111 protein-coding genes and 1 tRNA gene (1 of these 112 only partly in view) are annotated in these 115,343 nt (G+C 50.5%); 104 read left to right on the forward strand and 8 right to left on the reverse strand.

All coding sequences use genetic code 11. The features are described 5' to 3' along the window. Positions 1–2 precede the first annotated feature (2 nt). The 50 genes from fliQ to EYB31_RS16760 all read left to right on the forward strand — a co-directional run bounded on the left by fliQ (position 3) and on the right by EYB31_RS16760 (position 54,764). Positions 3–272 carry a flagellar biosynthesis protein FliQ gene (fliQ, locus tag EYB31_RS16515; RefSeq protein WP_131014473.1) on the forward strand — a complete coding sequence of 90 codons (270 nt, stop codon included), beginning with the start codon at positions 3–5 and terminating at the stop codon, positions 270–272. A 14-nt stretch (positions 273–286) separates the two neighbouring features. Further along, complete coding sequence (gene fliR, locus EYB31_RS16520) at positions 287–1,066, forward strand: flagellar biosynthetic protein FliR (RefSeq protein ID WP_131014474.1); 780 nt, start codon at positions 287–289, stop codon at positions 1,064–1,066. Positions 1,067–1,083: 17 nt separating this feature from the next. Next, on the forward strand, positions 1,084–2,175 hold the full coding sequence (gene flhB / locus EYB31_RS16525; protein WP_131014475.1) for a flagellar biosynthesis protein FlhB: 1,092 nt from the start codon (positions 1,084–1,086) through the stop codon (positions 2,173–2,175). A gap of 24 nt (positions 2,176–2,199) precedes the next feature. Further along, positions 2,200–4,233 carry a flagellar biosynthesis protein FlhA gene (flhA, locus tag EYB31_RS16530; protein WP_131014476.1) on the forward strand — a complete coding sequence of 678 codons (2,034 nt, stop codon included), beginning with the start codon at positions 2,200–2,202 and terminating at the stop codon, positions 4,231–4,233. After that, positions 4,230–5,573: a flagellar biosynthesis GTPase FlhF gene (flhF, locus tag EYB31_RS16535; protein WP_131014477.1), complete on the forward strand. Its 1,344-nt coding sequence runs from the start codon at positions 4,230–4,232 to the stop codon at positions 5,571–5,573. The genes flhA and flhF overlap by 4 nt, the downstream gene beginning before the upstream one ends. Beyond that, positions 5,566–6,438: a MinD/ParA family protein gene (locus EYB31_RS16540; protein ID WP_131014478.1), complete on the forward strand. Its 873-nt coding sequence runs from the start codon at positions 5,566–5,568 to the stop codon at positions 6,436–6,438. Before flhF ends, EYB31_RS16540 begins: the two co-directional genes overlap by 8 nt. A 49-nt stretch (positions 6,439–6,487) precedes the next feature. Next, positions 6,488–7,567 (forward strand): protein-glutamate methylesterase/protein-glutamine glutaminase, encoded by a 1,080-nt coding sequence (locus EYB31_RS16545; protein WP_131014479.1) that lies wholly within the window; start codon positions 6,488–6,490, stop codon positions 7,565–7,567. A 63-nt stretch (positions 7,568–7,630) separates the two neighbouring features. Further along, entirely contained in the window at positions 7,631–9,676 is a 2,046-nt protein-coding gene (locus tag EYB31_RS16550) for a chemotaxis protein CheA (RefSeq protein WP_131014480.1), read from the forward strand. Positions 9,677–9,727: 51 nt separating this feature from the next. Then, positions 9,728–10,189 carry a chemotaxis protein CheW gene (locus EYB31_RS16555; RefSeq protein ID WP_131014481.1) on the forward strand — a complete coding sequence of 154 codons (462 nt, stop codon included), beginning with the start codon at positions 9,728–9,730 and terminating at the stop codon, positions 10,187–10,189. Positions 10,190–10,226: 37 nt separating this feature from the next. Further along, positions 10,227–10,814, forward strand: coding sequence for a chemotaxis protein CheC (locus tag EYB31_RS16560; RefSeq protein ID WP_420819449.1), 588 nt, complete (start codon positions 10,227–10,229; stop codon positions 10,812–10,814). Further along, positions 10,811–11,305 (forward strand): chemotaxis protein CheD, encoded by a 495-nt coding sequence (locus EYB31_RS16565; protein ID WP_131014483.1) that lies wholly within the window; start codon positions 10,811–10,813, stop codon positions 11,303–11,305. Before EYB31_RS16560 ends, EYB31_RS16565 begins: the two co-directional genes overlap by 4 nt. 3 nt (positions 11,306–11,308) lie before the next feature. Next, positions 11,309–11,734 (forward strand): hypothetical protein, encoded by a 426-nt coding sequence (locus EYB31_RS16570; protein WP_131014484.1) that lies wholly within the window; start codon positions 11,309–11,311, stop codon positions 11,732–11,734. A gap of 17 nt (positions 11,735–11,751) precedes the next feature. Continuing rightward, on the forward strand, positions 11,752–12,537 hold the full coding sequence (locus tag EYB31_RS16575; RefSeq protein ID WP_131014485.1) for a FliA/WhiG family RNA polymerase sigma factor: 786 nt from the start codon (positions 11,752–11,754) through the stop codon (positions 12,535–12,537). Between the two features lie 24 nt (positions 12,538–12,561). Beyond that, the gene (locus EYB31_RS16580; protein ID WP_131014486.1) at positions 12,562–13,971 is read left to right on the forward strand and encodes a DUF342 domain-containing protein; all 1,410 of its coding nucleotides are present in this window, start codon (positions 12,562–12,564) and stop codon (positions 13,969–13,971) included. A gap of 40 nt (positions 13,972–14,011) precedes the next feature. Further along, on the forward strand, positions 14,012–14,335 hold the full coding sequence (locus EYB31_RS16585; protein WP_131014487.1) for a hypothetical protein: 324 nt from the start codon (positions 14,012–14,014) through the stop codon (positions 14,333–14,335). 25 nt (positions 14,336–14,360) lie between these two features. Next, complete coding sequence (locus tag EYB31_RS16590) at positions 14,361–14,957, forward strand: DUF6115 domain-containing protein (RefSeq protein WP_131014488.1); 597 nt, start codon at positions 14,361–14,363, stop codon at positions 14,955–14,957. Further along, positions 14,950–15,465 carry a hypothetical protein gene (locus EYB31_RS16595; RefSeq protein WP_131014489.1) on the forward strand — a complete coding sequence of 172 codons (516 nt, stop codon included), beginning with the start codon at positions 14,950–14,952 and terminating at the stop codon, positions 15,463–15,465. The genes EYB31_RS16590 and EYB31_RS16595 overlap by 8 nt, the downstream gene beginning before the upstream one ends. A gap of 231 nt (positions 15,466–15,696) precedes the next feature. After that, positions 15,697–16,395 (forward strand): 30S ribosomal protein S2, encoded by a 699-nt coding sequence (rpsB, locus tag EYB31_RS16600; RefSeq protein ID WP_131014490.1) that lies wholly within the window; start codon positions 15,697–15,699, stop codon positions 16,393–16,395. A 127-nt stretch (positions 16,396–16,522) separates the two neighbouring features. Next, positions 16,523–17,173, forward strand: coding sequence for a translation elongation factor Ts (gene tsf, locus EYB31_RS16605; protein WP_131014491.1), 651 nt, complete (start codon positions 16,523–16,525; stop codon positions 17,171–17,173). Between the two features lie 105 nt (positions 17,174–17,278). Continuing rightward, positions 17,279–17,998, forward strand: coding sequence for a UMP kinase (pyrH, locus tag EYB31_RS16610; protein WP_131014492.1), 720 nt, complete (start codon positions 17,279–17,281; stop codon positions 17,996–17,998). 18 nt (positions 17,999–18,016) lie between these two features. Further along, positions 18,017–18,571, forward strand: a complete 555-nt coding sequence (gene frr / locus EYB31_RS16615) for a ribosome recycling factor (protein WP_131014493.1) — start codon at positions 18,017–18,019, stop codon at positions 18,569–18,571. Positions 18,572–18,649: 78 nt separating this feature from the next. Then, positions 18,650–19,417 carry an isoprenyl transferase gene (locus EYB31_RS16620; RefSeq protein ID WP_131014494.1) on the forward strand — a complete coding sequence of 256 codons (768 nt, stop codon included), beginning with the start codon at positions 18,650–18,652 and terminating at the stop codon, positions 19,415–19,417. 33 nt (positions 19,418–19,450) lie between these two features. Beyond that, positions 19,451–20,251, forward strand: a complete 801-nt coding sequence (locus EYB31_RS16625) for a phosphatidate cytidylyltransferase (RefSeq protein ID WP_131014495.1) — start codon at positions 19,451–19,453, stop codon at positions 20,249–20,251. Between the two features lie 24 nt (positions 20,252–20,275). Then, complete coding sequence (locus EYB31_RS16630; RefSeq protein ID WP_131014496.1) at positions 20,276–21,412, forward strand: 1-deoxy-D-xylulose-5-phosphate reductoisomerase; 1,137 nt, start codon at positions 20,276–20,278, stop codon at positions 21,410–21,412. A gap of 148 nt (positions 21,413–21,560) precedes the next feature. Continuing rightward, positions 21,561–22,817: an RIP metalloprotease RseP gene (gene rseP / locus EYB31_RS16635; protein ID WP_131014497.1), complete on the forward strand. Its 1,257-nt coding sequence runs from the start codon at positions 21,561–21,563 to the stop codon at positions 22,815–22,817. A 7-nt stretch (positions 22,818–22,824) separates the two neighbouring features. Continuing rightward, positions 22,825–24,270 carry a proline--tRNA ligase gene (gene proS / locus EYB31_RS16640; protein ID WP_131014498.1) on the forward strand — a complete coding sequence of 482 codons (1,446 nt, stop codon included), beginning with the start codon at positions 22,825–22,827 and terminating at the stop codon, positions 24,268–24,270. A gap of 301 nt (positions 24,271–24,571) precedes the next feature. Next, the gene (locus EYB31_RS16645; RefSeq protein WP_131014499.1) at positions 24,572–28,879 is read left to right on the forward strand and encodes a PolC-type DNA polymerase III; all 4,308 of its coding nucleotides are present in this window, start codon (positions 24,572–24,574) and stop codon (positions 28,877–28,879) included. A gap of 150 nt (positions 28,880–29,029) precedes the next feature. Further along, positions 29,030–29,491: a ribosome maturation factor RimP gene (gene rimP / locus EYB31_RS16650; protein WP_131014500.1), complete on the forward strand. Its 462-nt coding sequence runs from the start codon at positions 29,030–29,032 to the stop codon at positions 29,489–29,491. A gap of 35 nt (positions 29,492–29,526) precedes the next feature. Beyond that, positions 29,527–30,624 carry a transcription termination factor NusA gene (gene nusA, locus EYB31_RS16655; protein ID WP_131014501.1) on the forward strand — a complete coding sequence of 366 codons (1,098 nt, stop codon included), beginning with the start codon at positions 29,527–29,529 and terminating at the stop codon, positions 30,622–30,624. 57 nt (positions 30,625–30,681) lie between these two features. Further along, positions 30,682–30,996 carry an RNase P modulator RnpM gene (gene rnpM / locus EYB31_RS16660; RefSeq protein WP_131014502.1) on the forward strand — a complete coding sequence of 105 codons (315 nt, stop codon included), beginning with the start codon at positions 30,682–30,684 and terminating at the stop codon, positions 30,994–30,996. Further along, complete coding sequence (locus EYB31_RS16665) at positions 30,983–31,309, forward strand: L7Ae/L30e/S12e/Gadd45 family ribosomal protein (RefSeq protein WP_240762497.1); 327 nt, start codon at positions 30,983–30,985, stop codon at positions 31,307–31,309. The genes rnpM and EYB31_RS16665 overlap by 14 nt, the downstream gene beginning before the upstream one ends. Beyond that, complete coding sequence (gene infB / locus EYB31_RS16670) at positions 31,302–34,301, forward strand: translation initiation factor IF-2 (RefSeq protein ID WP_240762499.1); 3,000 nt, start codon at positions 31,302–31,304, stop codon at positions 34,299–34,301. The genes EYB31_RS16665 and infB overlap by 8 nt, the downstream gene beginning before the upstream one ends. Before the next feature lie 6 nt (positions 34,302–34,307). Further along, the gene (rbfA, locus tag EYB31_RS16675; protein WP_131014504.1) at positions 34,308–34,664 is read left to right on the forward strand and encodes a 30S ribosome-binding factor RbfA; all 357 of its coding nucleotides are present in this window, start codon (positions 34,308–34,310) and stop codon (positions 34,662–34,664) included. Next, a complete protein-coding gene (locus EYB31_RS16680) occupies positions 34,661–35,656 on the forward strand; it encodes a DHH family phosphoesterase (protein WP_131014505.1) in 996 nt (331 codons plus the stop codon). The genes rbfA and EYB31_RS16680 overlap by 4 nt, the downstream gene beginning before the upstream one ends. Continuing rightward, the gene (gene truB, locus EYB31_RS16685; protein ID WP_131014506.1) at positions 35,653–36,582 is read left to right on the forward strand and encodes a tRNA pseudouridine(55) synthase TruB; all 930 of its coding nucleotides are present in this window, start codon (positions 35,653–35,655) and stop codon (positions 36,580–36,582) included. The genes EYB31_RS16680 and truB overlap by 4 nt, the downstream gene beginning before the upstream one ends. Positions 36,583–36,649: 67 nt before the next feature. Continuing rightward, the gene (locus EYB31_RS16690) at positions 36,650–37,585 is read left to right on the forward strand and encodes a bifunctional riboflavin kinase/FAD synthetase (RefSeq protein ID WP_131014507.1); all 936 of its coding nucleotides are present in this window, start codon (positions 36,650–36,652) and stop codon (positions 37,583–37,585) included. Between the two features lie 171 nt (positions 37,586–37,756). Then, positions 37,757–38,026, forward strand: coding sequence for a 30S ribosomal protein S15 (gene rpsO, locus EYB31_RS16695; protein ID WP_131014508.1), 270 nt, complete (start codon positions 37,757–37,759; stop codon positions 38,024–38,026). A gap of 296 nt (positions 38,027–38,322) precedes the next feature. Next, a complete protein-coding gene (locus EYB31_RS16700) occupies positions 38,323–40,425 on the forward strand; it encodes a polyribonucleotide nucleotidyltransferase (RefSeq protein ID WP_131014509.1) in 2,103 nt (700 codons plus the stop codon). A 142-nt stretch (positions 40,426–40,567) separates the two neighbouring features. Beyond that, the gene (locus EYB31_RS16705; protein WP_240762501.1) at positions 40,568–41,599 is read left to right on the forward strand and encodes a polysaccharide deacetylase family protein; all 1,032 of its coding nucleotides are present in this window, start codon (positions 40,568–40,570) and stop codon (positions 41,597–41,599) included. Positions 41,600–41,706: 107 nt separating this feature from the next. Continuing rightward, positions 41,707–42,972, forward strand: coding sequence for a M16 family metallopeptidase (locus tag EYB31_RS16710; protein ID WP_131014510.1), 1,266 nt, complete (start codon positions 41,707–41,709; stop codon positions 42,970–42,972). After that, positions 42,950–43,399: a dUTP diphosphatase gene (gene dut, locus EYB31_RS16715; protein WP_131014511.1), complete on the forward strand. Its 450-nt coding sequence runs from the start codon at positions 42,950–42,952 to the stop codon at positions 43,397–43,399. Before EYB31_RS16710 ends, dut begins: the two co-directional genes overlap by 23 nt. Before the next feature lie 822 nt (positions 43,400–44,221). Next, positions 44,222–45,118: a dipicolinate synthase subunit DpsA gene (gene dpsA / locus EYB31_RS16720; RefSeq protein WP_131014512.1), complete on the forward strand. Its 897-nt coding sequence runs from the start codon at positions 44,222–44,224 to the stop codon at positions 45,116–45,118. Continuing rightward, positions 45,118–45,711: a dipicolinate synthase subunit B gene (locus EYB31_RS16725; RefSeq protein WP_131014513.1), complete on the forward strand. Its 594-nt coding sequence runs from the start codon at positions 45,118–45,120 to the stop codon at positions 45,709–45,711. The genes dpsA and EYB31_RS16725 overlap by 1 nt, the downstream gene beginning before the upstream one ends. 211 nt (positions 45,712–45,922) lie before the next feature. Next, the gene (locus EYB31_RS16730) at positions 45,923–46,963 is read left to right on the forward strand and encodes an aspartate-semialdehyde dehydrogenase (RefSeq protein WP_131014514.1); all 1,041 of its coding nucleotides are present in this window, start codon (positions 45,923–45,925) and stop codon (positions 46,961–46,963) included. A 73-nt stretch (positions 46,964–47,036) separates the two neighbouring features. Next, entirely contained in the window at positions 47,037–48,254 is a 1,218-nt protein-coding gene (dapG, locus tag EYB31_RS16735; RefSeq protein WP_131014515.1) for an aspartate kinase, read from the forward strand. A gap of 27 nt (positions 48,255–48,281) precedes the next feature. Next, the gene (gene dapA / locus EYB31_RS16740) at positions 48,282–49,145 is read left to right on the forward strand and encodes a 4-hydroxy-tetrahydrodipicolinate synthase (RefSeq protein WP_131014516.1); all 864 of its coding nucleotides are present in this window, start codon (positions 48,282–48,284) and stop codon (positions 49,143–49,145) included. Between the two features lie 195 nt (positions 49,146–49,340). Next, a complete protein-coding gene (locus EYB31_RS16745; protein ID WP_131014517.1) occupies positions 49,341–51,017 on the forward strand; it encodes a ribonuclease J in 1,677 nt (558 codons plus the stop codon). Positions 51,018–51,216: 199 nt separating this feature from the next. Next, positions 51,217–51,945, forward strand: coding sequence for a ClpP family protease (locus tag EYB31_RS16750; protein ID WP_420819445.1), 729 nt, complete (start codon positions 51,217–51,219; stop codon positions 51,943–51,945). Next, positions 51,942–52,175, forward strand: a complete 234-nt coding sequence (locus tag EYB31_RS16755) for a YlzJ-like family protein (RefSeq protein ID WP_131014519.1) — start codon at positions 51,942–51,944, stop codon at positions 52,173–52,175. Before EYB31_RS16750 ends, EYB31_RS16755 begins: the two co-directional genes overlap by 4 nt. Positions 52,176–52,244: 69 nt before the next feature. After that, a complete protein-coding gene (locus EYB31_RS16760; RefSeq protein ID WP_420819446.1) occupies positions 52,245–54,764 on the forward strand; it encodes an FtsK/SpoIIIE family DNA translocase in 2,520 nt (839 codons plus the stop codon). 78 nt (positions 54,765–54,842) lie between these two features. On the opposite strand, the gene EYB31_RS16765 is transcribed toward EYB31_RS16760, so the two are convergent. Further along, positions 54,843–55,586: an NADPH-dependent oxidoreductase gene (locus EYB31_RS16765; protein WP_240762503.1), complete on the reverse strand. Its 744-nt coding sequence runs from the start codon at positions 55,584–55,586 to the stop codon at positions 54,843–54,845. A 237-nt stretch (positions 55,587–55,823) separates the two neighbouring features. Here EYB31_RS16765 and EYB31_RS16770 point away from each other — a divergent pair, with 237 nt between their 5' ends. Beyond that, positions 55,824–56,312, forward strand: a complete 489-nt coding sequence (locus tag EYB31_RS16770; protein ID WP_131014521.1) for a MarR family transcriptional regulator — start codon at positions 55,824–55,826, stop codon at positions 56,310–56,312. Here the strand turns inward: EYB31_RS16770 and EYB31_RS40250 are convergent, their stop codons facing one another. After that, a complete protein-coding gene (locus tag EYB31_RS40250; protein WP_165452450.1) occupies positions 56,313–56,510 on the reverse strand; it encodes a hypothetical protein in 198 nt (65 codons plus the stop codon). Positions 56,511–57,092: 582 nt separating this feature from the next. On the opposite strand from EYB31_RS40250, the gene sleB reads away from it, so the two are divergent. The 25 genes from sleB to EYB31_RS16900 all read left to right on the forward strand — a co-directional run bounded on the left by sleB (position 57,093) and on the right by EYB31_RS16900 (position 82,481). Then, positions 57,093–57,878 carry a spore cortex-lytic enzyme gene (gene sleB, locus EYB31_RS16780; RefSeq protein WP_131014523.1) on the forward strand — a complete coding sequence of 262 codons (786 nt, stop codon included), beginning with the start codon at positions 57,093–57,095 and terminating at the stop codon, positions 57,876–57,878. A gap of 62 nt (positions 57,879–57,940) precedes the next feature. After that, entirely contained in the window at positions 57,941–59,263 is a 1,323-nt protein-coding gene (gene yfmF, locus EYB31_RS16785) for an EF-P 5-aminopentanol modification-associated protein YfmF (RefSeq protein ID WP_131014524.1), read from the forward strand. After that, on the forward strand, positions 59,263–60,558 hold the full coding sequence (gene yfmH / locus EYB31_RS16790; RefSeq protein WP_131014525.1) for an EF-P 5-aminopentanol modification-associated protein YfmH: 1,296 nt from the start codon (positions 59,263–59,265) through the stop codon (positions 60,556–60,558). The genes yfmF and yfmH overlap by 1 nt, the downstream gene beginning before the upstream one ends. Continuing rightward, positions 60,545–61,300: an elongation factor P 5-aminopentanone reductase gene (gene ymfI, locus EYB31_RS16795; protein WP_131014526.1), complete on the forward strand. Its 756-nt coding sequence runs from the start codon at positions 60,545–60,547 to the stop codon at positions 61,298–61,300. Before yfmH ends, ymfI begins: the two co-directional genes overlap by 14 nt. Positions 61,301–61,379: 79 nt before the next feature. Then, positions 61,380–61,634, forward strand: a complete 255-nt coding sequence (locus tag EYB31_RS16800) for a DUF3243 domain-containing protein (protein WP_131014527.1) — start codon at positions 61,380–61,382, stop codon at positions 61,632–61,634. Positions 61,635–61,735: 101 nt separating this feature from the next. Further along, positions 61,736–62,569 (forward strand): hypothetical protein, encoded by an 834-nt coding sequence (locus EYB31_RS16805; protein WP_131014528.1) that lies wholly within the window; start codon positions 61,736–61,738, stop codon positions 62,567–62,569. A gap of 81 nt (positions 62,570–62,650) precedes the next feature. After that, positions 62,651–63,415, forward strand: a complete 765-nt coding sequence (locus EYB31_RS16810) for a DUF3388 domain-containing protein (protein WP_131014529.1) — start codon at positions 62,651–62,653, stop codon at positions 63,413–63,415. A 42-nt stretch (positions 63,416–63,457) separates the two neighbouring features. After that, entirely contained in the window at positions 63,458–64,312 is an 855-nt protein-coding gene (locus EYB31_RS16815; RefSeq protein WP_131014530.1) for a helix-turn-helix domain-containing protein, read from the forward strand. A 43-nt stretch (positions 64,313–64,355) separates the two neighbouring features. Further along, positions 64,356–64,847 carry a YajQ family cyclic di-GMP-binding protein gene (locus tag EYB31_RS16820; RefSeq protein WP_131014531.1) on the forward strand — a complete coding sequence of 164 codons (492 nt, stop codon included), beginning with the start codon at positions 64,356–64,358 and terminating at the stop codon, positions 64,845–64,847. Between the two features lie 117 nt (positions 64,848–64,964). Continuing rightward, positions 64,965–66,293, forward strand: a complete 1,329-nt coding sequence (gene rimO / locus EYB31_RS16825; RefSeq protein WP_131014532.1) for a 30S ribosomal protein S12 methylthiotransferase RimO — start codon at positions 64,965–64,967, stop codon at positions 66,291–66,293. Further along, entirely contained in the window at positions 66,290–66,874 is a 585-nt protein-coding gene (pgsA, locus tag EYB31_RS16830; RefSeq protein WP_131014533.1) for a CDP-diacylglycerol--glycerol-3-phosphate 3-phosphatidyltransferase, read from the forward strand. Before rimO ends, pgsA begins: the two co-directional genes overlap by 4 nt. Positions 66,875–66,901: 27 nt before the next feature. Further along, positions 66,902–68,140 (forward strand): competence/damage-inducible protein A, encoded by a 1,239-nt coding sequence (locus EYB31_RS16835; protein ID WP_131014534.1) that lies wholly within the window; start codon positions 66,902–66,904, stop codon positions 68,138–68,140. Positions 68,141–68,323: 183 nt separating this feature from the next. Continuing rightward, positions 68,324–69,376, forward strand: a complete 1,053-nt coding sequence (gene recA, locus EYB31_RS16840; protein ID WP_131014535.1) for a recombinase RecA — start codon at positions 68,324–68,326, stop codon at positions 69,374–69,376. Positions 69,377–69,462: 86 nt separating this feature from the next. Then, positions 69,463–70,164, forward strand: a complete 702-nt coding sequence (locus EYB31_RS16845; RefSeq protein ID WP_131014536.1) for a RecX family transcriptional regulator — start codon at positions 69,463–69,465, stop codon at positions 70,162–70,164. A gap of 253 nt (positions 70,165–70,417) precedes the next feature. Next, positions 70,418–71,965, forward strand: coding sequence for a ribonuclease Y (gene rny, locus EYB31_RS16850; protein ID WP_131014630.1), 1,548 nt, complete (start codon positions 70,418–70,420; stop codon positions 71,963–71,965). Positions 71,966–72,048: 83 nt separating this feature from the next. Further along, positions 72,049–72,840, forward strand: coding sequence for a TIGR00282 family metallophosphoesterase (locus tag EYB31_RS16855; protein ID WP_131014631.1), 792 nt, complete (start codon positions 72,049–72,051; stop codon positions 72,838–72,840). A gap of 133 nt (positions 72,841–72,973) precedes the next feature. Next, entirely contained in the window at positions 72,974–73,234 is a 261-nt protein-coding gene (locus EYB31_RS16860) for a stage V sporulation protein S (protein ID WP_006286829.1), read from the forward strand. Between the two features lie 574 nt (positions 73,235–73,808). Continuing rightward, the gene (locus EYB31_RS16865; RefSeq protein ID WP_170318243.1) at positions 73,809–75,560 is read left to right on the forward strand and encodes a 2-oxoacid:acceptor oxidoreductase subunit alpha; all 1,752 of its coding nucleotides are present in this window, start codon (positions 73,809–73,811) and stop codon (positions 75,558–75,560) included. Next, entirely contained in the window at positions 75,548–76,414 is an 867-nt protein-coding gene (locus EYB31_RS16870; protein ID WP_131014538.1) for a 2-oxoacid:ferredoxin oxidoreductase subunit beta, read from the forward strand. The genes EYB31_RS16865 and EYB31_RS16870 overlap by 13 nt, the downstream gene beginning before the upstream one ends. A 119-nt stretch (positions 76,415–76,533) precedes the next feature. Next, positions 76,534–77,109 carry a phosphate propanoyltransferase gene (locus tag EYB31_RS16875; RefSeq protein ID WP_131014539.1) on the forward strand — a complete coding sequence of 192 codons (576 nt, stop codon included), beginning with the start codon at positions 76,534–76,536 and terminating at the stop codon, positions 77,107–77,109. Between the two features lie 79 nt (positions 77,110–77,188). Then, positions 77,189–78,661, forward strand: a complete 1,473-nt coding sequence (miaB, locus tag EYB31_RS16880; RefSeq protein ID WP_131014540.1) for a tRNA (N6-isopentenyl adenosine(37)-C2)-methylthiotransferase MiaB — start codon at positions 77,189–77,191, stop codon at positions 78,659–78,661. A gap of 66 nt (positions 78,662–78,727) precedes the next feature. Then, on the forward strand, positions 78,728–79,120 hold the full coding sequence (locus EYB31_RS16885) for a YlbF/YmcA family competence regulator (protein WP_131014632.1): 393 nt from the start codon (positions 78,728–78,730) through the stop codon (positions 79,118–79,120). 129 nt (positions 79,121–79,249) lie between these two features. Next, positions 79,250–80,590, forward strand: a complete 1,341-nt coding sequence (locus EYB31_RS16890) for a cytochrome P450 (RefSeq protein WP_131014541.1) — start codon at positions 79,250–79,252, stop codon at positions 80,588–80,590. 171 nt (positions 80,591–80,761) lie between these two features. Further along, the gene (locus tag EYB31_RS16895) at positions 80,762–81,253 is read left to right on the forward strand and encodes a cysteine dioxygenase (RefSeq protein WP_131014542.1); all 492 of its coding nucleotides are present in this window, start codon (positions 80,762–80,764) and stop codon (positions 81,251–81,253) included. Between the two features lie 232 nt (positions 81,254–81,485). Then, complete coding sequence (locus EYB31_RS16900; RefSeq protein ID WP_131014543.1) at positions 81,486–82,481, forward strand: hydroxyacid dehydrogenase; 996 nt, start codon at positions 81,486–81,488, stop codon at positions 82,479–82,481. A gap of 1,016 nt (positions 82,482–83,497) precedes the next feature. Here the strand turns inward: EYB31_RS16900 and gluQRS are convergent. Together gluQRS and EYB31_RS16910 are read right to left on the reverse strand one after the other, a co-directional pair. Then, entirely contained in the window at positions 83,498–84,466 is a 969-nt protein-coding gene (gene gluQRS / locus EYB31_RS16905; protein ID WP_131014544.1) for a tRNA glutamyl-Q(34) synthetase GluQRS, read from the reverse strand. 272 nt (positions 84,467–84,738) lie between these two features. Further along, positions 84,739–84,815, reverse strand: a tRNA-Asp gene (locus tag EYB31_RS16910). 204 nt (positions 84,816–85,019) lie between these two features. Between EYB31_RS16910 and EYB31_RS16915 the strand changes: the two genes are divergently transcribed. From EYB31_RS16915 to EYB31_RS17000, 19 genes are all read left to right on the forward strand, one after another. Further along, positions 85,020–85,781 (forward strand): NUDIX domain-containing protein, encoded by a 762-nt coding sequence (locus tag EYB31_RS16915; protein WP_131014545.1) that lies wholly within the window; start codon positions 85,020–85,022, stop codon positions 85,779–85,781. Positions 85,782–85,809: 28 nt separating this feature from the next. Next, positions 85,810–86,358 carry a cysteine hydrolase family protein gene (locus EYB31_RS16920; RefSeq protein WP_131014546.1) on the forward strand — a complete coding sequence of 183 codons (549 nt, stop codon included), beginning with the start codon at positions 85,810–85,812 and terminating at the stop codon, positions 86,356–86,358. Positions 86,359–86,363: 5 nt separating this feature from the next. Beyond that, positions 86,364–87,806 (forward strand): nicotinate phosphoribosyltransferase, encoded by a 1,443-nt coding sequence (locus tag EYB31_RS16925; RefSeq protein WP_131014547.1) that lies wholly within the window; start codon positions 86,364–86,366, stop codon positions 87,804–87,806. Between the two features lie 149 nt (positions 87,807–87,955). After that, positions 87,956–89,464: a HEAT repeat domain-containing protein gene (locus EYB31_RS16930; protein ID WP_131014548.1), complete on the forward strand. Its 1,509-nt coding sequence runs from the start codon at positions 87,956–87,958 to the stop codon at positions 89,462–89,464. A gap of 181 nt (positions 89,465–89,645) precedes the next feature. Beyond that, entirely contained in the window at positions 89,646–90,845 is a 1,200-nt protein-coding gene (locus tag EYB31_RS16935; RefSeq protein ID WP_165452451.1) for an MFS transporter, read from the forward strand. 190 nt (positions 90,846–91,035) lie between these two features. Next, complete coding sequence (locus EYB31_RS16940; protein WP_240762507.1) at positions 91,036–92,205, forward strand: MFS transporter; 1,170 nt, start codon at positions 91,036–91,038, stop codon at positions 92,203–92,205. A 248-nt stretch (positions 92,206–92,453) separates the two neighbouring features. Then, entirely contained in the window at positions 92,454–92,639 is a 186-nt protein-coding gene (locus EYB31_RS16945) for a hypothetical protein (protein WP_131014550.1), read from the forward strand. A 24-nt stretch (positions 92,640–92,663) separates the two neighbouring features. Continuing rightward, positions 92,664–92,930: a hypothetical protein gene (locus EYB31_RS16950; RefSeq protein ID WP_131014551.1), complete on the forward strand. Its 267-nt coding sequence runs from the start codon at positions 92,664–92,666 to the stop codon at positions 92,928–92,930. An 81-nt stretch (positions 92,931–93,011) separates the two neighbouring features. After that, positions 93,012–93,143: a DUF4023 family protein gene (locus EYB31_RS16955; RefSeq protein ID WP_131014552.1), complete on the forward strand. Its 132-nt coding sequence runs from the start codon at positions 93,012–93,014 to the stop codon at positions 93,141–93,143. A gap of 64 nt (positions 93,144–93,207) precedes the next feature. Beyond that, positions 93,208–93,375, forward strand: coding sequence for a hypothetical protein (locus EYB31_RS40255; RefSeq protein WP_165452452.1), 168 nt, complete (start codon positions 93,208–93,210; stop codon positions 93,373–93,375). A 134-nt stretch (positions 93,376–93,509) separates the two neighbouring features. Further along, a complete protein-coding gene (locus EYB31_RS16960; protein ID WP_240762509.1) occupies positions 93,510–94,832 on the forward strand; it encodes a vWA domain-containing protein in 1,323 nt (440 codons plus the stop codon). Positions 94,833–94,883: 51 nt separating this feature from the next. Next, a complete protein-coding gene (locus EYB31_RS16965) occupies positions 94,884–95,690 on the forward strand; it encodes a sugar phosphate isomerase/epimerase family protein (RefSeq protein ID WP_165452453.1) in 807 nt (268 codons plus the stop codon). 213 nt (positions 95,691–95,903) lie between these two features. Then, entirely contained in the window at positions 95,904–97,349 is a 1,446-nt protein-coding gene (locus tag EYB31_RS16970) for an MATE family efflux transporter (RefSeq protein WP_165452454.1), read from the forward strand. 91 nt (positions 97,350–97,440) lie between these two features. Beyond that, positions 97,441–98,661 carry an MFS transporter gene (locus EYB31_RS16975; RefSeq protein WP_131014634.1) on the forward strand — a complete coding sequence of 407 codons (1,221 nt, stop codon included), beginning with the start codon at positions 97,441–97,443 and terminating at the stop codon, positions 98,659–98,661. A 50-nt stretch (positions 98,662–98,711) separates the two neighbouring features. Then, the gene (locus tag EYB31_RS16980; RefSeq protein ID WP_131014556.1) at positions 98,712–99,395 is read left to right on the forward strand and encodes a PIG-L deacetylase family protein; all 684 of its coding nucleotides are present in this window, start codon (positions 98,712–98,714) and stop codon (positions 99,393–99,395) included. A gap of 27 nt (positions 99,396–99,422) precedes the next feature. After that, a complete protein-coding gene (locus EYB31_RS16985) occupies positions 99,423–100,196 on the forward strand; it encodes an SDR family NAD(P)-dependent oxidoreductase (protein WP_131014557.1) in 774 nt (257 codons plus the stop codon). A gap of 124 nt (positions 100,197–100,320) precedes the next feature. Continuing rightward, positions 100,321–101,091: a sugar phosphate isomerase/epimerase family protein gene (locus EYB31_RS16990; protein WP_240762511.1), complete on the forward strand. Its 771-nt coding sequence runs from the start codon at positions 100,321–100,323 to the stop codon at positions 101,089–101,091. A 158-nt stretch (positions 101,092–101,249) separates the two neighbouring features. Beyond that, positions 101,250–101,636: an MmcQ/YjbR family DNA-binding protein gene (locus EYB31_RS16995; protein ID WP_131014559.1), complete on the forward strand. Its 387-nt coding sequence runs from the start codon at positions 101,250–101,252 to the stop codon at positions 101,634–101,636. Next, entirely contained in the window at positions 101,636–102,829 is a 1,194-nt protein-coding gene (locus EYB31_RS17000) for an MFS transporter (protein WP_131014560.1), read from the forward strand. The genes EYB31_RS16995 and EYB31_RS17000 overlap by 1 nt, the downstream gene beginning before the upstream one ends. 63 nt (positions 102,830–102,892) lie before the next feature. On the opposite strand, the gene EYB31_RS17005 is transcribed toward EYB31_RS17000, so the two are convergent. Then, entirely contained in the window at positions 102,893–103,681 is a 789-nt protein-coding gene (locus EYB31_RS17005; protein WP_131014561.1) for a phytanoyl-CoA dioxygenase family protein, read from the reverse strand. Beyond that, the gene (locus EYB31_RS17010) at positions 103,674–103,964 is read right to left on the reverse strand and encodes a hypothetical protein (protein WP_131014562.1); all 291 of its coding nucleotides are present in this window, start codon (positions 103,962–103,964) and stop codon (positions 103,674–103,676) included. Before EYB31_RS17010 ends, EYB31_RS17005 begins: the two co-directional genes overlap by 8 nt. A 272-nt stretch (positions 103,965–104,236) precedes the next feature. Here EYB31_RS17010 and EYB31_RS17015 point away from each other — a divergent pair, with 272 nt between their 5' ends. Together EYB31_RS17015 and EYB31_RS17020 are read left to right on the forward strand one after the other, a co-directional pair. Next, positions 104,237–105,166: an MsnO8 family LLM class oxidoreductase gene (locus EYB31_RS17015; protein ID WP_131014563.1), complete on the forward strand. Its 930-nt coding sequence runs from the start codon at positions 104,237–104,239 to the stop codon at positions 105,164–105,166. A 433-nt stretch (positions 105,167–105,599) separates the two neighbouring features. After that, entirely contained in the window at positions 105,600–108,458 is a 2,859-nt protein-coding gene (locus EYB31_RS17020; protein WP_165452455.1) for an RICIN domain-containing protein, read from the forward strand. Positions 108,459–108,539: 81 nt separating this feature from the next. Here the strand turns inward: EYB31_RS17020 and EYB31_RS17025 are convergent, their stop codons facing one another. Beyond that, positions 108,540–109,247 (reverse strand): DUF899 domain-containing protein, encoded by a 708-nt coding sequence (locus tag EYB31_RS17025; RefSeq protein WP_131014565.1) that lies wholly within the window; start codon positions 109,245–109,247, stop codon positions 108,540–108,542. Positions 109,248–109,442: 195 nt separating this feature from the next. On the opposite strand from EYB31_RS17025, the gene EYB31_RS17030 reads away from it, so the two are divergent. The 5 genes from EYB31_RS17030 to EYB31_RS17050 are packed head-to-tail and all read left to right on the forward strand — an operon-like array spanning position 109,443 to position 113,068. Continuing rightward, a complete protein-coding gene (locus tag EYB31_RS17030) occupies positions 109,443–110,273 on the forward strand; it encodes an electron transfer flavoprotein subunit beta/FixA family protein (RefSeq protein ID WP_131014566.1) in 831 nt (276 codons plus the stop codon). After that, positions 110,270–111,301, forward strand: a complete 1,032-nt coding sequence (locus EYB31_RS17035) for an electron transfer flavoprotein subunit alpha/FixB family protein (RefSeq protein WP_131014567.1) — start codon at positions 110,270–110,272, stop codon at positions 111,299–111,301. The genes EYB31_RS17030 and EYB31_RS17035 overlap by 4 nt, the downstream gene beginning before the upstream one ends. Next, positions 111,285–112,580 (forward strand): FAD-dependent oxidoreductase, encoded by a 1,296-nt coding sequence (locus EYB31_RS17040; RefSeq protein ID WP_131014568.1) that lies wholly within the window; start codon positions 111,285–111,287, stop codon positions 112,578–112,580. The genes EYB31_RS17035 and EYB31_RS17040 overlap by 17 nt, the downstream gene beginning before the upstream one ends. Then, the gene (locus EYB31_RS17045) at positions 112,580–112,876 is read left to right on the forward strand and encodes a ferredoxin family protein (protein ID WP_131014569.1); all 297 of its coding nucleotides are present in this window, start codon (positions 112,580–112,582) and stop codon (positions 112,874–112,876) included. Before EYB31_RS17040 ends, EYB31_RS17045 begins: the two co-directional genes overlap by 1 nt. 6 nt (positions 112,877–112,882) lie before the next feature. After that, positions 112,883–113,068, forward strand: coding sequence for a hypothetical protein (locus EYB31_RS17050; protein ID WP_131014570.1), 186 nt, complete (start codon positions 112,883–112,885; stop codon positions 113,066–113,068). A 163-nt stretch (positions 113,069–113,231) separates the two neighbouring features. Here the strand turns inward: EYB31_RS17050 and EYB31_RS17055 are convergent, their stop codons facing one another. Continuing rightward, positions 113,232–113,462: a hypothetical protein gene (locus EYB31_RS17055; protein WP_131014571.1), complete on the reverse strand. Its 231-nt coding sequence runs from the start codon at positions 113,460–113,462 to the stop codon at positions 113,232–113,234. Between the two features lie 153 nt (positions 113,463–113,615). Between EYB31_RS17055 and EYB31_RS17060 the strand changes: the two genes are divergently transcribed. Together EYB31_RS17060 and EYB31_RS17065 are read left to right on the forward strand one after the other, a co-directional pair. Next, a complete protein-coding gene (locus EYB31_RS17060) occupies positions 113,616–114,659 on the forward strand; it encodes an NAD(P)-dependent alcohol dehydrogenase (protein WP_131014572.1) in 1,044 nt (347 codons plus the stop codon). 177 nt (positions 114,660–114,836) lie between these two features. After that, on the forward strand, positions 114,837–115,343 hold the 5' portion of the coding sequence (locus EYB31_RS17065) for a multidrug effflux MFS transporter (protein ID WP_206105461.1). Its footprint extends 711 nt past the window's final position; only the first 507 of its 1,218 coding nucleotides appear in the window; it begins with the start codon at positions 114,837–114,839; its stop codon lies off the right edge, out of view.

Here is a 115,343-nt window from a genome sequence, read left to right on the forward strand (position 1 = left end):
TCGTGAGCTCAGAGTTTGTCATCCGCCTTGCAGGTGAAGCGGTTTATACGGTTTTAAAAGCGAGCGCACCGATGCTCGTGCTTGCTTTGGTGGTTGGTTTAATTATTAGTATTTTTCAGGCAACAACGCAGATTCAGGAGCAGACTTTGGCTTTTGTGCCAAAGATCGTCATTGTCCTGTTGTCCGTTCTCATCTTTGGTCCTTGGATTTTAACGACGTTAGTCGAATTTACCTATAATCTGCTGAATAACTTGTACAAGTTTACAAGTTAGGCGAAAAGATCGATATGGAATTCATATCCTTGTACCTTCCTGCCTTTCTGTTGGTTTTTTGTCGAATTTCGGCTTTTTTTGTAGTAGCGCCGGTCTTTTCTTCGCGAAATGTACCGGGAACTTTTAAAATCGGCTTCACTTTTTTTGTCGCTCTGATTGCATTTACTACGGTAGGTTTTTCGAGTCCGGTTTCCTTCGATACGCTGTATTTGCTTTCTATTATACGCGAGCTGCTTGTCGGCATCTGCTTGGGTTTTGTCAGCTATTTGTTTTTTACAGTCGTGCAGATTGCCGGATCGTTTGTCGATATTCAGATGGGTTTTGCGATCGCCAACGTGATCGATCCGATGACAGGGGCTTCCAGCCCGGTGCTCGGCAACTTGAAGTACATGCTGGCGATGCTGCTGTTTTTGGTGTTTAACGGTCACCATCTTCTGTTAAAAGGGATTATGGAGAGCTACACATGGATTCCGTTGTCCAATGACCTGTTCGCCCATATGTACAGCGGTGAGTTGTCCGACTTTATGCTTAAGACGTTTTCAACGGTATTTGCGCTCAGCTTGCAGATGGCGGCTCCGCTTGTCGTTGCTTTTTTTCTGACCGACGTCGGGCTTGGCCTGCTGGCAAGAGTTGCGCCTCAGTTTAATATCTTTGTGCTGGGGATGCCGCTCAAAATACTGTTAGGTTTTATCCTGCTCATTTTGTTGTTTCCAGGCTTCATTTATATTTACGAAGATTTGTTCACTTCGATGTTTCAATCGATGCAAAAGTTGATTGACCTGATGGGCAAATAAAGCGAGGAGGGTTCGTGGTGACACGCTTGGCATTGCAGCTCGATCTGCAGTTGTTTGCCGGAGAAAAGACGGAAGCCGCGACGCCCAAAAAACGTCAGGAAGCACGGGAAAAAGGTCAAGTAGCCAAAAGCATGGAGCTGCCGGCCGCATTTATTTTATTTTTTTCATTCCTGGGTTTTTATTTGTTCGGCGGGTATATGAAGCAGGAAGTCGTTCAAATGTTCAAACAGGTATACAACGATTACTTGTTATGGGATTTAACTGAAGGCAGCACCAGCTTGTTTTTTAATATGCTGATGTTGTATACGCTCAAAATATTGGCACCGATCTTCCTGATTACCGTTGTCATTGCGATATTGGGCAATTATTTGCAGATTGGCTTTCTGCTTACCGGGAAACCGCTGGCACCGCAATTCAGCAAGCTCAACCCGATTGAAGGCGCCAAGAAGATTTTTTCGTTCCGCACGTTGGTCGACTTCCTGAAGTCGGTTTTAAAAATGTCGGTCATTGGCGTTGTCGTATTTACGACCTTGTGGGATCAGAAGAACAGCATCATGGATTTGGCTAGGCTGCCGTTGGAGAGCACATTTGCGTTCACCTCGTCGCTTACGCTGATGCTGGGCATCAAAATCGGACTTGTGTTGATCGTCATTTCGATATTCGATTATATTTATCAGCGATTCGAATACGAGAAAAGCTTGCGGATGTCCAAACAGGACATCAAGGACGAATATAAGAAAACAGAAGGGGACCCCTTAATCAAAGGAAAAATCCGCGAGAAGCAACGAAGAATGGCGCTGCAGCGGATGATGCAGGAAGTTCCCAAAGCGGATGTAGTCATTACGAACCCGACGCATTTTGCGGTTGCTTTAAAGTATGATGCCCAACAGATGCAGGCCCCGGCGGTCATCGCCAAAGGGACGGATTACATCGCTTTAAAGATTAAAGATTTAGCGAAGCAAAACGGGATCGTCATCATGGAAAATAAACCGCTCGCCAGAGCGCTGTATGCGCAAGTGGAAATCGGAGATTCGATTCCCGCGGACTTGTTCCAGGCGGTCGCAGAAATTTTGGCCTATGTTTACAAGATTAAAGGTAAAGCTAATTAGATTACGGAAAGGAGGGCATCTGCAATGAGAGCGAAGGATCTCATCGTGTTAATCGGGGTCATCGGCATCGTACTGATGATGGTGCTTCCGCTTCCCATATGGCTGCTGGATGTCCTGCTCATCGTCAATATATCGATTGCATTATTGATTATTTTGGTCGGTATGAACACCCAAGATGCGCTGGAATTTTCCATTTTTCCTTCATTATTGCTGATTACCACCTTATTCAGGCTTGCGCTTAACGTCTCGACAACCAGAAACATTCTGGCGCATGCAGACGCCGGCAGTGTGGTCAAAACCTTTGGTTCCTTCGTGGCCCAAGGCAATATCGTAGTGGGCTTCGTTGTGTTTCTCATCTTGGTGCTTGTACAGTTTATTGTCATTACCAAAGGTTCTGAGCGCGTTGCCGAAGTTGCAGCCCGGTTTACGCTTGATGCGATGCCGGGGAAACAAATGAGTATTGATGCGGATTTGAATGCAGGTCTAATTAACGAACAGCAGGCTAAAGAACGCAGGGAAAAAATTTCGCGTGAAGCCGATTTTTACGGGGCGATGGACGGTGCCAGCAAATTCGTTAAAGGTGATGCCATTGCCGGCATTATTATTCTGATCATCAACATTTTGGGCGGTTTGATTATCGGGATGTCGATGAAAGGCATGTCGATTTCGGAAGCAGGGGAAATCTACTCCATCCTGACGATCGGCGACGGGTTGGTCAGCCAGATCCCGGCGCTGCTCATTTCTACAGCGGCCGGCCTGATTGTAACCAGAGCGACGTCGGACGGCAATCTAGCTTATGATTTGACGAACCAGATCTTTTCTTATCCGAAGCTGCTTTATATTGTATCAGGTACGATTGCCATATTGGGCATTTTCACACCGATTCACTGGTATATCGCGATTCCCATTGCGGTGCTGCTGGCATTTGCTGCATATAAAATGCAGGAAAAACAAGTGCGCAAGCAAGTCGAAGAGGAGCAGAAGGAAGAAGAGCAGCAAATCGAAGAGGTGCGCAGTCCGGAGAGCGTCATCAGCTTGCTGCAGGTGGACCCGATTGAGTTCGAGTTCGGGTATGGCTTGATTCCGCTTGCGGATACGCAGCAGGGCGGCGATTTGCTTGACCGGATCATTTTGATCCGCCGCCAATGTGCCTTGGAATTGGGCATTGTGGTGCCGGTTATCCGGATCCGGGACAATATCCAGCTGAAGCCTAATGAATATGTAATCAAAATTAAAGGCAATATGGTTGCGCGCGGCGAGCTGCTGCTGAATCATTATTTGGCTATGAGCCCGGGATATGACGATGATTCCATTCATGGTATCGACACAGTGGAGCCGGCGTTTGGGCTGCCTGCGATTTGGATAGACGAGAATACGAAAGAACGCGCCGAGCTTTCCGGATACACCGTCGTGGACCCGCCTTCGGTTGTGGCGACTCATTTGACTGAAGTCGTGAAGAAACACGCCTATGAGCTGATCGGACGCCAGGAAACACGGGCTCTTATCGAAAATGTCAAGGAAAGTTACCCGGCGCTGGTGGACGACATTATCCCAAGCGTGTTGTCCGTCGGAGATATTCAGAAGGTGCTCTCCAAGCTGCTCAAGGAAAAAATATCCGTCAGGGACTTGGTCACAATCCTGGAAACGTTGGCCGATTACGGTTCTTATACAAAAGACCCGGATATTTTGACGGAATATGTCAGACAAGCTTTGTCCAGGCAGATTACTCAGCAGTATGTCGCAACCGGCGATACGCTCCGTGTCATCACGGTAGGTCCGACACTCGAGAAGAAACTGGCCGAATCGGTTCAGCAAAGCGATCAAGGCACATACCTGGCGCTCGATCCGACCTCGTCGCAAATTATTTACCAGCGTCTCAGTGAGCAAGTCAACAATTTGCTGCAGTCCGGGCAACAACCGATTGTGCTTACTTCGCCAACCATCCGGATGTATCTGCGTCAACTGCTCGATCGGACGATGCAGGATATTCCGGTTCTATCCTACAGCGAGTTGGAACCGAGCGTTGAAATTCAAAGCATGGGGGTTGTCAACTTATGAGGGTAAAGCGATACGTGGTTGATTCAATGCCGGATGCGCTCCAACAAATCAGAACGGATTTAGGCAAAGACGCAGTCATATTAAATACGAAAGAAATTCGCTCCGGCGGGTTTCTCGGTTTTTTTTCCAAGAAAAAAATCGAGGTGATCGCCGCAACGGACAACTCGGCTGCTGCGGCACCCGCCGCAAATTCAGCAGCCTCTCAAATCAGCAAAAATATTGCAGCCGTTCAAAGGCAGGTAGCCGCTATGGCCCCTGCCGTTACGAGTCCCAGCACTCCAGCCGGGGTGAACCCGTACGCTGCAGCGATGAAAAAGCCGCCGGCTCCGGTGGCTATTATCGATGAAAGCAAAGATTCTACGCAAGCCAAGCTGTCTCTTTTTTCCGAGCAGCCGTCGCCTCCTCCTAAAGCTCCGCCCGTTCAGCAGGAACAGCGTTCTTTTGCCGCACCTGTTCATAACGAGCATGTTTTGCTGGAAGAAATTAAGCAGATGAAAGAAATGATGGTTAAGCTCTCACAGCAGCGAATGCCTGCGAATCTGCCCCCTGTGCTGCAGATGCTGGAAGAGAAGCTGCTGCATCAGGAAGTGGACCCGCAAATCGTAGATCAGATTATCCATTCGATCCAGATCGAAGCGGAGCAGCAAGGCGCCGCGGAAATTACCGAATCGTTTGCAATGGCCTCCGTTCGCCGCCAGCTTAACGAACTGATTCGTACCGGCGGCAGTAAAAACATCGCAGCCGATACGCAAATCGCCCATTTTGTGGGGCCGACCGGAGTGGGGAAAACGACAACGATTGCGAAGCTGGCCGCAGAGCAGGTACTGAAATATCATCGCAAGGTCGGTTTTATCACTTCCGATACGTACCGGATTGCTGCGGTGGAGCAGTTGAAAACGTACGGAACGATCCTCAATGTGCCGCTAGAGGTCGTATTTTCTCCCCAAGACCTGACAAGAGCGTTTAAGCAGTTGGAGGACCGGGACATAATTTTCATGGATACGGCAGGGCGCAATTTCCGAAATGAGATGTACGTTTCCGAATTAAATGCGCTGCTGCAATCCAAAGGTAAAAGCGAGACGTTCCTGGTGCTTAGCCTAACGACCAAATATAAGGATATGAGAGCAATAACCAATAACTTCACCCGCTTCAAGCTGGACAAAGTGTTGTTCACAAAGATGGATGAAACCGATACATATGGAGCGCTTGTTAACCTGGTCAAAGAGTTTGGCTTGCAGCTTTCTTATGTGACTAACGGACAGGGAGTGCCTGACGACATTATTGAAGTGAATGAGCAGCATATCATCGACCTGATATTGGAGGAGCGCATTCATGAGTGATCAGGCGGAAGGTTTGCGTAATCTTGTCCAGTCGCGCAGCGAGATACCGGAGAGACGGACCCGAATCATTACGGTCACCAGCGGAAAAGGCGGCGTGGGGAAGTCGAATTTCACATTAAACTTTGCCCTCTCATTACAAGCCAAAGGGTACAAGGCGCTGGTGTTCGACGCGGATATCGGTCTCGCGAATATTGACGTTTTGCTGGGCATTACGGCGAAGTACAACTTGTATCACCTGCTCAAAAAAGAAAAGACGATTTGGGAAATCGTTCAGACTGCGCCGGGCGGCTTGCAATTTATCGCCGGGGGATCGGGGTTTAACGATTTGATCCGACTTTCGGAAGAGGAAGTCGATTATTTCGCCGAGCAGGTCAACCAGTTGAACGGCCACGTGGACTTCATTATTTTTGATACGGGGGCCGGCCTGTCGAAGGAAACGCTCAAATTTATTCTGGCCGCCGAAGAAACGATTGTTGTCACAACACCTGAACCGACTTCGATTACGGATGCCTATGCGATCATTAAAATGGTCAACTCGATGGAGTACAAGGTGAATTTTAAGCTTGTTGTCAACCGGGTGACGGATTTTAAAGAAGGCAAGCATACCGCCGACAAGATCAGCTTGGTGGCTAAACAATTTTTGCAGCTGGACATTCCGACGCTTGGTTACGTTGAAGACGACAACAGCGTGTCCAAAGCGGTTAAAAAGCAGGTGCCGTTTACAATCGCGTTTCCACATTGTGCGGCTTCCAAAAGCATTCAGGAGTTGGCCGACACGTTCATTACCAAGCAGCAGGTACCGGATACGGGCGCAAACGCCGTCAAAGGGTTTATCCATAAGATGATGCGGTTGATGAAAAAGTAATAAAGGCAAGAGATTCATCTGTTGATGACAGCATAGAGGAGTTGAGCCTATGTCGCCATATAACGTGCTTGTCGTAGACGATTCCATCTTTATGAGAAAGATGATATCGGATTTGATCTCGGAGGATCCCGCATTCCGGGTTATCGATACGGCTAAAAACGGTAAAGAGGCGTTGGAGAAAATTAAAACGGTAAGACCCGATGTAGTGACCATGGATGTGGAAATGCCGATCATGAACGGGCTGGAAGCTTTGCAGCAAATCATGAAGGAAAATCCGACACCGGTTATTATGTTAAGCAGCCTGACCCAAGAAGGGGCTGCGGAAACGATTAGGGCGCTTGAGCTTGGCGCCGTCGATTTTGTCCGCAAGCCATCCGGTTCGATCTCCCTGGATATATACAAAGTTCGGGATGCGCTGCTCGACAAGTTGAGATTGGCCGTTAAGACGAATATGAAAAAAATGTCGCCGAATGTGGTGCAGGCTCCGCCGCCCAGCATAATCAAACCTTCGGTTGAGGCGTCTCCGCTGACCCAGGAAAGAAGCATTCGATTCAATCATCTCGTTGCAATCGGAACTTCTACAGGAGGACCGCGCGCACTGCATCAAGTGCTTTCACATATACCCGCGAATTTTGCCGCACCGATTGTAGTCGTACAGCATATGCCGCCGAATTTCACGAAGTCGTTGGCTCAGAGGCTCGATTCGGTGTCCGCCATTCGCGTTGTCGAAGCGGAAGATGGATTGCCGCTGCAAAGCGGTACGGCTTACATCGCTCCGGGCGGCATGCATATGGTCGTCGTTCGTGATGGAACAAAAGCCTATCGCGTTCGATTGACAAAAGACGAGCCGAGGTCGGGGCATCGTCCTTCGGTCGACATGTTGTTTGAATCGCTGCTTCCGCTCACCGAGCTGCAGCGGCATATAGTGCTGATGACAGGCATGGGCAGCGACGGCGCCAAAGGAATGGCCGCGCTCAAACGATCCGGCGCGGTGACAACCATAGCGGAATCGGAGGAAAGCTGCATCGTATACGGCATGCCGCGGGCTGCGGTTGAGCTGCAGTGCGTGACCGATATTTTGCCTCAGCACCTCGTTGCTCAGAAGTTATCTCTTGTTGTATCCTCATAGCCGGGGACGACCCGCGCGCGTTCTAAATCGCATCTTAAGCAACTACTATGGAGGTGTATGGTTTTGGAAATGAATCAATACCTTTCAATGTTCATTGATGAGTCGAGGGACCATTTGCAGGCATTGAACGATAATCTGCTCAACCTGGAAAGCAGTCCCCAGGACATTAGCATCGTGCAAAATATTTTTCGTTCCGCTCACACGCTGAAAGGGATGTCGGCGACAATGGGGTTTGAAGATATAGCCTCCTTGACGCACGAAATGGAAAATGTGCTTGATATGGTGCGTAACCATAAAACGGAAATGAACCCGTTTATATTCGATTGCTTGTTTAAAGGTACGGATGCGCTGGAATCGATGGTTGACGATATTATCCAAGGCGGTACCGGTAAAGCGGACGTATCGGAGATTGTAACGGCGCTCAAATCGATCGTTTCGGGCGATTATTTGAAGTCGGGCTCTCAGGCCTCCGCTCCTGCGCAAAAAGCGGGAAATCAGGCCGCAGAATTGGATGAGTTTCAAATATCCATTATTGGCCAGTCTATTGAGGCGGGGCATCAAGTATTTCACATTGTAGTCGCAGTAAGAGACGATTGCGTGCTGAAGGCCGCAAGGGCATATATGGTGTTTGATCTGCTCGAGCGCAACGGCGAAGTCATCAAATCGACTCCTTCTGTTGAAGAAATCGAGCAGGAAAAATTTGAGAAGTCATTTGCCGTCTATTATATTTCGCAGCTGGATCAGGCCAGTCTCGAACAGCAGGTCGGCAATGTTTCCGAGATTGAATCGGTGAAGGTGACGCCGATTACCGCCGAATCGCTGACCAGCTTGCAGCAAGCGGGAAGCGAAGCAGCTGTGGCTGCGGCGCCTGCCGCGCCTGTTGAAGCGGCGGCTGCGGCAGCCCCGGCGAAAGCTCCGGACCAGCCGAAAAAAGAAGCGGCGGGCGGAGCTCCCGTAGCGAACCGCACCATCCGCGTCGATATCGAGCGACTTGACGTGCTGATGAACCTGTTCAGCGAATTGCTGATCGACCGGGTGCGTCTGGAGCAGCTGGCCAGCGAAATCCGCCGCAACGATTTGATCGAAACGGTGGAACATATGACCCGCGTGAGCAGCGACTTGCAAAACATTGTCATGAAGCTGCGGATGGTGCCCGTCGATACCGTATTCAACCGCTTCCCGCGGATGGTGCGCGACGTTGCGAAATCGCTGGAGAAAAAGATCGACCTCGTCATTACCGGCGCGGATACCGAGCTTGACCGCACGGTTGTTGATGAAATCGGCGATCCGCTTGTGCATTTGCTGCGCAACGCGGTCGATCATGGCATTGAGATGCCGGCAGTGAGAGCGGCGGCCGGAAAAAGTGAAACCGGAACCGTGTGGCTGCGCGCTTACCACAGCGGCAATCATGTTTTCATCGAAATCGAAGAAGACGGCGCCGGTATCAACAAGGATAGAGTGTTAAAAACCGCGTTGAAAAACGGAGTCGTTACTCAGGAGCAAGCGGCGAAGTTAACGGAAGAAGAAATCCACAAGCTGATTTTTGCATCGGGTTTTAGTACGGCCGATAAAATATCGGATATTTCCGGAAGAGGCGTCGGGTTAGACGTCGTGAAGACCAAGATTACGAGCCTTGGCGGCCAGGTGCATATCGACTCCAAGCTGGGACGGGGCACGAAGTTTTCGGTCCAGCTGCCGCTTACGCTTTCGATTATTTCGGCGATGCTGATTCGTCTGAAATCGGAGAAATACGCCATTCCGCTTTCATCGATTGTGGAAACCGCAGCGGTTCAGAAATCCCAGATCCGCAACGTGCATGGCAACAAAATGGTCGATTTCCGCAACAGTGTCATACCGCTTATTTCTACAGCGGAATTGTTTGAAGTGCCGGATGCGGGGGAAGAAACAAGCGGCGATGTGCAGATCGTTGTCATCCGTAAAGGCGAGAAGCTGGCTGCGATGGTGGTGGATGAATTTATCGGCCAGCAGGAAATCGTCTTAAAGACGCTTGGCAAATACTTAACCAATTTGTTCGCAGTCTCCGGGGCAACGATACTGGGCGACGGCCAAGTCGCGCTGATTATCGACACCAATGCCTTAATTAAATAATGAACCGCAGCATTATACATATTCGGCCAAAACTTTGAGGAGGCAGTGACCATGGGAGAAGAGGTTAAAGTAATTGTGTTCGCTTTAGCTCATGAGGAATACGGTGTCGAGGTAGAAAAAGTACGCACCATTGAAAGAATGCAGCCGATGACGCGTGTGCCCAAAACGCCCGCTTTTATTAAAGGCGTGATCAATCTGCGGGGCGTCGTTGTACCCGTTCTCGATTTAAGAGGCCGCTTCGGCTTTGCGGAAGCGGAATACACGGACAATACAAGAATTATTATCGTTGCCGTCGGCGATATCGAGGTTGGTTTAATCGTCGATTCCGCTAATGACGTGATTGATGTCGATACGGACGCTATCGAGGATCCGCCGGAAATCGTCGGGGGCATCAAAGCCAAGTATTTGCGGGGGATCGCGAAAATTGGCGACGATCGCCTGTTGATCCTGCTGAACTTGTCCGAGGTGCTCAATAAAAGCGAAATCATTCAACTAGAACAAATAGAGGAGTAGATCCGTGGAGTCCTTTAAGCAATTTGCCGATTTTCAAATGGATGTACTGAAGGAAGTGGGAAATATCGGCGCGGGTCATGCGGCAACGGCATTGTCCAAACTTTTGGATAAGCCGGTGGATATGCTTGTGCCGAAGGTGAGAATGGTCGCTTTCGAGGAAATCGCCGACAGTGTCGGCGGCTCCGAGGAGGTGGTTATCGCCATTTTTCTTCGAGTCGTCGGCGAGACACCGGGCAATCTGTTTTTTATCATGACCCTTGATTCCGCCAAGAAGCTTTTGAAAAAGCTAGTCGGACTCGAAGTGGTGGACGAAGACAGCTACTCGGAAATGGAACTGTCCGCTTTAAACGAAATCGGGAATATTTTGGCGGGCTCGTATTTGTCTTCCCTAGCGGACTTTACGAATTTAAACATGTCACCCACCGTTCCTTCATTAGCTATCGATATGGCCGGGGCCATTTTAAGTTATGGCCTGCTGCAATACGGCCAGATGGGAGACGCGGCGCTGCTGATCGATACCAAATTTTTGGAAGGCAACGATGAGGTGGAAGGGCATTTCTTTCTGATTCCCGATCCGGAGTCTTTCGAAAAAATTTTTGTAGCCTTAGGAGTACAATCTCCATGATCCAACAAAATTTTATCAAAGTCGGAATGGCCGACTTAAATGTCGCACATGTAACCGGCGTGTTGAAAACTACAGGGCTTGGATCTTGCGTCGGATTAACGCTCTATGATGCAAAGGCTAAGGTTGCGGGGATGGCTCATGTCATGCTGCCGACATCGGACATCGCCCGGGAAGGTACATTAAATATCGCTAAATACGCCGATACCGCCGTTCCTGAACTCATTCGCAAAATGGTCGCGCTTGGCGCGATGAAATCCCGAATGGAAGCTAAAATGGCCGGTGGGGCACAAATGTTTGCATTCTCGGTAAATTCGGATACGATGCGGATCGGGCCGAGAAACGTGGAATCGACGAAAGAAATGCTGAAATCTTTTTCAATTCCGCTGAAAGCCGAAGATACGGGCGCAAATTACGGAAGAACAATTGAGTTTGATTGCGAAACCGGCATATTAGTCATACGCAGCGTACAACAAGGGGTAAAGGAATTGTAGCTTATGATAGGATCCATTCGTTGGAATCTGGTGTTGGGACTTATTACTTTCATATGCACGGGCTTGTTTTCATTTTCAAGCAATATTTGGACGACGACGCTTTTAAACAGCGTCTACAGCTTTGTGCTTGTTTTTGCCCTTGTTTTTCTGGTTCGCTGGTTCTTGGGTACCGTCATCGGATTAAACAAAGTGCTGGCCGAAGAAACGGAGCTTAGCCAAGCGGAAGAAGCTATAAAAGGAACGGCTCTGGATGTCGTTACTCCGGATGAAGGCGACTCGATTAATCAATTGCTTAAAGACGGGCTGGGGCCGCAAGCCAAAAGCAATGACGACAGCTTTGCTCCGCTTGCTCCGCCTAAGCTCAAATCAAAAACAGATCTGGAACCGGATGATTTGGCTAAAGCCTTGCGTCAAATGTCTGAAGAGTAAGGATGGTGAACGCATTCGTGATTCCGAACAAATCGCATCTGGCCAATATCGATGTATGGAAACAATGGAAAGAAGAAGGTTATATCGCAGCGAAACAAGCGCTGATCGAGAACTATTTGCCGCTCGTCGAGTATGTGGTGGGCAGGCTTGCCATTGGCTTACCTAAAAATATTTCTAAAGAAGATTTATCCAGCTATGGTATAATGGGTTTAATCGACGCCATTGAAAAGTTTGACTACGAGCGGGGGCTTCAGTTTGAAACGTACGCCTCTTGGAGAATCCGCGGCGCCGTGATTGACGGGCTGCGGCAAGGGGACTGGGTGCCGCGTTCCGTTCGGGAGAAGGCCAAGAAAGTCGAAGAAGCTTATCAGAAGCTCGAGCAGAAGTATTTGCGTTCTGTTACAGATGCAGAGATTAGTGATTACTTGCAAGTTAGCGAAAATGAATTCCACCAAATGGTACAGGATATTGCCGTAACGACCATTTGTTCGATAGACGATCCAATTAAAGAAGAAGAATCGGAGACCCGTTTGTCCCTCTTGGTGGATGAGACGGCCAAAAATCCCGAATATAAAGTCAATGAATTTTTTCTGAAGGAGACATTGGCCAAAGCCATTGACCGTTTGACTGAAAAAGAGCGGACTGTTGTCTCATTGTTTTATTACGAGGAGCTTTCCTTAAGTGAAATTGCCGAAGTGATGAATTTGTCGCCATCCAGAATATCCCAGCTTCATTCCAAAGCGATTTTACGATTGAGAGGTTCCCTTGGCCGGATGAAGGTACAGCTATTTCAAGATACGTAAACCTTGGGAAAGGAGTGAGTTTCGATGAGCGACAGCGTGCTTCCGTTGCACTATTATATCACCGTTTCGACTTCGGACGATAAATTAGCTTCTTACATTACATTCAATCACCCCGACGAGGACATTCAATTCTCTTTGGAGGAGCTTGAAGAACTGCTGAGATCAAACCGTATCATTTATGGAATCGACTATGGCAAGCTGGCGCAGATTGCTCATGAGCCTAAAGCATATTATTTAATGGAAGTTGAAGTTGCCAAAGGGGATCGGCCGATTGATGGGAAAAACGGCGAAATCAAGTATTTCTACGATTTGAACAACGATAAAAAAACGCCGTTGGAGCTTGATGACGGCAAGGTGGACTATAAAGAAGTGACCACCATTAACAACGTACGCAAAGGACAGCTGATCGCACAGCGGATTCAGCCGACGGATGGCATCCAAGGCCGCGCGGTTACCGGGGAGGTTTTATTTCCGAAGGCGGGTAAAGAGGCGCGGTTCAAAATCGGCAAAAACGTCGTCATGGACGCTGAGCAGATGCATTTGTACGCTGCGATTGACGGTGTTGTAACCAAAACCGAACGCGATAAGATGAATGTGTTTCCGATCTATGAAGTGAATGGAGACTTGGACTATAAAATCGGCAATATCGATTTTGTCGGCAATGTCGTGATTCGCGGCAACATATTGCCTGGTTTCAAGATCAAATCAGGCGGGGATATCCGGGTTTCAGGCGGGGTCGAAGGCGCCGATCTGGAGGCAGGAGGCTCTATCGAAATCAGCGCAGGCATTTTGGGCCAGAATAAGGCGGTCGTGAAAGCCGGCAAAGATGTGAAGAGCTCTTTCATCCAGGACGCTACCGTGGAAGCCGGGGAGCAAATCATCGTCTCCCAGAGCATTATGCATTCGCAAATCCGCGCCGGTAAAAATGTGATCTGCAAGGGGACCAAAGGCCTCATCGTCGGCGGGGTGGTGCAGGCGGGCGAACGTGTGGTCACCCGGACTGTGGGCAACTCCATGTCAACGGTAACCGTAATCGAAGTTGGCGTCCTTCCGGAGCTGCGAAACGAACTGCAGCAGCTGAGACTCCAGCTGAAAGCAATCGGCGAAAGTTTGGACAAGACGGAGAAGGCGCTTTCATTGCTCGATCAGCTGGCCGCGGTAGGACAACTCGGACCCGATAAAGTATCGATGCGCATTAAGCTCAACCATACGAAAAAACAAGCCCTGGAAGAACAAGCGGCGGGCCGCGAACGTATATTGGAAATAGAGAAGACACTTGAAGATACCGACGCGGCAAGGGTAGAAATAAACTCTACGATCTACGGGGGCGCGAAAGTAGTGATCGGCCGGTATACGAAGTTTGTCAAGGACCCTGCCCGGCATATCGTCTATAAATTATCGGACGGCGATATTATAGCGTCTCCTATGGTTTGATTTTTGTGTCTTACCTAAATATGATTCGGGAGGAATTCGTATGAGCCTGAAGTCAGTTGAAATGCAGTTTGCAATTCAAAAAAATGACGTTGTCGGGTCAATGCAAAACCAACTGTCTCATAAGCCGGTCCACGATCAGGCCATGTTAGAAGGGGCTGCCACCAAGCAAACGGAGAAAGATCGCGAAGTCAGCTCCAAGTTGGCCAAAACCGCACATTCGAACATTCATGAAGAGCTGCCGCATCAAGGGAGCGGGCCTGCGCTCAAACGCAAAGGCAAAAAAGCCAAGCAGGATGAGCCGGCGGGCAAAGCGAATGAAGGACGGCACCCGTTCAAAGGACATCATATTGACTTTTCGTTATAAAGCGATAGAAAAAAGGTGAACAACATTGGATCAGCCCTGGGTATACATCGTGCTTTTCGGTTTAGTGCTTATCGTGTACGCCAAAATATTGCCGAAAAAAGCCCCCTTGCAGCAGGGAGCTACCGTTAACGAGATCGAAGAGACCATGGAGCATTTTGCGGCGGAAATCGAAGAGCAGAATCAGGCGGTCATCCAGCTATTCACGCAAACAAAACATGAGTACGAGCAGCAGCTGAACAAATTGTCCGGCAGGATTGAATGGCTGGAGAAGCAAAACAACAGTCTTTCGCAAGAGGTGGCCAAGCTGTTGGGAGCGCAGGACCAATGGGACAAGCAGATCGCTCTGCTTGGGACAACCATCTCTTCCGCTCACGAAAAACCGCAGCATTATAGCGTTCCGGCGCCTGCGCCGGCCGAACCGGAGGTTGCCGTACAAACGTCCCCAGAGGCAGAGGAGCCTCCCGTTTCTTTAATGAATATCAAGAAACGTTACGCCGAGTTGTTTGATTTGTACGAGCAGGGGAAATCAACCGATTATATCGCTAAGAAGATGGGGATGAATAAAGGGGAAATCAATCTGATTGTCCAATTGGCCAAACAGGAGGAGAGCCTGCGTGTTTAAAAATAAAACACTCCTCTACGGCCTTGGAATCGGCCTTATTATCGGCTCCTTGTTAGTTCAGCTGATGAATCAGGCTAGAGGTTCCGCCCCGGCGCCTATTCAGACCTCAACGCCGCCGCAAGCATCGGCCAAACCGGCGGACAAGCCGGATGCGAAGCAAGTGAAAGAGCTCGCCAGCCAGTATTATCAAGTTTTTCCGAAAGAGGAGAAGCTGTACACGCAAGCTCAAGCCGATGCGCTTGTGCAGCAAAAAGTCGAGGAAGCCAAAAAGCAGGCTGGCGCAGCAGCAGCGCCTTCAGCTAAAAAGACGTATATTTTTGTCCCGGCGGGGGCTAATTCCACTCAAGTGGCGGATATGCTGTACCAAAGCAGCCTATTGGCTGACCGGAAGGCCTTCGAGGATGCGATGAAGAAAGACCAATTGAGCAGTAGGATTATCGCCGGCTTGCATGTATTCGAAGGACAGCCGAATTTGGATGAAGTCATCGTCAATTTGACAACCCATTAAAACAGCGGGACTCTTTCTCTAATCAGAAAAAGTTCCGCTGTTTTTACGTTATATTCATAAGAAAGGTGAATGTTGCATACAAAAGTGAGTTATGGTATAGTTATTGACGGTGTTAAAACCACACACGCTGGTTAATTCCAATAACGGTGCTTTCTTACATAGGAAGTTTTATTGCGAAGATGAGATCAGCGGCGGAAAACAAAAAAACCATTTTTGAGGAGGTGTGTGAGGATGGCAGTTATCTCCATGAAACAGCTGCTTGAAGCTGGGGTACACTTCGGTCACCAGACCCGTCGTTGGAATCCTAAGATGGACAGATACATCTTCACTGAAAGAAACGGCATTTACATTATCGACCTGCAAAAAACAGTTAAAAAGGTCGAGGAAGCTTACAACTTCGTAAAATCGGTTGCTGGCGAAAACGGCACGATTTTGTTCGTAGGCACTAAGAAGCAAGCTCAAGATTCCGTTAAGGAAGAAGCTGAGCGTTGCGGCATGTACTTTATCAACCAACGTTGGTTGGGTGGTACGCTCACTAACTTCTCCACCATTCAAAAGCGTATTGACCGTTTGCGTCAGCTTGAGAAATGGGAAGAGGACGGCACGTTTGAAGTGCTTCCTAAGAAAGAAGTTATTATCCTGCGCAAAGAAAAAGATCGCTTGGAGAAATTCTTGGGCGGCATCAAAGGCATGAAAGGCCTGCCAAGCGCATTGTTCGTTATAGATCCTCGCAAAGAGCGCATCGCTGTTGCGGAAGCTCGCAAACTTGGTATTCCGATCGTTGGTATCGTTGATACAAACTGCGATCCGGACGAAATCGACTACGTTATTCCGGGTAATGACGACGCGATCCGTGCAGTAAAGCTGTTGACGGCCAAAATCGCCGACGCAGTGATCGAAGCGCACCAAGGCGAAGAAACAACCGCCTAATTGCAACCGGCTTGAATAGTAAATAGGAAAAAGGGTGGTCGGAAGGTGAAAAACCTGTCACCGCCCTTTTTTTAGAGTACATATGATAATTAGAAATGAAAACAATCATTTGGGAGGTCATCCACATATGGCAGTTTCAGCAGCAGCGGTAAAAGAATTGCGCGAAAAAACAGGAGCAGGCATGCTCGATTGCAAAAAAGCGCTTGACGAATCAAACGGCGACATCGAAAAAGCATCCGAGATTTTGCGTGAAAAAGGTCTTGCGGCAGCAGCCAAAAAATCCGGCCGGATTGCAACAGAAGGTCTGGTAGAATCTTATATTCACGGCGCTGGCCGTATCGGCGTTCTGGTTGAAGTCAACTGCGAAACCGACTTTGTTGCCAAAACCGACAACTTCAGAGAATTTGTAAGAGACGTAGCGATGCAAATCGCAGCGGCTAATCCGCTGTTCGTACGCCGCGAAGAAGTTCCAGGCGAAGCGCTTGAGAAAGAACGCGAAATTTTGAAAGCACAAGCTCTGAACGAAGGCAAACCGGCTCATATCGTTGAAAAAATGGTAGATGGCCGTATCGGCAAATACTACGAAGAAAATTGCTTGCTTGAGCAATCGTTCATCAAAGATCCGGACAAAACAATCCAAACGTTGCTGAATGAAAAAATCGCAACCATCGGCGAAAACATCTCCATCCGCCGTTTCGTACGGTTTGAACTGGGCGAAGGTTTGGAGAAAAAGCAAGAAAACTTTGCCGAAGAAGTTATGTCCCAAGTGAATCTGTAATACATGAACTCGTAATAGCGGCAACACGAAAAGAAGGAACACCTTAAGTGTTCCTTTTTTTTCAGGAACCTTAAGATGACGTTTTTGGAAATGGGGGGTTATGAAGTGCAACGTACCAGTTACAAACGGATCATATTGAAGTTGAGCGGCGAGGCGTTAGCCGGACAGCAAGGTTATGGCATCGATTCCGAGATGATCACTTCCATTGCCAACCAGGTCAAAGAAGTGTACGACATGAACGTTGAAGTGGCTATCGTCGTTGGCGGCGGGAATATATGGAGGGGCATCGCCGGCAGCAAAAAAGGCATGGACAGAGCGACTGCCGACTATATGGGAATGCTTGCTACGGTCATGAACGCGCTCGCCTTGCAGGATGCGCTTGAAGCGATTGACGTGCCTACACGGGTGATGGCTTCCATCGCGATGCAGCAAGTTGCCGAACCGTACATTCGCAGACGGGCTATCCGCCATCTGGAAAAAGGCCGGGTCGTAATATTTGCGGCGGGAACCGGCAATCCGTTTTTCTCGACCGATACGACCGCGGCGCTTAGAGCTGCGGAAATTGAAGCGGAAGTTATTTTGATGGCCAAAAATAAAGTCGATGGCGTCTACACGGCCGATCCGTTTAAAGACGCTACCGCTGAAAAATTCGATACGCTTACGTATCTGGAAGTGCTTAATAAAAACCTTGGCGTCATGGATTCGACGGCGTCGTCGCTGTGCATGGACAACAACATCCCGCTGATCGTATTTTCCATTACGGAGAACGGAAACATCAAGCGAGTTGTGCAAGGGGAAAAAATCGGTACCTTGGTGAAAGCGTAAAAAAGGGAGTGTGCTACAATGCCGCAATCGATTAAAAAAAATGCGGAAGAACGTATGGATAAAGCGCTTGGAGCGCTTCGTAAAGACCTCGCCAGCCTGAGAGCAGGGCGTGCCACGCCGTCACTGCTGGACCGGATTCAAGTTGAATATTACGGCGCGTTAACGCCGGTAAATCAGCTTGCCAACATCAATACGCCGGATTCCCGGACGTTGATGATCCAGCCGTGGGACAAAAGTTCGGTTTCCGCGATTGAAAAAGCGATCATGAAATCGGATCTTGGATTGACCCCGTCCAACGACGGTTCATCCATCCGGATTATGATTCCGGCTCTGACAGAGGAGCGCCGCGCAGAACTGGTGAAAATGACTAAGAAGTTTGGCGAAGAAGCGAAAGTTGCGATCCGCAACATTCGACGGGACGCTAACGACGAGATTAAAAAACTCGAAAAAAGCGGAATTTCCGAAGACGAATCGCGTCGTCACCAAGAAGACGTGCAGAAGTTTACGGATAAGTTTACCGCAGAGGTGGATAAAATTTTGGCGGCTAAAGAAAAAGAGATTATGGAAGTATAAGATAAAAGCCCCCGCTCTACTCTAGGGGGCTTTTGAACTTATCATTGTCCTAGTCTTTCCTTATTGGAGGCAAGCATAATGAATCCATGGAAGAGATGGTTTGGGAACAAGGAACCGTTAGACAGCACCGTGCCTGAACTGGATGCGGACAATATTCCCAATCACGTCGCAGTCATCATGGACGGCAACGGCCGGTGGGCTCAAAAACGCGGCTTGCCGCGTGTCGCCGGTCATCACGCCGGGATGAAAAATGTGAAAAAAATAACGATGGCTGCCAATGAGATTGGCGTTAAGATACTAACGCTGTATGCATTTTCAACGGAAAACTGGAAACGGCCGCGCGATGAAGTTGACTTCTTGATGAAGCTGCCGCTTGAGTTTTTTCCTAAGGAAATCGATGAGCTGATCCGGAATAATGTGCAAATCCGCATGACCGGCTGGGAGGAAGGCCTCCCGGATGCCACGTTAAAAGTAATTAAGGATGCGATTGCACGAACGAAAGGCAATACGGGACTCATACTCAATTTTGCGCTAAATTACGGCAGCCGCAAAGAAATGATTGCCGGCATGAAAGCGATGCTCGGCGACATTGAGCAAGGAAAGATCAGTATCGAGGAGATTAGCGAGCAGTCCTTTTCTCAATATTTGCTTACATCGGAGCTGCCGGACCCGGATCTGATGATCCGTACAAGCGGAGAGCAGCGGATCAGCAACTTTATGCTGTGGCAGCTGGCTTATTCGGAGCTTTGTTTTACCGAGTCGTATTGGCCGGAATTCACCGAACAGCATTTTTTTGACGCGGTGAAGGAATATCAAAGCCGAGCGAGACGGTATGGCGGACTGTAGCGTTTCCTTGCACATAAAGTTGGAGGTACGTCCTTGAAGCAGCGAATTGTAACGGGCTTAATCGCCGGAATCGGCTTTCTCATATTATTATTAGCAGGCGGTTATTGGTTTACCGGATTGCTGCTCGTCATGTCCGCTATCGGTTATGATGAGTTTATGCGTATGAATGACTTAAAGCGCTATCCGGTAACCGTCTGGCTGGGGATGCTTGGCGTGCTTTTACTCAGTGTGCCATGGCATTCCGCCGGAGTGCTGCCGCAGATGGGAATGGAGACGTTCGTCTGGACGTTCTTATTTCTTATGCTTGCCGTGACGGTCACCTCGAAAAATAAAGTGACGATCGATCACGCGGCTATGTTTTTTATCGGGATCGTTTATATCGGCTTTGGATTCCACTATATGGCGGAAACCCGGATGTCTCCCGACGGACATGGTTTATTCTGGACGTTCCTTGTGTTTCTGTGCATCTGGTCGACCGATTCGGGAGCTTATTTCACCGGCACGGTCATCGGCAAACATCCGTTGTGGCCTACAATCAGCCCGAAGAAATCGATTGAAGGTTCCCTTGGCGGGATCGTATTATCCGTGGTGGTTGCAATCTGTTTTGCGGTAGCTAAGCCGGAACTGCTAACCATTGGACATGCCGTACTGCTGGGACTCGTTATCGGGATTGTCGGGCAGCTGGGCGATTTGATGCAATCCGCGTATAAACGGGTCAAAGGCATCAAGGATACCGGGACCATTTTGCCGGGACATGGCGGGGTGCTGGACCGCGTGGACAGCTGGCTGATCGTATTTCCGGCCGTCCATATGCTCTCCTTGATTCCCCATTAAAGTCAAGCCTGAGGTGTAATTGTTATGAAACGAATAGCCATTTTAGGCTCAACAGGTTCTGTGGGCACACAGACGTTGGATGTCATTGCCCATCATCCGGAGCGCTTTACGGTGGAAGGCATCGCCGGCGGAACAAACCTGCCGCTTCTGATCGAGCAGGCGAAACGTTTTAAGCCGCGCAAAGTTTCCGTTTCGACCAAGGCGCTTGCGGACGAGCTGCGTTTACATATTTCGGAAGCGGAAGTGTTGTATGGAGAAGCGGGACTGACGGAAATTGCAGCCGGTACCGATGCCGATTTTGTGGTAACCGCGGTAGTGGGAAGCCAAGGCCTCAGGCCTACGCTAGCTGCAATTGACGCAGGCAAGCAGATTGGATTAGCCAACAAAGAGACGCTTGTCAGCGCAGGTCATATTGTCACGGACCTGGCCCGTAAGCGGGGCGTCAAGCTGCTTCCGATCGATAGCGAGCATTCGGCGATTTTTCAATGTTTGAACGGCGAAAGTCACGAACGGATTCGTAAGATCACATTGACGGCATCAGGCGGCTCGTTTCGCGATCGTACACGAGATGAACTTCAGCATGTCACCGTGCAGGATGCGCTGAAACACCCGAATTGGTCCATGGGCGCGAAAATTACGATTGACTCGGCCTCTATGGTAAATAAAGGGCTGGAAGTCATTGAAGCCCACTGGCTGTTCGGGCTGCCTTATGATCGGATCGATGTGCTGATTCATCCGGAGAGCATCGTGCATTCGTTTGTGGAGTTTACCGACCACAGCATTATCGCCCAGATGGGCAATCCGGACATGCGGGTGCCGATTCAGTATGCGCTGACCTATCCGGATCGGCTGGAAACGCCTTCGAAACCGCTGGATTTAACGGAGACAGGCAAGCTGGTCTTCCGTAAAATGGATTTTGAGCGTTTCCCGTGCCTAAGAATGGCGTATGACAGCGGAAGGGCCGGCGGAACGATGCCAACGGTATATAATGCAGCTAATGAAGTGGCGGTATCCCGTTTTTTAAACGGAGACATTGGTTTTCTGCAGATCGAGCATGTTATCGAACAGGTGTTGTCCCAACATGCTGCGGTTGCCGCCCCTGATCTGGAGAGCATCATGGCCGCGGATCAATGGGCGAGAACAGCGGCTTCCCGTATGTAAAACTCCTTAACCTTACAAGCATGTTTTATCTTCTATCGTAATATGTTTCTTGAGAAGACGGTTTGCTTGTATTATATTCGTAAATAATGTTAATCTAAGTACATGATGCAACAGGACACATTTGCGAATTAAAGGAGGACGCTGCCACTTGTCTGCGATACAAAACGCTTTTCAAATAGTATTGATGTTTTTCGTGCTTGTCACGATTCATGAATGGGGCCATTTTTATTTTGCCAAAAGGGCCGGTATATTGGTGCGCGAGTTTGCCATCGGTTTTGGACCCAAGCTGATTTCCTTTAAAAAAGGGGAAACCCGCTACACGCTGCGGCTGCTGCCGATCGGCGGTTTCGTCCGGATGGCGGGGGAAGATCCGGAGATCGTGCAGATTCATCCCGGTCAAACGATTGGCGTCAAGCTAACGGACGATGAGGTTACCCATATTTATGTGGACCGGTTGGACCAGTTGGCGGATGCGACGATCGGAACGGTGGAACGGATTGATCTGGAAAAAGATCTTTTTGTCATGCTGAACCTTAACGAGGAAATCGTACGGTTCCCCATCCATCCGCAAGCGCTGATGATCAGCAAAGGTAAAGACACGCAAATTGCGCCGTTGAACCGTCAGTTCGGCAGTAAGCGGGTAGGGCAAAGAGCGCTTTCGATTGTGGCCGGACCGGTGATGAACTTCCTGCTTGCTTTTGTGCTTTTTATGTCTGTGGCATTTATGACGGGTGTACCGGATAAGGTGAAAATCCAAAGCATCGTACCGAGTTCAGCGGCCGAAAAGGCGGGCTTAATGGCGGGTGACTTGATTCTGTCCGTTAACCACGAAGAGATCGGCGCGGACCGCAATAAGCTGACCAGTTTAATTAAAGATTCCGTAGGCAAACCGATGGTATGGGTAGTTGAGCGGAATAAGGAACAGCTTCGCAAGGAAGTGACGCCGGAAGATAAGGGTGGAAGCGGCTTAGTCGGCGTTTCTTTGCTGTTGGAAACACGTCCGTCCGGCGTTTTAGAAGGCGTAAAATATGGCGGAAGCACGATGGTATCGGCAACCGGCTCCATTCTGGACAGCTTTGGCAAGCTGGTTACCCTGCAGTTCAAAATGGACGATCTTGGCGGACCGGTGCGAATCGTTGAATTTACAAGCGAACAGGCAAGCGCCGGGTTTGCGCAATATGTATTTTGGGCGGGACTTCTCAGCTTGTATCTTGGTATTTTTAATTTGCTCCCGTTCCCTGCACTGGATGGCAGCAGACTTGTATTTCTAGGTTTTGAAGCGGTCAGAGGCAAACCGGTTGATCCGAACCGCGAAAGCATGGTGCATTTTGTCGGGTTTGCGATGTTGATGCTGTTGATGATTGCGGTCACTTATAACGATATTTTACGGTTGATGAAAGGGTAGTTGTTCCATGTCGAAGGAGAAACAGTTTGTCAAGGAAATTACACCGCAGAACGAAGACTTTTCCAGATGGTATATCGATGTCATTAAAAAAGCCGACCTGATGAGCTATTCGCCCGTCAGGGGCTGCATTGTGTTTAAGCCGGACAGCTATGAAATTTGGGAATTGATCCAAAAAGAATTGGATGCTAGATTTAAAGAAACGGGTCACCGCAATGCGTATTTTCCAATGTTTATTCCCGAGAGCTTTTTTCAGAAGGAAAAAGAGCACGTGGAAGGGTTTAATCCCGAGCTGCCTTGGGTAACGGAAGCCGGCGGCGAGAAGTTGGAAGAACGTCTGGCCATCCGTCCTACTTCGGAAACGATGATTGGCCATATGTACTCCGAATGGATCAACTCTTACCGCGATTTGCCGGTGCTGATCAACCAATGGGCGAACGTGGTGCGTTGGGAGAAACGTACGCAGCCGTTCCTGCGGACAAGCGAGTTTTTGTGGCAGGAAGGCCATACGGCGCATGAAGACGAAGCGGACGCCCGGCGCGAAACGATGCAGATGCTGGACATTTATCGTGATTTCGCCGAAAATTATTTAGCCATTCCGGTCATCATGGGACAAAAAACTCCTTCCGAGAAATTTGCCGGCGCTGTCGATACCTATTCGATTGAGGCGATGATGAAAGACGGCAAGGCGGTTCAAGCGGGAACTTCTCATTATCTTGGCACTAATTTTGCTGTAGCTTTCGATATTAAGTTCCTTAACCGCGAAAATCAGCATCAATTTTGCCATACGACTTCCTGGGGCGTAAGCACCCGGTTGATCGGGGCGCTGATTATGGTTCACGGCGATGACCGCGGCCTTGCCTTGCCGCCGAAGGTGGCTCCGACACAGGTCGTCATCATCCCGATCGGTCCGGCCAAAACAAGGGAGCAGGTTGTTGCGCGTGCGGACGAGTTGTTCTTAGAGTTAAAGAAAGCAGGCATTCGCGTTAAAGTGGATGACCGCGATCAAAGCCCGGGCTGGAAGTTTAATGAATATGAAATGCGCGGCGTGCCGATTCGTGTGGAAATCGGACCTCGCGATATGGAGAACGGGCAAGTGGTGCTTGTTTCGCGGATTTCCGGAGAGAAACGTATCGTGGCTCAAGCCGATTTTACAGCGGAAATCAATAAAATGCTGGCCGAGATTCACGACCAAATGTTCGAACGCGCCAAGCAGTTCCGCGACGAGCATTACGGAGCGGTGGATACGCTGGATGAGATGAAGCAGTTCCTTGACGAAAAACGCGGTTTCCTGCTGGCCGGTTGGTGTGGTTCCGCCGCTTGCGAAGCGCAGGTCAAAGAAGAAACCGGCGCGACAAGCCGTAACATTCCGTTTTCTCCGTCCGAGCATAAGTCGACTTGTTTGGTTTGCGGGGAAAAAGCCGAGCATACAGTCGTATTCGGGCGGGCGTACTAGGAGCCCGTCCGACGGACTTGTTATTTTGTGAATATGATGTTTGGCGCTCTAGTGATTCCGGAAAAGGGATGGCATTCCACCGCCAATGAAAACTGTTTTTTTTGAATATATTTTAAGGTGAAAACACAGTTTTCAAAAGCGGACGTAAACTTTCCATGCCATTCCCTTTTCCTCCATCACCAGGGGAGTTCATATTCACAAAATATCAAAAAAACGTCGGCGGATCCTAGAGGTAGTAATAAACAGGGCAATAGGTGAGGTTTCCTGTTGCTCTTTTGTTTTGAACAGGGGGAGGACATTCATGAGCAATTTAGCCGTTAAGCGGGAACGCTTTGAGCAGCTGATGAAGCATGCCGAAATTCCAACTGACGTAATCGATTCTTTTTTTGCGGACGGTTATATCGATAGAGTGGAAGTCAGCCGAAAAAATAAAGATTGGACGTTTTATATCGCCCAAAATAAAGTCGTTCCTCGAGATATTTACATTTCATTTTGCAAAATGATCCGCGACAAGTTTACGCATATCGCCAGAATTCAATTTGTGCTGCAATATGCCGACGAGATTGATCGAGCGGAGGTGGCAAGCGAATACTGGGGACTGTTTCTGGAGTGGATCCAACGCGAGAAAGTGTCCGTCAACGGTTGGCTGATGAAGGCGAAAGTAGAGGCTCAAGGCAACGTGCTTACGCTGCTGCTGCTCGACCAGATTGGGCTGGAGCTGGCTAAGAAAAAAAATATCGGGCAGTACATTCATACGTTTTATAAAAATTATTTTACGATTGATTATCAGGTTCGCTTGCAAGTTAACGAATCAAATGAAGAAGAGTTTGAGAAATTCGCCAAGCAGATTGAGCAGGAACAAATCGAAGTCATGCAGGTTCTTACGTCCGGCATGAACGAAAATGAAGCCGATGCGCTCCCGGCCGCCGAGCTGAAGCTGATGGTCGGTTATGAAATTAAAGACCCGCCTGTGCCGCTTCAAGACATTAAAGACGAAGAGAAAAAAGTCGTCCTGCAGGGCATGGTGTTCGGACTGGAAATGAAAGAGCTGAGAAACGGCAGCACGCTGTTTACTTTTAACATAACGGATTTTACCGATTCCTTAATGCTTAAATCGTTTGCCAAAACAAAGGAAGAATTAAAAATATTAAGTTTGCTGGCCAACGGCAAATGGATCAAGGTGAGAGGCCGCGTCGAATACGACCGGTTCATGCAAATCCCTGAGCTTGTGATGATTCCTTCGGATATTAATGAGGTGGTCGCACCGCCGGAACGCAAAGATGATGCCGAGGAGAAACGCGTCGAATTCCATCTGCATACGACGATGAGTCCGATGGACGGCATTACTCCGGTCGATCAGTACATTAAGACGGCGGCCAAATGGGGGCATAAAGCGATAGCGATCACCGATCACGGGGGGGTGCAGTCGTTCCCCGAAGCGAATCACGCCGCACACAAGCACCATATTAAAATCATTTACGGCATGGAAGCCAATGTGATCAATGATTCCGTTCCGGTTGTGATGAACCCGGTAGATCTCGATATTCGCGAGGGCACTTATATTATATTTGACATCGAGACCACCGGTTTGTCCGTAGGGAGCAACAAGATCATCGAAATTGCCGGAGTGAAAATGCAGGGCGGCAAAGAAATCGACCGCTTCGCAACGTTTATCGATCCGCATGAGAAAATTCCTTACAACATTCAGCAGCTGACGAATATCACCGACGAGATGGTGGCGGGGGCGCCGGAGCTTGAGGACATGCTGCCGAAATTTGTCGAGTTTACCCGAGATTCGGTGCTTGTCGCCCACAATGCCCGTTTCGATATGGGCTTTATTCAAGCGAATTTGAAGCGAATGGGCTTGCCGGAGCTGACTAACCCGGTGATCGATACGCTGGAGATGTCGCGCCTCTTGTTCCCGACGATGAAAAATCACCGGCTTAACACGCTGACCGATAAATTTAAAGTCGGTCTCGACAACCATCACCGCGCGATCGACGACTCCATTGCGCTGGGTCATGTGTTGTTTCACCTTATTAAGGAAGCGTCGGAGCAGCGCGGTATTGTCAATTTAAGCAAGCTCAACGATAGCGTCGGTAAAAACTTGGCCACGCAGCGGCCTTTTCACTGCTGTATTTACGCCCAGAATGCGATCGGGAAAAAGAATTTGTTTAAGCTGGTATCGATGTCGCATACCGAATATTTTTACCGGGTGCCCTGCATCCCGAAAAGCAAGCTGGTGGAGATGCGCGAAGGTTTGATTATCGCTTCCGGCTGCGAGAAAGGCGAGTTTTACGAAACCGTGCTGAACAAATCGGCGGAGGAAGCTGAAGCGGTTGCGGCATTTTACGATGTGCTGGAAATCCAGCCGGTGGACGTCAATATGCATCTCGTGGAAAAAGGGCTTGTTGGCAGCAAGCAGCAGCTGGAGGATACGAATCGGGCGATCTGCCGGATCGGCGAGAAGCTGAATAAGCCGGTAATCGCAACCGGCAACGTACACTACTTGCACCCGCGCGAAAAAATTTGCCGCGATATTACGATTCACGGCATTACCGGATTTAGCCCGCTGAAGGATATCCGCAAACCCGACGTGCATTTTCGCACGACGAAGGAAATGCTGGAGCAATTCGAGTATCTCGGCAGCGATAAAGCTTACGAAGTGGTCGTAAAAAACACAAGCGAGCTGGCCGACCGGTTTGAGGAAATTGAGCTGTTTCCGACCAAACTGTTTACGCCGATTATCGATGGGGCCGAAGAGGAAATACGTACGACCTGTTACAACACGGCCAAAAGCATGTACGGGGACGATTTGCCCGAGGTTGTTACCGCAAGGCTGGAGAAGGAACTTGTGCCGATCATCAAATACGGCTTCTCGGCGAACTATTTGATTTCCGAACGTCTGGTGAAAAAATCGAACGCCGACGGTTATCTGGTTGGTTCGCGGGGTTCCGTCGGTTCCTCGGTCGTGGCAACGTTCCTTGGCATTTCCGAGGTTAATCCGCTACCGCCGCATTATTTGTGCTTATCTTGCCAATACAGCGAGTGGATTCTCGACGGTTCGATTCCGAGCGGCTTCGACCTGCAGGATAAAGATTGCCCGAAATGCGGCAGCAGGCTGAAGGGTGAAGGCCAGGACATCCCGTTTGAAACGTTCCTTGGCTTTAAAGGCGATAAGGTTCCCGATATCGATCTTAACTTCTCCGGTGAATACCAGCCGGAGGCGCACAACTTCACCAAGGTGATGTTTGGCGAGAAAAACGTGTTTCGCGCCGGTACGATTGGTACGGTCGCAGAAAAAACGGCGTTTGGTTTCGTCAAGAAATACGAGGAACATCAAGGCAAGCAGTGGCGCGGCGCCGAGCTGAACCGGCTTGCTCAGGGCTGTACCGGCGTTAAACGCAGCACGGGCCAGCATCCGGGCGGCATTGTCGTCGTACCGGACTATATTGAAGTCGACGACATTACCCCGGTCCAGTTCCCGGCCGACGATACAAGCGCGGATTGGAAAACGACGCATTTTGACTATCATGCCTTTGACGCGAATCTGCTCAAGCTTGATATACTCGGACACGACGATCCGACGATGATGCGGATGCTGCAGGATTTGACGGGGGTCGACCCGACGACCATTCCGATGAACGATTCGAAAGTCATGAGCATGTTTAATTCCGTAACGGCGCTAGGCGTGGCGCCGGAAAAGATTCGCACGCCGGTGGCTACCTACGGGGTGCCGGAGATGGGCACGAAGTTCGTGCGTCAGATGCTGGAGGAAGCGAAACCTTCGACCTTTGCCGACTTGCTACAAATATCCGGGTTATCCCACGGTACGGGCGTATGGCTGGACAATGCGCAGGAGCTGATCAAGAAAGGCATCTGTACGATCAAGACAGTAATCGGCTGCCGCGACGACATCATGTTGTATCTGATCTATAAAGCGGGTATGGATGCGGCGCTTGCTTTTAAAATTACGGAAAGCGTGCGTAAAGGCAAAGGGCTTACCGATGAGTGGAAAGATGAAATGAAGAAATGCAAGGTGCCGCTGTGGTATATCGACTCGTGCGAGAAAATCCAATACATGTTCCCGAAGGCGCATGCCGCCGCTTACGTTATTTCCGCGGTGCGGACCGCCTACTTCAAGCTGTATCATCCGATTGCTTATTATGCGACTTATTTCTCGGTGCGGGCGACGGACTTCGAACTGGACCTGCTCTGCCAGGGTTATGACGCGATTCTGAAAAGGCTGATTGAAATCGAGGAGAAAGCGTTCCAGGCGACACCGAAGGAAAAAGCGATGGTTTCCATTCTGGAGATGGCGCTGGAAATGACCGCGCGTGGCTTCAGCTTCAAACCGATCGATTTGTACAAATCGGACGCGACTAAATTTTTGATCGAAGGAGATTCGCTGATTCCGCCGTTTTCGGCTTTGGCAGGGATCGGGGAGAACGCAGCGAAAAATATCGCCGCCGCCAAAAATGAAGGAGCGTTTCTTTCCATCGAGGATTTTCAACAAAAAAGCAAGGCCTCCAAGACGATCGTGGAACTTCTTGGTTCGATGGGTTGTTTCCGCGGCTTGCCGGAATCCAATCAGTTGTCTTTGTTCTAATGTAAATTGGCTATTGTACGCTTACATGGGTTATGGTATAATTTTTTTTGGTAATAATGAGTATAAATGCCGACGTCAGAGAGTGGGGAAACCCACTCTTTACATTTTCATATACACATTCATGTATACAAAATAGGAGGTTTTACGCGCTTGACAAATGAACAAATCAAGTCGATCGTCGAGTCGCTCGTTCAGCCGTATTTGGAGCAGCATGGCTTTGAGCTGGTTGATATTGAGTATGTCAAAGAAGGCAGCAACTGGTTCCTGCGGGTTTTTGTGGACAAGGAGGGCGGCATCGATATCGACGATTGCGGACGGATTAGCGAGTTTCTGAGCGACAAACTCGACGAGAAGGATCCGATTGAATCCGCTTATTTTCTGGAAGTGTCATCTCCCGGAGCGGAGCGCCCCTTGAAGAAAGCAAAAGACTTCGAGAAGGCGGTCGGCGAACATGTGTTTGTTACGACCTATGAGCCAGTGGACGGGATGAAAGAATTTGAAGGCACTCTCGTTTCCTATTCGGAAGACGGGCTTGTTGTGCAGGTCGGAAAAAAAGAACATGTTATTGCGACGGGGCAAGTAGCCGGAGCGCGGCTTGCCATCGTATTTTAACGTTTGATCTATTGAAAGGGGGACCTGAAAATCCAATGAACACGGATTTTATTGAAGCATTATCAGAAATTGAGAGGGAAAAAGGAATCGCCAAGGATGTGCTTGTCGATGCCATTGAAGCGGCTCTTATCTCCGGTTATAAGCGCAATTTTAATACGGCCCAAAACGTGCGTGTGGACATTAACCGTCAAACGGGCCTCATTAAAGTGTTTGCCAGAAAAACAGTCGTGGATGACGTGCTTGATCCAAGGCTGGAAATTTCGCTTCCGGCCTCTAGAGAAATTAACCAAAACTATCAGCTCGGAGATATTGTGGAGTTGGAAGTAACGCCACGCGATTTCGGACGTATTGCCGCTCAGACGGCTAAGCAGGTCGTCACCCAGCGCATCCGCGAAGCGGAGCGGGGACTGATCTACAACGCTTTTGTCGACAAGGAAGACGACATTGTCAACGGCCTCATTCAACGTCAGGATCAGCGCAACTTATACGTCGATCTCGGCAAAATCGAGGCGGTCCTGCCGCTGACCGAATTAATGCCGACCGATAAGTTCAAGCAGGGCGAACGCGTTAAAGCCTACATCACGAAGGTGGAAAATACGACAAAAGGTCCGCAAATCGTGCTGTCCCGCACGCATCCGGGGCTTTTGAAACGGCTGTTCGAGCTGGAGGTCCCGGAAATTTACGACGGTGTTGTGGAAATTAAGTCTGTCGCCCGTGAAGCCGGTTTCCGTTCAAAAATTGCCGTGCACTCGCGCAACAGCGAAGTCGATCCGGTTGGTTCGTGCGTAGGCCCTAAGGGCGTTCGCGTACAGACGATCGTGGGCGAGCTGAAAGGCGAGAAAATCGATATCGTCCATTGGATGGAAAGCGTAGAGGAGTATGTCGCCAATGCGCTCAGCCCGTCCAAGGTGCTGGAAGTACAGGTGTTCGAAGCCGAGAAAATGGCGCGTGTCATCGTGCCGGACTATCAGCTGTCGCTGGCCATCGGGATCAAAGGACAAAATGCCCGTCTGGCCGCGAAGCTGACAGGCTGGAAGATCGATATCAAAAGCGAGACACAAGCCGAGCAGGAATACGGCCGTCCGAAGTCGAGCGGCGACGAAATGCAGCAAAACTCGGTTAGCATCGATTAAGTTCCGCTGCGAGGCGTTTTTTAGCAAATTTTTGCGGTTTAGGGTGGGTGAAAACGGATGAAGCCAAGGAAGGTACCGCTTCGCAAATGCGTAGCCTGCCAGGAAATGATGCCGAAGAAGGAGCTGATCCGCGTGGTCAAGACGCCAGACGATCAGATCATGATCGATCTGTCGGGAAAAAAGTCCGGACGCGGCGCTTATCTGTGCGGCAAACGTTCATGCTTTAAATTGGCCAAAAAAAACAAGTCGCTCGATCGTGCGCTTAAAGCCGCGGTCAGCGCATCCATATATGATGCTTTGGAACAGGACTTTATTCGGGTAGAAGACGAATTCATCGCCCTGAAAGACACGGTGGACGATGATGAAGAGTAAATTTTTATCGAACTTGGGGTTGGCCATGCGTGCCGGCAAATTGGTTACCGGAGACGAAGGTGTGATGGCCGCGGTGAAATCGGGCGATGCTAAGCTTGTGATCATCGCTGAAGACGCTGCTGCTAACACGAGCAAGAAGATGAGCGATAAATGCAGCACTTACCATGTGCCAGTGCTGGTGTACGGCAGCCGCGAACAACTGGGAACGAGCATCGGCAAGGCAGACCGCGTCGTCATTGCCGTTACGGATAAAGGGTTCGCGCAAATGTTGGAAAAGGTCTGGAAATTACCGGAGGTGCAGGCGATTGAATAAACAAGACAATAAATTGCGAGTTTACGAATACGCTAAATCATTAAATATGAGCAGCAAGGAGATTATTACTATTTTAAAACGACTAAATATACCCGTAAATAATCATATGAGCGTTATGGAAAATGAGGCTGTCGATTCAGTGGAAAAATTTTTTCGCGATGTAAAAGCAAATGCAGCGGCCAAGCAAACAAACAACACACAAAGACCGGCCGGCAATCAGCAGGCAAAATCCGAAGCGCCAAAAGCGCCGCAGGCTCCTGCTTCCCAAAATCAAAACTCTGCTCCTCAGCAGCAGCAATCCGGTCAGCAGTCCTCGTCGTCACAGCAATCGAGACCGCAGCATTCCGGTCAGCAGCATAGCGGCGGCCAGCAAGGCCAAGGTCAATACCAGCAAAGAAACTCCGGCGGTCAAGGCCAAGGTCAAGGTCAATACCAGCAGAGAAACTCCGGCGGTCAAGGCCAGGGTCAATACCAGCAAAGAAATTCCGGTGGTCAAGGCCAAGGTCAAGGTCAATACCAGCAAAGAAATTCCGGCGGTCAAGGGCAAGGCCAGTATCAACGGTCTGGCCAACAAGGCCAAGGTCAAGGGCAATACCAAAGATCCGGTCAAGGGCAGCAAAACCGTCCGGGCGGAGGACAAGGCGGTCAGGGCGGGCAACGCGATGGGCGTCCGCAAGGTAGCTATCAGGATCGCCGTCCACAAGGCTCAGGCGGAGGCCAGCAGTACCGTCAAGGAGGCAGTGGAGGACAAGGCGGTCAGGGTGGCGGGCAACGTGATTTCAACCGCGACAGCCGTCCACAGCAAGGCGGAGGTCAACAAGGTCGTCCGCAGCAAAACAGCCGTCCAAGCGAAAATCGCTCGTTCTCGGCGCCGGCTCCATCCTTTTCGCAACCGCAAGGCGGCGGCAATGCGAACCGCAACCGTAATTTCGAGCAGCGCTCCAATAACGGCGGCAATTTCAGCAACCCGCGCAAAAACCAGGATAACAACCGTCAATTCGTTGCGCAAAAAGCGGTAGCTTCAACTCCGCTGAAAGCCCAGGATGTAATTGAGCTTGATCTGGACGATCCGAACGTATCAACCGGTAAAACGGCGAAAACGACAAAACCGGCTCCTAAGCGGTTTGAAGACAATAAATCCGGTGGCAATAACAGAGGTTTCAACAATAGATCGGGCAATAACCGCAATCAGCGTGGAAGAGGCCAAGAGCCGGTTCAACGCAAGGAGAAAATCGACAATACACCGAAGAAAATTATCGTACGTGGTACGATGACCGTTGGCGAAATGGCCAAAGCGCTGCATAAGGATGCTTCCGAAGTCATCAAGAAGCTGTTGTTCCTTGGCGTCATGGCTACGATCAATCAGGAGCTGGACCTGGATTCGATTCAACTGCTTGCCACCGAGTTTGGTGTCGAAGTCGAGCTGAAGATCCCGGTTGAAGAAGACAAGTTTGAATTGGTCGAAGAAAAAGACGAGGAAGCCGATCTTCTGGAACGTCCTCCTGTTGTTACGATTATGGGTCACGTTGACCATGGTAAAACAACGCTGCTTGACGCTATCCGTCAAACAAGCGTGACCGAAGGCGAAGCAGGCGGGATTACCCAGCATATCGGTGCATACCAAGTTGAAATTCACAATAAAAAAATTACGTTCCTGGATACTCCGGGTCACGAAGCGTTTACGTCGATGCGTGCCCGCGGCGCACAGGTAACTGACATTACAATTCTGGTCGTTGCAGCGGACGACGGTGTGATGCCGCAAACGGTCGAGGCCATCAACCATGCGAAAGCGGCGAAAGTGCCGATTATCGTAGCGGTGAACAAGATCGATAAGCCCGGTGCGAATACAGAACGGATTAAACAGGAAATGACCGAATATGAGCTTGTTCCCGAAGAATGGGGCGGCGATACCATCTTCTGTGAGTTGTCGGCTAAGCAGCGCATCGGACTGGAAAGCCTGCTCGATACGATCTTGCTCGTAGCTGAGGTACAGGAGCTTAAGGCGAACCCGAACAAACGCGCCCGCGGTACCGTCATCGAAGCCGAGCTGGACAAAGGCAAAGGACCGGTTGCGCGTGTGCTCATCCAGCACGGTACGCTGAAAATCGGCGACAGCTTTGTTGCAGGTAACTGCTTCGGACGTGTTCGTGCGATGGTCAACGACAAAGGCAAGAAACTCAAAGAAGCAGGTCCTTCCACGCCGGTGGAAATTACCGGTTTGACGGAAGTGCCGCTTGCCGGCGATCCGTTTATGGCATTTGAGGATGAGCGCAAGGCGAGAATGATTGCCGACAAACGTGCCATCACGCAGCGGCAAGCGGATATGGGCGCGAATACTCGCGTAACACTCGACGATTTGTATAAACATATCAAAGACGGCGAAATCAAAGACCTTAACGTTATTATCAAAGGTGACGTTCAGGGCTCCGTCGAAGCACTCAAAGGTTCTTTGGGTAAAATCGACATCGAAGGCGTCCGGGTCAAAATTTTGCATATCGGCGTAGGTGCGATTACCGAATCCGACGTCATTCTGGCTTCCGCTTCCAACGCGATTGTCATCGGTTTTAACGTACGTCCGGAGCCTCAAGCCAAGCTGACGGCCGAGCAAGAAAAGGTCGATGTCCGTCTGCACCGCGTTATCTACAATGTAATCGACGAGATCGAAGCGGCCATGAAAGGCATGCTGGATCCTGTATATAAAGAAAACGTCATTGGGCATGCTGAGGTAAGAAACGTGTTTAAGGTGTCCAAAGTGGGAACGATTGCCGGTTGTATGGTAACTTCGGGCAAAATCGCACGCAACGCCGAAATGCGCCTTATCCGCAGCGGTATCGTCGTTTTCGAAGGCAAGGTCGATTCGCTCAAGCGGTTTAAGGATGACGCCAAAGAAGTGGCGCAAGGTTACGAATGCGGTATATCTCTGGACAAATTTAATGATATTAAAGAAGGAGATATTATCGAAGCGTTCGTAATGGAAACTGTCGAGAGGTGATCGTTCATGGCAAAAGTTCGTGTAGGCCGCGTCGGAGAACAAATTAAAAAAGAAATTAGCCAAATTATCCAATCCGAGTTGAAAGACCCTAGAATCGGCTTCATTACGGTGACCGGTGTAGAGGTAACAAGTGATTTTTCGCTCGCGAAAATATATTTGAGCGTACTCGGCACCGATGAGCAAAAAGAAGAAACACTCAAGGCGCTTGGCCGCAGCACCGGATTTATCCGTTCCGAACTCGGCAAGCGGATCCGTCTGAGAAAAATTCCCGAGCTTGTTTTTAAATTCGATGCCTCGATTGACTACGGCAGCCGGATTGAACGTTTGCTCGATCAAATCAATACCGGAACTGTAAACCCATGACACATCAAGTCTCCTCTGAATATGAGATTCAGCTTGAGGCGGCGAAGCGGTTTATTGTGGAGCATGACGATTTTCTGGTTGTGGCGCACGTTCAGCCTGATGGAGATGCAGCCGGCTCGACCTTTGCGGTTGGCTGGATGCTCCGTCAGCTGGGCAAAACGTACACCTTAATCAATGAAGGACGTATGCCTGAAAAATTCATGTTTATGGCCGGAGATCAGCCGATCATGAACGGTATGGCAAACACTCCCGACCGCACGTTTTCTTCCATCATCAGCGTGGATTGTGCCGATCACGAACGTATCGGCGCAGTTCGCGCGTTTTTTGGCGAACATGCGTTGCTTCTCAATATCGATCACCATGCGACAAACGACAGGTTCGGACAAGTCAACCTGGTTCGCGAGGACGCCGCGGCGACGGTAGAAGTGCTGTTCGACTTGGCCGTACATATGAATCTGACCTTGGAACACTCGCTGAATGTATGTATATACTCCGGACTGTTGACGGATACCGGCGGGTTCCGTTACGCCAACACAACACCCAAGGTGATGCAGACTGCCGCGGAGATGCTGCGTCTGGGCGTCAAGGGGCATGAGTTGGCCGAGCGTCTGCTGGAAAAAATGACGGTTCCGCAAATTTCGTTAATTAAACAATCTTTATCCACACTTTCATTTGCCTATAATCAAAAGCTTGCCTGGGTTAGCGTTACACTGGAAGACGCAGCCCGTTTCGGCGCCGCGGGCGAAGATATGGACGGACTCGTCAATTATCCCCGCAACGTGGAAGGCGTTGAGGTAGGGATGCTGTTTAAGGAACGGGAGAATGGACAGGTGAAGATCAGCTTTCGTTCCGCAGGCAGCGTTGACGTGGCCAGGTTCGCCAAAACGATGGGCGGCGGCGGGCATGTCCGTGCAGCCGGCTGTACGGTTTCCGGCAAGCTCGGCGAAGTGATCGAGCGGGTTGTGAAGGAAATGGGGCAGGCATTGGGATGACAACAAACACGATAACTCCTTTAGAAGGCATTCTGCCTGTAATGAAACCGGCTGGCTGGACTTCACACGATGTCGTTGCCAAGGTAAGACGTATTTTGAAGGAAAAAAGAATCGGCCACACTGGCACGCTTGACCCGCAAGTCACCGGCGTGCTGCCGCTTTGCATCGGCCGCGCGACAAGAATGGTGGAATACATTCAGGAGCTGCCTAAAGAATACGAGGCTACCCTTACAGTGGGTTATGCAACCGATACAGAGGATGCAAGCGGAAATATAACTGAACGGGTCGATTCCGCGGTTTTGACTTTGGATCAGGTTGAAGCGGTGCTAAGGCAATTTGTCGGTGAAATCGAGCAGGTTCCGCCGATGTTCTCCGCGATCAAAGTGGACGGTAAACGCTTATATGAATTAGCCCGTGAAGGAAAAGAAGTTGAACGCAAGTCGCGCAAGGTAACGCTTTATCAAATCGAATTGATTTCCGCTGATTTGGACAAACCTCATCCGGATATCCGTTTCCGCGCCCTATGTTCCAAGGGGACATACATCCGCACCTTATGTGTCGATATCGGCAAGGAACTTGGTTATCCTGCGGTTATGTCGCATTTGACGCGGACCCGGACGGGAAATATCGGGTTGTCGCAATGCATCACGTTGGAAGAACTTGAAGCCCGCCGGGACAACGGGACCGTTCCGGAGCTGCTGATTCCAGTGGACGCTGCTGTACTTCATTTGAACAAAACGACATTAAACGAGACGCAAACCCGTCAGGCGCTGCAAGGGCAAAAAATCAGGCTATCGCAAAGCTCCGACGTGGATGAACGGCTTCGCGCGTTATATCGTGTGTATTCATCACAAAACGATTTTATCGGCGTATTCGAGTGGGACCCTGAGCTCGGCTGCCTCGCGCCGGTGAAGGTATTTTCCTAAACCTTTTGTACAAAGGCAACTTCATGCTGCAGTTTATGCCCGCGTGATTGATTGAAGGTGAATTTATATGCAAACTATTCATTTGACATATCCTGTGACCGATGCCGGTTCATTCCCTAGACAGGTGCTTGCGATCGGCGACTTTGACGGCGTTCATCTCGGCCATCGCGAGGTTATTCAAAGAGCGGTCGACACAGCGAAGCGGCTGAATGTAGCCAGCTCGATCATGACGTTTCACCCGCATCCGAGACAGGTGCTCGGGCATACGAAGTATGTGCAGGTGCTTTCGCCATTTTCGGCCAAAACCGGGCTGATTGAACAGATGGGTGTCGACACTACCTATATTGTGACGTTTGATCCGGCGTTTATGCAGGTCACTCCGCAGCAATTTGTCGAGCAGATGCTGATCCCGATGAATGTGGAGGAAGTCATTGTTGGCTTCGATTTCACATTTGGCTATAAAGGGGAAGGCAATCCGGACATGTTATGCGAGCTGGCCAAAGGCCGTTTTGCTGTGGAAATTGTCAGGGCTTTTCACAAAGAAGGAGCTAAGGTGAGCAGCACGCGGATTCGCGAGCATCTGCTGCTCGGCGATGCCCGCCAAGCGGCGGCGCTGCTGGGACGGCCGCACCGGATTACGGGCGAGGTCGTTCACGGTGAAGCGAGAGGGCGGACGATCGGATTTCCGACGGCCAATATTTCGTTGTCCGAGCCCTTTGTGGTGCCGGCTAAGGGCGTTTACGCAGTGAAGGTGCTGTTAGACGGCACCGTCTACAATGGGGTTATGAACATCGGGGTGAAGCCGACGTTTAACCAAGACGAAGTTGTGCCTACGATCGAAGTGCACATCCTGGACTTTGACGGCACGATTTACGGCAAGCGGATTAGCGTTGATGTCGTCGACTATATTAGAGCTGAGCGGAAGTTTGCTTCCGTGGACGAGCTGATCGCACAAATTCGCCGCGATGCCGACACGGGCAGAACGATTCTTTCATCGCTCTGAAAAAGCCGTTTTACATTTGCCTAGAGGTTATGCTATACTAGATTTCGTTGCCCGCTTCAGGTATGATTTGCCGATTTGTCGGGTGACGGATGAACCTCTGCGCGGAGATATGACGACTCCGACGATTTCTGGGCAGATGGGGATATATTATATTACATGGAGGTGATTAGGATGGCATTAACTCAAGAACGCAAACAGGAATTGATCTCAACTCATAAAACTCATGAGAGCGATACGGGATCTCCTGAAGTGCAAATCGCTATCCTGACGGAAAACATCGTGAATTTGACTGGCCACTTGAAGACTCACAAAAAGGATCATCATTCCCGCCGTGGTCTTTTGAAAATGGTAGGTCAACGCCGTAAGCTGCTCGCGTATTTGAAAAACAAAGACGTTAGCCGTTACAGCGCACTGATTGAAAAACTCGGATTGCGCAGATAATTTGCATAAGCAAACCCGAAGCAACCGTGTCGTGCCTTCTAGCCTTCCCTTTAGGGTGTCGGGCTTAAAGCGCGGCAGGTTGCTTTTTCGCATGCCGCGCTTTTTTTCGGAAGAAGATGGGGCACCAAGGTGTCCAGACCAAATGAGCTTTGCTCAGCAGCTTTTCTTTGGCGCGGCATTTTATTTGCAAAAAAGAAGGAAATACTGTACAGTATGCAGAATTGGTAAAAGATGAGCACGGCTTGGAAGCGAACGCTTCTGAAGCCTGGTTTCATGAATGTCGAAGGAGGCACCCCATGGAGAAACGTATTCAAATGGATTTGGGCGGAAGGCCTTTAATCCTCGAAACCGGCCGCTTGGCAAAACAAGCGAACGGCGCGGTAATGGCGCGTTATGGCGACACTTCCGTGTTATGTACGGTAACGGCTTCGCCCGGACCGAAAGATCTTGATTTTTTTCCGTTGACTGTCAATTATGAAGAACGCTTGTATTCGGTAGGCAAAATCCCCGGTGGTTTTATTAAACGCGAAGGGCGTCCCAGCGAGAAAGCAATCCTCGCCAGCCGTCTGACCGACCGTCCGATTCGCCCGCTGTTTCCCGAAGGCTTCCGTAACGATGTGCAAATCGTTGCGATGGTCATGAGCGTGGACCAGGATTGTTCCCCTGAAATGGCGGCAATGATCGGTACTTCCGCAGCGCTCAGCATTTCCGACGTACCGTTTAACGGACCGATCGGCGGTGTCATCGTTGGCCGTATCGACGGGCAGTTCATCATCAACCCGACGCAGGAACAAGCTGATAAAAGCGATGTGCATCTCGTCGTTGCCGGCACTAAAGACGCCATTATGATGGTAGAAGCGGGAGCCGACGAAGTGCCTGAAGAAGTGATGCTTGAAGCGATCATGTTTGGTCACGATGAAATTCGTAAAATTGTCGCTGTTCAGGAGCAATTTGTTCTTGAAGCCGGCAAACCGAAGATGGACGTGATTTTACATAGCGTTGACGCTGACGTCAACAAAGCGGTTCGCGCATTCGCGCAGGACAGGCTTGTAGAAGCAATTAAAATTGCCGAGAAACATGCCCGCCAAAACGCAATCGACGCGATCAATGAAGAGGCCGCTGAGCATTTTGGCGGAGTGTATGCCGAAACGCCGGACCTGATGGACGACGTGAAGGAAACGCTGTACGATATCGTCAAAGAAGAAGTGCGGCGCCTTATCACCCACGATAAAGTAAGACCTGACGGCAGAGGTTTGGATGAAATTCGTCCGATCGAATGCGACATTACATTGCTGCCGCGCACACACGGTTCCGGATTGTTCACCCGCGGCCAAACGCAAGCGTTAAGCGTATGTACGCTGGGAGCGCTGGGCGATGTGCAAATTTTGGACGGCATCGACTTGGAAGAAACCAAACGTTTCATGCATCATTACAACTTCCCGCCGTTCAGCGTTGGTGAAGCACGGCCGCTGCGCCCTCCGGGACGCCGCGAAATCGGTCACGGGGCACTCGGCGAACGCGCATTGGAACCGATCATTCCATCGGAAACGGATTTCCCTTACACGATCCGGCTTGTCTCCGAGGTGTTGGAGTCCAACGGTTCGACGTCACAAGCAAGTATTTGCGCCAGCACACTTGCATTGATGGACGCCGGGGTGCCGATTAAAGCGCCTGTAGCGGGTGTCGCCATGGGTCTGATCAAGGATGGCGATCACTTCTCGATTCTGACCGACATTCAAGGCATGGAAGATCATCTGGGCGATATGGACTTTAAAGTGGCGGGTACGGCCAAAGGAGTTACGGCGCTGCAGATGGATATCAAGATCGACGGTATCGACCGCGCGATTTTGGAACAAGCGTTGGAGCAGGCGAAAGCCGGCAGAATGTTTATCTTGGGCAAAATGATGGATCGCATCTCTACGCCTAAGCAGGACTTGTCGCCATATGCGCCGAAAATTCTCACCATGCAGATCAATCCGGACAAAATCCGCGATGTCATCGGTGCGGGCGGTAAAATCATCAACAAAATCATCGAAGAGACCGGCGTAAAAATCGATATCGAGCAGGACGGCCGCGTATTCATCGCTTCTTCCAACCAGGAGATGAACGAGAAGGCGCGTTCCATCATCGAAGGTATCGTACGCGAGGTCATCGTTGGCGAGATTTACTTGGGCACTGTGAAGCGGGTCGAGAAATTCGGAGCGTTCGTGGAAATTTTGCCGGGTAAAGAAGGGCTTGTGCACATATCTCATCTGTCCACCGAACGTGTGGCCAAAACGGAAGATGTCGTCAAGATTGGCGATAAAATTACCGTCAAAGTAACCGAAATCGATCAGCAGGGCCGGGTTAACTTGTCGAGAAAAGCCGTTCTGCTTGCCGAAACGGCACCTGCACAATAACATAAGCTCATACGAGAAAGAGTCAGAGTCGTCTGTCTCTTTTTTTGCTTTTTTCAGCCCGTTTTCGGGTCGAACGTGCATAAACTTGTCCGCAGTCGCATACCTATGGGGATAAAAAAGCATTTTTGATGGGAGCCTGTTTATGGTGAAAGCGAAGCTGCTCGTCTCCGCGATTTTTTTTCTCTTTGTATTTTTCGGATTAAGCCGCTCGCAAAGCGTGGAAACATACATTGACGAAGTAAAAATACATAGCGCTTCCGGCGTGCTGTTATCCGATCCGTATCAGATGGATATGCCGATGTTGGCTGCGGCAAAACTCGAAATGGAAACCTTTCGCCAAGATCAAGATGAATTGCTGGAGAAGATCCGCCAGGAGGCCGCCAAAAGAAACAAACCTGCGGTCGACGCCAAACTCGATTCGGTCTGGAAAGCGATTCCCGGACTAAACGGAACCGAAGTCGACGTGGATAAAACGCTGTTGCTCGCCCGCAGCCATCCGGTTCCGGGGGAAATTCCATATGTCATGAAGCCTATCCCTCCCAAAATCAGTTTGGACGACCTAGGGGCTCAGCCGATCTATAAAGGCAATCCTGGCAAACCGATGGTGGGGCTGATGATTAATGTGGCTTGGGGCAACGAATATATCCCCAAAATGCTGGAGGTGCTGGATAAGGAAAACGCGCATGCGACTTTTTTTCTGGATGGATCGTGGTTGAAAAAAAATGTGCCTGTCGCTAAAGAAATTATGAGCCGCGGACACGAAATGGCAAACCACGCATACTCCCACAAAAACATGAGCGAATTAGGCTACGGCAGCGCATCGGAGGAAATGTCCAAAACGCAAGCGCTGCTGGAAAAAGAGCTTGGCGTCAAAAATACGCTGTTTGCGCCGCCGTCCGGGGATTTTAATCAAGCTACGGTGCGGATTGCCCGCGAGCAAGGGATGAGAACGATTTTGTGGACGCTGGATACGGTGGATTGGAGAAATCCTGGGGCGTCCAACATTTTGCGCAAAATCGAAGCGAGGGTAGAGCCGGGCAGCTTGATTCTGATGCATCCGACCGTATCGTCAAGCGAAGCGCTGGCGGATATGATCCGTATCATCAAAAGAAAAGGACTGCGTCTAGGGACGGTCAGCGAGGTCATATCTCCGGAGCGGGTTCCGGAAAGTTGAGGAAGACGGCACTTTTTGCTAAGATGGAGTAGCATTCCGGATGAACGAACATTTGGACGATAACGGGACATTGATTGAAGCAATGCCCTTCGAGGAGGCGCACTTATTTGGATAAGATTAAGTTATCTAACGGATTAAGAGTGGTTATGGAGAAAATTCCGACCTGCCGCTCCGTATCCTTTGGCATATGGGTTAAGACGGGATCCCGTAACGAAAATGAGCTCAATAACGGGATCTCCCATTTTATCGAGCACATGCTTTTTAAAGGGACGGACAAATATTCGGCCAAAGATATCGCCGAGATTTTTGACGGCATCGGCGGCAATGTCAATGCCTTTACTTCCAAGGAATATACGTGTTATTACGCTAAAGTGCTGGATGAGCATTTGCCGATCGCCGTTGATGTGCTTTCCAGCATGTTTTTCCGCTCCGCGTTTGACGAAGGCGAAATGGAAAAAGAAAAAAACGTCATCTACGAAGAAATTTCGATGTACGAAGATACGCCGGACGATCTTGTTCACGATCTGCTCGCGAAGGCGGCATACGGAGGCAATCCGCTTGGGTATACGATTATCGGAACGGAAAACAATTTGTCTCCGATGAAACCGGACGATTTGCGCGATTATATGAAGCAGCATTACCACGTGGACAATACCGTGATCAGTGTTGCGGGCAATATCGACGACAGCGTGATTGGACTGTTGGAGCAGCATTTCGGATCGTTTGCGGATGTTGGGCAGGTGCATACAGCCAGCACCCCGGCGTTTTTGGGCGATGCGATTTTTCACGAGAAAAAAACGGAGCAAAACCATATTTGCATCTCGTTTCCGGGGCTTTCCGTCACACATGATCAGCTCTATTCGATGGTTTTGCTTAATAATACGATCGGCGGCGGCATGAGCTCGCGGTTGTTCCAGGAAATCAGGGAGAAACGTGGTTTAGCCTATTCGGTTTATTCCTATCATTCCTCCCATTACGATAGCGGACTGTTTACGATTTACACAGGTACGGCGCCTAAGCAAACGGAAGAAGTGCTGAAGGTGACCATGGAGATGCTGAATGACATCAAAGAAAACGGCATCACCGCCGCCGAACTGAAAAAAGGCAAGGAACAGCTCAAAGGCAGCTTGATCTTAAGTCTGGAGAGCACCAGCAGCCGCATGAACCGCCTCGGTAAAAACGAGTTGATGCTCGGCAAACATTACAGTATGGATGAGCTGATTGAACGGATCGAAGCCGTACAGCTTGAGAATGTAGAAGAATTGATTCACACGATTTTCAACAGCCCCTTCGCGATGGCGACTGTAGGCAAGGTGGAACAGAAGATACAGGACACCAGGAGGGATCAGCTTGTCTCATCAAGTGCAAATTAAACGGATTGAAGGAAATGAAGATATTCAGCTCCCGCAAAAAATGTCCGAACTCGCCAGCGGTTTCGATTTGTATGCTGCCGTCAGTGAGCCTGTGACGCTGGAGCCGGGACGGCGCGCGTTAATTCCTAGCGGTTTTGCGTTGGGTATGCCGGCTGGGCTGGAGGCGCAAATCCGGCCGCGCAGCGGATTGGCGCTGAAGCACGGCATCACGTGTCTCAATTCGCCGGGTACGATCGACGCGGATTATCGCGGCGAGGTGAAGGTGCTGCTGATCAATTTGGGACAGGAGCCTTTTGTAATCAACCGGAATGAACGGATCGCCCAGATGGTGTTCCAAGAGGTTCCGAACGTAGCGCTTGAAGTTGTAGCCGAACTTGCCGAAACGGTGCGCGGCGCCGGCGGTTTCGGTCATACAGGCCGAAAGTAATTATTGGTAATGGTTAAATAAGGAATTTAAGCCTGCAATGTATATTTAAGCCGATGTGCTCAGATGATGAGCCACATCGGCTTTTTTGTTTTTCCGTTATGGGGCAAAAGTATATTTTTCGTCAAAGTTGAGCGTGTCCCGCCGAGCTTAAGTGTTAGCGATAAGCAGGCGGGACAAACGCGAGCCCGAGGCACGCCGCCGCGCGCCGCATCATCGCGCCGGAGTAGAGCGCAGGTGCGCCAAAACCAAGCGTCAGCAAAGGTAAGGCGCACCAAATGCGCGGGCCCGAGGCACGCTGCTGCGCGCCGCATCATTACGCCGGAGTAGAGCACGGAGCGCCAAAGCCGAGCGAAGCGTCGGCAAGGCGCGACGGGTGCGGGTCCGAGGCACATAATCGCGCGCCGCATCATTACGCCGGAGTAGAGCACGGAGCACTAAAGCCGAGCGAAGCGTCGGCTAGGTGCGACGGGTGCGGGCCCGAGGCACACCGCCGCGCACCGCATCATCGCGCCGGAGTAGAGCACGGAGCGCCAACGCCGAGCGAAGCGTCGGCAAGGTGCGACAGGTGCGGGTCCGAGGCACACAGCTGCGCCACGCATCATCGCGCCGGAGTAGAGCGCAGGTGCGCCAAAACCAAGCGTCAGCGAAGGTAAGGCGCACCAAATGCGCGGGCCCGAGGCACACCGCCACTCCGAAGCTGGCGGGTCCAGGGCGCAGCGCTTGGAATCCCCCGGTGGGGGGACTTAGGGGGCGCCCCGCACCAAATCTTGGGCTTAAGCATAAGATAACCTGAAAAGCCAAAGGAGAAGGGAGTGAGGAAACGTGCTCACTGGCATTCAAATATGTGTTATTGGAGGCGATGCGCGGCAGCTAGAGGTCATAAACAATTTTTCCGAATTGGATGCGTCGGTGACTCTGATCGGATTTGATAACTTGCAGAATCAGTTTGGCGGCATTGCCAAAGCGGTGCTGACGCCTGAAGCGCTGTCCAATATCGATGCCGTTATTTTGCCTGCCGTCGGAACCGACGATAACGGCAATGTCGAATCGATTTTTTCAACCGAAGAGCTCCAACTGCAGGCCGAGCATATCCAAGCGCTGCCGAAGCATGCCAAAATATATACCGGCATGGCCAAAACGTATTTGAAAAAGCTTTGCGCCGCATACTCCATCGGACTGGTCGAGTTATTCGACCGGGATGACGTCGCTATATACAACTCGATTCCTACCGCGGAGGGCGCCATCATGATGGCGATCCAAAACACCGACATCACGATCCATGGCTCGCTCAGCATGGTGCTCGGATTTGGCCGCACCGGCGTTACGGTAGCGAGATCTTTGCAAGGGTTGGGCGCCGTCGTGAAGGTGGGCGTGAACCGTCCGGAGTATTATGCGCGCGCGCTGGAAATGGGTTTTAAGCCCTTTTATACTAAAGATTTATACGAACATGTTGCCGGCATTGACTTGCTTTTTAATACAATTCCGTCTATGATAGTCACAGCACAAATTATTGCCAATATTCCTCATCGTGCACTCATTATTGACCTTGCCTCCAAGCCTGGCGGAACGGATTTCCGCTTCGCCGAAAAGCGCGGGGTTAAAGCGATGCTTGCACCCGGATTACCCGGAATTGTAGCACCTAAGACGGCGGGGCGAATCATGGCCGACACGTTAACCAGGTTGATTCTGGAGGATGCAAGCACGAGGAGGAATGGATAATGAATTGGCAAGGAGTCACCGTCGGGTTTGCACTCACGGGTTCGCATTGTACATTGGAAGAGATCATGCCGCAAATTCAAAGATTCATAGATGTGGGGGCGGGTGTTGTACCGATCGCATCACATTCGGTGATGACAACCGATACACGTTTCGGAACTTCGGAAAATTGGCAAAAACAGTTGAAAGACATCACAGGGAATGATATTATTTCTACAATTGTAGATGCGGAGCCGCTCGGACCGTCCAAATTGTTGGATGTGCTGCTTATTGCGCCGTGTACCGGCAATACGACAAGCAAGTTGGCCAATGCGATGACGGAAGGCCCGGTGCTCATGGCGGCAAAAGCCCAGATGAGAAACCATCGTCCGCTTGTGCTGGCCATTTCGACAAATGACGGGCTTGGTTTAAACTCGGCCAACATCAGCAAACTGCTGATCACCAAAAATGTATATTTTGTGCCGTTCGGTCAAGATAATCCGACCGCCAAACCCAATTCGCTGGTGGCGCGCATGGATCTGGTAGTGGAAACATGCGAAGCGGCACTGCAAGGAAAACAGCTTCAGCCAATGATCATTGAAAGGTTTAAATATTAAACCTTTTATATAAACTCGATCGAAGTCCTTCAAGGATGAGCGACCGCGGTTTAGCGGAAGTTTTTCTTTAACAAAAGCTCGATCGAAGTCCTTCAAAGATGAGCGACCGCGATTTAGTGGAAGTTTTTCTTGGTATAGAACTTTGCAGTCCGCTTAAAGCGAACTTATAAATTCTGTAAGGTTAAACAAAGCACAGGGGAGAGACAACGGGATGTCGAATCAGAAATTATTTAATGTAGCAGTTGTCGGAGCAACGGGCGCCGTAGGAGAACAAATTATTCGCTTGCTTAATGAGCGTAATTTCCCCATAAACGAATTAAAGCTGCTTTCCTCCGAGAGATCGGCAGGTTCCGTCATCAAGTTCAAGGACCGCGAGATTACGGTTCAGGCCGCAAAGCCCGAAAGCTTTGAAGGCGTGGACATTGCCTTGTTCAGCGCGGGCGGAGACGTGAGCAAGCTGCTCATCCCGGAAGCTATCCAACGCGGCACTGTATGTATCGACAATACAAGCGCCTACCGTATGGATCCGGAAACACCGCTGGTCGTACCGGAAGTCAATATCGACAAAATTAACGAACACAAAGGCGTTATCGCCAATCCAAACTGCTCAACGATTCAGATGGTTGCTGCTTTAAAGCCGCTTTATGATCGTTATGGCATCAAGAGCGTTATCGTTTCCACTTATCAGGCCGTGTCGGGAGCAGGGGCAAAAGCGATCAACGAAATGCTGCGCCAATCCAAAGAAATATTGGCCGGTAACGAGGCAAACCCGCAAATCCTGCCTGTATCGTCGCTTCCGGTGAAGCACCAAATCGCTTTTAACGCCATTCCACAAATCGACAAGTTTGTCGATAACGGCTTTACTTACGAAGAAATGAAGATGATTAACGAAACGAAAAAGATTATGGGCGACGAATCCATCGAAGTTACGGCTACTTGCGTGCGTATTCCGGTCGTTTACGGACATTCCGAATCCGTATATGTGGAGCTCAAATCCGATTTCGAGATGGAAGAAGTACGCCAATTGATCGCGGACGCTCCGGGAATCGTGCTGCAGGATAACACGGCAGAGCAGGTTTACCCGCTGGCAACGGAAGCGGCCGGCAAGCTGGACACTTTTGTGGGCAGATTGCGCCGCGACTTGAACAATCCAAGAGCGCTCAACATGTGGATTGTCTCCGACAATCTGCTGAAAGGCGCTGCATGGAACGCGGTTCAAATCGCGGAATACATCGCTATCGAAGCCAACTAATACAATAACCTCAGCAGGGGCTTTCCAATCACGGAAAGCTCTTGCATCATGTTAAGGCGAGGTGGAAGATCTTATGAAGATCTTAGTGCAGAAGTTCGGAGGAACTTCCCTTTCCACCGCCCAAGCCAGAGAACATGTAATCGGACATATTCAAGACGCACTAACACAATCGTACAAATTAGTCGTCGTTGTTTCCGCAATGGGCAGAAAAGGCGATCCTTACGCAACGGACACATTGCTAGAATTAATACGCCACAGCGGCGGAGTACTTCCGGCTCGAGAAAAAGATATGCTGCTCAGCTGCGGGGAAACGATTTCCGCAGCTGTTTTATGCAGCTTGCTCCATTCCCGGGGGATTCCGGCCGTAGCGCTAACCGGGGCGCAAGCCGGCATAAGGACCAATGCGCAGCATGGGAATGCGCAAATTTTGTCGATACAGCCAAGCCGCATATTGGAGCAGCTGGAACAAGGCAATGTGGTTGTCGTAACCGGGTTTCAAGGACAAACGGAGGAATACGATGTCACGACGCTTGGCAGAGGCGGCAGCGATACGTCGGCTACTGCGTTAGGCGCCGCGTTAAAAGCGGATGTGGTCGATATTTTTACGGACGTGGAAGGTATTCTTACAGCGGATCCGCGCATTGTAAAAGATGCCAAACCGTTGAAAGTCGTTTCGTACAGCGAGATATGCAATATGGCGCATCATGGCGCCAAAGTCATTCACCCGCGTTCGGTGGAAGTCGCGATGCATGCCAATATTCCGGTACGCGTGCGCTCCACTTTTTCCAAAGAAGAAGGGACGCTTGTCACCAATCCGGATGCCGTAAAAACATCCGCTAACGAGGTGGCTGATCGTTTTGTAACCGGAATCGCGAATTTTTCAGACATTACGCAAATACAGGTAAACGCGGAGGAAGGCCAATACGATCTCCAGCTTAAAGTATTTAAAGCGATGGCCCAACATCAGATTAGCGTCGATTTTATTAACGTTAATCCGTCGGGTGTCGTTTATACCGTTTACGATCATGAGGCGGACCGTGCGGTACACATCCTGCGGTCGCTTAAATATACTCCGCAAATTACGACGAATTGCGCCAAAGTATCCATTATTGGCGGGGGAATGAACGGAGTTCCCGGTGTGATGGCGCTAATTGTCGAAGCGCTTACCGAGGAAGACATTCATATTCTGCAATCGGCGGACTCCAATGCGACCATCTGGGTGCTGGTCAAAGGGGAAGACATGGCCAGCGCGGTCAGAGCGCTACATCGGAAGTTTCAGCTTCACAAATGATAAATCTTTTTGCGGGAGGAAACAGTCGTGGATTTTGGAAGATTAATTACAGCAATGGTTACCCCTTTTGATGCCGAGCTGCAAATCGATTGGAAGCAAGTTGAGGGGTTGATCGATTATTTGGTGGAGGAGCAGCAAAGCGATGCTCTTGTCATAAGCGGCACAACCGGCGAATCGCCGACGTTAACGGATCAGGAAAAGCTGAAGCTGTTTGATTTTAGCGTCAAATACGCTGCCGGCCGCTGCAAAATTATTGCCGGAACAGGCAGTTATGATACGGCGCATTCCATCCATCTGTCGAAGGAAGCGGAGAAGCTTGGGGTCGACGGCATTTTGCTGGTGGCGCCGTATTACAACCGTCCGTCACAAGAAGGGCTGTACCAGCATTTTAAAGCGATTGCCGAGTCCGTCAGTATTCCAGCTATCCTGTACAACGTTCCGGGCCGCACAAGCGTTAATATCAGCGCTGAAACGACCATTCGGCTCTCGCAAATCAGCAACATCGTGGCTACCAAGGAATGTACCGGAACAAGCCAGATGACGTCCGTCATCGCAGGAGCAGCCGAAGGATTCCGCTTGTACACCGGGGAAGACAGCATGGCTTTGCCAACGATGGCTGTCGGCGGCTACGGAGTCATCAGCGTGGCCAGCCACGTGGTCGGCAAAGAAATGAAGTCGATGATCAATGCGTATTTGGACGGGAATGTGAAAGAAGCGGCGGCGCTTCACGGCAAGCTGCTTCCGATTCTGGAAGGGCTGTTCTGCGCTCCGAATCCGGTTCCTGTGAAATACGCTTTAAACAGCAGAGGAGTCCATGTAGGCGGGGTGCGTTTACCGCTTGTAGCCGCTACGGAAGACCAGCAGCAATTCATTAACGGGCTGTTTAACTAAGCGGCAATAGGCCGATAAACCGATGCTGATCGTGAGCATCGGTTTTCTTTTTTTGGGGGAGAATAACAGCTAAAAGGTGCAAACTTGTAATTGGTGTTTTTTATCATGTATAATGATGGCAAGTGACTGGTGCGGTAAACTTTGGTTTGCATCTCATAGGGAAATCGTCGTCAACTACATGAAGGAGGTATATTCTTGTCTAAGAAAAATATGGATAAACTATTGATCTTCGCTCTTGGCGGCGTGGGCGAGATCGGTAAAAATATGTATGTGGTGCAGTATGCAAACGATATTGTAGTCATTGACTGCGGATTGAAGTTTCCTGAGGAGGAAATGCTGGGGATCGACATCGTCATTCCCGATATTTCTTACTTGACGGAAAATAGGGATAAAGTTAGAGGCATCATCATTACGCACGGGCATGAGGACCACATCGGCGGTCTGCCATACGTGCTCAAGTATCTCAATGTCCCGGTTTACGGAACGAAGCTGACGCTCGGACTGATCGAGACCAAGCTGAAAGAAGCCGGATTATTGGGAGAGACGAAGCGTTATCTGATTAACGCCGAATCCGAACTAAAGCTCGGAACGATGAAAGCGACGTTCTTCAAGACGAATCACAGTATTCCCGACTCCGTTGGGGTATGCCTTGAAACGCCGGAAGGCAATGTGGTGCATACGGGAGACTTTAAATTTGATCATACTCCCGTTAATGACCAGTATGCCGACTTGCATCAGATGGCAGCGATTGGCGCAAAGGGTGTGCTGGCGCTGTTGTCGGACAGTACGAATGCGGAACGTCCAGGTTTCACCCCTTCGGAAAAAAGTGTGGGCGTTCAGCTTGAGGAAATTTTCCGCAAAGCGAAGCAGCGCGTCATTATCGCGACATTTGCCTCGAATATTCACCGGATTCAACAGGTGATTGACGCGGCAAGCGCGACGCGCCGGAAGATGACGGTTATCGGGCGAAGTATGGTGAACGTAGTTACCATCGCTAGTGAGCTTGGGTATTTGAATATCCCGGACGGAATGCTAATTGAACCGGAAGAAATCAATAAGCTTGCCGCTGACCGTGTTGTCGTCTTATCGACGGGAAGCCAAGGCGAACCGATGTCTGCTTTAACCCGTATGGCTAGATCCTCACACCGCAAGGTGGATATTATGCCAGGTGATACGGTGATTATCGCGGCAACTCCAATTCCCGGCAATGAGCGTTATGTCGGCCGAACGGTAGACGAGTTGTTCCGAATCGGGGCTAATGTGATTTACGGTCCGGGCTCAGTGACCGGAGTACACGTATCCGGACACGGCAGCCAAGAAGAGCTGAAGCTGATGCTTAATCTAATACGGCCTAAATACTTCATTCCGATTCACGGCGAATACCGGATGCTTCGTCAGCACGGATTGCTCGCAGAAGCAGTCGGTATTGAGAAGGAAAACATTTTTATTATCGACATCGGCGATACGGTGGAGATCCAAGACGGCGCAGCGCGCAAAGGCCAGAAGGTTCCTTCGGGCAACACGCTGATCGACGGGCTTGGCGTCGGAGACGTTGGCAATATCGTACTGAGGGATCGGAAGCTGCTTTCCCAAGACGGCATTCTTGTCGTCGTCGTTACCTTGAGCAAAGAAGACGGATCGATTTTGTCCGGACCGGATATCATCTCGCGCGGATTTGTGTATGTGCGGGAGTCCGAAGGTCTGCTTGACGAAGCAAATCGTATCGTAACAAACACGTTAAACAAGTTGATGGTTGAAAACGTCAACGAATGGGCGTCCTTAAAAACTCATGTCAAGGACGCTTTGGGACGATTCTTATATGAACAAACCAGAAGAAGACCGATGATCCTTCCGATCATTATGGAAGTATAGCGAATACCGGCACCTCATTTTGTCAAATTCCTTACCCGGTAAGGGTTTTGCAAAGTCACTTAAGTTCACTGACCATAAGAAGACCGATACGGATGATCTCATCTGATATCGGTCTTTTGTCGTTCCGGCAAGGAAAGCATAAAATCGGATTGAACATCCATACTATGGGAGTGATGACGAGCGCGAAAGGATGACAACGATGGAAAATCCGAAACAGCAAGATCCGCAAACAGAGGAAAAACGTTCACAAACAGTAGACACGATTCAGCAATTGGGACAAACGACAACTCCCGCTTCGAACGAGTCGAATATTTATTGCATGAGCATTATTGGACAAGTCGAAGGGCATCTGGTATTGCCCCCGCAAAACAAAACGACCAAATACGAACATTTGATCCCTCAATTGGTAGCGGCGGAACAAAATCAGAAGATCGAAGGCGTGCTGATTATTTTAAATACGGTGGGGGGCGACGTCGAAGCCGGATTGGCTATTGCGGAAATGATCGCAACGTTGTCCAAACCGACGGTTGCGTTAGTGCTCGGCGGAGGCCATAGCATCGGCGTGCCGATTGCCGTTTCCGCAAGTTATTCTTTCATCGCCGAGACGGCAACGATGACCATTCACCCGATCCGGCTCAACGGTCTTGTGATTGGTGTTCCTCAAACATTTGAGTATTTGGACAAAATGCAAGAACGTGTGATCCGTTTTATTACCGGGCATTCCAATGTCAGCGAAGAGAAGCTCAAGGAGCTGATGTTTAAAACCGGGGAACTCACCCGCGATATCGGGACAACCGTGATTGGGGTGGACGCGGTCAAACATGGTTTAATCGATGCGATCGGCGGGTTAGGCGACGCGTTGAGGGAATTAAACCGCCGTATTGAAGAGAAGAGAGCGACACTGAATCCTGGAGGGATGGTACAGTGATCTATTATTCGACAATGCCGCTGGAAGTCGTGATGGAGGGGTTTGAGCAGCGGGAGCAGCCGAAGTATTTCGACATTACGCTAAACGGCATCCAAATGCAGGTGCAAGCGATCAATGAACGTCAAGCGTCGATTGTACGTATTATCAGCGCCAATCCGCAGGATTACCTGAATCCGAATTACGCTCCGGGCAAATTGATCGAATTTCAGCCTGTGTTTAACCTTGGGTAAGGCTCATGAAGGATTCGCTTAAGCTTCTCCTTGTGCTGTGGTATAATCGGTACTTGGAGGTGGATCATATTGGCAAAGAGCCGGAAAAAAAGCATGGTTGCGAAAGCATCTTTAAAATATGAACTGTACGGCATTTTAATCTTAATATTTTCCGTGATTGCACTTTCCAGAGAAGGGGCGGTCGCGCGGTCTTTAACTTATTTGTTCCGGTTTCTGGTGGGAACATGGGATTTTGTCGTACCGCTGATCTTTATCTACGTCGGACTTTTTGTCATGATGAAGCGGGAGTGGCCCAAGTGGAAGACGGTGAAAAAATCCGGTTTGCTGCTGTTCATTTGCGGATTGTTGATCATGAGCCACATCAACCTGTTTGAGCTACTGTATCCAAAAGGCAACTTTACCGGGGGGCGTGTCATCAGCGAAACGTGGACCAGCATGACCAGCGGATTTAACGCTTCCGACAAAGGCCGCGACATTTTAACCCACGAGGTCGGCGGCGGGATGATCGGCGCACTTCTGTACAGCGTGTTGTATTTCCTGTTCGACAACTGGGGGGCGCGGTTGCTGCAGTATACGCTGTTTATTGTGGGCTTCACGTTGGTTACAGGCATCTCTTACGTAGAGCTGGGCGGTAAACTGCGCGGCAAACTGTCCTGGTCCGAATCGACGCTTGGGAAGCTTTGGAGAAGCCTTCGCAGCGAAAAGAAGCGGACTGCTTCCGCCGTGAAAACCAAAACCCCTGTTTCAGTTCCGGACATTAGCGAAGATGACGAGTTTGACGAAGAGAATTATAAGCCGGAACCAAAAGCAGCAGCCAAAAAATCTTTATTTTTTGAGCTGCTCAAGCCGGCCGCCGGCAAGGCGGGCAAAAAGAAAAAAGCCAAATCGGACGAAGATACCGCCGGTCATCCGGAGGAGGACGACGAGGCGGACACGCCGGTTCGGGGTGAAGAGCCGGTCACGGTATACTCGATACATAAGCAGGAAGAAAATCACATAGAGGAAGAAGCCAAAATACCGGTTATCCGCGACTTCCAAGAGCAGGTGCAGCAGGAGGAAAAGCAACCTGAAAAAACCAAACCGGTTCGTGCTGCCGCAGAGTCTAAAGCCGAAGATGAGCAGCAAGTGCATATGGAATTTGCGATGGGCGAGAAGCCGCTCGAGCTTCCTTACGAACTTCCGCCGCTCAGCTTGTTGTCCAAGCCTGCTGCGGGAAAAGGCGGCGATTCGAACGATTACATCGCGGTGGCGCGCAAGCTGGAAGCAACGCTGGAGAGCTTTGGCGTAAGGGCCAAGGTGCTGGAGGTGGCCAAAGGGCCGGCGGTTACCCGCTTCGAGATTCAGCCGGACGTGGGGGTTAAGGTCAGCCGGATCGTCAGCTTGACTGACGATATCGCTTTGGCTTTGGCAGCTAAGGATATACGGATGGAAGCCCCGATTCCGGGCAAATCCGCCATCGGCATCGAAGTGCCCAACTCCGAGGTGTCCGTCGTTACGATGCGCGAGGTCATGGAGACCAGTACATTCCAGGAATCGGCGTCCAAGCTGTCCATCTCTTTTGGCAGGGATATTTCGGGACAAGTTATCGTTGGCAACCTGGCGAGAATGCCGCATATGCTTGTCGCAGGAGCTACCGGTTCGGGGAAATCGGTTTGCATCAACGGCATCATTACGAGCATTTTATACAAGGCCCGGCCGGATGAAGTCAAATTTTTGATGATTGACCCCAAAATGGTTGAATTAAACGTCTACAACGGTATTCCGCATTTGTTGGCGCCGGTTGTTACCGATCCGAAGAGGGCGTCGCTGGCGCTGAAGAAAGTCGTCGTAGAGATGGAAAAAAGGTACGAGTTATTTTCCAAAAGCGGCACTCGTAATATCGAAGGCTACAACACCATGCTGCTTGAGACGGGAGCCGGCGATCCGCTGCCGTTTATCGTCGTCATCGTGGACGAGCTTGCGGATTTGATGATGGTTGCGGCCGGCGATGTGGAAGACTCCATTTGCAGACTGGCGCAAATGGCGCGTGCGGCCGGCATCCATTTGATTATCGCAACCCAGCGTCCTTCCGTGGACGTCATCACCGGCGTCATCAAAGCGAACATTCCTTCCCGGATTGCGTTTGGCGTTTCGTCGCAGGTCGACTCGCGTACCATTTTGGATATGGTCGGCGCCGAGAAGCTGCTCGGCCGCGGCGATATGCTGTACCTGCCGATGGGCGCGTCCAAGCCGATCCGCGTGCAAGGCGCATTCCTGTCCGATCACGAGGTCGAAGCCGTAGTCAACTACGCCAAAAACCAAGGGCAAGCCAATTATGTCGAAGATATGGTTCCCATGGTGGAAGAAACCGTTGTTGAGCAGGAGCAGTTCGAGGATGAGCTGTACGACCAGGCGGTGCAAATTATTTTGGAATCCAAGCAGGCCTCCGTATCGCTGCTTCAGCGCCGCATGAGAGTGGGCTATACTCGAGCGGCCAGACTGATCGACAGCATGGAAGCCAAGGGCATTGTAGGGCCGTACGAGGGCAGCAAACCGAGAGAAGTGCTGATCACGTTGGAGCAATACCAACAGAACCGCATGAGTTCATAAACGATTTACCTAAAAAGAGCGCCGCTGCTGCATGAAGCATACAGCAACCGGCGCTCTTTTTAAGTTTTAGAGATCGGTTTACTTTAAAGCAAATCCTTTGCTTTTGATGTAGTCCGTATAGAACTCAATCGGAATGTCGCTTGTCAGCATGTGGATAACTTTTTGCGACCAATTGGACTTTTGTTTGTTGTTAGTCCTCTGTTCATAATATAATTCCATTTCTTTATCGTAACTTGCAACACTTGCTTTTAACTGATGGTTGTATTTGTTCTCGAAAAATACAGCTGATTGAGGCAAGCGTAATTTTTGCTCCGGATGTTCATCCGGAACCCCTACCGCTAATCCTGCCAAAGGAATCACATATTCCGGCAAATCAAGCCAGCGGTCCAAATCCGGCAACGCCCCGTTAATCCCGCCGATAATTACAGTGCCCAGCCCCATGGATTCGGCCGCCAGGTTGGCATTTTGCATAGCTAGGGCAGTATCGGTGACAGAGGTTTGATTGAAATAAGCAAAGCTTACATTGTTTTTCATTTGCTGTTTTTCATTATCACTGGCGGCCGTCATGATACGATAAAGATCCGCACAAAAGATAAATAAATAACCGCATGTTTCAATGACAGGATTCCCCGATCGTTTGGACAGCTCCTTTTTTACGCCTGCATCCGTGACGCCGATAATAGAATAGGCTTGAAAATGGCCGGACGTTGGAGCCATTTGTGCGGCACGAACAATCGTATCGATTTGTTCTTGAGTTAAGGGGGTATTTTTAAACTTTCGAATAGATCGATGCTGCTGAATGGTTTTGATGACATCGTTCATAAAGGATCCCTCCAAATATTATGGTTTCCACGTAAACCATAATATCAAAGTCATTTGTTTTCGTCAAATGGTTTCCGTGGAAACTGTGTTATAATATGAGAATGTTTAAGTTTTGAGCGGAGCTCAAGGATTCTGATATTGCAAGAAAGGCTTCCTATAAAGCACGAATGTACTTCATCGAAAAGTCTTCGATTAGAAGCCTATCTTATTTATGTTAAAGAAAGGAAGATGCCTTAAATGACCGATATGAACGACGATTTTATAAACATCCAAAGCAGGATCAAAAAATCCATTCTGCATATTCTCACAAGCGAATCGGATGATGATTCCGAAAAAAAATGGTTAATGGAACGAGTCACCAGTCATCAACTGAAAAAGATGGCGCCCCAGTTATCTGTTTTAAGCCTTCATACACTGGATGTCATCCATCAAAATGAAGGTATTAAAGGCATAGACATTGCCCACGAGTTGAATGTGACTAAAGGGGCGATATCTAAAGTCACCCGCAAGCTGCTGGACCATGGCCTAATCCAAAAAGCGCAGCTCCCGACCAATCAGAAAGAAGTATATTTTTCGGTCACTCCTCTGGGCGCAGAACTGGCGGAATTGCATGATCAATTGCACAAGGAACTGGACAAAAAATCGTTGGAACTGCTTAAAAGCTACGATGTGCCTTCGCTCGAAATCGTCGCCGGTTTTCTGGAAAAACTGGCGCAATTGCGTTAGTTAAGCAGTTGCGCCGAGCCCAAGGCACATAGTCGCCCCCCGCATCATCCCGCCGCAGTAAAGCGCAGTTGCGCCCAAGCCAAGCGCCAGCGGCGGCAAGGCGCAACAATGCGCAGGCCCGAGGCACACAGTCGCTCCCCGCATCATCCCGCCGCAGTAGAGCGCAGTTGCGCCAAAGCCGAGCGTCAGCGATGGCAAGGCGCAACAGTGCGCGGGCCGCGGCACACAGTCGCTCTCCGCATCATCGCGCCGCAGTAGAGCGCAGTTGCGCCCAAGCCAAGCGCCAGCGCTGGCAAGGCACAACAATGCGCGAGCCCGAGGCACACAGTCGCTCCCCGCATCATCGCGCCGCAGTAAAGCGCAGTTGCGCCCAAGCTGAGCGCCAGCGATAGCAAGGCGCAACAAAGCGCGGTCCCGAGGCACACAGTCGCTCCCCGCATCATCCCACCGCAGTAAAGCGCAGTTGCGCCCAAGCCAAGCGCTAGCGATGGCAAGGCGCAACAAAGCGCGGGTCCGAGGCACATAGTCGCCCCCCGCATCTCCCCGTCGCAGTAAAGCGCAGTTGCGCCCAAGCCAAGCGCCAGCGATGGCAAGGCGCAACAGTGCGCGAGCCCGAGGCACATAGTCGCCCCCCAGCAAGGCGGGTCCAGGGCGCAGCGCCTGGAATCCCCCGAGGGGGACTTAGGGGGCCTTCCCACCCATGCATAAGAGCACGCAACCTTTCTCATAATAACCTTAAATAGGATTGTCAACCATGAGCAAGAAAGGTGATAGCGTCCAATGAACAAACGATTGATTATTATCGCGATTTGCCTCTTTACCACTCTGTTTGGCGGGTATCAGCTGATGACGAGCATGAATACGAAGCAAACGTTCAGCTCTGCGGAAATCCGTTACGGCGGAAACGGCAAGGATGTGTACGAGCTGCAGGGGAGGTTGAAATTCCTTGGGTTTTACACGGGCAATGTGGATGGGGATTTTGGCTATAACACGTTGAAATCTGTGAAGTGGTTTCAATCGGAGTTTGGCCTGAATGTGGACGGCGTCGCCGGTTCCAAAACGAAGCTGAAGTTGTGGGAAGCGACAAAAGACTGGAAGCCGACCGCTTCCGACCTGCCGCCCAGCACAGCGGGGGGAGGCGCGACAGCAGGCACCGGCGGCGGCACCGCTGCCGATCCGAGCAACACAACCCCGGTAAATCAGCTCGGGTTGTCGGAACAGGATTTGAACCTGATGGCCAACGCCGTATACGGCGAATCCCGTGGCGAGCCTTATATCGGACAAGTAGCCGTGGCGGCGGTTATTTTGAACCGGGTGCAGTCGCCAAGCTTTCCTAATACCGTAGCGGGCGTTATTTTTCAGCCGGGGGCATTTACGGCGGTAGCCGACGGCCAGATTTGGCTGACGCCAAACGAAACTGCCAAAAAAGCGGTAAAAGACGCTTTAGGGGGTTATGATCCATCCGGCGAAGCATTGTATTATTTCAACCCGGAGACGGCTACTTCCAAGTGGATTTGGTCAAGACCGCAAATTAAGCAAATCGGCAAGCACATTTTTTGCAGTTAAACATCATAAAAAAAGAAGGAGTAACCCTCAGCGGTTGCTTCTTCTGTTTTGGGAGGCATATAATGGAATTATCCGTCAAGGAAGGGAGTCACACTCCATTGAAAACGATTCAATTCGAACGCGGCAACGTGCGCAATATGCGCATTCATGTTCTGCCGACAGATCAGTTTAAAACGTACGCCATTTCCGTTTATACCGGGTTGCTTTTGGCCGAAGATACCGTTACGCCGACCGCATTAGTTCCATTTGTGCTTAGGCGGGGCACGAAAAGTTATCCTGAGACGAAGCAATTCAGGGAACGGCTGGATGAATTGTACGGCGCGGGCTTAGGATTCGATATTTATAAACGCGGCGATTATCAAATCGTACAGTTTCGCATGGACATCATCGAGGACCGGTTCGTATCAAGCAGCGAACCGCTGCTGCGGCAGGGACTGCAATTTTTGGGAGAGACGCTGACAGAACCCGCTCAGGAGAACGGCAGCTTCCGCAACAAATATGTCGAATCGGAAAAGACATCGCTGCAAAAAAGACTTGAAGCGATCATCAACGATAAAATCCGTTACGCGGCGGAACGCTGTTTGGAGGAAATGTGCAGCAACGAACCTTACCGGCTTCACCCGCTCGGTAAATTGGACGCTCTTGCAGCCATCAGTCCGGAAAGTTTATTTGAACAGTATCAAACCTGGTTACGCAATGCTCCGATCGATATCTATGTCGTTGGCAATACGACCCTTCAAGAAGTGAAGGAGCTCGTAGAACAATATTTTCCTATCGATCGTCCGCAATCTTCCGCTTATTCCAAAAAAACGGCCAATCCTCAGGTCGGCGAAGTAAAAGAGATCGTCGAGCGGCTTGATGTCAAGCAGGGCAAGCTGAACATGGGATTGCGCACCTACATAACCTACGCTGACGAGCAGTACCCGACGGCATTGATGTACAACGGCATTTTTGGCGGATATCCCCATGCGAAGCTGTTTACGAACGTTCGCGAGAAAGCAAGTTTGGCTTATTACGCCTCCTCGCGCCTGGATGGGCACAAAGGGATTTTGACCGTTCAATCCGGTATCGAAATCGAAAATTACGAAAAAGCGGTGAAGATCATCCGTGAGCAATTGGAGTCGATGCGCAGCGGCCAGATTACCGAGACCGAACTGCACCAGACAAGGGCGATGATCTCCAATCAGCTGCAGGAGAGCCAGGATTCCGCGTTTGAAATGATCGGCTTTGACTTTAACAATGTGTTATCGGGGGCGCAGCGAACCGTTCCTTCGCTTATCGAGGCGGTCAACGCCGCAACCGTCGCCGATATCCAGCGTGTGGCGGAGCAGGTTAAACTGGACACGATCTACTTCTTGCGCGATCAGAAGGGAGGAATTTCATAATGCAGGCCATACCGTATCCGCAAGTTGATGAAACCATCTATTATGAACAGCTGCCGAACGGGCTTAAGGTATATGTGCTGCCCAAGGAAGGCTTTCAGAAAACATACGCCACATTTTCCACCAAATACGGCTCGGTAGACAATCATTTTGCCGTCGAGGGCAGTCCGGATATCCGTGTGCCTGACGGGATCGCCCATTTTCTGGAGCACAAAATGTTCGAGGAACCGACAGGAGATATTTTTGCCACCTTTGCCTCGCAAGGGGCGTCCGCCAATGCGTTTACGAGCTTTGACCGCACCACTTATTTGTTCTCGGCAACGGAATCGATTTTGGACAATTTGAAGACGCTGATCAACTTCGTGCAGAACCCTTACTTTACCGACGAAAATGTCGAGAAGGAGAAGGGCATTATCGGTCAAGAAATCAAGATGTATCAGGACAATCCCGACTGGCGTTCGTATTATGGCTTGATCGAAGCGATGTATTCGGTGCATCCGGTGCACATCGATATTGCGGGAACCGTGGAGTCGATCGCGGAAATAACGAAAGATACGCTGTACGATTGCTACCATACGTTTTACCATCCGAGCAATATGAGCTTATTTATAGTCGGTGGCGTCGATCCGGAGCAAATCTTCCAGCTTGTTCGCGACAATCAGGCGGCTAAAAACTATAGTTCCCAAGGGCGGATTGAGCGTTACTTCGATCCGGAGCCGACCGTCGTAAACGAACAGCGGAAAATAACGATCCTGCCGGTCTCGCTGCCCAAATGCTTATTCGGCTGCAAGGAACCGGAACACGGCTTAACCGGGAAAAACTTGCTGAAACGGGAACTGTCGACCAAACTGATGATGGATATTTTGCTTGGTTCCAGTTCGTCGTTATACCAGGCTTTGTACGACGATAATTTGATCTCGGACAGTTTTGGCCATGAATATAATCTCAGCGGGCAATACGCCTTCTCCGTCATCGGCGGGGATACGAAGGATCCGAACCAGCTGATTGCGCGTATCCGCACCGCTATAGATCAGGCTAAGCAAAGCGGCATTTCGTCCAAAGATTTTGAACGCAGCCGCCGCAAAAAGATCGGAAGTTTCATGCGCCAGCTGAATTCCCCTGAAGCGATCGCAAATGAATTCACCAAATACCAGTTTAAGGGCATCGAGTTGTTCGATATTTTACCGGTTTATGAGCAGATGACGCTGGAAGACGTCAACAAGCGGCTGCAAGAGCACTTTGACTGGGGCAATATGGCCGTATCGATTGTCAAAAGCGAAGGGCATGTCATCCAGTAAACCTTTTAAAGAGCAAACTGTGCTGATCACAGGGGGAAGCCGCGGCATTGGCGCGGCTATCGCACAGCGTTTTGCTTCGGCTCAAATGAATGTGGTCATCCATTATTTGCAATCTCATGAAGCGGCCAACGCTGTGGCGAGACAATGCATCGGTTCAGGCGCTAATGTGCTCACCGTGACGGCCGATCTGCGTTCCAAGGAACAGATCGAGCGGATGCGGGAGAAACTGGAGCATCACGGCATGGTTCCGGACATTATCGTCAACAACGCCGGCATTTCCCATTATGGGCTGCTGTCCGACGCAAGCGAAGAAGATTGGAATATGGTGATGGATATCAATCTGAAAGGCACGTTTCTTGTGACACAGCAGTTTTTGCCGAATCTCATCTCGCAAAAATACGGCCGCATCATCAATGTATCGTCGATTTGGGGGTTGTCAGGCGCTTCTTGCGAAGTGCTTTATTCCACGGCCAAAGGCGGCATCAATGCGTTCACTAAAGCTTTGGCCAAAGAACTGGCTCCGTCGCATGTTACGGTTAATGCGGTTGCGCCCGGCGCCGTGGACACGATGATGCTGTCGGGATTCAGCGACGATGAGAAAACGGCGATGCAGCAGGACATTCCGGCAGGGAGGTTTGGCTCGCCTGACGAAATCGCTTCGCTTGTGTATTTTTTGGCGCTGCCGGAATCAGGTTATATTACCGGACAAATCATAAGCCCGAACGGCGGCTGGCATACGTAACGTTGAATATTTTGTCCCCTCCAAGAGAACATTAGCTATTGTCATCGTAATGACAATTCCTTTTGAGGAGGCAACCGACATGGCTACTGTGTTGAAAACATTTGATCGTTGGAAGGAATTTTTGGGAGAACGTGTGGTTCAAGCCGAAAAAGTCGGCATGACGGAAGAGACGATCTCCAAGCTCGCTTTTCAAATTGGGGAATTTTTGGCGGACAAGGTCGATCCGGAGAACAAAGAGGAACGCGTGCTCAAGGAATTGTGGGACGCCAGTGATGAGCAGGAACGCAAAACATTGGCTGCAGTTATGGTGAAAGTTGCGAAACATAACGCATAACAAGGGAGAGCCTCCGCAGGGAGGCTTTTCTCCGCTTTTCATGATATACTAAGGCAGAGCATGCAAGCAGCTGTATCATCAGAGGGGAATGAAATGTTTTCATGAAGGCAAAGGCTATCTTGCCCGCACTTGCCATTATACTTTTATTGTGTTCATGCGGGAAAAATATTCCGACGATTACGGCGGATCAGCTTAAATCGAAACATGCTGTGCTGATGGTCACTTCGGCCGAATTGTCCGACAGCGGTAAGGCGGCGGTTCAGAAAGCCCTTGCCAACTGGCGTCAAACCCAGAACATTTCTTATGAGTGGGTAAGCGGCGCTTCCGAGCTTAACGACGATATCGTCGGCAACATTGAATCCGTCCCTTACGATTATGTGCTTCTGGTCGGCAGTTCATTGTCTCAGCAGGCGCTGACCGTTTCGGCTCAATATCCGGATAAAAAGTGGATGTTGTTTGACGACGACATGGCAAGGCAGCCTGCGGCTGCGAGCAACGCCAATGTAATGTACAAACGGACGGATCCGAATCTGCTCCAAAACGACTGGAACGATTGGGTGCAAACGCAGCTGCAGCAAGGGATCAGCATGGAATGGGTGACTCAAACGGCGAAGCCGGTTCCATCCAACTGGGCGCCTTCCGAAGAAGCCGATCACATCGTGTATACGGACAGCGCGGCGACATGGTTCAGCCAGCTTCAATTCCAGGCCAAACAGCATGGCTCGGGATGGATCGTTTTGTACGGCAAAGTCGACAACAACGCGCTTCAGCGCATCAAAACACTTGGCATACAGGTAACCAATATGTCCGAAGGCAAGGTGGAGATGAACTGGGATGACATTTTAAGCGGAGCCTTGGATATGATTGCAAGCAGCAAATGGAACCCGGGAATACAACAATACACGGGCAGTGAAGCCGTATTTAGCAGGAAATGATTTTTACGGAATTACAGCAGGATTTTGACGAATATTGTAGAATATTTTTGTAGAATGTCACAAAGATGAGGTGCGCTTATATTGGAAACGAAACAATGGTATATGGAATACAAAATACATAAGAACCGTCCGGGCCTGCTCGGCGACATCGCTTCGCTAATGGGGATGCTGGACATTAATATTGTCACGATCAACGGTGTGGAAGACCGCACCCGCGGGATGCTGCTGCAAACCAATGATGATGAAAAAATAGAAATTATGGGTAAAATGTTAAAAAAAGTGGATAATATTACTGTCAACGCTTTACGCGCTCCGAAGCTGGTCGATATTTTGGCCGTACGCCACGGCCGTTATATCGAACGCGACTCGGACGACCGGAAGACGTTCCGCTTTACAAGAGACGAGCTTGGTTTGCTGGTTGATTTCTTGGGCGAGATTTTTAAGCGCGATGGCAACCATGTTGTAGGTCTTCGCGGGATGCCGAGGGTTGGCAAAACCGAATCGATCATCGCCGGAAGCGTGTGTGCCAAAAAACGCTGGACCTTCGTTTCTTCGACATTGCTTCGCCAAACGGTGCGCAGCCAAATGTCCGAAGATGAGATGAATCCGAACAATATTTTCATTATCGACGGCATCGTTTCCACGATCCGTTCCAACGAGAAACATCACGGTTTGCTTCAGGAAGTCATGTCTTTGCCGTCAACCAAGGTCATTGAACATCCGGATATTTTTATCCGCGAATCGGAATATACATATGACCACTTTGATTACATTGTAGAATTACGAAACACACCGGACGAAGAAATTACTTATGAGACCTTTACCAGCGGTTTTGACGAGTACTAAGATCCGGTTTACATAACGTGCGAGCTAGAAGGAGGTGAACGTGTGTCCGATTTGGGAGTTCTCTTAAGAAAGGCAAGATTGGAACAAAAAATTTCGCTCGACGATTTGCAGGAAATTACAAAGATTCGTAAAACTTATCTGGAAGCGATTGAAGAAGGCAATTACAAGGTGCTGCCCGGTAATTTTTACGTCAGAGCGTTCATTAAAAGCTACGCGGAAGCCGTGGGTCTGGATCCGAACGAAGTGCTGCTGCATTATCACAATGTCATTCCCGCCTCCGCGCCGGATGCGAATATCGAAACGATGCCCAAACCTCGGGTCAGCTCCAGAAATACGGAACGTTTTAGCAAATGGGCTTCAAATATATTGATGATTTCTTTTGTAATCCTTATATTAGGAATCATCTATTATTATGCGAATTCAAGCTACGAGAGCAATTCCAAAGGGCAGCCCGGTAACGGAGGACAGCGAGTGACCGACAAACTCGCTCCTCCCGCCCCTTCACCCAGCGCCGCAGGCAGTTCGACGGCTTTAACCGATCCCAAACCGGCACAGGTTCCAATACCCGCTCCGGTCACCAAACCGGAGGTTAAATTTGTGAACAGCGATCGCGGCGTTGATTATTATGCGGTGACTCATTCCGGCAAGATCACGATCGAATTAAACGTGAAGGGGGATGAGTGCTGGGTGGAGGTTGACACCGTTACCGACAAGAAAACATTGCTGGAGCAAGGCATATATAAGAACGGCAGCACCAAGACGTGGGAGGTCAGCAATTCGGCTTTTGTCATTGTCGGCAAGCCTAACGCGATCGAAATGAAGGTGAATGGAACGCCCGTACAAATGGGGGACACGCCTAACCCGAAGCGGTTCCAGCTTGACTTGATTAAATCGTAGGCCGGCCGGCGTTTATATTTTCATGGGGAGAGTGAACAGGGAAGTGAGTTCGGAAAATTCATTTGATATCGTATCCAAAATGGATATGCAAGAACTGGACAACGCGATCAACCAGGCTTTGAAGGAGATCGCAACCCGGTTTGATTTTAAAGGCAGCAAAAGCTCGATCACGGTGGAGAAAGACGAGGTGGTGCTCGTCTCGGACGACGAGTTTAAACTGCAAAATGTAATCGATATCTTGCACTCCAAAATGGCCAAACGCGGCATCCCGCTGAAAAATCTCGATTACGGCAAGGTAGAACCTGCGGCTTCCACCACCGTTAAGCAAAAGATGAAGCTGAAGCAAGGCGTCGATCAGGACAACGCCAAAAAAATCAATATTTTGATCCGCGACTCGAAACTTAAGGTGAAAAGCCAGGTTCAAGGCGACCAAATACGTGTTACCGGCAAAAGCAAGGATGATTTGCAGCAGGTGATGCAGTTGCTTCGCAAAGCCGATTTGCCGCTTGATTTGCAATTTATTAATTTCCGTTAAAGTGACGACCTCTTGTTTCGTGCGACATGCCGCGGCAAGGGGTTGTTTTTTGACACCCTATGTACGGTGTATTATACTTGTTTACGAAACATAGAGGCGGATTGGGTGGAGGTCATTATGACAGAGAGAGTGAAAGTGGTTACTTTAGGCTGCGAAAAAAACTTGGTTGATTCTGAGATTATGTCCGGTTTGGTAGACCAAAGAGGGTATACGCTCGTTGACAACAAAGAAGACGCTACGGTAATCATTGTGAATACATGCGGTTTTATCGATGCTGCCAAGGAAGAATCGGTCAATACGATTCTGGATATGGCGGAGTTGAAGGAGACGGCTCATCTGAAAGCGCTCATCGTGTCAGGTTGCTTGACGCAGCGCTATAAGGAAGAATTGCTGAAGGAAATGCCTGAGATCGACGGCATTGTCGGAACGGGCGATTTCCATAAAATCAACGATATCATCGATGAAGCGCTGAAGGGCACGAAACCGGTTCATGTCGGGAATCCGGTGTTCAACTACGAAGAGGCGCTGCCTCGCCGGGTTACGACGCCGCGGTATACCGCTTATGTGAAAATTGCCGAAGGCTGCGACAACGCATGTACATTTTGCAGTATTCCGATTATGCGCGGCAAGTTCCGCAGCCGCAGCATGGAGTCGGTATTGGCCGAAGTACAGCAGCTCGCTTCTCAAGGCGTGAAGGAAATCAGTCTGATTGCTCAGGATTCCACGAACTACGGCACCGATTTATATGACAGGTTTACTTTGCCGGAATTAATGAATAAAGTCAGCGCGGTATCCGGCGTCGAGTGGGTAAGATTGCATTATGCGTATCCGGGCTTTTTCACGGATGAGTTGATCGAGACGATCGCAAGCAATCCGAAAATTTGCAAATACGTCGATATGCCTCTTCAGCACAGTGAAGATACCATTTTGAAACGGATGAGAAGACCGGGCAGACAACGCGATTCGCGTGAGCTGATCCAAAAAATCCGCAGCCAAATTCCAGGCGTATCCTTGCGTACTTCGCTTATCGTCGGATTTCCGGGGGAAACCGAGCAGGATTTCAACAACCTGAAGCAATTTATCGAAGAAATTCAATTTGACCGCCTTGGCGTGTTCTCTTATTCGAAGGAAGAAGACACGCCTGCCTCCCGCCTGCCGGACCAGGTGGACGACGAGGTCAAGGAGCTGCGCGCGAACACCTTGATGGAGCTGCAGCGGGAAATCGCCAAGCACCGCAACGGAAGGCTTGTCGGCGAAGAGCTGGATATTCTTATCGAACGTTACGACGGGCGCAATGACGTATACATCGGCCGTTCGCAATTCGATGCTCCTGAGATTGACGGCGAAGTGTTCGTGAAAGGCAAAAATTTGCCTATCGGCCAATTGACGAAGGTACGTATTACCCACTCGTTCGAGTTTGATCTCTCCGGGGAGGTAGTCGCATGAACCTGGCCAACAAAATTACTTTGGCGAGGATTTTTCTAGTACCGATCATCATGTTTTTTCTGCTTGTGCAGGTTAAGTTTCCGCATATCCGGGTAGAGCAGTTCAGCATCACTTACAACCAGATTATCGCTGCGCTGATCTTTATCATTGCCGCAAGCACGGACAGTCTGGACGGCTATATTGCCAGAAAACGCAAGCTGGTTACCAATTTGGGGAAGCTGCTTGATCCGCTCGCCGACAAGCTGCTTGTTTCCGCTGTCCTGGTGTCGCTTGTGGAGATGGGGAAATTGAGCGCTTGGATCACGATTGTCATCATCAGCCGCGAATTTGCGATCACCGGCCTCAGGCAAATCGCTTTGCTGGAAGGTATCGTCATGGCGGCAAGCAAATGGGGCAAATGGAAAACCGCGATACAGATCACGGCGATTATCGCGCTTCTGATCAACAACTTTCCGTTTGCGTTCATTAATTTCCGGTTTGATTTGATCGCGAGCTGGGCGGCGGCGCTCATTACCATTTATTCCGGCATCGACTATTTTATCAAAAACAAACATGTGCTCAACTTCAGCGAGGGTTCGTAAAGAGTAACTGAAGGGGTGTGTATTCATTTGAAAGCGGAGATCATCGCAGTTGGCACGGAGCTGCTGCTAGGCCAAATCGTCAACACCAACGCGCAGTTCCTGGCCGAATCCTGTGCCGAGATTGGCGTGGACGTTTACTTCCAGACGGTTGTGGGCGACAATAGGGGCCGTATCCGGGAGGCGTTTGACATTGCCCGGAAACGGGCCGAGCTCATTATTTGCACCGGAGGCCTAGGACCAACGCAGGACGACTTGACCAAAGATGTGCTTGCCGAATATACGGGCAGGCAGTTGTACATACACCAGCCTTCCATGGATAAAATCGAAGAGCTTTTCCGTTCCCGGGGTACCGTCATGGTGGAAAGCAATGCGCGGCAGGCGCATTTGCTGACGCAAAGCGATCCGCTTGCCAATGATACGGGGCTGGCCGTCGGCGCCGCTCTGACTTTTGAAGGGACTCACTTTATTTTGCTTCCCGGACCGCCAAAAGAAATGAAGCCGATGTTCAAACATTATGCGGTTCCATGGATACAAAGCAAGATGGGCGGGGTCCAGCCGTTGTTTTCCAAAGTTTTGAAGTTCTCCGGTATCGGCGAATCGAATCTCGAGCACCAGCTGATCGATCTGATCCAGACGCAGCGCGATCCTTCCATCGCTCCTTATGCCAAAGAAGGAGAAGTGATGATCCGCCTCACGACCCGCGCGGCTTCCCAAGCCGAAGCCGAGAGCAGAATAGAGCCGGTGGAGCGGGAAATTCGCAGCAGGGTCGGCGAGTATATATATGCCGATGAGGATATGCCGATCGAGCAAGCGGTGCTTCGCCGTCTTGGGCAGTCCGGAAGAACGGTTGCCGTGGCCGAAAGCTGCACGGGAGGTTTGCTGAGCGATATGTTCACAGCCATTCCCGGCAGTTCGCAGGTATTTCTGGGGGGCGTTGTTTGTTACACCAACGCCCTCAAAAATCAGCTGCTGGACGTGCCTTTGGACGTGCTGGAGGGCATTGGCGCTCCGGGGGCTGTAAGCAAGGAGACCGCCGCACTCCTCGCGGAGAACGTTCGCCGTAAGACCAATGCCAGCGTCTCTGTCGCCATTACAGGCGTCGCCGGACCCGCGGAGTCGGAAGGAAAGCCGGTAGGCACCGTATTTGTCGGTATTGCCCGTGAAGAAGGGACCGTCGTAGAGCAGCTGAAGCTTTCGGGAAACCGGGAGAGCATCAAGCTGAAGGCGGCCAAAAACGCGCTTTATTTATTGTGGAAGCAACTGTAAACTAGCGGATTGCAGCCTCGTGAATAATATGATATATTTAGTCTTAAGCGGAAGAACCGTAACAATAAAGTTGTTGCGGTTTTTATTTTGCTAAAAAAAGCGAATGTATGTTCGAAAAACTACTTGGCAACGGCAGAAAAAGAAGGTATTATATACTTATAAATGAAAAAGGAAGTGAGTGTTTTGACAGACCGTCGCGCAGCACTGGAAAATGCTCTTCGTCAAATTGAGAAGCAATTTGGCAAAGGCTCTATTATGAAATTGGGCGAATCTACCCATATGAAGGTCGAAACAATTCCTAGCGGCTCTTTGGCTCTGGACATTGCTCTCGGAATTGGCGGTTTCCCGCGGGGAAGAATTATTGAGATTTACGGACCGGAATCTTCAGGTAAAACGACGGTTGCCTTGCACGCTATCGCAGAGGTTCAAAAATCCGGCGGACAAGCTGCTTTTATTGACGCTGAGCATGCTCTCGATCCGATTTATGCGAAAAATCTGGGTATCAACATAGATGAATTGCTGCTGTCGCAGCCGGATACAGGCGAGCAGGCGCTGGAGATTGCCGAAGCGCTTGTACGCAGCGGAGCTGTCGACATTATCGTTATCGATTCCGTAGCCGCACTTGTTCCGAAGGCGGAAATTGAAGGCGAGATGGGCGATTCTCACGTAGGTTTGCAGGCTCGTCTGATGTCGCAAGCGCTGCGCAAACTGTCCGGCGCGATCAACAAATCGAAAGTAATCGCCATATTCATTAACCAATTGCGTGAGAAGGTCGGCGTTATGTTCGGCAATCCGGAAACAACTCCGGGCGGACGCGCGCTGAAGTTTTACTCATCCGTTCGTTTGGATGTACGCCGCGTGGAAACGATCAAGCAAGGCAATGATATGATCGGTAACCGCACACGGATTAAAGTCGTTAAGAACAAGGTCGCTCCGCCGTTTAAGCAGGCCGATGTCGACATTATGTATGGCGAGGGCATTTCCCGCGAGGGCAGCTTGGTCGATATCGCTACCGAGATGGATATTATCGTCAAAAGCGGCGCGTGGTATTCCTATAACAGTGAACGGTTGGGACAAGGCCGTGAGAACGCAAAGCAGTTTTTGAAAGAAAACAAATCGATCGCCGATGCGATTGAAAAACAGATCCGTGATTCAAGCAATTTGATCGTTCCGGGACTTCCCGAAACGGATGAGCAGGAAGACGAGGACGAATTGGCCGATCTATTGCAACAATAATGGCCGGGAATCATCGTTATGTAATGTAATAAGAGAGCACCTTTAACTTACACTTAAAGGTGCTTTTATGCTGTAAGGAGGACGAAATGCCAGACGACATGGAACAGGCGCCGCTGAACGGGCTGATCACCAAAGTGGAGAGGCAGCCGAAAAGACGGGACCGGTATAACATATTTATCGAAGAACAATACGCGTTTTCGGTGTTTGAAGATACGCTGATCAAATACCGGCTTTATAAAGGGCAGCATGTCGACGGTCAGCAGCTGCGCGACATATTGTATGCCGACGAGCTGCAGAGCGCTTATGCGGCAAGCCTGAGAGCTATATCGAGCCGTATGAAGACGGAGCGGGAACTGCTTGGGTATCTGGAGAGAAAAGGATACGGAAAGGAAATAGCAGAAGATATTGTAGGCCGGTTAAAGTCGCAAGGGTATATCGACGATCAGGAATTTGCCCATGCCTTGACCCAATACCGTGCCTTTTCGCAAAAGAAAGGCCGCTTGTTCATAAAAAATGAGCTTATCTATAAAGGAATCTCCAAGCAAGAGGTGGCGAAAGCGCTGGATGGGCTGGATACCGAATCGGAATATGAGCAAGCCTTGCAGCTGGCGGTAAAGAAATGGTCCCGAATTCAAGAACCTTCCATACAAGATAAGCGCAAAGTCGCCGGCTTATTGCTGCGCAGAGGGTATCCGGGGAGCATCGTGTCGGAGGTCATCAAGCAATTGTCGATCACGAAAAACGCTGGGAGCGAAGAAATGGATTGGATCGAACCGGATATCGACTAGCGAGTTTGTTGGCGAGACCTACTTAAATAATCGTTGCACAATTCAACCGCTTGACAATGCTCTTCGACAAAATATAAAATGAAGGTGTATATTTTTATACACGAATCTCTTTACTAGCTTAAATAAAGGGTTCGGAAAGTAAAATCGCCAATTTTTACTTTATTTTTGAAGCGTGTAAGCGAATTGGAAACGGATTAAAAAACCGATTTATCCCAAGCTTGCCCCTTGGAGGATCAACGAGGAGGTGAACTGGATGACAACGACAAATGTTATCTGGCTATTAGTCACTCTCGTTGTTGGTGTACTATGCTTAGGGATTGGTTATTTTATCCGCAAATCTCTTGCAGAAGCGAAAATTTCTAGTGCTGAACAAGCAGCCGAGCAGATTAAAGAATCGGCGCGGAAAGAAGCTGAGGCGCTTAGGAAAGAATCGGTTCTGGAAGCGAAAGATGAAATTCATAAGCTGAGGACCGAAGCTGAAAAAGACATTCGTGAACGTCGGAATGAAATTCAACGACAAGAAAGACGATTGTTGCAAAAAGAGGAATCGCTGGATAAAAAATTAGAATCTCTAGAGAAAAAAGAAGAGCAGGTCATCAACAAAGAGAAACGTATCGAGGAAACACAAGCTCAGATCGATCAGTTGTATAAAGCCCAGGTGACCGAACTGGAACGAATTTCCGGTTTGACTACTGAAGATGCGAAAAACATTATACTGACGAATGTAGAGCAAGAGGTTCGCCATGAGACAGCCCAGCTGATCAAAGAAATCGAGCAGCAGGCGAAAGAAGAAGGCGACAAAAAAGCAAGAGACATTATTACACTGGCAATTCAAAGATGTGCTGCCGATCACGTAGCCGAAACTACAGTGTCCGTTGTTTCCTTGCCGAATGAGGAAATGAAGGGACGTATTATCGGTCGTGAAGGACGTAATATTCGTGCATTGGAGACGCTAACCGGTATCGACTTAATTATCGACGATACGCCAGAAGCGGTTATCCTGTCCGGTTTCGACCCGATCCGGCGCGAGATTGCCCGCACTTCGCTTGAGAAGCTTGTAGCGGATGGACGTATTCATCCTGCGCGTATTGAAGAGATGGTCGAGAAATCCCGTAAAGAAGTGGACGAGCGTATTCGCGAATATGGCGAACAAGCTACGTTTGAAACTGGGGTTCACGGATTGCATCCGGACTTGATCAAAATTTTAGGCAGATTAAAATTCAGAACAAGCTATGGCCAAAATGTGCTGAAGCATTCCATGGAAGTGGCCTATTTAACCGGATTGATGGCCGGAGAGCTTGGAGAAGACGTGACATTGGCGAAACGTGCCGGGCTCCTGCATGATATCGGTAAAGCTTTGGATCACGAAGTGGAAGGTTCGCACGTTGAAATCGGCGTAGAAATCGCTAAGAAGTACAAGGAACATCCAGTTGTTGTAAACAGTATCGCATCCCATCACGGCGATTGCGAAGCAACATCGGTAATCGCTATGCTGGTCGGAGCGGCGGATGCATTGTCCGCGGCAAGACCGGGCGCACGGCGCGAAACCTTGGAAACGTACATTAAGCGTTTGGAAAAACTTGAGGATATTTCCGAATCGTTTGAAGGCGTTGAGAAATCGTACGCCATTCAAGCAGGCCGGGAAGTCCGGGTTATGGTACAGCCGGAAAAAATCGATGATACGGAAGCATTCCGCTTAGCCCGCGATATTACGAAAAAGATCGAGAGCGAGTTGGATTATCCGGGTCACATTAAAGTGACGGTCATCCGTGAAACCCGTGCTGTTGAATACGCAAAATAAGAAGTGTATGATGAAAAAGTGGCTGAATGACTAAAGCCACTTTTTCCTGTTTTTAAACGTTAACAAAGTTGGAGGAGAACACCATTAAAGTATTGTTTATCGGAGATATCGTAGGTTCCGTAGGAAGAAACGCGCTGAAACAGCTGCTGCCCAAATTAAAAACGAAGTACACCCCGAATTTTATCATTGTTAACGGAGAAAATGCCGCGGCAGGCCGCGGAATTACGGCAGCGATTGCCAAGGAGTTTTTTGATTTGGGCGTGCATGGCATTACAATGGGCAATCATACATGGGATCAAAAGGACATTTTTGATTTTATCGATACGGAAGACAGGATCGTTCGGCCCGCCAATTTTCCGAAAGGCACGCCAGGCAAGGGATTCACGGTCATCAAAGGGAAAGACGCCGATCTGGCGATCGTCAACCTCCAAGGGCGCACGTTTCTCCCGCCGCTGGATTGTCCGTTTGAGAAGGCGGACGAAATAATACGCGAGCTGGGCAAAAAAAATAAATACATATTTGTGGATTTCCATGCGGAAGCAACCTCGGAAAAGCTGGCGATGGGCTGGTATTTGGACGGAAGAGTTTCGGCCGTAGTAGGTACTCACACGCATGTGCAAACCCATGACGAACGCATTTTACCGCAAGGTACGGCATATATTACAGATGTAGGTATGGTCGGTCCCCGCGACGGCATTTTGGGAATGGAGCGGCAGGCGGTCATCCAAAAGTTCAGAACGCAACTGCCCGTCCGATTCATTGTCGATGAGGGAAAATGGCATTTTCATGCCGTGCTGATCGATATGGATACGGCCGGAAAGGGGCGAAAAATCCAGACCATCCGTTTAATGGAAGAGGATGTTTTATTTGACTAGCAGTAAACATTTGTAATTGACTGATGATTCTAAATTATATGAATATTCGGCCTCGGGAAGCAGGAATTAATATCTGGTTTCTAGAATATGATGAGTACTGGAATCTATCCATCATTCCCGAGGAGGAACTTTCATGGAAGTATTAAAAGTTTCAGCGAAATCCAATCCGAACTCTGTTGCCGGTGCTTTAGCAGGTGTTCTTCGCGAACGTGGTGCAGCTGAACTCCAGGCGATTGGTGCGGGCGCTCTTAATCAGGCAATAAAAGCGGTAGCGATTGCAAGAGGATTTGTTGCTCCGAGCGGAGTTGATCTGATTTGTATTCCGGCCTTTACCGATATCGTGATAGACGGAGAAGATCGTACGGCTATAAAGCTGATTGTGGAGCCCAGGTAAGTTCCCGATTCCAGTATCCCGGGATAAATCGCTTCTGAATCGATAACCTCTAAACATTGCGGCATTTCAGCGGAAAAGCGCCTCGTTAGAGGTTTTTTTCTTAAGTTTCATTTAAGGCATAGAATAAAGCATTACCGAAAAGGCTTCGAACAGAAGCTTTTTTATTTTTCACAAAATGTTTGTTCTGGGGAAACGAATGTGTGAAATTTGGATATACTATATAAGGTGTCCTCATCAAATAAACTGGCGAGGGCATCTTAAGGCGTTTTGGAGTACGGACGAGCAGAGGATTTATAAGGCCAATGGAGGCGCTTTCGCGCGATTCGGAAGGAATAAAAAATGTAACCGGTTTATCTGATATTGAGATTTATAGGCATATAATCGATCTAATTTTGATATAGATTCGATCTAAAAATACTATGTTTCAAAATGGTCGAAAATACTTGCTTTTTCATTTACAAAATCATAAAATTTGTTTGACAGCTGAAAGAAAAAATTTATAATTAATCTTTTGGTTTTCTTATGTACTTAACAGTTGTAGATGTCAGTGACAAGACAAAAGGAGTGGACAACGGTGATTAGCCAACTATCTTGGAAGATCGGTGGACAGCAAGGGGAAGGTGTTGAAAGTACCGACAAAATTTTCTCCACCGCGTTGAATCGTCTGGGCTATTATTTGTACGGTTACCGTCATTTTTCCTCTCGGATTAAAGGCGGCCACACGAACAACAAAATCAGAATCAGCACGAAACCTATTCGCGCGATTTCAGACGACCTTGACATTCTGGTTGCTTTCGACCAGGAGACCATCGATCTTAATGCGCATGAGCTTCGTGCAAACGGAGTAATTGTCGCAGATGCAAAATTCAATCCGGTCGTACCGGAAGGAATTCATGCACGTTTGTTCCCTGTACCGATTACAGCAATTGCTGAAGAACTTGGAACATCCTTATTTAAAAATATGGCCGCATCCGGCGCATCGTGGGCATTGCTTGGTTTGCCGCTGGAAGTGTTTAATAAAGCAGTAGAGGAAGAGTTCGGCCGTAAAGGTCCGGCTGTCGTTGAGAAGAACATTGAAGCAGTGCGCAAAGCGGCTGAATTTGTTCTTGAACTTAACGGCGGACCACTTCCTGAATTTCAATTGGAACCGGCGGACGGTAAACAAAAACTGTTCATCATCGGTAACGATGCAATCGGTCTGGGTGCAGCAGCAGCAGGCTGCCGTTTTATGCCCGCATATCCGATTACGCCTGCTTCCGAGATCATGGAATACTTAATTAAAGTGCTTCCGAAATTCGGCGGTACGGTGATTCAAACCGAAGACGAAATCGCGGCAGTAACAATGGCGATCGGCGGCAACTACGGCGGCGTTCGTACGATGACGGCTTCCGCGGGTCCTGGTCTTTCGCTTATGATGGAAGCCATCGGCCTTGCTGGCATGACGGAAACTCCGGTAGTTATCGTAGATACACAACGTGGGGGTCCAAGTACAGGTCTTCCGACAAAGCAAGAACAATCTGACGTAAATGCGATGATTTACGGAACACATGGTGAAATTCCGAAAATCGTGCTTTCGCCTTCGTCGATTGAAGAATGCTTCTACGATACAATCGAAGCTTTCAATTTGGCTGAGAAATACCAATGTCCGGTTATTTTGCTGACAGACCTTCAGCTTTCCTTGGGTAAACAATCGAGCGAATTGTTCGATTACAATAAAATCGTTATCGACCGCGGCGCGCTGCAAACAGGCGATTTGCCTGAGCTCGAAGCGAACAAAATGTTCAAGCGTTACGAGTTTACAGCCGATGGTGTTTCGCCTCGCGTGGTTCCGGGTCAGAAATTCGGTATCCACCATGTAACCGGCGTTGAGCACGACCAAGAAGGCCGTCCGTCGGAAAGCACGGACAACCGCAAGAAGATGATGGATAAACGGATGGATAAAATGAAACATGTGAAAGTGAACAACCCGATTTTGGTTGACGCTCCGCATGATGAAGCTGATCTGCTGATTATCGGCATGGGTTCGACCGGCGGCACGATCGACGAAGCAAGAGGCCGTCTGGAACAACAAGGCATCAAAACAAACCATGTAACCGTTCGTCTGCTTCATCCATTCCCGGCCGCTGAACTTGCGCCTCATTTGGCTAAAGCAAAGCAAGTCGTTGTAGTGGAAAACAACGCAACAGCTCAATTGGCCAATCTGATCAAGCTGAATGCCGGTTATGCCGATAAAATCAATAACATGCTTAAATACAATGGTAATCCGTTCCTGCCGGCGGAAATAACTAAATATTGTCAGGAGTTGAGTCCAGTATGGCAACATTAAAAGACTTCCGTAATAACATCAAACCAAACTGGTGCCCGGGTTGTGGAGACTTCTCCATTCAAGCGGCTATTCAAAGAGCTGCTGCTAACGTAGGGCTTGAGCCTGAGCAATTGGCTGTTGTTTCCGGTATCGGCTGCTCCGGACGTATTTCCGGTTACATCAACGCATATGGTCTGCATGGTGTGCATGGACGTTCCTTGCCGATCGCGCAAGGTTTGAAAATGGCTAACCGCGAGCTGACCGTTGTTGCCGCAGGCGGCGACGGAGACGGTTTTGCAATCGGTATGGGACATACGGTTCATGCGATTCGCCGTAACATCAATATCACGTACATCGTTATGGACAACCAAATTTACGGTCTGACCAAAGGCCAAACTTCGCCGCGCAGCGCCGAAGGCTTCAAAACAAAAAGTACGCCGTCAGGATCGATTGAGTCTGCGCTGTCTCCGCTTGAAATGGCGCTTGCCGCTGGTGCAACTTTTGTTGCCCAATCGTTCTCCAGCAACTTGAAGCAGCTGACAACGCTGATCGAAGAAGGCATGAAACACGAAGGTTTCTCCTTCATCAACGTGTTCAGCCCGTGCGTTACTTTTAATAAAGTGAACACATACGAATGGTTTAAAGAAAATATCGTGGATCTGGAAGAAACAACGGATTACGATTCGTCCAACCGCGTGATGGCGATGACCAAGATCATGGAAACTCATGGCTTGCTGACCGGTTTGATCTATCAAAATAAACAAAAACAAAGCTACGAGAACTTGGTAGCCGGCTTCAAACAAGAAGCTTTGGCTAAGCAAAACATCAAGATGACCGAAGCGGAGTTTGAAAAATTGGTAGCTGAATTCAAATAATTCGTTTTATCTTTTACAAGGCATGCGGGCGACCGTGTGCCTTTTTTCACTGCATGCTGTATCATATGGTTTATAATAGTACTGTATACTGAATTTGAAACTACGTAGGAGTGATACATATGAAAGAAGTGCCTGTTGGTGTCTCCGCCCGTCATATCCATTTATCGTCCGAGCACATCGGCATATTGTTCGGAGCAGGTTATGTACTGAACATCATGAAGCCGCTGTCGCAGCCCGGCCAATTCGCCGCGGAGGAAACGGTAGCTGTTGTAGGTCCCAAGGGAAAATTCGATAAAGTGCGGATTCTTGGTCCGGCCAGAAACAGCAGCCAACTGGAAATATCGCGTACAGACGCCTTTGGACTGGGTGTGAACCCGCCGGTGAGAGAATCGGGCAATATTGCTGGAACTCCCGGGATTAAGGTCATCGGCCCGGCCGGTGAAGTGGAATTAAAGGAAGGGGTCATTGTGGCCGCCCGCCATATCCATTTTCATACAAGCGACGCGGAAAAATGGAGTATCGCCGACAAGCAAAAGCTGAAAGTACGATTAAATGGCGAACGTCCGCTCATTTTTGAAGATGTGATTGCGCGTATTTCCGATCAATTTGCGCTGGATATGCATATCGATACGGATGAAGCTAACGCTGCCGGCGTGAAGACCGGCGATATTGCGGTCATAGTAGATGTATTGTAAGCTTCCTTTGAAAACAACACTGCAAACATGGTATAATAAAAGGGTTTGAATTTGCAGTTTGTTTGGGAGGATACTGGGGATGTCAACAAAGCAATCTCAAAAAGATTATTCCATATATTTTCAGCCGCCGTCGTTGACCGATGCCAAGAAACGCGGAAAAGAGGACATCAAGGTTCATTATGACTTCGATATTCCCTTAGAGCTTAAGGAACTCGGCAAAGATAAATTTTATTTAATTCAAACATATGGCTGCCAAATGAACGAACATGACACGGAAACGATCATGGGGCTGCTCGAGCAGATGGGTTATCAGCCGACAGGCGACCGTCATCAGGCTGACATTATTTTGCTGAATACGTGCGCCGTTCGTGAAAATGCCGAAGATAAAGTGTTCGGCGAGCTTGGGCATCTGAAGCATTTGAAAACGGCCAAACCTTCGCTTATTTTAGGTGTGTGCGGATGTATGTCCCAGGAAGAAGCGGTCGTTAACCGGATCAGCAGAAAACATCCGTTTGTGGATTTGATCTTTGGCACACATAACATTCACCGGCTGCCGAATCTGATCAAGGAAGCTTTGTTCAGCAAAGAAATGGTCGTTGAGGTATGGTCCAAGGAAGGCGATATCATTGAGAATTTGCCGAAAAAGCGGGAAGGCATGAAGGCGTGGCTGAACATTATGTACGGCTGCGACAAGTTCTGTACTTACTGCATCGTGCCTTATACGCGCGGCAAAGAAAGAAGCCGCCGTCCGCAGGACGTTATCGCCGAGGTGCGCGAGCTGGCACGCCAAGGTTTTAAGGAGATCATGCTGCTTGGGCAAAATGTCAACGCGTACGGCAAGGATTTCGAGGACATCAGCTATCGTTTCGGCGATTTAATGGAGGATATCCGTAAAATCGATCTGCCGCGCGTACGGTTTACGACGTCGCACCCGCGTGATTTTGACGATCATCTGATTGAAGTGCTGGCGAAAAAAGGCAACTTGATGGATCACATTCATTTGCCTGTGCAATCGGGCAGCAATGAGATCTTGAAGAAGATGACGCGTAAATATACAAGAGAGCATTACCTCGAGCTGGTCGGTAAAATCAAACAGGCCATCCCCAATGTAGCCCTAACGACAGATATTATCGTTGGTTTTCCGGGTGAGACGGACGAGCAGTTTGAAGAAACAATTACGCTTGTGAAGGAAGTGCAATACGACAGTGCGTATACGTTTATTTATTCTGCAAGAGAAGGCACTCCGGCAGCCGCGATGGAAGACAACGTGCCTTACGAAGTGAAGCGGGACCGGTTGATTCGCTTAAACGATACGCTGAATGTGTACAGCAAAAGAAACAACGAGCGGCTGCTTGGCCAAACGGTGGAAGTGCTGGTAGAAGGCGAAAGCAAATATAATCCGGATATATTGGCAGGCAGAACGCGCACAAACAAGCTGGTGCATTTTGCGGGCTCCAAGGAGCTGATTGGGCAATTCGTCAATATCAAAATCGTGGAAGCGCCGACGTTTTACTTAAAAGGCGAGCTTGTCGGCATGGCTGTGGCAAATTAATTCAAGATATAAGCCTGGAGGGGTATACAAGTGTCAGATCATCATGATCACCCGCATGAATGCGGAATGGAACGTTATACGAATACGGAATTGATCGTACGTGAAGATATTTTGGCCAAAGCAAAAGAACTGGCCGAGCTGATCTCCACTTCGAATGAAGTGCAGTTTTTTCAAAAAGCCGAAAAGCAAATATCGGGCAATAACAACATTCAGACATTAATTAGTGCCATTAAGAAAAAGCAGAAAGAAATCGTCGCTTTTGAAACGACGTTTAAAAACAAACAGATGGTGGAGAAAATCGAGAAGGAAATCGAAGAGCTGCAAGATCAGCTCGACGGCATTCCGGTTGTGAGCGAATTCCGCCAGTCCCAAGAAGACATCAATTATTTGCTGCAGCTTGTCATGTCGGTCATTCGTGATACGGTATCCGAAAAAGTGGCGATTGAAGAAAACGCATAAATCCGCGGCCGCGTAAACTTGCGGATGAACACATACAGAACGCTTTACAAGACTCCTGAACTAGAGGAGTCTTTTTCTTTTTTTGGACATACTACCCATGAAAAAAAGAGTAGGAAGGAGCGCCATGCAATGACAACTATGCAAACGGGGCCTAAGGGGCTTCTGATTACGGGCAATTTGCTGGCTTTTAAGAAAGATCCGCTGCAATTCCTGCGAAATGCGCAGGCGGAATACGGGGATGTTGTGCATATCCGGTTTGGCCCCAGCAAACATGTGTATTTACTCAGCGATCCGGAAATGATCAAAGAAGTGCTGATGACCAAACAGGCCAGTTTTGTAAAAGCCAAAGGGCTGCAAACAGCCAAAGCCGTTGTCGGGGAAGGCATTTTGACCAGCGAAGGACAGACGCACTTGCGGCAGCGCAGGCTGATTCAGCCGTCTTTTCGCAAAGACCGGATTGCGTTATACGGCGATGCCATGGTAAAACAAGCGGAACAGATGGTTTCAGCATGGCAGGATGGCGAAGTGCGGATGATATCGGAAGATATGATGGCGCTGACTTTGGCGATTATTAACGAGACGATGTTTGGCGTGCAGGTGGTCGAAGGTTTTGAGAAAGTCGCTCATGCCGTTGAAGTCGGAATGAAATACGTCAGCAATAAAGCGACGTCGATCATCGATATCCCGTCCGGCATTCCGACCAAAAGCAATGTGGAGTTTAAAGAAGCTTCGCAAACGCTGGATAAGATCATTTACGACATCATCGAGCAGCGAAGAAGCCATCCGGACCCTGGAAGGCATGATCTGTTATCGATGCTGCTGGCGGCTAGAGACGAAGAAGACGGCACGGGTATGACGGATCAGCAGGTGCGCGACGAGGTGATGACGATATTTATAGCCGGACATGAAACGACGGCCAATACGTTAGCTTGGACGTGGTATTTGCTTTCTCAGCATCCGGAGGCCGAACGTAAGCTGCATCAGGAGCTCGATTCTGTGCTGCAGGGACGTTATCCGGCCGTAGCCGATTTGGAGCAGCTGCCATACTTGCAGCAAGTGGTGTGGGAGTCGATGCGGATTTTTCCGGCGGTATGGGTCATTAACCGGCAGGCAGCTGAAGATGTGGAGATTGGCGGGCACGCTTACAAAAAAGGTGATACGCTGATGATGAGCCAATATGTGATGCATCGGAACTCCAAATATTATGAAGATCCCGACCGGTTTATCCCGGAGCGGTTCGCTGGCGATTTATTAAAGCGAATTCCTCAGTTCGCCTATTTCCCGTTTGGCGGCGGTCCGAGGATATGTATCGGCAACAACTTCGCTATCATGGAGGCGTCGCTGATGATCGCATATATCGCGAGCCGATTCCGGCTTCGAATGGCGCCTCAGCACCCGCCGGTAGAACCGGAACCGCTGGTTACGCTTAGGCCCAAATATGGGATTCAGATGGTTGTTGAAAAACGCTAAAGTATTCGCTGCGCTTGCCTTCCTTTGGACGGCAGGCGTTTTTTTAGGTGATAGCCTCACCATGTATGCAGGAGCGGAATACAGTATGGTATCGAGAAACAATTGCGGATTATTTATAAGAAAAATTGATGAAAACCGAAATAAAACGTAATAAATTAGGAGGAACTCCACGTGGAAGCTTATCTAATGATACGTAACGCATTAAATGGCATCAAGTCGCCGACCATTCAAGAGTTAAAATGGACGATTGCCAATCTGGGCCTGACCATCGGGCAGATGGAGGCCTATGTCGAGCAGCCCTCTAATCTGCCTTACGGCAGAACGGCATTATTTAAAAATGACGATGTGGAAGCGGTGCTGATTCATTTGCCGGGCCATGCGGAAACGGCGATTCACGATCATGGCAGCTCGGCCGGTTGCGGAATCGTTTTATCCGGAGAGATGGAAAATATTTTTTATAAGCTGGATGCATACAGATATCCGGTAGAAGTGCTCAAGCAGACGGTTGGTGAACAGCAGGTATTTATCGCTCCGAAAGGGCAAATTCATAAAATGCGCAATACGCATCAAAATAGGCTTGTGACGTTTCATATCTACACACCGGTGATGGTTGGCGTATCGACTTACAAGCCATATGAGCAGGTGCTCGATTTTGTCATTTGATCAAGAGGGGGACGCAGCCGGCGGTGACGTTGTCATTTCGCCGGTTGTTATTTTTTTGGGATAACTTAATTTAAATATTGACATAAATGGCCATGTGGATTTATGATTCAACTATAGATTAGGCAATAATACACATGTCTGGAAAACAAATCGGCAAGTCTGAATCTAAACATTCGATGATATTTTACATAAGTCTTCATTTTATCATTTTATTCGTTTACGAGGAGGAACTATGATGAAACCCAAAGCATTGGTATTGCCGCGTGAAAGTATGTTAAAGCAGGTATGTTCCGAAGAATGCAAGCAGTTAATTGAAAGCGCTTTTAATCCGGTCTGGAACGATAAAGGCTGTGATTTGACGGAAGAGGAACTGTCCGAGCTGGTGGAGGATGCCGAAATTATTTTGACGAGCTGGGGTTCGCCGATTTTAACGGATGCGATGTTGGAGAAAGCTGTGAAGCTTCGCGCCATCGGCCATGCTGCCGGGACTGTAAAAAAACGCATGCCGCGTGAAGTGTTTGACAAGGGAGTTCGCGTATATTCGGCTGCCAACCGGATTGCCCAAAGCGTTGGCGAGCACTGTTTGGCGGTGCTGCTGACGATCATGAAACGTCTTCCCGCGTTTAATGCCGAGATCCGGCAGCATAATTGGAAAGCGACGGGGCAAAAGGGCCGCGAACTCGCCGGATCCACCGTGGGGATTGTTTCCGCCAGTTCCACTGCACGTGCCTTTTTGAAGCTGCTGGCTCCTTTTAAGGTTAATGTGCTGCTTTACGATCCTTATTTATCGGAAGAAGCTGCAGATAAGCTGCATGTACGTAGAGCGTCACTCGAAGAAGTCATGAGCTGTCCGGTGATTTCCATTCATGCGCCTGCACTGCCGGCTACCGAACAAATGATTACCCGTGATCTGATCGCATTGATCCCTGATGGGGCTTATCTGGTGAATTCCTCGCGGGGCGCCGTATTTGATGAAGAGGCTTTAATTGAAGAATTAGGGACCGGCCGATTCGCTGCTGCGCTGGATGTTTTTGTAAAAGAGCCAATCCGGCAGGATCATCCGTTTCTGCAGATGTCGAATGTATTGCTGACGCCGCATATCGCCGGGGCTTCGATTGAAGGGCATCTTGCGCTGATGTATGCCGTGGTCCAAGATATGCTGGCGGGCTTTGCCGGTCAGCCGACATCCTACGAAGTAACGGAACGCATGTGGGAGACGATGGCGTAGAAGAAATGGTTTAGGGGAGATGGCGTCGAGGGCAGCTTCGGTTTTAGGTGAGGTCATCTGTGTTGGAAGAGTAATCGGCATAAACCGAAAGATATGAAACTGGAAAGCGCTCCTGCTGATCTTTAGCGGGAGCGCTTTTTTGAGCGAGAGAAGTTTAACTATATTAAAGAGCAGCTGAACAAAGGGATGGCACGGGACGGAAAAGCGAAAGCGGCCGCTTTTAATATGGTGTTCCGATCGCTCTTATCTGTTCATAGGGACACCATGTTAATTGGCGGTTGGAGTCCCATGACCAGCCGCCAATGTTGTCAGGTTAGCGATAATGGCGGCTATTCGGATCGCTCGTATTGGCTGCATTAGTTTAATCCTATCGGGTTCATGGAGTAAACCGGAACCATAACATGCTTGAATGAGCAAATGGAGCGATTTCGATTCGTTCGACCTTGAATTAAAGCTGATCGTTGCCGGCTGTCTGTGGCGGACATCCTCGTCGCTATGGCTAGCCTGCGACTAGAATTATGTATGCGAACGTCATGCCCCAACGCTTACGGACAGGAGCGCCTTTATTTGACGAAAAAAACGGGGTTATCATTTCTAACGGACGCAGGAGACTTTATTTGCCCAAAAAAGTCGTAGAAACTGCGATAGTAGGCCGAATAAGTGCGCCGGTGTCCGTTACATGTAGCAAACCTTAGATTTGGTTTACATTGCAGCGCCCATGTCCGTTAGAGTGTTAGTGCGGAGGCTTCCTCCAAGCTAGGGTTGCATAACCAATCTACAGTCTCATTCCAGTCTGCTATCCATCATAATGGGTTCTATGTCCAGAACGGGCTACGACGCATAAAAAGAAGCTTGATCATTCCTGTAACGACTGTGGCCCATAGACAATTTTGGTCCATCGACAACTTCAGTCCATCGACTTCTTATCCTGACAACATTGGCCCAGCCCCCTCCCACGCGCAAGAGTAACTCATCACAGCAAGGACCGTCCGGCGATTTTTGCAGGACGTTTTTTCTTACAGGGATGAGCCTGCTAAACTTGCGAGCACAGAAGCTTCGATAACGAGCGGTTCGGCAGCAATTTTGGCTATACTGAAATGGGCAACCAGTTCGGCAGCTTGGATCGGCTCCAACCGATCCATCAGTCCGCTCCAGTAAGCAAGGCAGCCGATAATCCGCTCCGGGGAAGTGCCCGCAGCGCGCATTCCGGCAACAGTTACGGAACCGTGGCGTTTGGACAAGCGCTTGCCTTCAGGACCGTAAAGCAGGGGGGAGTGGGCGAAACGGGGAACAGTGTATCCGAGCGCTTCATACAGCCAAATTTGACGCGGGGTTGAATCTAACAGATCAGCCCCCCGCACCACATCGGTGATCTTCATTGCCGCATCGTCCACAACCACCGCCAGCTGATAACCAAAGATGCCATCTGCGCGTTGTACCACAAAATCGCCGCCTGCTCCCGCAGGGTAACAAGCGTAACCGGCGATGGCGTCGTGAAATTGCAATTCACGGTCAGGCAAGGAGAAACGCAAAGACGGAGTCTTGATCTGCGACTTCGTCAGCCGTTGCTCTGCGCTGAGTCGTCTGCACGTGCCCGGGTATGCCGGGCCCTCCGAATCCAGGCCATGCGGCGCGCTGGCAATCGACATCAGCTCGGCTCTGCTGCAGTAGCACGGATACAGCCGGTTTTGCGATTTCAGCTTCTCCAGAGCTGCTTGATAAAGCTCAAGTCGGCAGCTTTGCGTGTAAGGTCCATAAGGTCCGTCCACATCCGGCCCCTCATCCCAGTCGAGACCAAGCCAGCGCAAGTCCTCTAAAATTTGCCGAGCCAGCTCGGGGCGGGAGCGCGGCTTGTCGATGTCCTCCATCCGCAGCACAAACTGCCCTCCGGCCTGACGGATTTGCAGCCATGCCAATAGCGCCGTCCGGGCGTTCCCGATATGCAGTTGTCCGGAAGGCGTAGGAGCAAATCGTCCGCGTATCATACGGAGCCACCTCTTAACAAGAGTGTTTATTAAGCAGATTGATCGTAACCCATCCGCGAAATCTATTATTAGGATAACAAAAAAGAGCAGGGATTCAACCCTGCCCATAACGGCGATAGTTAAAAATAAATTCCTCATCCCTAGCAAAGGGAAGTTAAAGTGGCGGAGCCGACGGGATACTCTACGCTGCGCTCCGAGACTGCGAAGTAAAGCTAACGAAGCAACGCTTCGACGAACCTGCGGTTCTCATCCCTAGCAAAGGGAAGTTAAAGTGGCGGAGCCGACGGGATTCGAACCCGCGGTCTCCTGCGTGACAGGCAGGCATGTTAGGCCTCTACACCACGGCTCCGCGCCAAAGTCTCGTGCCTTGCGGCTAAACGAGAATACATGTAGTATATTAGCATGATTTGTCAGATCGTGCAACCGCTTAAACTAAAGTTTGAAAATTCGGACAGATAAAACCCTTGACATCGATTTTAAATATGTCATAATAACAATATCAAAACGAAAGTTCAACGAGCGATTATCCAAACAATAGGAGGCGGGGCACCATATGGAAAACGAGCAGGTCTACTCGGCCAAAAAATACAGAACACCGGACGGCGCGCCTGCGGATATCGTCATTTTTACTATCCTATCGCAGCAAAAGCAGGGGGCCAAGAAATCATTGCCGATGCGAACGCTCAACGTGCTGCTGATTCAACGCAAAAGCTGGCCTTTTGCCGGGCAATGGGCGCTTCCGGGAGGATTTTGCAACGAAACCGAATCGATTCATGAATGCGCGCTGCGGGAGCTGAAAGAAGAGACGGGGGTGGACGGCGAGGGGATTGAGTACTTTAACGTCTACAGCAAGCCCGGAAGGGACCCGCGGGGGTGGATCATCTCCCATGCTTTTTTGGCGCTTGTAAATGAGCGGCAACTGGCCTACAGGCAGGCTGCGGACGACGCTTCCGACGTCAAATTAGTTCCTGTAGAAGAAGCGCTGCAAATGGAGCTGGCTTTCGATCATCGGATCATCCTGCAAGATGCGCTGCAGCACATCCGCGGCAAAATGCTGAGCACGGTGATCGCCGAACAGTTTCTGCCGGAACATTTTACAATCGGCGAATTGTATCAGGTGATTCAAACGGTCGTGCCTGATTTTAACGAAAAAAACTTTATCCGCAAAATTACGTCGACGCAAAGCCGCAAAGGAATTGTCGAAGAGGTATTAGATAACGGCGGAAAGCCGAAAATGTCCAACAAGTACTCTCAACGGGCCGCCCAGCTATACCGTTTTACGGGATACGTGCCGCCGTTGTCCATATTCAGTTAAACCAAACCTGCAAGGGAGGATGAGCAAGATGAGAGCACTTATTGTTATCGATTATACGGTCGATTTTGTGACCGGCAAGCTTCCATGCGGAGAACCGGCTATCGTCATTGAAGAGCGGATTACGGAAATCACGGAACAAGCTTTGGACAGAGGAGATTACGTCATTATGGCGGTGGATGTCCATGATGAAAACGATAGTTACCATCCGGAGAGCAAGCTGTTTCCTCCACACAATATCAGAGGCACCGCAGGGCGTGAGCTGTACGGCAAACTAAACGAATTATACGAAACGCGCAAAAAAGATGTGTATTGGATGGACAAAACGAGATACAGCGCATTTTGCGGGACGGATTTGGAGCAGCAGCTGCGCGCAAGAGGCATACAGGCCGTTGAGCTGGCCGGCGTGTGCACCGATATTTGCGTGCTTCATACGGCTGTTGATGCGTACAACAAAGGTTTTGCGATTCAAGTGCATGAAGATGCGGTGGCAAGCTTTAATCAAGACGGGCATCGTTGGGCGCTGGGGCATTTCCCGAATGTGCTTGGCGCAACCTTAAGTAAAAAAGAAGCGGAGTGATCAGCATGAGCGACGGGAATTTGACGCTGCATACGGATAAATATGAAATCAACATGATGTACGCCCATTGGGTGCATGGCACGATGAATGAAAAAGCGGTGTTTGAGGCGTATTTCCGCAAGCTGCCGTTTGGCAACGGGTATGCTGTGTTTGCCGGACTTCGCAGGGTCGTGGAATACATTCAGAATCTGAAATTCGACGAATCGATGATCCGTTACTTGCAGCAGCAGGAGGAGAACTACGATCCGCGGTTTTACGAGGAACTGAGACAGTTTCGTTTTACGGGAGATTTATGGGCGGTTGAGGAAGGCAGCGTTGTGTTCCCGAATGAACCGTTAATCCGCGTAGAAGGCCGCGTGTTTGAAACGCAGCTGCTGGAAACGGCGATACTTAACTTCATTAACTATCAGACGCTGATCGCCACCAAAGCATCGCGAATCCGGCAGGTCGCGCCACACGATACGTTGATGGAATTCGGCACGCGCCGGGCTCAGGAAGCCGATGCCGCCGTATGGGGGACCAGAGCGGCTTATATCGGGGGATTCGATGCGACCTCGAACCTGCGCGCGGGCATGATGTTTGGCATTCCGACCTCGGGCACTCACGCCCACGCCTGGGTTCAGGCGCACGAAACGGAAGCCGAGGCGTTCGAGAAATATGCGGCAGCGCTGCCGAATCAAGTGACGCTGCTGGTCGATACGTACGATACGTTAAAAAGCGGCGTGCCTAACGCCATTCGTACGGCGAAGCTTCTGGAGGCCCAAGGCAAACGGATGAATGCAATCCGGCTGGATAGCGGAGACTTGGCTTATTTATCGAAAAAGGCGCGTGAAATGCTGGACGCCGCCGGACTGGATTATGTACGTATCGTAGCTTCGAACGATTTGGACGAAAACATCATGTTTAACCTGAAAGCGGAGGATGCCAAAATCGACGCATGGGGTGTCGGCACCCAGCTTATTACGGCCGCGGACCAGCCGTCGCTTGGGGGCGTGTATAAGATTGTCGCCAGGGAAAAGGACGGACATTTGATTCCGGTCATTAAAATATCGGGCAATCCGGAGAAAGTATCGACGCCGGGGAAAAAGGATGTGTACCGGATTATCAACAAACAGACCGGCAAAGCCGAAGCCGACTACATCGCTTTAAGCGAAGAAGAAGATGTGAAAATGGGGCGCAAGATCAAACTGTTTGATCCGGTTCATCCGTATATCAACAAATATGTCGAGCAATATGACGCAATTTCGCTGCTAACGCTCGTTTACCGTGACGGGACGCAGGTCTACGAGCTGCCGGAGCTGGAACATATCCGCGAATACCATAAACGGCAGTTGAGCTTGTTCTGGCCGGAAACGCTGCGCAAGCTGAATCCGCAATCGTACCCCGTCGATATAAGCGTAGCCGCTTGGGAACAAAAGATGAGATTGATCGAGCAGTTTAAAGGGTAGACCCAGGAGGCAGCGCACTGCCTAACTCTAAATCCCAATACCTTAGTTTTGTGCAAACAGACACGAGCATCCTTCATTCTTTATATGAAGGCAACCTCCTATAATAGGGCATGAGATGAAACATAACCCTTATGCGGAGGTTTTGAACGATGACACAACCTATTTTATTGACGGACGCGCAGATGAGACAATTTATTACCGAAGGTTATTTGCTGCTGCACGCCGATTTTGCTCCGGAGTTTCACGCCGCCGTTCAGGCAAACTTAAATGAAGTGTATCAAAACGAAGGCAACCCGGGTAACAACATTTTGCCGAGAATTCCCGAACTTCAGTCGGTATTCGATCATCCGGTGGTCCAAGGCGCGCTGACCAGCGTGCTCGGCGAAGGCTATATGATGCATCCGCACCGGCATGGACATTTCAATAAGCAAGCGGAAGCGGGCGGTTGGCACAAGGACAGCTATTGGGGACATCAGAAGGTGAGGAACCACCGTCCGTGGTGGGCGATGATCTTTTATTTCCCGCAGGATGTTTCTGTGGAAATGGGCCCGACCGGCATTATGCCCGGTACCCAAACGTATCAGAGCCGGGTATTCGACCGGGACGAAACTGCCGAAGAGGTCAAGTCGGCCGGTCCGGCAGGCACACTGGCCATCGTTCATTATGACATTTGGCACCGCGCTACGGCGAACATCTCCGGTAAAGACCGGTATATGCTGAAATTCCAGTTTATGCGGACCGCCATACCGGTAGAGGCAAGCTGGAATCATACGGAAGCGGAGTGGAGCACTCCGGCCGAGTTATCCGCCGCCGTTCAACAGCATGAGGTGGTATGGCGGGATATATGGAACTGGCTGACCGGAAATTCCTCTGCGGGTACGACGGAAGCTGTTGCCGACAGGGATGCGGCGCAAGCGGCCAAATGGATGCAAGAACTTCAAAGCGAAGATCAGACCGTGCGCGCCAAAGCGGCCGATGAGCTTGGCCTGCTCGGGGCAGCTGCGCAAGCTGCTGCGCCGCTGCTCGCGCAGCAGCTCGAAGCCGGATATGAGCCGCTGGCGCTGAATGCGGCTTACGCTTTAGGACGGATGGGCGAGCGGGGAATCGCCGAGCTGCTGCAGGCGTTGTCTCACCCGACCAAAGCGGTATCGCGCGCAGCTGGTTACGGTTTGTCGATCGCCGGAAAAGCGGCCGTACAAGGGCTGATTGAGCAGGTGACGCAGCAGCCGTCGGTGAATGCGGCCAACCACGCGGCATTTGCGCTGGGCGAGATCGGCGCGGAAGCTGCGGAAGCCGTTCCGGCGCTTGCCGCTCTGCATAGTCATGCCGACGAGAACGTACGGCGGACCGCCGTGGAATCGCTTGGCATGATCGGCACACCGCACGAAGCGGTGGTCGCCGGACTGGAGCGCGGATTAAAGGATGCCGACAGCCAGGTCAGATTTAACGCGGCAACCGCTTTGGCCCGTTTGGGCAGCAAAGCCGAACACGCCGTTCCGGCCATTGAGCAAGCGCTGCAGGACGAAAACCGGTACGTACGCGCGACCGCAGCGGAGGCGCTGTATTACGTCGGCACTGAAAAAGCCAAAAATGCGCTGCTGAAGTTCCTGCGCACCGCAAGATGGTGTGCGACGACAACACCGCAAAACACATTTTAATCCGTATGCTTGGGAGAGGCTGCTTCGGCAGCCTTTTTGCCGTGGAAAATGGATTTAATCGGGCATTCAGGGAGCGATTTAGTGATTGCCCGCGTCCAAGCAGAGACGTATAATGAGGGAGTCACTTTGGAAATTACCGGATGTCGGATTGATCCGAAATGAATCGGAGGGGGAGCTACTGTTGACGCAAGCGAAATCATACCGCATTCCTTTGTTTTGCGGGGTTACATTATTGTTCTGGTTCTCCATGTACACGTGTGTTCCGATTCTGGCCGCTTATGTCGAATACCTTGGGGCATCGCATAAAATGGCGGGAATGATTGTCGGCATGTACGGTTTGAGCCAAATGCTGCTGCGTATTCCGGTCGGCATCGTATCCGACTTGTTTCATAAACGCAGGCTGTTTATTACGTTTGGGCTGTTGTTTTCCGTGTTCTCCTGCGCAGGCATCCTGGTTTCCCATGAACTGACATGGGTGCTGATTCTACGGGCCTTAGCCGGCGCCGCCGCGGCGACATGGGTGGATTTTACGATTCTTTTTGCGAGTTATTACAAGAAGGAAGAAACGACCAAAGCGATGGGGACGATCTCCTTCTATAACTCGATGGGACAGATGCTCGGCATCTTGTGCGGCGGCTGGTTTGCCGACGTGTTCAGCTGGGAGGCGTCTTTTCTGATTGGCGCCGCGGTAGGCACAGTCGGGTTCGCCGCGTCGTTTTTTCTGGTGGAGAAATTCGACGAATCCGCACAAAAAATTACGTACGCCGGGGTTAAAGAAGTGGCCAGCGACCGGATACTGCTAACGGTATCTTTATTGGCGATTTTGTTCCAGCTGCTTACATTTGCAACCGTTTTCGGCTTTACTCCGGTGTACGCGCAGGAACTCGGCGCCACAAAGCTGGATATGGGCTGGCTTACGTTCTGCTCGACATTCCCAATGGCGATTGCCTCATGGATCGGCGGATCTTACGTTTCGCAGAAATATGGCGAGAAAAAAGTCATCATCCTTGGCTTCATATTAACCGGCGTGTGTACCGTTCTTATCCCGGTGCTGTCGAGCTTTTGGCTGCTGCTGCTGACCCAAGCGATCGCGGGTTTCGGAAGAGGGTTCGCTACGCCGCTGCTGATGTCGCTGAGCATCAAACATATGGACGTCGGCAAAAGGGCGACGGCGATGGGTTTCTACCAAGCGATTTACGGTCTCGGCATGTTTTTGGGGCCGCTGTTTATGGGAATCGCCGGGGATGTGCTGACCTTAAAGCAAGGATTTTTCATTGTTGGTTTGTTAGGATGCCTTACCGCTTGGCTGGCTTATAAAATACTGCGGCTGGGTCCGGACTCCAAACCGCTGCCGGCGCAAAGGCAAAAGCTGCAGGGCTAACCCCCGCTGCACTTCCGCCAGTGCCGCGGTTTAATCGGTGACCGGAAAGTCTCGTAACAGCTTATCGACGAATTCAAAAACGACAAGGGCGATGAAACCCGTTGTACCGGCGCCGCGAAGTTGCTTGAGCGGAAAAGTCATGAGATAATGGACAACGTACTGTGCCCGGATAAAGAAAGAAGACGATGCCATGTCAACGATGGTATATTTTCTGTTATATTATGTAGTCGCATATATGGGCAATGCAGTGTATGGAACGTTTGTTCCGGTATATTTCAGTTCGGTCGGTTGTTCTCCGGCGCAAATTGGCATTCTGCTCAGCATGGGGCCAATCGTCGCCATTCTAGCCCAGCCTATGTGGGGCACGGCCGGGGATCGCGCAGCGAAAAAAAATACGGTTCTGGCCGTGCTGCTGATCGGATCGGCCGCCGCTTCGCTGCTGATGCCGTTGTCCAGCCAGTTTTATTATTTGGTTGCCGTCGTTTGTTTTGTCGCCTTTTTCCAAACGTCCATTACCAGCTTAAGCGACGCCATTACGCTGGAGGAGCTGGATAAGCACAAGAAGTGGTCGTTTGGTTCGATCCGTATGGGCGGAACGATCGGTTATGCGCTGATGTCGGTCATTTTTGGCTTTATCGCCAAAGACCATGTAGGCTTTATGTTTCCGATCTATGCTGCGGTTATGTTGTTGGCATTCATGTTGTTGCTGCGGTTCCCGAAGATTGCGGGGTATCAGACGCTCAGCCGGAAAATGAACATGTGGGCGTTGTTTAGAAACCGGACGCTTGTGCTGTATATGTCCGTCAGCTTTGTTTTGCAAATTACGCTGGGGTATTATTATTCGTTTTTCCCTTTGTATTTCAAAGAGATGGGCGGGGATAACGCGCTCCTCGGCTGGTCGATGCTGATTTCGTCGCTCAGCGAAATTCCGTTCCTGCTGTTTTCGCATAAGCTGCTCAAAAAGATTCCGATTCAATACATACTGCTGGGTGCGGGAGCGGTCACCTGCTTGCGCTGGGTTGCGCTGTATTACATTCATAATCCCTACGCGGCCATCTCCACTCAGATTCTCCATGGGCTTATGTTTATTGTGCTAACGGTGTCTCTGGCTACCTATGTGAACCGCGAAGTGCCCCGTGAGCTGAAAGCCAGCGGACAGACGCTGAACGGGTTGATTAATCAGGGGATCGCGCGGATTATCGGCAGTTTTTTCGGCGGCTTCGCCAGCGAATGGCTGGGCATGAGAAATATGTTTTTGCTTAACGCTTTGATTGCGCTTGGATGTATCATCGTGTTTGCCGTTATTATTTTTAAAAGGGAAAGACCGGCAAGCGGCATTCCGTTTGGCGGTGCCAGCTAATTTAGCGGGGAATGCCCCCGCACGGCCGGGGACCTTGAAGAAGCAGCGAAGTGAACGGAATCGTTATGGAGAAGCGTAAGCGGTCGCTTTTGTCTACGAATTTCGCCCGCCACAAGCGGGTACAATCCAAGAAATTCGTAGACAATCGGCGATCGGAATAATGATCCGTACACGCAGCCTTCACTTTTTCATCGGCCCCGCATGGCCGGGGACGATTCGTAGAAAAATATCGGATTAGGAGATGGGTAATGGCTACTCTAGCGGTACTGGTTTCATTGCTTGTGATGGGTTCGTTTGTCAGCATGGCCTTCCTGCGCTTTTTTCAACGGAAGACGGTGCAGGGTTTTATTTATTTGATCATCGGGATCGTTGCGATCGTGCTGTTTTATGTCGGCGCGGATCATGGCTGGATTCCGCTGCCTAAAGAGCAGTAGGTACTGGACAAGGAGGGATCGGGTATGAAATGGTCGATTGAGCGGCTTGAAGCGGAAAAAACGCAAGACAAAGAGCTTTTGGGCAAAATTGTGCTTGTCGTAGAAGGCCATAAGTCGCCGTATGAAGTTACGCTGCACAGCAAAAACGGGCGGGACTGGAGCTACAGCTTGAATTTTGCCGGTGCTTCGGGGCCGGAGGAACAGATCGACGAGCTGGAGGAACAAATCGAAGAAGACGATGACATGTTCGATTCGCTCACCGCGGCAATCAAAGCGCATATCGCCAAGTAAGTGACTATGCATCTCATATTTGCGGCAGCGTAGGGCAATCTATGTAATGGTTTGCCAAACGTGACCGGAAGGAGGGATGATATGGCGGGCAATAAGGAAGATACGTCCAGCTTTGTCAAAAAGCTGCACGAGACGCAGGAGAAAGACGAGAAAAACCGCAGATCCGGAGGACATAAGCATCCGGAAGAGCGATTGCCTAACCACAAGCATTAGCCTTTATTGCTAACCTTCGGCGGCAGCTGAAGGAAGGGCTTTTCTGGAGGGAGGGATCGATCGTATGGACAAAAACGCTGCGAATTACGAGCCGCTGCGTCTGAACGCGGAATCGGAAGTGCTGGAGCGCATCCGCAAGTTTGAGGAGGATTTGACCTCCGAACTCGGACAAACCGTATCCGTTGTCGCTTATTCGCCGCATCAGGAAGCGGAAGCTATGGGTCACTCCTGAGCACATAGTATCGACGAAAGTTCCAAAGGGACGCCGGACAACCGGCGTTTTTTCTTTTTCCGGGAATGCAACATTTTTCCAGTAAGCTGCGTTATGTCATTGAACGGAATATAACGCTTCCTGGAGGGATGAGTGTGGGGGTCTTACGGGGAAAAAGAAACATAGCGGCGCAGTTGTTATTGGTTATCAGTTTGCTGGGATTAACGGCGGGCTGCAGCAGCAGTAATCAAGATCATGCAGCCAAGGGTTCGGCAGCCAGCACCAGCGCCAGATCGGGGATGCCGGAGGCTAAGGCGGACAGCGCCGCTCCGGCGGCAAAAGAATCGGCATCCAGCGCAGACCGCTCGATCGGCAAGCCGGCTCCCGGAACAAGCGAGAAAACGTCGCCGCCGTCGGAGGGTATCCGCAGAGGGCAGCAGCAGGACGTTCGGCCGGGACAATTGACGGCAGGCGAATGGAGCGACCTGAAGAATTGGGACTGGTGGCAAAACTTGATGAACAAGAAGGAGTGGGCGAAATACCAGACTGACTGGGGGATGAGGACGTACCAACGGTTTACCGTAGAGGTACGAAGCGGGGGAAGGCAGGTGGCCGACGCCGAGGTGGCGCTGATCGGCGGCAACGGGCAGCATGTTTGGAAAACACGTACGAACCAGAGGGGCGAAGCGGTTGTATTTGCCGGTGTAACGGATGGGCCGCAGGAGGGACCGTTTAAGATCCAAATCACCAGCGGCCAGCAGACAAAAACCGTTGATCCGGTCAATCCGGGCGGCAAGCTGCCGCTTGTCGTGAATTTGGAAACCCCCGGAGTCCAGGCTGCTTCCCGGCAAGTCGACATCATGTTTGTCGTGGATACGACGGGGTCGATGGCCGATGAATTGAACTTTTTGTCGGCGGAGCTGAAAGACGTAATCGAACGTGTGAGGTCGGACAACGGCAATCAGCTTGGCATTCGGCTCAGCAGCAATTTTTACCGCGATCACGGAGATGAATATGTAGTGCGCTCGTATCCTTTTACAACCGATGTGGACGATGTCGTCAAAAAAATCAGCCAGCAGCGTGCATACGGCGGCGGCGATTACGAAGAGGCCGTCGAAGAAGCGCTGCAGGACGCGATTCACAATCACAACTGGAGCGGCGAAGCCCGGGCCCGCTTGCTGTTTCTTGTGCTTGACGCGCCGCCGCATCTTACGCCGTCCGTGGTCAAGAAAATGCAGGCGCTCACGGCGGCGGCCGCGGAGAAAGGCATTCGGATCATTCCGATAGCTTCCAGCGGTGTCGATAAAAATACGGAGATGCTGCTGCGTATCATCGACATTTTGACCGGAGGCACGTATATTTTCCTGACCGACCACAGCGGCATCGGAGACAGCCATATCGAGCCCACCATCGGAGATTATCAGGTAGAGCTGTTGAACAAGCTGCTTGTCAAAACGATCAACTCCTATATACAATAGAAGTTGGAAAAAAATTGGAGTTGCGTGCGATAGCGAATGGAGGGCGGATTTATGTATCGATTAGGCATGCCGACACTAGTTGAACTGGAATCTATAAACGATCAGGCGGAGCTTTGCAAAGAACTGGCGCTTGATTTCGTGGAGCTGAATATGAACGTGCCGTTGTACCTTCCCGACATGCTTTCCGCCGATCGTCTCATTGGGCTTAAACGGCAGTTCGGCATCGATTTCACCGTTCATTTGCCGGAGGAACTGGACATCGCTTCATTTCAAACCTCCATCCGTGAAGGGCACATGAACTGCTGCAAGGAAGCCATTCGTTGGGCCGGAGCGGCGCAAATCGAGACGTTAAATATGCATCTAAACAATGGCATCTATTTTACGCTGCCCGATCAGCGGGTGTGGATCAACGAGCGTTACGAAGACGAGTTCAAGCGGCTGCTGCTCGCGTCTTATCGTGAGTTATGGCGGTATGCCGAAGAGCACCGTGTGAAGCTGTGCATCGAAAATACCGGCAACTTTCATATTCCGTTAATCCGCCGGGCGTTGGATGCTTTAAGCGTAAACGACAACTTTTATTTGACCTGGGACGCAGGGCACGACGCCAAAGCGGGCTTCAAGGAATTGGCCTTTTTTACGGCTCACGTTGACCGCATCCGGCATATGCATTTGCATGACATGAACGAAATTTCCGACCATCAGCCGTTGTATTCCGGTAAAGTGCCTGTCAATGACCGGCTGCGGTTTGCTTATGAGCGGGGGCTGTCGGTGGTGATAGAAATTAAGACGGCGGAGGCGTTGCGGCAATCCGTTGCCCTGCTGAAACAACGCTTCGTTTATGCTCAAGATCCGCGCTGACCGCGCGGATTTTTTGCGCCAGGCGCAAGCTGGCAAGCCGCGGTAAGGAAACGGCAGTAACCTTGAAGAATGTTCCCGCTCGCTTCCGTATTTAACAAAATAACGGCTAAAATGGCCGATGCCTTCGAATTCTGCTCTTTTTCCGGAAAAAACCATTGGCATTATTATGCTAAGATGGTAAGGAACATAAGCCAAAAGAAGGTGGCGCATCCGATGCAGACAAAAACGATGGAACGGCAGCCCGTTCAAGATGTACCGCAATCCGGCGATTGTCCTGAGGAAAACGTTGAAGTTCGCCATGCAGACACGATTTTGGTCGATCCAAGCGACAGCAAAGCGGTGCGGCAGACGATTTTTCGCTTGGCGGGACCTTCGCTTGTGGAAATGCTGCTGATTAATCTTACGCAAATGTTGAATATGATTATGGTGGGCAGGGTCGGAGCCGAGGCGGTGGCAATCGTCGGGTTGTCGACACAGCCTTTTTTGCTGTTTGTGGCCTTATTTATGGCGCTGAACGTCGGCACGACCGTCATTGTCGCCCGGTCGATCGGAGCGGGAGACGTCGCGCAGGCGAATAAAGCGGCAGGCCAGTCGTTTGCGCTGAACATCGTGCTGGCCGTCATCGTAGTCGCTTTTTCTTATTTTTTTGCAGGCGAACTGCTTATGCTGATGGGCGCGTCGAAGCAAGTAGCGGCGGAAGGCTTGCTGTACGCCAAAATCGTTTTTCTGTCGATTGGGTTTACGACCATCTCGATGTCGCTAACGGCTATCCTGCGGGGGGCTGGAGATACCCGGACTCCGATGAAAATCAATGTGGTCTCGAATGTTCTGATCGTTCTGCTTGGCTTTCCGATGATTTACGGCTTCGCCGGCTTCCCGAAGTTTGGCGTGACGGGGGCGGCGATTTCGACGATCATTGCCCAGGCGGTATCGATGATCTGGGTTGTGACGGTTATGTTCAGCGGGAAATACAAGCTGCGGATCACCATTTCGGAGATGCTGCATTTTGACAAAGAGGTGGTTAAGCGTATACTGACGATTGGCTTTCCCAGCGCGTTGGAGCAAGTTGTGATGCGGCTTGGCATGCTGACCTTTGTCAAAATCGCGGCGAGCCTCGGCACGATCTCACTTGCAGCGACTCAGATCGCATTTAACATCATGGGGCTTACGTTTATGCCGGGTATGGCGTTTTCCATCGCGGCTTCGACGCTGGTGGGTCAGGCGCTAGGCGCCGAGAAACCGGACTTGGCGGAACGGTACGGCTGGCAGGTGCGCAAATTCGGGATGATCGTAGCGGGAGTGATGGGGATTGGTTTTATCGGACTGGCCCCGTACATTATGATGATGTATACGACCGATCAGGAGGTCATCGCCAAAGGAGCGGTCGGACTGCAAATTATGGGTTTTATTCAAGTATCGCAGGCCACGCAGTTTATTCTTGGAGGCGCTTTACGGGGAGCCGGGGATACCCGCTACCCGCTGTATTCCACTTGCATCGGAGTATGGGGCTTTCGTATCGCGCTCAGCGTGCTGATGGTTTACGTGTTTAATTGGGACATCACGGGCATCTGGCTGGCCGCTGCAGCGGATCAGTTCGTGCGTTCCATCTTGATTTACCGCCGATACAAACGGGGAAATTGGAAAACCGTGCGGGTATAACGATAACCGCTCGATTCTTCTCCCGAATGTGCTATGATGGTGGCAATAAGCTTCGGTACAAACTATGCAACTAGAGCGGTCGGGAGTTCATATGGGCAACGATAAAGTGTTCAATTATTTTGGCTTACGCATGAGCGGGCCGACGTGGTGGAATTTTCGCTGGGATTTTCTCGCCTCGTGTATGTACAGCTTTTTTAACGTTATGTTCAACCAGTTTTACATGCCGCTTGCCATCCAATACGGAGCAGGCAAATTCCAGGTCGGCCTGCTGGCGGCCGCGCCGGCCATTGGCTTGCTGTTGTCCCCGGTATGGGCCGGGATCATCGAGAAGAAAAACCGGCCGAAACCGTTTGTCGTTTGGCCCAACATCGTCGGCAGAGCTTTAATTATTGTGCCGGCTTTTTACTCCGTACCATGGGCGTTTGTCTCGATCGCTATTTTATTTCATATGTTAATGGGCATCCAAGCTCCTGCTTACGCATCGCTGGTGACAAGGATGTATCCTCCCGAACAACGCGGCAGGCTGATGGGCAACGTGCGTGTCGCCATGGGTTTGCTGATGATTCCGCTGGCTTATGTAGCCGGACGCTGGATTGACAGTTCCGGCGCAACGGCGCCGTTAACTTTAGGCGGGGTGACGGGGGCGCTAGCGATCCTCGCCTTCGCCAGAGTGCGCGAGTCGGAACCGGTCCGTCAGAAGCCGGTCAAAAAAACGGCCACGTTTCTGGAGCAGCTGCAGCTGGTCAAAGATAACCGCGCATTGGCTGTTTTCCTTGGAGCCACAACGTTGTCCGGGTTCGGCAACATGCTGGCAAGCCCGCTGTATTCCTTGATTCAAGTTCATGATCTGGCATTGAGCAATGTGCAAATCGGTTACATCCGCATGGCTTATTTTACGTGCCTGCTCATTTCCTATATGGTGATGGGCTGGGTCATCGACCGGTTTTCACCGAAAACGGCGATGTGCTTTGGCATTGCCGCTTATTCGACGGCGCCGCTGTTATATGGACTGATCGGCAACTATCCTGCAGCAATTACAGCCGGAGGTTTTCAGGGCATCGGCGACGCCATTTGGGATATCGGTTGTATGGCTTATGTGTTTAGGGTCGCCCGGGGGCGGGAGGCGGTTGTATTTGGCCTTCATCTGATGTTGTTTGGCTTTCGCGGAACTATCGGACCGCTGCTCAGCACCTCGCTCAGCGGCATTGCTTCTTATTCTTTGATTTTGCTGGCCGCTTCGCTGTGCAGTTTGCTTGGCTTGCTGCTCCTCAGCAGAGCCGCCATGCCGAGGGACGAGCAGGGGGCAGTGTGACACAAGAAGCTGGAATTTATACATTATCCAATGTTGGGGAGGAGTTTTTAATGGCTAAAGCCGGATTTATTTATGCGCATCCCGATGACGAGACGTTTATGTGTGCTTGCCTCATTAAGCAGCTGGCCGAGCAAGGGGAGACGGCGGCGCTGCTGCTGGCTACGAAAGGCGATGCCGGCAACAAAAACGGCTACGCTATCGACAAATCGCGCGAGGAGCTTGCCGAGATTCGGGTGAAGGAGATGGAAGAAGCTGCCCGGATTATGGAGCTGCCGATCGTGGAGCATCTGGGGCTTCCCGACGGGAAGCTGAAGGATGCGGCGGAAGACGACTTTGTCGACCGGGTTGTGGCGTTTATTCAAAAACATGACATTAAAGCCGTGTTTACGTTCCCGGAAGACGGCAGCAACGGTCATCCGGATCATATCGCCATATCGCACATTGTCAGAAAAGCGGTTTTCAGCGGCAGATGCCCTTCCGTCCAGAAATTATATTTCACGGGACTTTTTCCGAAGGATCGCCGCCCATCCGTACTGATCGACACGAAACCGCAGTGGAAGATGAAGGCGGCCGCATTATCCGCTCATCGTTCGCAAATATTGGGGGTTCACCGCGTATTTGGCGATTTAACCGAGGTGCCTGAGGAAAGAAGATACGAGAAGTTCGTGCTGGCCTGGGAAAAAGGCGTCCATTTTCCGGACAAGCAGGAATTGTCCGTGCTGGATGGAATATAAGCCAATAGCGTAAAGGAGGATGATGGGATGCGCGGATTAAACGGAAAAATCGCCGTTGTCGCCGGAGGCGGCAGAGGCATCGGCAAAGCAATCGCCACGGCGCTCGCCGGATACGGCAGCACCGTCGTGATCGGCAGCCGCACGGAGTCGCAGCATCAAGCGGCGGCGGAGCAAATCCGCCAGTTGGGTGGAGCAGCGCAGGGGCTCACGTTGGACGTGCAAAACGAGGAAAGCGTGGCGTCTTTTATGGCCCAAGTCGACGAGCTGTACGGCCGCATCGACGTGCTGGTGTATTGCGCCGGGACAAACAAGCGGATTCCCGCCGAGTCGTATACGGCCGAGGCCTGGGACGAGGTGATGGGCATCAATTTAAAGGGCGCTTTCTTGACCTGCAAGGAAGCGGGCAAACGGATGATCGCCCAAGGCGGCGGTTCGATCATCACGATTACGTCGATGCTGTCGCATATTGCCACCCCGAATCAAAGCGCTTACTCCGCTTCCAAAGGCGGGCTGATCCAATACAGCAAAGTGCTTGCGGTCGAGTGGGGCGGATACGGTGTCCGTGTCAATTGCGTCAGCCCGGGTTATATTGAAACCGATCTCAATGCCGCCAACTTTAAGCGGGAGGCGTTTCGCGACGCCGTGCTCGGAAAGACGCCGATGGGCCGGTTCGGAGAAACGGCGGAAGTGGCGGAAGCGGTTTGTTTCTTGGCTTCGCCCGCCGCATCGTTTATCAGCGGAGCTTACATACCAGTAGACGGCGGATTTTTGGCCGGGCATCAAAATGTCGTCATGCTGTAAGGTACAGAACAATCACAGTCAAATTACGGGCTTTTTTAATCACTGTTGTACGAGTCAGCCGGCGGTTCTCTGTGTTAGTATGAAAATGGCAATAACCAATACAAGGACAAGTGGGTGAACGATTTTGTTAATCGCAGCACAATTGTATACGTTAAGAAATTTTCTGAAAACGCCGGAGGATATTGCATCCACGCTAAAAAGAGTAAAAGAAATCGGCTATAATGCCGTTCAAGTTTCCGGCGTCGGCCCGATTGATCCGAAAACGTTAAAGGAACTGACCGATCAGAACCAACTGACGATATGCGCTACGCATGTGCCTTTTGCCGATTTGACGGATAATCTGGATCAATTGATTGAGCAGCATAAAATTTGGGACTGCCGTTATGTCGGGTTGGGCGGCCTGCCGCAAGAATACCGCACCTCCAAGGAAGGTTATTCGACATTCGCCAAGATCGCGACGGAAATCGGTAAGAAGTTAAACGATGCAGGATTGCAGTTTATATATCATAACCACGACTTTGAATTCGTCAAATTCGACGGAAGAACCGGTATGGATATTCTGTTTGAAGAATCCGATCCGCAAGCCGTGCATTTTGAAATTGACGTTTATTGGGTGCAAGCGGGCGGAGCGGATCCTGCAGCTTGGGTCAACAAGGTGGCGGGACGCATGAAAGTCGTTCATTTGAAAGACATGCGGGTCACATCCACACGCGGAGAACAATTGTTTGCCGAAGTCGGCGAAGGCAATATGAACTTCCCGCGTATTCTCGAAACTTGCGTGCAAACCGGAGTGGAATGGGGAGCCGTCGAGCAGGACAACACCTATGAACGCGATCCGTTCGAGAGCCTGGCGATCAGTTTGCGCAATCTGCAGCAGCTAGGTTTCGGAAAATAACAGCTTTATCGACTGCCCTTGTCAAACGGGGGCAGTCTTTTTTCGTGTACGATCGGCAGTAAATTTGTTAAGATAGGATTGTTTGTAAATAGTTAGGCCGGACTAAATATCGATGCGGGCTTTACTTCGGAAAAGCTTCAAGGAGGGACGTGAATTCAATGGCTCATCAACAAATTACTTCCGAGGAAGGCTTGGAACTGTTATCCAAGGTTAGGAACTATGTTTCACGGTATGCGGAAGTAAAAGAACATGTGGACGGCTTCGGGCATACTTCGTTTCGTGTGAACAACAAGCCGTTTGTCATGATGGGAGAAAACGAAGAGGGAACTACCTTGTCGATCAAGACGGACATTCCCACACAGGAGCTCCTGCTCCAGCAAGGCCATTTTAAAAAGACGCCCTATATCGGGCAACACGGCTGGGTCACGCTTCTTTCCAACGATCACGCGGATTGGCAAGAACTGCACGAGCTTTTGATGGAGGGGTACTGCAGGACGGCGCCCAAACGATTGGTTAAGCAATACATTAAAGAGGTAACTCATTAATGGGATTAATGAAATCGCCGCGTGATTCAGTCATTCTTTCCCTTATTTATTTCATTACCACAATCAATTCGATCATTACAAGCGGCACCAAACCGGTTGTGTCGTTATATGCTTCCAAAATGGGCGCATCTGCGGGGGAAATCGGCGTGATTGTCGCCATGTTTGCGATACTCCCGGCTTTCCTGGCCATTCATATCGGCAAATGGATCGACCGTTACGGTATTCGCACCCTGGTATCCTTCGGCGGCTTCTCGCTGCTGATTTCATTGATTCTGCCGCTCGCTTATCCGCATTTTATTTCGTTTGTGCTGTCGCAGGCTATTATGGGGATCGGTTTTACGTGCCAAATCGTCGCATTGCAGAAACGGGTCGGACAAACCGCAGGAGATATGGACAAGCGGATTGCCACATTTAGTTTGTTCGGTTCGCTCGGAGCGTTGGTGGGACCGTCCTTCAGCTCGATCTTGTACGATCACTTCGGCTTTCAGGTCTCTTATTCGGCCAATGCCGTATTGATGGTCTTAGGCGCTGCCGCGGTATATCTTGTTAAACGAAGCGCTTGGGAAGTCCCCAAAAAGGAAGCGGCAGCCGGCGAAAACAAAGGGCCGCAAAAAAGCGTCTGGAGTATGCTCAGGCAAAGAGGGCTGCGCAATGCCGTTATTATTAGCGGACTGATGTTGTCGGGCAAGGAGATTTTCTCCGCTTATTTCCCGCTGCTCGGCGAGAAAATGGGAATTTCGCCGACCATGATCGGGATCATCTTGTCGTTTATGAGCCTTGCCTCCATGGCCAGCCGTTTCTCGCAGCCGTACCTGGTCCGCCGGTTCGGGCGCAGCACGGTGCTTACGTGGGCGCTGTTTATTAGCGGCATCATCTACGCGGTGACTCCTTCCGTTCCTTTTATGGTCGCGCTGATCGTATTGATCGGCGTGCTGGGGGCCGGCCTCGGATTAGGCCAGCCGCTCAGCTTATCGTATGCCATTCAGGTCAGTCCACCCGAACGCCGCGGTGAGGTGCTGGGGATGCGCATCACGTTTAACCGGGTGTCGCAGTTTTCGATCCCGCTGCTTTTTGGCGGGTTGGGCGGCATGCTTGGGGTGATCGCGATTTTTTGGGCCAGCGGGGCGCTGCTGCTGATCGGGGGATTGCTGACCCGGGCGAAGCCGTCGGATTCCGTAATGCCGGGTTCGTAATACATGATACGGCAAAAAATACGGGACGATCCTCGTCGAAAAGGATCGTCCCGTTTTGTTTACTTATAGCCCCATGCGGGTGAGCGTGCCTTCGAAGGAGGCGTCCACCTTGTCGTCGCCGCAAAGATATCGCCAAAACTTGGCGATGTTCACCTGGTTGACCCGCGATTCGTCGCCGGCCCATGACGGCTGCGCTTTTTTAATAATATTCAGCACTTCCGGGCTGTCGTAACCTTCTGTATTAAACAGGCTGCGCTGCTCTTGGCCCGGACGCAAGCGAAGCTTGAATACGTAACGGGTAACGTCGGTATGGTTCGGCTGGGCGCAGTGCCAAATGCCGTGGTGGAGGAACGCGATTGTTCCGGCTTTGGATTCCAGCTTCAGCTGCCCGGTGATGTTTTTGTAACGTCCGATGCTCATATTGCTGACCTTGCGCAGATGTGATCCCGGCAGCACCAGCGTGGGTCCCATGATCGCCGGCGTGTCGTGAGAGAAGTAGAAAGCTTGGACATCGAAGCCGAAGGGCCGGGTATCGATGATGGAATCGGCGTGGTAATCTTGTCCGAGCAGGTGTCTGGCTTTCACCACATGGAGGAAGGAGTGATCGTACACCGGCTTGGTGCCGACAAAACTTTGCACCGCTCCTTTGACCTGGGGAAGCTCAAATATTTGCTGGATCACTTTGGATTCGAACCAATAGCGGCCGCCTTGTCCGGCATATTCGCGCATCTCGGCGCAAGCTTCTTCGTTGAGCTCACGCGGAACGAGGTCTTCCAGCTTCAGATAGCCGTCTGCGGCGAATTTCGCCATCTGTGCGGCCGAGAGATGATGGTTCTTGAGGTCGTTACTCATCGATGGTCACCTTTCTTTCCAAAACGTATTCGTAAGGCAGATGTCCTTGCTCATGTTCATAACCGCTTAAGAAAATCGGCATCGAAGGGATTTGGATGACGTTCCAGCCGTCCCTCATGGCGTCCAGCACCGATTCATAAGGCGGGGTATCGGAGTCGCCGGTGTTCATCTGCAAGGAGCCTTTGGGAATCGTACTGTCGTACAACGCCCAGGCGATCGTTCTTGTTTCCAGATTCGGGCCTGCCAGATGCAAAATTAATAGCTGCTGCCTAGTTGCGCTCATGTTTCCGTTGACCTCCTGTACTTGGGCTTGCCGTGATCAAGCCGAGCTTTTCGGTTCAGCGGCGTGTCGCAACCGCTGTTGTTTTTATTGTAAGATCGGTGCGGCGAATTGAGGATGCAGGAAAATAGTGTAATCTTGCACAATCCTAAGCTTAGGACGGAAAGGGCGGCTCTGACGGCGGTTTGACGGCAACCGGGGAATGCGGCATAATCAATTACACGATATGAAATGGACGTACATCTCAGGCGGAAAGGAAGAAGGAAGGCGATACAATGAAGCTGAGCGTGCTTGATTTGGTACCCATTCTCCAAGGAGCCGATCCATCCGAAGCGATCAGGCAAGCGGTCCGGTTGGCCCAAACGGCGGAACGGCTTGGGTATTTACGATATTGGACCTCGGAGCACCACGATATGGAGCATTTGGCTTCTGCATCACCGGAGGTGCTGCTGGCTCATGTCGGCGCCCAAACAAGCCGGATCCGGCTTGGCTCGGGGGCGGTGCTGCTGCCCCACTATAAACCGCTCAAGGTAGCGGAGGTGTTCCGTTTGCTCGCGACGATGTATCCGGGCCGAGTGGATCTTGGTGTCGGCCGGGCTCCCGGAGGGTCGGCCCATGCGACGATTGCGATCGGGGGCAACTTTTTGGAGCAAGTCAGGCATTTTCCCGATACGCTGCAAGCGTTAAGCGAACTGCTGACCGATGATTACCGGCTTGATGATCAGCCTGTCAAGGCCAGGCCGCTGCCTCCGGAACCTCCTGAGTTGTGGCTGCTCGGGACAAATGTAAAAAGTGCGCAGTACGCCGCGCAGATTGGGGCTGGGTATGCGTTTGGCCAGTTTATGAGCGACCAGGACGGGGAACACGTCATCTCCCTGTACCGCGATCAGTTTCAACCATCGAAGCTGGGAAATCAGCCCAAAGTCATCGTAGCGGTGGGGGTGGTGTGTGCGGACACCGAAGCGAAGGCGCGGGAGCTGGCTGCGGCAGGCGGTGCGTTATTTGGTCCGCCTGCAGAGCATGGGGCTGCGGCAAGCGGCGGCCGCTCAAGCAGGCTGATCGCCGGTGATCCGCTGCAGGTCAAAGCGGAGCTGGGGCGGCTGGGGCAAAAGCTTGGCATCGACGAATGTATGGTTGTTACTATGACACCCGATTACGATTCGCGCATTCGCTCTTATGAATTGCTTGCGGAGAGCTCAAACTGAATGCAACGATATTTGCTCCTATAAACTGTAATTCCTTTTCAGCAGCCTTCTGTTCTTCCTTTTTAGGGAGGGCAGAGGGCTGTTTTTTGTTGGAAGTTAGGCACCGATAAATAGCAAATGAATAGAAAACAGCGTAATCAGTGTAGTTTTGAGCACAAAGAAAGCGCTTTAAATCAGCTATACTGGCATTGTGTGCACCAATTAATCAAAGAAGGGGAGAATATCATTTTATGAAAAAATGACGAGGTTTTGCGTGATCGGCTTCGGTGCTTTTTGGTGTAGCCGGATGCTACAAATGAGGGAAGCGGATATGTTTCAATTCGCGGACAGCCGGTAAACGGCGAGTATCGTTCGAGTGAGGATGTCGGTTTGGTTGTCTTGGCTGCATGAAACAATGTGTAAGCACACTGGTTAAAAGGAAAGGCGGATGACTGTGAAGCGAAGAAATGGGTTTAAACAAGCATTTTTTGTTCTTTTGCCGTTATCAATCGTATTAGCATCGTATCCTTTAGAGGCAGGCCTTCAGCTTGGCACCGTACATGCAGAGGGACAAGCCGTAAGTGTAACGGAAAATACGTATACGACAGGGAATGAAGCAGACGTGTCAACAAACGTGTATGGGCAGCTGTTAACGGGCGATGTACAAACGGCGTCCATGGCGCCTCCGGTGTGCAAACCTTATGGACCTTCAGACGGATATCAATACGATCCGAAATTGCTGATGCAAAAAATGGGATCGCCGAGAGTGGCAACCTCCAGCACGCCGAGCCAGTTTCGAGCTCCAACCGTGGGTCCTTTTTTGTCCGCTCATCGGGGGGCATGGGGGACCGATCCCGGTCTGCCTAAGCCTGCCGCCGAAAACTCGAAAACCGCCATCGATAACGCAGCTTCGCTTAAATTCGAGATCGTTGAGCTGGATGTAAAATTGACAAAGGATGACAGACTTGTATTGATGCACGATTATACGCTTGGACGAACAACCGATCACGCTCAAAGCGACGGGCATTGGGACACATTCCGTGCAATCACACCGGCAGGTGTGGGTAAGGTGACAAGCGGAAATCCTCCGCTTATTACCAATTGGAACAGCTTAGATCCTTACAATCCGCTTATAAAAAGTCGAGATCAAAGTGAAATTATCCAAAGCCATTTACAAATTTTTGATAAATTGGCGCATGATTCGCTTGGATATATGAACGGAGCGGAAGCGCTGGGAAATTGGAGAAGTACGCAAGATCCTGTCATGTCCCTTGGCGAGACGCTGAGCTATATTGGAGAGCGCTATCCGGGGATGACGGTAGTCCTCGATCTTCGCCATCTCGACGAAGTGAAGAGGGCAATGAATGTTATCGATCTTGTTTCGGATTGCCAAGGGACGCCAGCGAGAAATTGGGTTATTCTTAAACCGTTCGCAAATGTGTATCCGGATGGCTGGTCAGGCGGATCAAAATCTGTTCTAGGCTCCCATGATTCCCGGGCTCTTAATTACAAGTGGATACCCGTAGTTTCTAACCGGCTGGTTCCGCCTACTCCGGCTGGTGCTCCTTCGGAGATTCCCAGTTCTCCCGGTCCCGACCCTTCGCAAATTTCAATGACCGCCAAACAATATCTTCTGAATTGGCATACTGGATATCCTGACAACGTGGTGACTTTTGAAAACGGATACACCGGGAATCCGACAAGTCCTCTTAAGGAAGCCTACGATTGGGCGCAAACATTCACGACCAACATGCAATCCTGGCGTTCGCCGGACATTAATGTCGCTATGCCTGTCCCGTATAACGGGGATACGATTATAGGATTCAATTGGAAGGATGACGGGATGGGGGCGTATCCTGTGTTGAAGAATGGCTACAGGGAGTACGAGCAGGCCAGAGAAACGGCTGGAATTCTCACTGTTGAGGATGCGCCAACTGTGTTGAAGATGGAAGTGCTTACGAGGACCGCAACGACGATGTCGATCTCCAAGCTGATCGATCCGGCTAAGGTCAGAACGGACTTGGAGTATAGGCTGATCAACTGGAAAAGTTTGAAAGCACTTGATCTGAACAATAATGATATGAACAATGGAACGATGACAAATGGGATGAAAACAAATATTTGGAACGATAATTTCAAGGAAACAGAAATTTGGCGATTTTTGCCGAATGGAGACGGTACTTATGCATTGCTTAATTCTTATTCCGGAAAAGCGCTCGAGCCCGAAAACGGCGGAACAAGCGACGGAACAAAAGCTCAGATAAATACATTGAACTACCAAACCGGTCAGAAGTGGAAGCTGGAATCCAGATGGAACGGAACGTATATTATCTCGCATGCGGATAGTGGGAAAGTGTTGGGGACAGAAGCCGGGGGGACGGCTAATGGAACCAAGGTGGAGATTTCAAGCGATATTGCCAGAGATATTCAAAGGTGGTACCTAGTTCCTGTCGGTGCTTACAATCTGCAGGATCAGAACAGCAAAAGGGTAGTGGATGTATTTTATGGGCTGACTGCCGATGGGACGCCTATTCAAATATACGATAACAACAACGGCGACAATCAGAAATGGCGGTTCCAAAATAATGGAGACGGCACATACACTATGGTCAATTCGTACAGCGGAAAAGCACTCGGTATTTATGGCGACGTTACCTTCACCTCACCTGTGGATCTGTATACGAATACGAACAGTCCCGGTCAAAAGTGGAAATTGATGTATAACCGGGAGGACGAGACGTACACCTTCATAAATCCGAATAGTGGAATGGAATTGAATGTTTATGGCGATTATACGACAAACGGTACCCCGTTAATTATTTTTCCAAAAAGAGGGTCTTACTACTCGTCGAATGAGAAATTCAAGATCGGCGATTGGGGAGCCTATCGTGCGGTTGCCCAACTGCCCGCTATTCCCGAGTTTGCGGATACGCCTAGTTTAGCCTTGACCCAAATCCCGGGATACGGCGAGCCTTTTCTCGGAGAAGAAGGAGGCTTCCGGAGAAAAAATCAGATGTGGAAAAAGCTGCCCGTTGATTATGCGAATCAGAAAGCCTTCATGTTGTTTCATCCTAAAAGCGGTCTTGCGGTAGGATATCCCTCGTCCCAATATAATACAGTTCATTCCGGCTCTATGAAGACAGCCAATTTTTTTAAACTATCGGGAACATCTATGGTTGACGTTAGCTCGGGTACAATGATGATCATGGGGTCCAATTTGGACAGATTCGCTATATATTTGACTTATTCCCCCACCAATCTTCCTGTACAATGGAATTTTAAGCCTATATTCAGAGAACTAGACGCATATTAAGGGAAGCAGTAAGAAAGCGCGGTCCGGAGATCATCTCCGGATCGCTTTTTCATAAACCCGCCTTCCGCTCCGTTACTTTTCTCAGGTTTCATATTCGTCATGCAGCCGCCACCATGTGTAAGGCGGGGTTTGCGGCCAGCCCTCGGGCGAATCCTCCCAATGTTCCTGTCGTCCGTAAGCTGTCAGATCAAGCAGATTAAAATCGGCTCTGATTCGGTCGGCGCCGCGCCTTGTCGTGAAATACGTCCGGAAGACGCAATCCCGTTCGCGCAGAAAGACACTCAGACCAAATCCGCCTCCGGAGCCGCAGTCATTATTAAACGTGTTGCCGTTAGACGAGAACCATGGCACGGTCCAGCCCATTCGCCGCTTGAAAGGTTCAATTTGCGAAAACGGTGCGGGAGAAACCAATACAAATGTAGTATCGCGGGCGTGCAGATGGGCGAGATGCCCGATGTTGTCTACAAACGACGAGCAGCCTGGGCAGCGATGCTCGGACCCTGGCGCCATCATGAAGTGATACACGATAAGCTGGCGCCGCCCGTCAAAAAGATCAAGCAGGCCGGCAGTCCCCTGCGGACCCTCAAAAACGTAATCTTGACCGAATTGCACCATCGGAAGCCGGTGGCGCTCTGCGGCCAGTGCATCCAATGCGCGTGTCAGTTCTTTTTCTTTGACGAGCAGCTTTTCGCGGGCCGCTTGCCATTCGGCAGGAGTTACGACTTGCGGCATCGCGGGCCCCTTGGGAAGATCGCTTTCCCTCTCCGGTCCGCCAATATGAGTTGTCATTTTGCATGCCTCCTTTGAAACATATCTTCTTTCCTTACATGATAACACCTTGCTGTGGTGCTCATTTCTTACCGATTGCGCAAGTTGGATCTTGTTTTCTGCGGCTTGGTCAGATCGGTGTCATGATCTAGTTGCGGCATTAATATAATAGAGCGATCGAACTATATTCGCGTTTGCGGCAAAGAGGTGCTGAGGATGCTTCATATTGTTGCTTGTATCAAACAAGTGCCGGATACGAAGATCATCAAGATGAACCCGAAGACGAATACGATGGACCGCGCCAGCGCTCCGGCCATTCTGAATCCGTATGACGCCCATGCGGTGGAGGAGGCGGTGAGGCTCAAGAAACGTTACGGAGGCACGGTTTCCGTGCTGACGATGGGACCGCCGCCGGCGGTAAAGGCGATTCGAAAGTGCGTGGAAATCGGAGCGGACGAAGGGTACATGATTTCCGACAGGGCGTTTGCGGGCGCCGATACGCTGGCTACAAGTTACGCATTAACGAAAGCGTTGGAGAAAATCTCCAAGATTTTACCGGTCGACTTGATTATTTGCGGCAAAATGACGATTGACGGGGATACCGGACAAGTCGGTCCCGGCATTGCCCGCAGGCTGGATATCCCGCCGCTGACCTCGGTCAAAAAAGTTGCCGAAGTCAACCGGGATGAAGGCTACATTATCGTGCACCGCAAATTGGAGGATGGGCACGAGGTGATTCAGTCCACGCTGCCATGTTTGTTATCCGTGGAGAAGGAGATCAACGAGGTTCCTTACTCGCCGCTGCCTAATGTGATTAAGGCGGCCCGGTACCAGCCGCATATTTGGTCGGTCAACGAATTGGAGGATGTGGACCGCACTCAGCTTGGACTGAAAGGTTCGCCGACGATTGTCTCTTCCGTCTGGGCTCCGGCCAAACCGCAAGGCGGCCAAATGCTGGCAGGGAGCTCGTCGGAGCAGATCGCCGCGCTGCTCGCCGTCGTGATGGAGAAGAAACAGCTGTTTCAAACCGGGGAGGGATTGACGTGAGTTTTGAAGATTACCACGGCGTCTGGGTATTCCTGGAGGTTCGAGACGGCCAAATCGCCCCAGTATCGTTGGAACTGCTTGGAGCGGGGCGGCAGCTTGCAGACAAACGGCACACCGAGCTTGCCGGCGTCATAATTGGAGAGGGAGTGCGGCAACTGGCCGGAACGGCTTTTGAATACGGCGCGGATCAGGTGTACGTTTACGACGCTCCGATATACAGGCATTACCGTACGGAAACGTTTATGAAAGCGTTATTTGCCTGCACGCATAAATACAAGCCGGAAATCATCTTGTTTGGCGCCACAACAACCGGTAAAGATTTGGCGAGCGCCGTAGCGACCGATCTGCCGACCGGCTTAACCGCGGACACAACGATGCTGGACGTCGAAGAAGATACGGGGCTGCTGCTCGCCAGCCGGCCGGCGTTTGGCGGCAACATTATGGCGACGATTCTTTGTAAGAAATACCGCCCGCAAATGGCGACGGTGCGTCCCAAGGTGATGAAAGCGCTGACACCCGAACCGGGGCGTACGGGCGTAGTTGTGGAAGAATCGATCCCGCTGCAGGAGGACGAAGTGCGCACCAAAGTGCTGGAGATCGTGCGGGAAACGGCCAAAAAAGTAAAAATCGACGAGGCGGACATTATTGTCGCCGGGGGAAAAGGGCTTGGCAGCGCGGCCGGCTTCGAGCTGATTCATCAGCTCGCGGATGTCATGGGGGCGGCTGTCGGCGCTAGCCGGGACGTCGTGGAGGCAGGCTGGATCGGGCATCACCACCAGGTCGGACAGACTGGAGTGACGGTGACGCCGAAAATTTATTTTGCCATCGGCATTTCCGGGGCGATCCAGCATATTGTAGGGATGCAAAATTCGGGACTGATTATCGCCATCAACAAAGATCCGGCCGCTGCCATCTTCCAGAACTGCCATTACGGAATTGTCGGAGATGCATTTGAAATTGTACCCATGCTGATCGCTGAGTTGAAACAAGCGCTCAGAAAGGAGGACGAGCATGTCGGAAAAGTTTGACAGTATAGTCGTAGGCGCCGGTCCCGCGGGAATTGCCTGCGCGTATGAGCTGGCCAAGGCCGGACTCCAGGTGCTGCTGCTGGAACGGGGGGAATACCCCGGCTCCAAAAATGTGATGGGCGGCGTCCTGTATCGTAAGATGATGGAGGATGTGATCCCCGGGTTTTATAAGGAAGCCCCGCTGGAGCGCCATATCATCGAACAGCGGTTTATGATGCTCGATAAGGAATCGGCGGTAACCGTCGGATATAAAGGGCTGGAATGGGCGCAGGAGCCCTATAACAACTTTACGGTGCTGCGCGCCAAATTCGATCAATGGTTTGCCCAAAAAGCGGTCGATCAAGGCGCGCTGCTAATCAATGAAACGGTGGCGCTTGAGTGTATCGTGGAAAACGGCCGTGTCGTCGGGGTCCGAACGGACCGGCCGGATGGGGATATTTACGCCGACGTTGTCGTTTTGGCTGACGGAGTTAACTCGCTGCTCGCCAAATCGCTGGGGTTCCACAAGGAATTCAGGCCGGACGAAGTGGCGCTGGCGACGATGGAGATCTTAAAGCTGGACCGCAAGATCATCGAAGACCGGTTTGGCCTGGAAGGAGATCAGGGCTGCACGATCGAGTTGTTTGGCGATGCGACCAAGGGCATCCTCGGCACCGGGTTTCTCTATACCAACAAAGATACGCTGAGCATCGGCGTCGGCACGCTGCTGTCCGGTCTCATCAAGCATAAAATCAAACCTTACGAGCTGCTGGAGTATGTGAAAAAACACCCGATGGTCAAACCGCTGCTGCAGGGCGGAGAACCGCAGGAATACCTCGCTCACCTGATCCCGGAAGGCGGCTATTATTCGATGCCGAAGGTAGTCGGCGACGGCGTGCTTGTCGTAGGCGATGCGGCTCAGCTGGTTAACGCAATTCACCGCGAAGGCTCCAACATGGCGATGACCTCAGGCCGGCTCGCCGCCGAGACGATTGTGCTGGCCAAACAATTGGGCGATTTTACGGAACGGACGCTTAGCTACTACAAAACAAGGCTGATGGACAGTTTTGTCGGCAAGGATTTGGAGAAGTACAAAGATTCCACACATCATTTTGATAAATTTCCGCAATATTTCGATGAATATATCCCGCTCATGAACCGCGCGGCAAGCCGGTTTCTAACCGTCGATGGCAGCTCCAAACGAGAGAAGCAGAAGGGGATATGGCGCGACCTCGGCCCGGCCCGCAAGAAATTTAGCATGCTTAAGGATATGTATCAGGCTTGGAGGGTGATGAAGTGATGAGCGATCAGCCGAAAGGTCAAAGCATCGAGGAAAAACAGTACCTGCTGCGCTTTAATGCGGATACGAAATCTCATCTGACCGTGCTTAACTCCGATACTTGCCTGACGCAATGCCCCGATAAAATATGCACTATTTTTTGCCCGGCAGAGGTGTACAAATGGGAGGACATCCGGATGCACGTAGGTTATGAGGGTTGTCACGAATGCGGCAGCTGCCGTATCGGATGTCCCCACCAAAATATTAAATGGGAATACCCGAAGGGCGGTCACGGGATCGTCTTTCGACTGGGGTGATCCCAGGTGCTCAAGGTCGGAGATAAAGTGATTCTGGACGGTGCGCTTGGCGTCATACTGGAAATTCACTTGGGCCGGTGCCACATTGTGTGGGAAGACCGGTTCTCCAGCTGGGAAATAGCACATACACTGCGAAAAGCAGAGGAATCGCTTGCGACGGGTAGTCTGGATGACATGGAAAACACGATGTAGGTCCTTAATTTCACCGCGATCATCTTAGATACTTAAGACTATTCCCGCACAGCCGAAATCAACGATATTTGCCGATAAAACAAAGGGCCTGTCTCTATTTGTAGAGAATCGGCCCTTTTTTGCGTCAGTCTGCTGACGGGATGTTGCAAAATTGGAGAAATGCTCAAATTTTGCGCTTGCCCGGGAAATGTGCAGCGAAAAATTCGCAATGCAATCTCTTTAAATAGCTGATTTCGCTGACTCCGGATTGGATGACGACGACCTCGTCGTCAAAGCGGATGATCGCTCCGCCGGAATCAACGACATGATCGTCTTGAAACACGCGGATCTTCGTCTGCCGCTCCAACGCCTCCTGAAAATCCTGGTCGGTCATAAGCTTGCGGTTATAAGCCATGTAGGTTCTCCTTACAAAGTATAAAATGAGCTTAACCTTACTTTATCCGAAAGAGCGAGGGAGGGCAATATGAATGCGCTTGTTCCCTTAGGCGGATCAAAAAAGGTATAATAATCCAAGGATACACATAATACTCAACGGGAGTGATGGGGAATGAACGGTAAGATGAAAGCGGCGGTACTTGTCAATTTGAAACAAATCGAAATCCAAGAGATGGACATTCCGGCTCCTGCCGCTGATGAAGCGCTTATTCGTGTCAAAGCCGTCGGTTTATGCGGCTCGGATGTGCACTATTACGAGCATGGCAAAATTGGTCCGTATGTGGTGGAAAAACCGATCATTCTCGGACACGAGGCTGCCGGAGAGATCGTAGCGCTGGGGAGCGGAGTACGCCATCTGAACGTAGGGCAGCGGGTGACGATCGAACCCGGAGTTACCTGCGGACGCTGCGAGCATTGCAAATCGGGCCGTTATAACTTATGCCCGGAAGTCAGGTTTTTGGCAACGCCGCCTCATGACGGCGCTTTCTGCGAGTATATCGCGATCCGTGCGGATTTTCTTTATCCGATTCCGGATCATATGTCTTACGAAAGAGCGGCGCTGATAGAACCTTTCTCCGTCGGATTGCACGCTGTCCGCAGGGGCAAACTGCAGCCCGGAGAAACGGTGGTCATTATGGGCATGGGGCCGATCGGCATGCTTGCCATCGCAGCGGCCAAAGCGGCGGGCGCGCAGCGGATCATCGGTGTCGACATGGAATCGTTCCGGCTGGAGAAGGCGCTGCTTATGGGCGCTACGCATACAGTGAATTTGCGCGACGAAGATGCCGTGCAGGCGATCGAGCGCATCACGGGAGGCCGGAAAGCCGATCTTGCGATCGAAACGGCCGGCAACGGGAGGGCGGCGCAAAATGCTCTGGCGTCCGTACGCCGCGGCGGGCGGGTCGTGCTGGTCGGGCTGCCTCCGCAGAACGAAACGGCGCTGAGCATTCCTTATATTGTCGATAATGAAATAGATATGTACGGCGTGTTCCGGTATCACAATACATATCCGACCGGCGTGGAGCTGCTCTCCGGCGACTCGATCGATCTGGAGCCGATCATTACCGACTACATGAGTCTGGACGAAACGGCAGCCGCATTTGAGAAAGCGATTCACGAAAAAAACAGTACGCTGAAAATTGTTATCCGGCCGTAAACCGCAATTATTCCATCTATCCACACCGGTTATCTTCTTGCGTTTCGCGATTTTGGCAATTTGCTGCAATCGACAAATGCGGGTGTGCTTGATACAATAGGAACTTATGATCGGTGATGTACCTGTGGCAGTTGCATCAACCAAATCTACATGATGAATGAAAGAAGGCTGCGAGATATGCAAATTTCAATTGATAAACAAGCTCGTGCAGCCGTGCAGCCGAATCGACTCAGAATGGCGTTTATATTGGGGGCTTTAACCGGATTCGGTCCGCTCACCATTGATATGTACCTGCCGGCACTGCCGGGATTGACTACCCAATTGCAGACGACTGCGTCGCTAACACAGCTCAGCTTAACGGCTTGCTTGCTGGGGCTCGCCTTGGGCCAAATCGTGGCCGGACCGATCAGCGATGCCCGCGGCCGAAAAAAACCGCTGATGATTGCGCTTGTCGTTTATATGCTGGCTTCCTTGTTTTGCGCGATGGCTCCGTCCATTTGGATGCTGGTGATTTTCCGGTTTATTCAAGGTGTTGGCGGAGCCGCCGGGCTGGTTATCTCGCGGGCAATCGTGCGGGATATGTATTCGGGTTCGGAACTGACCAAGTTTTTCTCGCTGCTGATGCTGATCAACGGTGTAGCTCCTATCGCGGCGCCGGTGGTGGGCGGTCAATTGATTCAATTT

Source organism: Paenibacillus thalictri (assembly GCF_004307995.1).
Classification (GTDB): Bacteria; Bacillota; Bacilli; order Paenibacillales; family NBRC-103111; genus Paenibacillus_AF; species Paenibacillus_AF thalictri.

Coding starts and splice junctions, on each gene's coding strand:
- fliR (WP_131014474.1), top strand. CDS start 287: ATGGAATTCATATCCTTGTACCTTCCTGCCTTTCTGTTGGTTTTTTGT.
- flhA (WP_131014476.1), top strand. CDS start 2,200: ATGAGAGCGAAGGATCTCATCGTGTTAATCGGGGTCATCGGCATCGTA.
- flhF (WP_131014477.1), top strand. CDS start 4,230: ATGAGGGTAAAGCGATACGTGGTTGATTCAATGCCGGATGCGCTCCAA.
- EYB31_RS16540 (WP_131014478.1), top strand. CDS start 5,566: ATGAGTGATCAGGCGGAAGGTTTGCGTAATCTTGTCCAGTCGCGCAGC.
- EYB31_RS16545 (WP_131014479.1), top strand. CDS start 6,488: ATGTCGCCATATAACGTGCTTGTCGTAGACGATTCCATCTTTATGAGA.
- EYB31_RS16555 (WP_131014481.1), top strand. CDS start 9,728: ATGGGAGAAGAGGTTAAAGTAATTGTGTTCGCTTTAGCTCATGAGGAA.
- EYB31_RS16560 (WP_420819449.1), top strand. CDS start 10,227: ATGGATGTACTGAAGGAAGTGGGAAATATCGGCGCGGGTCATGCGGCA.
- EYB31_RS16565 (WP_131014483.1), top strand. CDS start 10,811: ATGATCCAACAAAATTTTATCAAAGTCGGAATGGCCGACTTAAATGTC.
- EYB31_RS16570 (WP_131014484.1), top strand. CDS start 11,309: ATGATAGGATCCATTCGTTGGAATCTGGTGTTGGGACTTATTACTTTC.
- EYB31_RS16580 (WP_131014486.1), top strand. CDS start 12,562: ATGAGCGACAGCGTGCTTCCGTTGCACTATTATATCACCGTTTCGACT.
- EYB31_RS16585 (WP_131014487.1), top strand. CDS start 14,012: ATGAGCCTGAAGTCAGTTGAAATGCAGTTTGCAATTCAAAAAAATGAC.
- rpsB (WP_131014490.1), top strand. CDS start 15,697: ATGGCAGTTATCTCCATGAAACAGCTGCTTGAAGCTGGGGTACACTTC.
- tsf (WP_131014491.1), top strand. CDS start 16,523: ATGGCAGTTTCAGCAGCAGCGGTAAAAGAATTGCGCGAAAAAACAGGA.
- frr (WP_131014493.1), top strand. CDS start 18,017: ATGCCGCAATCGATTAAAAAAAATGCGGAAGAACGTATGGATAAAGCG.
- EYB31_RS16620 (WP_131014494.1), top strand. CDS start 18,650: ATGAATCCATGGAAGAGATGGTTTGGGAACAAGGAACCGTTAGACAGC.
- EYB31_RS16630 (WP_131014496.1), top strand. CDS start 20,276: ATGAAACGAATAGCCATTTTAGGCTCAACAGGTTCTGTGGGCACACAG.
- proS (WP_131014498.1), top strand. CDS start 22,825: ATGTCGAAGGAGAAACAGTTTGTCAAGGAAATTACACCGCAGAACGAA.
- EYB31_RS16645 (WP_131014499.1), top strand. CDS start 24,572: ATGAGCAATTTAGCCGTTAAGCGGGAACGCTTTGAGCAGCTGATGAAG.
- nusA (WP_131014501.1), top strand. CDS start 29,527: ATGAACACGGATTTTATTGAAGCATTATCAGAAATTGAGAGGGAAAAA.
- rnpM (WP_131014502.1), top strand. CDS start 30,682: ATGAAGCCAAGGAAGGTACCGCTTCGCAAATGCGTAGCCTGCCAGGAA.
- EYB31_RS16665 (WP_240762497.1), top strand. CDS start 30,983: ATGATGAAGAGTAAATTTTTATCGAACTTGGGGTTGGCCATGCGTGCC.
- rbfA (WP_131014504.1), top strand. CDS start 34,308: ATGGCAAAAGTTCGTGTAGGCCGCGTCGGAGAACAAATTAAAAAAGAA.
- EYB31_RS16680 (WP_131014505.1), top strand. CDS start 34,661: ATGACACATCAAGTCTCCTCTGAATATGAGATTCAGCTTGAGGCGGCG.
- truB (WP_131014506.1), top strand. CDS start 35,653: ATGACAACAAACACGATAACTCCTTTAGAAGGCATTCTGCCTGTAATG.
- EYB31_RS16690 (WP_131014507.1), top strand. CDS start 36,650: ATGCAAACTATTCATTTGACATATCCTGTGACCGATGCCGGTTCATTC.
- rpsO (WP_131014508.1), top strand. CDS start 37,757: ATGGCATTAACTCAAGAACGCAAACAGGAATTGATCTCAACTCATAAA.
- EYB31_RS16700 (WP_131014509.1), top strand. CDS start 38,323: ATGGAGAAACGTATTCAAATGGATTTGGGCGGAAGGCCTTTAATCCTC.
- EYB31_RS16705 (WP_240762501.1), top strand. CDS start 40,568: ATGGTGAAAGCGAAGCTGCTCGTCTCCGCGATTTTTTTTCTCTTTGTA.
- EYB31_RS16725 (WP_131014513.1), top strand. CDS start 45,118: ATGAATTGGCAAGGAGTCACCGTCGGGTTTGCACTCACGGGTTCGCAT.
- EYB31_RS16730 (WP_131014514.1), top strand. CDS start 45,923: ATGTCGAATCAGAAATTATTTAATGTAGCAGTTGTCGGAGCAACGGGC.
- dapG (WP_131014515.1), top strand. CDS start 47,037: ATGAAGATCTTAGTGCAGAAGTTCGGAGGAACTTCCCTTTCCACCGCC.
- EYB31_RS16750 (WP_420819445.1), top strand. CDS start 51,217: ATGGAAAATCCGAAACAGCAAGATCCGCAAACAGAGGAAAAACGTTCA.
- EYB31_RS16765 (WP_240762503.1), bottom strand. CDS start 55,586: ATGAACGATGTCATCAAAACCATTCAGCAGCATCGATCTATTCGAAAG.
- EYB31_RS16770 (WP_131014521.1), top strand. CDS start 55,824: ATGACCGATATGAACGACGATTTTATAAACATCCAAAGCAGGATCAAA.
- sleB (WP_131014523.1), top strand. CDS start 57,093: ATGAACAAACGATTGATTATTATCGCGATTTGCCTCTTTACCACTCTG.
- yfmF (WP_131014524.1), top strand. CDS start 57,941: ATGGAATTATCCGTCAAGGAAGGGAGTCACACTCCATTGAAAACGATT.
- yfmH (WP_131014525.1), top strand. CDS start 59,263: ATGCAGGCCATACCGTATCCGCAAGTTGATGAAACCATCTATTATGAA.
- ymfI (WP_131014526.1), top strand. CDS start 60,545: ATGTCATCCAGTAAACCTTTTAAAGAGCAAACTGTGCTGATCACAGGG.
- EYB31_RS16800 (WP_131014527.1), top strand. CDS start 61,380: ATGGCTACTGTGTTGAAAACATTTGATCGTTGGAAGGAATTTTTGGGA.
- EYB31_RS16805 (WP_131014528.1), top strand. CDS start 61,736: ATGAAGGCAAAGGCTATCTTGCCCGCACTTGCCATTATACTTTTATTG.
- rimO (WP_131014532.1), top strand. CDS start 64,965: ATGACAGAGAGAGTGAAAGTGGTTACTTTAGGCTGCGAAAAAAACTTG.
- pgsA (WP_131014533.1), top strand. CDS start 66,290: ATGAACCTGGCCAACAAAATTACTTTGGCGAGGATTTTTCTAGTACCG.
- EYB31_RS16845 (WP_131014536.1), top strand. CDS start 69,463: ATGCCAGACGACATGGAACAGGCGCCGCTGAACGGGCTGATCACCAAA.
- rny (WP_131014630.1), top strand. CDS start 70,418: ATGACAACGACAAATGTTATCTGGCTATTAGTCACTCTCGTTGTTGGT.
- EYB31_RS16860 (WP_006286829.1), top strand. CDS start 72,974: ATGGAAGTATTAAAAGTTTCAGCGAAATCCAATCCGAACTCTGTTGCC.
- EYB31_RS16870 (WP_131014538.1), top strand. CDS start 75,548: ATGGCAACATTAAAAGACTTCCGTAATAACATCAAACCAAACTGGTGC.
- EYB31_RS16875 (WP_131014539.1), top strand. CDS start 76,534: ATGAAAGAAGTGCCTGTTGGTGTCTCCGCCCGTCATATCCATTTATCG.
- miaB (WP_131014540.1), top strand. CDS start 77,189: ATGTCAACAAAGCAATCTCAAAAAGATTATTCCATATATTTTCAGCCG.
- EYB31_RS16885 (WP_131014632.1), top strand. CDS start 78,728: ATGGAACGTTATACGAATACGGAATTGATCGTACGTGAAGATATTTTG.
- EYB31_RS16890 (WP_131014541.1), top strand. CDS start 79,250: ATGACAACTATGCAAACGGGGCCTAAGGGGCTTCTGATTACGGGCAAT.
- EYB31_RS16900 (WP_131014543.1), top strand. CDS start 81,486: ATGATGAAACCCAAAGCATTGGTATTGCCGCGTGAAAGTATGTTAAAG.
- gluQRS (WP_131014544.1), bottom strand. CDS start 84,466: ATGATACGCGGACGATTTGCTCCTACGCCTTCCGGACAACTGCATATC.
- EYB31_RS16915 (WP_131014545.1), top strand. CDS start 85,020: ATGGAAAACGAGCAGGTCTACTCGGCCAAAAAATACAGAACACCGGAC.
- EYB31_RS16920 (WP_131014546.1), top strand. CDS start 85,810: ATGAGAGCACTTATTGTTATCGATTATACGGTCGATTTTGTGACCGGC.
- EYB31_RS16925 (WP_131014547.1), top strand. CDS start 86,364: ATGAGCGACGGGAATTTGACGCTGCATACGGATAAATATGAAATCAAC.
- EYB31_RS16930 (WP_131014548.1), top strand. CDS start 87,956: ATGACACAACCTATTTTATTGACGGACGCGCAGATGAGACAATTTATT.
- EYB31_RS16940 (WP_240762507.1), top strand. CDS start 91,036: ATGTCAACGATGGTATATTTTCTGTTATATTATGTAGTCGCATATATG.
- EYB31_RS16945 (WP_131014550.1), top strand. CDS start 92,454: ATGGCTACTCTAGCGGTACTGGTTTCATTGCTTGTGATGGGTTCGTTT.
- EYB31_RS16950 (WP_131014551.1), top strand. CDS start 92,664: ATGAAATGGTCGATTGAGCGGCTTGAAGCGGAAAAAACGCAAGACAAA.
- EYB31_RS16955 (WP_131014552.1), top strand. CDS start 93,012: ATGGCGGGCAATAAGGAAGATACGTCCAGCTTTGTCAAAAAGCTGCAC.
- EYB31_RS40255 (WP_165452452.1), top strand. CDS start 93,208: ATGGACAAAAACGCTGCGAATTACGAGCCGCTGCGTCTGAACGCGGAA.
- EYB31_RS16965 (WP_165452453.1), top strand. CDS start 94,884: ATGTATCGATTAGGCATGCCGACACTAGTTGAACTGGAATCTATAAAC.
- EYB31_RS16970 (WP_165452454.1), top strand. CDS start 95,904: ATGCAGACAAAAACGATGGAACGGCAGCCCGTTCAAGATGTACCGCAA.
- EYB31_RS16975 (WP_131014634.1), top strand. CDS start 97,441: ATGGGCAACGATAAAGTGTTCAATTATTTTGGCTTACGCATGAGCGGG.
- EYB31_RS16980 (WP_131014556.1), top strand. CDS start 98,712: ATGGCTAAAGCCGGATTTATTTATGCGCATCCCGATGACGAGACGTTT.
- EYB31_RS16985 (WP_131014557.1), top strand. CDS start 99,423: ATGCGCGGATTAAACGGAAAAATCGCCGTTGTCGCCGGAGGCGGCAGA.
- EYB31_RS16995 (WP_131014559.1), top strand. CDS start 101,250: ATGGCTCATCAACAAATTACTTCCGAGGAAGGCTTGGAACTGTTATCC.
- EYB31_RS17000 (WP_131014560.1), top strand. CDS start 101,636: ATGGGATTAATGAAATCGCCGCGTGATTCAGTCATTCTTTCCCTTATT.
- EYB31_RS17005 (WP_131014561.1), bottom strand. CDS start 103,681: ATGAGTAACGACCTCAAGAACCATCATCTCTCGGCCGCACAGATGGCG.
- EYB31_RS17010 (WP_131014562.1), bottom strand. CDS start 103,964: ATGAGCGCAACTAGGCAGCAGCTATTAATTTTGCATCTGGCAGGCCCG.
- EYB31_RS17015 (WP_131014563.1), top strand. CDS start 104,237: ATGAAGCTGAGCGTGCTTGATTTGGTACCCATTCTCCAAGGAGCCGAT.
- EYB31_RS17025 (WP_131014565.1), bottom strand. CDS start 109,247: ATGACAACTCATATTGGCGGACCGGAGAGGGAAAGCGATCTTCCCAAG.
- EYB31_RS17030 (WP_131014566.1), top strand. CDS start 109,443: ATGCTTCATATTGTTGCTTGTATCAAACAAGTGCCGGATACGAAGATC.
- EYB31_RS17040 (WP_131014568.1), top strand. CDS start 111,285: ATGTCGGAAAAGTTTGACAGTATAGTCGTAGGCGCCGGTCCCGCGGGA.
- EYB31_RS17045 (WP_131014569.1), top strand. CDS start 112,580: ATGAGCGATCAGCCGAAAGGTCAAAGCATCGAGGAAAAACAGTACCTG.
- EYB31_RS17055 (WP_131014571.1), bottom strand. CDS start 113,462: ATGGCTTATAACCGCAAGCTTATGACCGACCAGGATTTTCAGGAGGCG.
- EYB31_RS17060 (WP_131014572.1), top strand. CDS start 113,616: ATGAACGGTAAGATGAAAGCGGCGGTACTTGTCAATTTGAAACAAATC.